Here is a 111,945-nt window from a genome sequence, read left to right as displayed (position 1 = left end):
TTGGCGTATTCGCCGTTCTGGATGCGCTTGAGCGCATTCTTCATGGCAGCGCGCGACTCGGCGTTGATCACCTCGGGGCCGGTCACGTATTCGCCGTACTCGGCGTTGTTGGAGATCGAGTAGTTCATGTTGGCGATGCCGCCTTCGTACATGAGGTCGACGATCAGCTTCAGCTCGTGCAGGCACTCAAAGTACGCCATTTCCGGCGCATAGCCGGCTTCGACCAGGGTTTCGAAACCGGCCTTGACCAGCTCGACCGCGCCACCGCACAGCACGGCCTGTTCGCCGAACAGGTCGGTTTCGGTCTCGTCCTTGAAGGTGGTTTCGATGATGCCGGTACGGCCGCCGCCGACGCCGCAGGCGTAGGACAGGGCGACGTTCTTGGCGTTGCCGGAAGCGTCCTGGTGGACGGCGACCAGGTCAGGGATGCCACCGCCCTTGACGAACTCGGAGCGCACGGTGTGGCCCGGCGCCTTGGGGGCGATCATGATGACGTCCAGGTCAGCGCGGGGCACGACCTGGTTGTAGTGGATGGCGAAACCGTGGGCGAAGGCCAGGGTGGCGCCCTGCTTCAGGTTCGGCTCGATCTCGTCCTTGTACAGCTTGGACTGGAATTCGTCGGGGGTCAGGATCATGACCACGTCGGCGGAAGCGACGGCGTCCTTCACCGGCTTGACGGTCAGGCCATGGGCCTCGGCCTTGGCCACGGTGGCGGAGCCGCTGCGCAGACCGACCACGACGTCGACGCCGGAGTCCTTCAGGTTGCAGGCGTGGGCGTGGCCCTGAGAGCCGTAGCCGATGATGGCGACCTTCTTGCCCTGGATGATGGAAAGGTCACAGTCTTTGTCGTAGTAAACGCGCATTGCAGGTTCTCCTGGAAAAGGGGGTATCAGATGCTCAGGGCTTTGTCGCCACGGGAAATTCCGGTTACGCCGCTACGCACCACCTCGAGGATGGACGCGGCGCCGATCGCCTGGATGAAGCTGTCGATCTTCTCGCTGGTGCCCGCCAGCTGAATGGTATACACGCTGCTGCCGACGTCCACGATCTGGCCGCGGAAGATGTCGGTGGTGCGCTTGACCTCGGCGCGCTGGGCACCGGTGGCCTTGACCTTGATCAGCAGGAGTTCGCGCTCGATGTGGGCGCTCTCGGACAGGTTGACCAGTTTCACCACCTCGATGAGCTTGTTGAGGTTCTTGGTGATCTGCTCGACCGTCTCTTCCTGGCCGATGGTGGTCAGCGTCAGGCGCGACAGGGTCGGATCCTCGGTCGCGGCGACCGTGAGGCTCTCGATGTTGTAGTTGCGCTGGGAGAACAGGCCGACCACGCGGGACAGGGCGCCGGGCTCGTTTTCCAGCAGCAGGGAGATGATGTGTCTCATGATCAGGTCCGCTCCGTCTTGCTCAGCCACATGTCGCGCATCGCGCCATCCTTGATCTGCATCGGGTAGACGTGCTCGGTGTTGTCCACGGCGATGTCGAGGAAGACCAGGCGGTCCTTCATGGCGAAGGCTTCGGCCATCATCGGCTTGAGGTCTTCCAGACGCTGGATGCGCATGCCGACGTGGCCATAGGCCTCGGCCAGCTTGACGAAGTCCGGCAGGGATTCCATGTAGGAGTGGGAGTAGCGGCTGCTGTACTGCATGTCCTGCCACTGGCGGACCATGCCCAGGGCGCCGTTGTTGAGGCAGACGATCTTCACCGGCAGGTCGTACTGCAGGCAGGTGGAGAGCTCCTGGATGTTCATCTGCACACTGCCTTCGCCGGTGACGCAGGCGACGTCGGCATCCGGGAAGTTGAGCTTGACGCCCATGGCGGCCGGGAAGCCGAAGCCCATGGTGCCGAGGCCACCGGAGTTGATCCAGCGATTGGGCTTGTCGTACAGGTAGTACTGGGCGGCGAACATCTGGTGCTGGCCCACGTCGGAGGTGACGTAGGCATCGCCAGCGGTGACGTCGTAGAGGGTCTCGATGACGGTCTGCGGCTTGATGATGCTGCCGTCGCCCTTGTCATAGGGGAACAGGCCGCGGTTGCCGCGCCATTCCTCGATCTGCTTCCACCAGGTGGCCTGGCTTTCGGCATGGGGCTTCTCGTTCAGCTCGCGGACCACGGCGACCATCTCGGCGAGGACGCTGTCCACCGGACCGACGATGGGCACGTCGGCCTTGATGGTCTTGGAGATGGAGGCCGGATCGATGTCGACGTGGATGATCTTGGCGTTGGGGCAGAAGCGCTTGGCGCCGTTGATGACCCGATCATCGAAGCGGGCACCCACGGCGAGGATGACGTCGCTGTGGTGCATGGCCAGGTTGGCCGGGTAGCTGCCATGCATGCCGAGCATGCCGAGGAACTGGCGATCGCTGCCCGGGTAGGCGCCGAGGCCCATCAGGGTATTGGTGACCGGCAGGTTGAGCAGCCGGGCCAGCTCGGTGAGGGCGCTGGAGGCGCCGCCGAGGATGACGCCGCCGCCGGCATAGAGGATCGGCCGCTTGGCCGCCACCAGCATCTCGACGGCCTTGCGGATCTGCCCGGAGTGTCCACGCTGCGCCGGATTGTAGGAGCGCAGCTTGATCTTCTTCGGATAGACGTATTCGTACTTCTTGGTCGGATCACCCATGTCCTTGGGGATGTCCACCACCACCGGACCGGGACGACCGGACTCGGCGAGGTAGAAGGCCTTCTTGAGGACTTCGGGGATCTCGGAGGGGTGCTTGATGATGAAGCTGTGCTTCACGATCGGCCGGGAGATACCGACCATGTCGGTTTCCTGGAAGGCATCGGTACCGACCATGTTGCTCGGCACCTGACCGGACAGGACCACCATGGGGATGGAGTCCATGTAGGCGGTGGCGATGCCGGTGATGGCGTTGGTCGCACCGGGGCCGGAGGTCACCAGCACCACGCCGGCCTTGCCGGTAGCGCGGGCATAGCCGTCGGCCATGTGGGTGGCGGCCTGCTCGTGGCGAACCAGGATGTGGTTGAGCGCCGGTTCCTTGAACAGGGCGTCGTAGATGTGCAGCAGGGCACCGCCCGGGTACCCATAGATGTGTTTCACGCCCTCGTCGCGCAAGAAGCGGACGACCATCTCAGCGCCAGTTAATAGCTCCACGTATCACCTCATTCCACGCGTGGCGAACGCCCATCGGGGACGTTCAAGGTTCGGTTGACTGCAAGGCAGAGCACGGGCGACGGTGATCACCGACGATTCAGCTGCCTAGAAAGCCTTGTTGGAAGGTTCCGATGAATGCTGGAGCTTCCACCCGACGCGAGGTAACGCGGTGCAGGGTATTTGACTGTGGCGGCGCGGGTAGGCACCTCATGGTCTGCCGAGGAGTCAGCTTTGGGCCGATTCGCTATAGCGAACTTTGGATTGTTCGCATTCGACCGGCGCAAGTCAAGCCGAAAGGTGTGGGCAGACACAATAGATCGTCGGCGCTCGGCCTTGATGAAAAGGTCGACGCCACCTCTTATAGTGAAGTCCTGTCCTCCCCTCCTCCCAGGATTCCCATGCGCTCGATCTTCTGGCTTTCCGCCCTGGCTTTCGCCTGCAGCCTGTACGCCCAGGCTGCCCAGGTCTACAAATGGACCGACGACAAGGGCGTCACCCACTTCAGCGCCCAGCCGCCCGAGGGGCAGAAGGCCAATGAAGTGGACGTGAAGACGGCGCCGCAGATCAATGGCAGTGGCAGTGCGCCGACCTACAAGATGCCCAATGGCGCCCAGCAGCCCTCGGTGTCCAACGATGCCCAGCAACAGGAGCTGGATCGCCAGGTGAAGGCGCAGGTGCGGGAAGACCAGGCCAAGCTCAAGGAGCAGTGCAACCAGGCGCGCAACAACCTGGCGCAGCTGAGAAACAACCCGCGCATCCTGGTCCAGTCCGGTCGGGGCGAGACGCGCCGGCTGACCGAGGAAGAGCGTCAGCAGCGGTTGGCCGATACCCAGCTGTCGATCGAACAGAATTGCGGCAAGTAGCTCAGGGGCTTTCGATGAGCCGGTCGAACTCGGCCAGGGAGGCCAGCAAGGGCAACACGGGATCAAGGTTGCCCTGGTAGACGACCTCGGCCATCGGGCGGATGCCCGAGCGCGCCGGCAGGACCGCATCGCTCTCGATGATCAGCTTCATCCGCGGCAGGAAGATCCACTGCAGCCACTGGGCGAAACTCAGGGTATCCACGCAGAAGGGCTCCTGGCTGGCCAGGGCCTCGGCGCTGGGCGCCTGGGCCGACCACCAGCCGAGCAGGCGCAATTCGCGCTCGATCCGCAGCAACTGATCGGCCAGGGCAGGCAGGCGCTCGTCCATCAGGTACCCACCTGGGCCTTCTGGCGGGCCAGCGCGGCGCCGGAAGCATCGCCCTGGGCCTCGCGGGCCTGGGCGATCAGTTGCCAGAGACTGGCTTGCAGGGCAGGACGACCACCCGCATAGGTCAGGGCGCGACGGGCCAGCTGCTCGCCCTGGGCGGGATCGTTCTGGGCCAGGCGGACCTGGGCCAGGCGATAGAGCACCTGGGGCTCGCGGGGGGCGATGCGCATGGCCCGCTCCAGACTCGAGGAGGCGCCATTGAGGTCACCCCCCGTCTGCTGTTGCTGGGCGGTGGTCAACAGCGACAGGACCGGGCCGTCGAGCTGTTCGTCGGCGGCCAGGCCGGAAGCCGCGGAACCACCCGAGGACGGGATGCCGGTCGGCGCGCTGCTGGCGGCCGCGGCAGCGCCCTGGCTGGCGGGCGGGTAGACCGGCTGCGAGTAATTGGACTGTACCGGCGCCTGGGCGACCGGTGCACTGGCGCTGGACGAGGTGATCAGCGGCGCGGAGGCGGCGGGCGCGGCAAAGGTCTCCAGCGGCGCCGAGCTGCCGCCCGGCACCATGACGGTCACGCCCGAGTCCGCCGGCGTCGCGGGCGCCGCAGCCACCGGGGCCTGGCGCTGGGCCGGCAACGGCCGGTTGTTGCCCTGGCGATAGAGTTCGCCATTGGATACCGGGCCGCCGGAATCGACCACCGGGATGGCACCACGCTGCGGCGTGGCGCAACCGGCGAGGAGAACACCGGCGATCACCACCGGCCAGACTGCTTTCGTCACCTTGCGACCTCTCAATTCAACCAACCCTTGACCCAGTCCATGACCGGATTGCCGCCGTTGCCGTTCCCGCCGGCGGCGGGCGCGGCCGGCGCGCCACAGGAGGCCCCCGCCGGCGGTTCACTGCCGCGAATATAAGGCATCTGCACGGCGTTGGGACACGAGGGATCGGTGCCGCGGCCGGTGGTGGCATCCACCCAGGCCTGGGTGATGTTGTCCGGCACCGGCATGTCCAGCGAGACCGGGTCGGCGCGGCGCATGAAGTTGCTCCACACCTGCAGGGCCCCAGTGGCACCGGTCAGCGGTGTCTTGCCGTTGTCGTCGCGACCCAGCCAGACCACTGCCAGCAGGTCCTGGCTGAAGCCGGAGAACCAGCTGTCGCGGGAATCGTTGGTGGTGCCGGTCTTGCCCGCCAGGTTCACGCTGGTGGGAATCTGGTTGTAGACCGAGCGACCGGTACCCTCGCGCATGACGCGCTGCATGGCGTACTGCACCAGGTAGATGGCGCCGGTATCGAAGCGCTGCTCGATCTGGAAGGGATAGCGCTTGAGCGGCTCACCATTGGCGTCGAGCACGCTGCGGATGCTGCGCAGCGGGGTGTTGAAGCCACCATTGGCCAGCGTCTGGTACATGGTCGCCACTTCCATGGGCGTCAGGGCGCCAGCGCCGAGCAGGGTCGCCGGGTAAGGCGGCAGGGCGCGGCTCACGCCGAGGCGCTCGACGGTCTTGAGCACCTCGGGCACGCCCAGGTCCAGACCCAGGCGCGCGGTGGACAGGTTGTAGGAGTGCGCCAGGCCCTGGTAGAGGAAGATGGTGCCGTGGGCCTTGTGCTCGTAGTTCTGCGGCCGCCAGACCTGGCCATCGGCGCCCTTGACCGAGAAGGGTTCGTCCTGGATCAGAGTGGTCAGGGTGTACTTGCTGGGGCGTTCCAGCGCGGTGAGGTAGACCGCCGGCTTGATCAGCGAGCCGACCTGGCGCACTGCGTCGAGCGCCCGGTTGTAGCCGGCGAAGCGCGGATCGCGCCCGCCCAGCAGGGCCTGGACCTCGCCGGTTTCCGGATTGGTCACCACCATGGCCGACTCAACGTTTTCCGCGCCCTTGCGGCCGTCGATGCGCTTCATGGTCTCGCCCATGGCCGCCTCGGCCTTGGTCTGCAGGATGGGGTCGAAGCTGGTGAAGATGCGCAGGCCTTCCTCGGTGAGGTCTTCGTCGCGATAGTCCTGCTTGAGCTGGCGCTTGACCAGGTCGACGAAGGCCGGGAAGGAGCTGTTGGTCAGGCTGCCGGCCTTGGTGATGCCCAGCGGCCGGGCCTTGGCGGCCTCGGCCTCGGTGGCGCTGACCACGCCCTGCTCGGCCATGAGGTCGAGTACCAGGTTGCGGCGGGCCATGGCGCGTTCGGGATAGCGCCGCGGATTATAGTAGGACGGCCCCTTGACCAGGCCGACCAGCAGGGCCACCTGGTGCAGTTTCAGCTCGCTGAAGGGCTGGCCGAAGAAGTACTGCGCCGCCAGGCCGAAGCCGTGGATGGCGCGCGAGCCGTCCTGACCGAGGAACACCTCGTTGAGGTAGGCCTCGAGGATCTCCTGCTTGCTGTAATGCAGTTCCAGCAGCAGCGCCATGAGGGCTTCGGTGCCCTTGCGGGTGATGCTGCGCTCATTGGTGAGATAGAAGTTCTTCACCAGCTGCTGGGTCAGGGTACTGCCGCCCTGGCGCACCTGGCCGCTGGTGGCGTTGACCCAGACCGCGCGGGCGATGGATTTGGGCGAGACGCCGTGGTGGTGCCAGAACTCGCGATCCTCGACCGCCACCAGGCCGTCGACCAGATGCGGCGGCGCCTGGTCGAGCTTGATGAGGATGCGATCCTCGTTGTGCGCCGGATAGATGCCACCGATCAGCAGCGGCTCCAGGCGGGCCACGGCGAGGTTGCTGCCGTCCAGGGCACTGACGCCGGAGACGGTGCCGCCGGCGAAGCGCACGCGGATCGCCCGGGCCGGCTCGACGCCTTCGTAGAACTGGAAGCCACGGGTGTTCAGCTCGACCGTGGAGGCGCCCACGGAGACGCTGCCGGGGCCGTCCACGGTCTTCTCGCGGCGATAGCCGAGGGCATCGAGTTCGGTGAGGAAGTCGTCACGGCTGAGCTTGACGCCATTGAACAATTCCAGCGGTCGGGCATAGACCTTGGCCGGAATGGTCCAGCGCTTGCCGGAGAATTTTTCCTGGACCACGGCATCCAGATAGATGCATACGCCAGCCAGGGCTACCAGCGCGACCAGACCGAGCTTGACTGCCCAACCGGACAGACGGCGCCAATCGAAGGTCTTGCGCTTGCGGGAACGAGAGGATCGGGGTCGCTTCATGGCGGCGCATTATACGCACTTGCCCGGTGGCCGACAGCGGCCTGCCAGCGCTTCGTCAGCTGGGGTTCAAGGACGCCCCTTCCCGGTGTCGCGGCTTGCGTGGACCGCCCTGACAGCGATAATGCCGGCATCCATTCCCTACAAGGACCGACCGTGAGCCAGCTCCTGATTTCCGCCCTGCAGAACCCGGCGCTCTATCCCCATCCGACGTCGGCGTTCAGGGTCATCGAAACCCATATTTCCTGGGTCGTGCTGACCGGCGAAGTCGCCTACAAGCTGAAGAAGCCGGTGAACTTCGGCTTCCTGGACTTCACCGACCTCGAGGCGCGGGGCCATTTCTGCCGGGAAGAGCTGCGACTCAATCAGCGCCTGACCCGTGACCTCTATCAGGACGTGGTGGCCATCACCGGCAGCGAAACCGCGCCGGAACTGAACGGCAGCGGTCCGGTAATCGAATACGCCCTGCGCATGCGCGAATTCCCCCAGAGCCAGCTGCTCAGCGAAGTGCAGAAGCGCGGCGAACTGAGCGCCGCGCACATCGACGCCCTGGCCGAGCAGATCGCCCGCTTCCACCTGGCGGCGCCACGGGTCGCGACCGAGCATCCGCTGTGCACGCCGGACGCGGCCATGGCGCCGGTTCGACAGAATTTCGAGCAGATCCGCGCCATGCTCAGCGAGGCGGCCGACCTCCAGCAGCTCGACCAGCTCGAAGCCTGGGCCGAAGCCAGCTATGTCCGCCTGCTGCCGCTGTTCGAGGCGCGCTGCCGCGACGGCTACATCCGCGAATGCCATGGCGACATCCACCTGGCCAACGCCACCCTGCTCGATGGTGAGGTGGTGCTGTTCGACTGCATCGAATTCAACGAGCCCTTCCGCCTGACCGACACCATGGGCGATGCCGGCTTCCTGGCCATGGACCTGGAGGATCGTGGACTCAAGGCGCTGAGCCAGCGCTTCGTCAACGCCTACTTCGAGGCGACCGGCGACTACGCGGGCCTGGCCCTGCTCGACTTCTACAAGGCCTACCGCGCCATGGTGCGGGCCAAGATCGCCCTCTTCCGCCTGGGCCAGGCGGAGGCGCCGGAATTGCGCGCCGAGATCCTCGCCGGCTATCGCAGCTACACGGCGCTGGCCGAAGGCTACACCCAGGTGCCCCAGCCCTTCGCGGCGGTGATGCACGGGGTGTCGGGCATCGGCAAGAGCACCGTGGCCCTCGCCCTAGTGGAAGCGCTCGGCGCCATTCGCCTGAGATCGGATGTGGAGCGCCAGCGCCTCTATGCCGACAGCGACGAAGCCACCCGCTACAGCGCGGCCGCGGGCGAAGCCACCTATGCGCGCCTGCACGAGATCGGCGCCCAGGTACTGGCCGCCGGCTATCCGCTGGTTCTCGACGCCACCTATCTCAAGCAGGCGCAGCGCGCCGCTGCCCAGGCACTGGCCGAGGATCAGGGCGTCCCCTCGCTGATCATCGATTGCCAGGCCGACGACGACCTCATCGCCCGCTGGTTGCAGGAGCGCCAGGCCGCAGGCACCGATCCGTCGGAGGCCACCCTGGCGGTAGTGGCGGCGCAGCGCCAGGCGCAGGATCCCCTGCAGCCGGCCGAGCAGGATCGGGCGCTGATCGTAGCGCTCGGCCAGGCAGGCCAGTTGGAAGCCTTGCCTGCGCGCATCAGCCGCCGTCTGGGCCGTGCCCCGGCATGAGCAGGACCTCCCGGAAGACAGAACACGCGTTCCGTCACAGCTCGTAGCGTTGTGGATTTACGGTCGCCGACGAGCGGCTTATCGTGCGACCCACGTCACAGCCTCTGCGTAACAAGAAGGAATTGGCAGCATGTACCTCATTGGCGATCAGCCTCCTTATGTCGATCAGTTGCGCCAGGCCTTGCAAGCCATTCCCGCGCGGCTGCTCAGTGGTGTGGCACCGAGCCGGCAGGCCCTGCACCTGAGTCCTGCCGCACTGCTGCAGGACTGGATGCGCAACGATGAGGTCTATCTGATCCAGCGCGGACCGCTGCGGGTGGTCCTGGATCAGCGGGCGCTGTTCCAGCTCGACGAGGGCGACCTGATCGGCCTGGGGCGCACGCTGGACCTGCCGACGCTGGATTACGAGAGCGAGGCCGAGGTCCTGGTGCAGCCCTACGACCGCGAGACCTTCCTCGCGGCCGCGACCGCCAGCCCCGGCCAGCGGGATGCCCTGCTGCGCTACATGCTCGGCCAGCAATCGCTGCTGGCGCAGGCATTGATCCGTCTCAAGCCACCGGTCACTCAGCCGGCGACGGGCTTCCGGCGCTATGCCGCCGGCGAGGTCATCATTCGCCAGGGCGACTCCGCCGAGCATGTCTTCGTCATCACCGAGGGGCACGCCGAGGCCTGGGTGGACGGCTGCAAGGTCGGCGAGGTCTGCCAGGACGAGATCGTCGGTGCCCTGGCGGTCTTCACCCAGACCGCGCGCACCGCCAGCGTCATCGCCAAGACCGCCTGTACGGTGCTGGTGATTCCGCAGGACCAGTTCGTCTCGCTGATGGAGACCACCCCGCGCATCGCCCATAGCCTGATCGAGAACATGGCGCGCCATATCGACACCCTGAACAAGGAGGTCACGCGGCTGCGGAGCCTCCAGGAACAGCCTCCCGTCGGTAGTTAAGAAATATTCTCGAATACGCTTGACGATGGAATGAGAATTGTTATTATTCAACTCAGCCGGTCGCGAGATCGGTCGATAACTGAAGGTCCAGCAGTTGGTCTTTCGGGTTATCTCCTCATCAGGCTAATCACGGTTTTGGACCCGGCTCTGCCGGGTCTTTTTTTGTCCGGAATTCCGTGGCTAGCGTCGCGCCAGCACCGGCGGCGCAAGACGGGCCGGCGGCTCCTCACCCAGCGCGTAAGCCGCGGCCAGGCGGGTCGCCGCCCACTCCGCGCTGGCGGCATCCCGCGCATGGATGACCGCCAGTGGCCGGTTCTCGTCCACCCGTTCGCCGGGCAACGCCAGCTTGGCCAGGCCCACGGCGTGATCGATGGCTTCCTCCGGGCGCCGCCGCCCGCCGCCCAGCTCCACCACCAGTAGCCCCAAGGCGCGGGTATCGACCTGCCGGACCCAGCCAGGCCGTGGCGGATAGACGGCGTGCAGCAGCGGCGCCCGGGGCAGGTGCTGCCAAGGCTGGCTGGTCAGAGTGGCCGGACCACCCAGTGCCAGGTTCATGGCCGCGAAGCGCTGCAAGGCCGCGCCACTGCCCCAGGCCTCCAGCACCTGTTGGCGGGCGGCCAGCGCATCGCGCGCCAGGCCCGCCAGCTGCAGCGCTTCTTCGGCCAGGGCCTGGACCACCTGCCAGAGACGCGCGCTGCGGACCTCGCCGGCCAACAGGGCGATGGCCTCCTCCACCTCCAGCGCATTGCCGGCGCTGCGCGCCAGGGGCTGGTCCATGTCGGTCACCAGGGCGCGGGTCCGGACCCCTGCCGCCTCGGCGACCTCGACGATGCTGTCGGCCAGGCGCAAGGCGTCCCCCTGCTCCGCCATGAAGGCGCCACCGCCGGTCTTGACGTCCATGACCAGCACGTCCAGGCCGGCAGCGAGCTTCTTCGCCAGGATGGAGGCGGTGATCAGGTCCAGGGATTCCACCGTGGCGGTGACGTCGCGGATGGCGTACAGGCGCCGATCGGCCGGGGCGAGATCGGCATCGGGACCGACGATGGCGCAACCCACCTCGGCCACCACCTGGCGAAAGCGCGCCAGGCCGGGGCGGATGAGATAGCCGGGAATGCTCTCCAGCTTGTCCAGGGTGCCACCGGTGTGGCCCAGGCCGCGGCCGGAGATCATGGGCACATGGCAGCCACAGGCGGCGAGCAGGGGCGCCAGCACCAGACTGGTGAGATCGCCCACCCCGCCGGTGGAATGCTTGTCCACCACCGGCCCCGGCAGGTCCCAGTGCAGCACCTGGCCGCTGTCGCGCATGGCCAGGGTGAGGGCGGTGCGCTCGGCGGAGGTCATGCCGCGTAGCAGGGTGGCCATGGCGAAGGCGGCGACCTGGCCTTCGCTGAGGCTGTCGTCGGCGATGCCCTGGACGAAGCGCTGGAGGTCCGCCGCGGACAGCTCCACGCCGTCGCGCTTCTGACGGATCACTTCCTGGGCGAGCCACATGGGCGAACTCCTCTAGAAGTCGTCGAAGGCGCCAGGCAGCAGCTCGGCGAGGGTCCAGGTACGGGTCAGCCCCGGCTCGCTGCCGCTGCAGACGATGGTGGCGTCGGGCGCCATCAGCTCCAGCAGCACCTGGCGGCAGGCGCCGCAGGGGCTGATCAGGGGCACGCCGGGCGCATGGATGGCCATGGCGGTGAAGCTGCGTGGCGGCAGGCCCTGGCTGAGGGCGGCGAACAGGGCGCTGCGTTCGGCGCAGTTGGTCAGGCCGTAGGAGATGTTCTCCACGTTGCAGCCATGGACGACCGCGCCTTCGGCGGTCAGCAGGGCGGCCCCCACGGGAAACTCGGAATGCGGGCAGTAGGCGCGTTGGGCGGCGGTCACCGCTTCCGGCAGGAGCGCAGCGAGGTGCGCGGGCAGGTTGGTGCTCATGACGGTCTCCAGATCAGAATTGATAGCCCACCCCCAGATAGTAGCCCCAGCCGTCGGACCGACCCTCGAAGGCGCCGTCGCCGAAATTCAGCTCGGTGCCGTCGCTCCAGTTGCCGCCATTGTGGAAATGGCGGGCGGCGAACATGAAGCGCAGGTGGGTGAAGGCATACAGCAGCACGTTGGTGGATACGGTGGCGTTGGCGGTACGCCCCGGCTCGTCGCCCAGCTTCGAGCCGAAGTCGAAGTTGGTGAAGCCGACGTAGGTCAGGGAGGCGCCATTGTCGAACTTGGCCAGTGGCCAGATGTACTTGAGCTGCGCCCGGTAGCCGTCCCAGGAATCCTCGTTGGCGGCGCCATAATTCTCCCACTGGCGGCGCCCGTACAGGTTGGCCGACAACAATACCGGGGTATGGGTCTCGAGGTCGGTGCCGAAGCCGGCATAGAGGGTGTTCTGGCGGCTGGCCCGGCTGCTGCCGTGATCATAGATCCAGTCGAATGCCAGGTACCATTCCTTGAACGGGCCGAAGGCCAGCGAGCGACCCAGCACCTGGTCGATGGAAATCCGCGGCTCGTGCTCCATGAACAGCGGCGAGCCGCGATCCCAGACCCCGGAGTCGTGGCTGTTGCCGATGCCCAGCACCCTGGGTACATCGATGTAGCCATAGAGCTCGAAGGGGCCCTTGCGGCCGAAGTACTCGTACTCCAGGTAGACGTCGTCCACCGGCTGCGGGCCGAAGCTGATGTCCTTGCTGCCGATCAGGGTCAGGTCCTGGTTGTACCAGGACGACAGATAGGGCGAGCGATCTTCCTCCGGCTGGGCGGCGGGACTGACGGTCTCGCCCTGGGCGCTATCGGTGGCTGCCGCCGGGGCGGCGAACAGGGGCGCGCTGCAGCAGAACAGCAGCGGCAGCAGGGTGAGGGGAGCGCGACGGAGGCTGAACAGAGTCATGGAGAGTTCCTGAACGAGAGATCCCGGGAAGCCGGAAAAGCGGGCGGAGGGTCCGTGACGGCAAAGCGGGGGCACGCCACGGTCATCCGCTGTTACGTTTTGGCGCACGCGGTACCGCCGTGCACCATAAAGTGGACCGATTGGTCCGAACGCCTTGGGCCTTAGAGGCCGACGAAGAAGCCGGCCAGGGCCGCACTCATCAGGTTGGCCAGGGTGCCGCCGAGCATGGCGCGCAAGCCCAACTTGGCCAGCTCGTGGCGGCGCTGCGGGGCGATACCGCCCAGGCCGCCGAGCTGGATGGCGATGGAGGAGAAGTTGGCGAAGCCACAGAGGGCGAAGGTGACGATGACCTGGGCGTGCGCCGACAGCGGCTGGACGCCAGCCGCTGTCGCCTTGACCGGGTCGAGGTAGGTCGACAGGTCGGCATAGGCGACGAATTCGTTGAGCACCAGCTTCTGGCCGATGAAGCCGCCGGCCTGCACCGCCTCGCTCCAGGGCACGCCGATGAGGAAGGCGACCGGCGCCAGCAGATAGCCCAGCACCAGTTGCATGCTCAGCTGCGGCATGCCGAACCAGGCGCCGCACCAGCCGAGGAGGCCGTTGAGCAGCGCGATCAGGGCGATGAAGGCCAGCAGCATGGCGCCGACCGCCAGGGCGATGCGCAAGCCGACCTGGGCTCCTTCCGCCGCCGCGTCTATGACGTTGGCCGGTCGCTCCTCGCCTTCCCCCAGGGTCTTCATGGCCTGGTCGCGCGGCTGCTCGGTCTCGGGCTCCATCAGCTTGGCCATCAGCAGCCCACCCGGCGCGGCCATGAAGCTCGCGGCGATCAGGTATTTCAGGTCAACGCCCATGCCGGCGTAGCCCAGCAGCACCGAGCCGGCCACCGCGGCGAAGCCGCCGACCATGATGGCGAACAACTCCGAGCGGGTGAGATCGGCGATGAAGGGCCGTACCACCAGGGGCATTTCCGACTGGCCGAGGAACAGGGTGGCGGTGACGGTGGTGGACTCCACCCGGCTGGTGCCGAGCAAGGCGTGCAGGGCGCCACCGACCAGGCGAATGATCCAGCCCATGATGCCCAGGTAATAGAGCACCGCGATCAGGCTGCCGAAGAAGACGATCAGGGGTAGCACCCGTACGGCGAAGACGAAGCCGCCGTTTCCGAAGTACTCGAACATCCGCGGACCGGCGAGGCCACCGAAGAGGAATTCGATGCCCTTGTCGGCGTAGAGCTGCAAGGAGGCGACGGCGCCGGAGACGCGCCCCAGCACCTGCTGGCCCCAGGGGATGTAGAGCACGAACAGGCCGAGACCGGCTTGCAACAGGAAGGCCGCGAGCACGGTACGCAGCCGAATGGCGCGTCGCTGACGGGAGAAGAGGATGGCGATCGCCACCAGCAACAGCATGCCCAACACAGAGATCATCGACGGACTCCTCAGCGGGATCGCCGTTTGCGGCGATCGATGGGCGACAACCGCAAGCAAGGCGCCTGCCAGATCTTGTCCGGACGATCAGCTTTTTGTGACTGCTCAGTCAGCGAGGCGCAATGGTCGCTCCAACTGCAGACCCGTGGGCGAGAGCAGCGCGCCATAGGCCAGCACCTGTACGCCCTGGCGACGGGCCTCGCCCAGGGCCACCGCATAGGCGGCATCGATCTCCGCCGCCGGGCGTACCGCTTCCATGCCATCGAGCAGCACGCAATAGAGCAGCACGGCGCGCTGCCCCGCCGCCGCCAGCGCCGCCAATTCGCGCAGATGGCGGGCACCGCGGGCGGTCACGGTGTCGGGAAAGGCGGCGACGCCCGAGTCGGCGAAGCCCAGGGTGACGCTCTTCACCTCCAGGTACAGCGGTCCTTCCGAGTACTCCAGGCGGAAATCGGCGCGGCTGTTCTCCAGGCCGTAGGCCACCTCGCGGCGCAGGGCAGTGAAGCCGGCCAACTCCGGGATGGCACCGGCCAGCAGCGCCTCCTCCACCAGGCGGTTGGCCCGGGCGGTGTTGATGCAGGCCAGCCGCCCGTGGTCCGTCTCCACCAGCTCCCAGGTGCCGGGCAGCTTGCGCTTGGGGCCGCTGGCCCGGCTGAACCAGACGCGGGCGCCGGCCGGCTGGCAATGCAGCATGGAGCCGGTGTTGGGGCAGTGCAGGGTGAGCACCTCGCCACTGGCGGTCTCGATGTCGGCGAGAAAGCGTTTGTAGCGGCGCAGCAGGCGACCCTCTTCCAGCGGCGGATCGAATTTCACCGGGCGCTCCAGCGTTGCAGTCCCTGGGCGATCCGGGCGACCGCCTCCTCCAGGCGCGGCAGCGACTGGGTGTAGGCGAAGCGCACATGGGTAGTGGCGCGGTGGCGACCGAAATCCAGCCCCGGGGTGATGGCCACGTGCTCGGTCTCCAGCAGGAACTGGCAGAAGGCGTAGGCATCGCCGCCGAAGGCCGAGATGTCGGCATAGAGATAGAAGGCGCCCTGGGGCTCGACGGCGATCTCGAAGCCCAGCCCGCGCAGCGCCGGCAGCAGGTAGTCACGCCGACGGGCGAACTCGGCGCGGCGCTCCTCGAAGATGGCCATGGCCTCCGGGGTGAAGCAGGCCAGCGCGGCCTGCTGGGCGACGGTGGAGGCGCTGATGTAGAGATTCTGCGCCAGCTTTTCCAGCTCCGGCACGGCGGCGCGCGGCGCCACCAGCCAGCCGAGGCGCCAGCCGGTCATGCCGAAGTACTTGGAGAAGCTGTTGAGCACGAAGGCCGAGTCGTCCACCGCCAGTACGCTGGGGGCGTCCAGGCCATAGGTCAGGCCGTGGTAGATCTCGTCCACCACCAGATGGCCACCCCGCGCCTGGAGGCTGGCCGACAGGGCCGCGAGTTCGTCGCGGTCGAGCAGGGTGCCGGTCGGGTTGGCCGGCGAGGCCACCAGGGCGCCCACGCTCTCGGGCTGCCAATGCCGCTCGACCAGCTCGGGCGTGAGCTGGTAGCGGGTGTCGGCGCCGACCGGGATCAACTGGGCCGCGCCCTCCACCAGCCGCAGGAAGTGGCGATTGCAGGGGTAGCCGGGATCGGCCAGCAACCAGTGGCGCCCCGGATCGACCAGCAGGGCGCTGGCCAGCAGCAGGGCACCGGAACCGCCGGGGGTGATCAAGACCCGCTCCGGGTCCAGGTCGACGCCATAGCGCTCGCCATAAAAGGAGGCGATGGCGCGCCGCAGTTCCGGCAGGCCGCGCGCCGCGGTGTAGCGGGTCTGGCCCGCCGCCAGGGCGGCCTGGCCGGCGGCCACCACGGGGGCGGCGGTGGTGAAGTCGGGTTCGCCGATCTCCAGGTGGATGACGTCGTGCCCGGCGGCCTGGAGCTGGTTGGCGCGCTCCAGCAGGGCCATCACATGGAAGGGCTCGATGGCCTGGCTGCGCGCGCTGTAGGAATTGGACATGGACAGGGTCCGAACTTGTGGCGAAGGCGGGATTCTAACCAAGGCTTCGCAGGCCGGCATCCGCCGCGTCCGGCGGAGCACCGGCACGGAGCGGGAGGCCAGTAGTAGCGCCCCCCGGAAGCTTCTGGTAAGTTCGCCCGCTTGCATCCGCAGGGCGACTGGCCAGTCGAGAACATATTCAGCCTGGCGTCGGCATTGCGCGGGACGTCATCGGCAGCCACAGCCCCCGGGCGTTCCATCATGGAGAGGCCTGGAAACGCATCCAGCCTGTGGACAGGATCAGCGAAAGTGAGAGGGTCAATCATGCCCAGCGAAGCAAATCAGCAGAACAATCATCTGGCCCGTGGCTACGAACCCTACCAGCCTGCCAAGGGCGAGGAATACATGAGTGAGCGCATGCGCGCCCACTTCACCGCCATTCTGAACAAGTGGAAGCAGGAACTGCGCGAGGAAGTCGATCGCACCGTGCACCACATGAAGGAAGAAGCAGCCAACTTCGCCGATCCGGCCGATCGTGCCACCCAGGAAGAGGAATTCAGCCTGGAACTGCGCGCCCGCGACCGCGAGCGCAAGCTGATCAAGAAGATCGACGAGACGCTGCAGCTGATCGAAGACAACGAGTACGGCTGGTGCGACTCCTGCGGCGTGGAAATCGGTATCCGCCGCCTGGAAGCCCGTCCGACCGCCAGCCTGTGCATCGACTGCAAGACGCTGGCCGAGATCCGCGAAAAGCAGACCGGGACCTGAGTCCTCCTGCCTCTTCGACGAGGGCGCTGCGGCGCCCTTTGTTCTATCCGGCATTCACAGGATGAGCTATGTCCAGGCGCCCCTATGTCGGTCGTTTCGCCCCCACCCCCAGCGGCTATCTGCACTTCGGCTCGCTGCTCGCCGCCCTCGCCTCCTACCTGGACGCCCGCGCCGCGGGTGGTCGCTGGCTGGTGCGCATGGAAGACCTGGACCCACCGCGCGAGGTCCCCGGGGCCCAGGCCGCCATCCTCGCCACCCTGGAAGCCTATGGCTTCGAGTGGGACGGCCCGGTGCTGCGCCAGAGCGAACGCCTGGAGGCCTATCAGGCGATCATCCAGCAATGGCTGGCCAGCGGCCTGGCCTACGCCTGCGACTGCTCGCGCAAGCAGCTCGAAGGCAGTGGCGGTCTCTATCCTGGCTACTGCCGCAACCGGGGCCTGCCGGCCGCTGATGCCGCCATCCGCATCCGGGTCCCGGAGCTGGAATACCGCTTCGTCGACCGGGTACAGGGCGAATTCCGCCAGCACCTGGGCCGCGAGGAGGGTGATTTCGTCATCCAGCGACGCGACGGCCTGATCGCCTACCAACTCGCAGTGGTGATGGACGACGCTCTGCAGGGCATGACCGACGTGGTGCGCGGCGCCGACCTGCTGGACTCGACGCCGCGCCAGCTCTACCTGCAAGAATTGCTCGGCCATCCGGCGCCGCGCTATCTGCACGTGCCCCTGCTGATCCAGCCCGATGGCCACAAGCTGGGCAAGCGTTATCGCTCGCCGCCGCTGCCGCCGGAGCAGGCCGGCGCGCTGCTGGTGCGAGCGCTGCGTACCCTGGGCCAGCCGATCCACCAGGAGCTGGCCCAAGAGCCTCCAGCCAGCGTCCTCGACTGGGGCGTCGCCCACTGGGATGCCGGACTGATCCCGCGGCTGCTGCACCTGGCCGAGGCCCAGCTGCCTGACTAGTAGTTGGGCCACAACCCTGGCGTGGCCAACTCCAGCAGATGCCCATCCGGATCGCGGAAATACAGGCTGGTGGCGCCGCGCGGCCACTGGGTTCGCTCTTCGATGGCCACCCCGACGCCGGCCAGATGGGTCGCCCAGTCGTCCAGCTCGGCCGCCGTGATCGCCAGGGCCAGGTGCTGGCAGCCCCGGGCGCCATGGGCTGGAATGCTGCCGCCCGGCAGCCTCACCGGCTGTTCGGTAGTGCCTCGCTGGAACAGCAACAACACGCTGGTACCCAAGGCATAGGCGGCCAGACGCTCGTCGGCGAACATCGGCGCAAGGCCCAGCACCTCCTCGTAGAAGCGCCGCGCCCTGGCCAGGTCGGCGGCGTAGAGCGCGGTTTCCAGCACGGCGGCGAGTCTGGGCCTGGTCATCGGTGCTCTCCCACGACGAAGAAGCCTCCACGGTAGAGCGGGCATTAGCCGGGGTACACCGCTTTTGCATTACCATGGCGCCATCGCCGCTCGGGAACCGCGCATGTACATCTATCGGCTGGTCCTGCTCCTCGTGGTAGGCATCTATCTGTTCTCCCCCGCCATCATGGATTGGTGGATCGCCCCCAGCGGCGCCTGGTACCGCCCCTACCTGCTGTGGCTCATCCTCATCGTGGTGACCTTCATCCTGCAGAGCCAACGCGATGCCGACGAGCTTTAGCCTGTCCCACCTGGTGCTGATCAGCGCCGGCTACCTGCTGATCTTCTTCGGCGTCGCCTGGATGACCGAGAAGGGCTGGGTGCCGCGCCGGCTGGTGCGCCACCCGCTGATCTACACCCTGTCGCTGGGGGTCTACGCCAGTGCCTGGGCCTTCTATGGCACCGTGGGTCTGGCCTACGACTATGGCTATGGCTTCCTCGCCTACTACCTGGGGCTGTGCGGCGCCTTCCTGCTGGCGCCGGTACTGCTCTATCCGATCCTGCGGCTGACCCGCGCCTACCAGCTGGCGTCCCTGGCCGATCTCTTCGCCTTCCGTTTCCGCAGCACCTGGGCCGGGGCCCTCACCAGCCTGGGCATGCTGATCGCCGTGCTGCCGCTGCTGGCCCTGCAGATCCAGGCGGTGGCCACCAGCACCGGCATCCTGGTGCAGGCCCGCGCCCAGGACGCCCCGGCGCTGGGCTTCTGCCTGCTGATCACGCTGTTCGCCATGCTCTTCGGCGCGCGCCAGATCAACTCCAAGGAGCGCCATGAAGGCCTGGTGGTGGCCATTGCCTTCGAGTCCCTGGTCAAGCTGCTGGCCCTGGGCATCGTCGGCGGCGTCACCCTCTATACCGTGTTCGGCGGCCCCAATGGCCTGGAGACCTGGCTGCAGCAGAACCAGAGCGCCCTGTCCACCCTGCATACCCCGCTGCAGGAAGGCCCCTGGCGGATCCTGCTGCTGGTGTTCTTCGCCGCGGCCATCGTCACCCCGCACATGTACCACATGGCCTTCACCGAGAATCTCAGCCCGCAGGCGCTGGTCAGCGCCAGCTGGGGCCTGCCGCTGTTCCTGCTGCTGATCAGCCTGGCGGTGCCGCCGATCCTCTGGGGCGGCCTGGCGCTGGGTTCGCCGACGCCACCGGAATACTTCACCCTGGGCGTCGGCCTGGCGCTGGACAACCCGCTGCTGGCGCTGGTGGCCTTCGTCGGCGGCCTGTCGGCGGCCAGCGGCCTGATCATCGTGGTGACCATGGCGCTGTCCGGCATGCTGCTCAACCACATCGTGCTGCCGCTCTACCAGCCGCCCACCGATGGCAACATCTATCGCTGGCTGCGCATGACCCGGCGCATGCTGATCGCCGCCATCATCCTCGGCAGCTACGGTTTCTACCGGTTGCTGCAGGGCCATGGCGACCTTTCCAGCCTGGGCATCGTCTCCTTCGTCGCCACCGTGCAGTTCCTGCCCGGGGCGCTGTCGGTGCTCTATTGGCAGACCGCCAATCGCAAGGGGTTCATCGCCGGCCTGCTGTGTGGCCTGGGGCTATGGTTCCTGAGCATGCTGATGCCGCTGGTGGCGGACATCAACCCGCTGCAGCTCGGCGCCTTCGGCTATCGCATCAGCGCCAGCAACTGGCACCTCGCCGCCGTGGCCTCGCTCACCGTCAACGTGCTGGTGTTCGCCCTGGTGTCGCTGTTCACCGAGGCCAGCGAAGAAGAGAAGAGCGCCGCCGAAGCCTGCGCCGTGGACAACGTCCGCCGCCCGCAACGGCGCGAACTGGCCGCCAGCTCGCCCCAGGACTTCGCCGCCCAGTTGGCCAAGCCGCTGGGCGCCAAGACCGCGCAGAAGGAGGTCGAGCGCGCCCTGGCCGACCTGCTGCTGCCCTACGACGAGCGGCGCCCCTATGCCCTGCGCCGCCTGCGCGACCGGATCGAGGCCAACCTTTCCGGCCTGATGGGGCCACGGGTCGCCCAGGACATCGTCGAGACCTTCCTGCCGTTCAAGGCGGAGAGCGAGGCCTATGCCACCGAAGACATCCACTTCATCGAGAATCGCCTGGAAGACTACCAGTCGCGCCTGACCGGTCTCGCCGCCGAACTCGATGCCCTGCGCCGCTATCACCGGCAGACCCTGCAGGAACTGCCCATGGGCGTCTGCTCCCTGGCCCGCGACCGCGAGATCCTGATGTGGAATCGCGCCATGGAGGAGCTCACCGGCATCGACGGCGCGCGGGTGGTGGGTTCGCGCCTGAACGCCCTGCCCGATCCCTGGCAGGACCTGTTCGAGCGCTTCCTCGCCGAGCCGGCGCAGCAGCACCTCTACAAGCAGCGCCTGCCCCAGGAACACGAGCAGCGCTGGCTCAACCTGCACAAGGCGACCATCGACGAACCCCTGGCGGTGGGCAGCAACGGCACCGTGCTGGTGGTGGAAGACATCAGCGAGACCCAGTTGCTGGAAGACCGCCTGATCCACTCCGAGCGCCTGGCGTCCATCGGCCGGCTGGCCGCGGGCGTGGCCCACGAGATCGGCAACCCGGTCACCGGCATCGCCTGCCTGGCGCAGAACCTGCGCGAAGAGCGCGAGGCGGATGAAGAGATCGACGAGATCAGCAGCCAGATCATCGAGCAGACCCGGCGCATCACCCGCATCGTCCAGTCGCTGATGAGCTTCGCCCACGCCGGCGGCCGCCAGCAGGCCCACGAACCGGTATGCGTGGCCGAAGCCGCCCAGGAGGCCATCGCCCTGCTCTCGCTCAACCGCCAGAGCGTGGACGTCGACTTCTTCAACCTCTGCGATCCCGAGCACCTGGTGCAGGGCGATCCGCAGCGCTTGGTGCAGGTCATGATCAACCTGCTGTCCAACGCCCGCGACGCCTCGCCCGCCGGCGCGCCGATCCGGGTGCGCAGCGAAGCCCAGGGCCAGACGGTGACCTTAAGCGTCGAGGACGAAGGCAGCGGGATCCCCAAGGCCATCGTCAGTCGCCTGTTCGAACCCTTCTTCACCACCAAGGATCCGGGCAAGGGCACGGGGCTGGGCTTGGCTCTGGTCTATTCGATCGTAGAAGAGCATTATGGTCAGATAATGATCGATAGTCCTACCGACCCCGTGACCGGCCAGGGCACTCGCATTCGGGTGCTGCTGCCGCGCTATCTCGGGTTGCCGGAGGCGCCGTGACGGAGCCAGCCGCCTGCTGGATGGCTCTGCTAAAGCATTCGGAAGTCCAGACGACCGCGACAAGACACGCTGCCTGGCGTGGGTCGTGCTGCCTTCCCGTAAGAGAGCGCACTTGATGGCCCATATCCTGATTGTCGAAGACGAGAAGATCATCCGCTCGGCGTTGCGGCGCCTGCTGGAGCGCAACCAGTTTCGCGTCAGCGAAGCCGGCTCCGTCCAGGAAGCCCAGGATCTGTATGACGTGCCGAGCTTCGATCTCGTCATCAGCGATCTGCGCCTGCCCGGCGCCCCCGGCACCGAGATGATCGACCTGGCCAAGGGCAAGCCGGTGCTGATCATGACCAGCTACGCGAGTCTGAGATCGGCGGTCGACTCCATGAAGCAGGGAGCGGTGGACTACATCGCCAAGCCCTTTGATCACGACGAGATGCTGCAGGCCGTGGCACGCATCCTGGTGGAGCGCGAGCAACGTCCGAGCGCCGTGGCCGAGGAAAGCGTCGCCCCGCCGCCGGCTACCGGCGAGATCGGCATCATCGGCAACTGCGCGCCGATGCAGGACCTCTTCGGCAAGATCCGCAAGGTCGCGCCCACCGATTCCACCGTGCTCATCCAGGGCGAGTCGGGCACCGGCAAGGAATTGGTGGCGCGCGCGCTGCACAACCTGTCACGGCGGGCCAAGGCGCCGCTGATCTCGGTCAATTGCGCGGCCATTCCCGAGACGCTGATCGAGTCCGAGCTGTTCGGCCACGAGAAGGGCGCCTTCACCGGCGCCAGCGCCAGCCGTACCGGCCTGGTGGAAGCGGCCGACGGCGGCACCCTGTTTCTCGACGAGATCGGCGAATTGCCGCTGGAAGCCCAGGCGCGCCTCTTGCGCGTGCTGCAGGAAGGCGAGATCCGCCGGGTCGGCTCGGTGCAATCGCAAAAGGTCGATGTGCGCCTGATCGCCGCGACCCACCGGGATCTCAAGGGCCTGGCCAAGATCGGTCAGTTCCGCGAAGACCTCTTCTATCGGCTCAACGTCATCTCCCTGCGCCTGCCGGCCCTGCGCGAGCGCGGTGGCGACGTCATGGAGATCGCCCGGGTGTTCCTCGCCCGTCAGTCCGCGCGCATGAGTCGCCCAGGACTGAAGTTCGGCGCCGAAGCCGAGGCCGCCATCCGCCACTACAGCTGGCCGGGCAACGTGCGCGAGCTGGAGAACGCCATCGAGCGCTCGGTGATCCTCAGCGAAGGCCAGGAGATCAATGCCGACCAACTGGGCATCGACGTCGAGCTCGGTGAGCTGGAACTGGCCGACAGCTACCTGGATCCGCTCCCCGCCACCGGCCTGGGTAATGGCAATGGCGCCCATGAGCCCACCGAGGATCTGTCCCTGGAAGACTACTTCCAGCACTTCGTCCTCGAACACCAGGACCACATGACCGAGACCGAACTCGCCCGCAAGCTCGGCGTCAGCCGCAAGTGCCTGTGGGAACGCCGTCAACGCCTGGGCATCCCCCGTCGCAAGGCCAGCGCCAGCAGCGACGCCAGCTGAATCGATCCGGGGCGCGGAACCTCTTCACGCCCCGGAGGTAACACCCCCTCCCCCACCGCCACAGCCGTTGCAATGTGTTACCGCCGTAACAGGGAGCGGGTTCAGCGGTAACGAAATTGGCCCTGTAGCCCAGCAGCAAAAAGGCTACATTTTTCGCAAACCATTGAAATATAAGCACTTTTCAAAATTGGCACGGCACCTGCTTTATGTTCTGGCACAACAACAATAAAAACGTACCCACGCCATAACAAAAACAAGACGTAGCGACTCCAGCACAACAAGAACAAGCAGGCGGAGGCGTAGCTAACTGATCATTTTGGAGAAGAGTCGTCTCGCGGGATGTTTCGCGCGATGCCAGGACAGAGAACAACAAAACTGCCCCGAGGCAGCACCCGTACCAGGCAGAGCAGGAATGATCCTGACGGCATCAGCTTCCAAAGTAATCCGTTTGCTCTTGGCTCTAGACTTCAGAGCCTTTCCGGCGGCCGGTAACCGCACGGAACAGACCACACAAGAAAAACAAGAGGTCTGGATACACAATAAAAACAAAGCACGTACCACTTTGGGGGGGAGCTTCGGCTCCCCCAGTGCCTTTGACAGCCTCCCCTCCCTCGTTCAAGATCCCCTCCTTATCTATTGCGCAATGGCCCAGGCTATGGTCCAGACTGCGTATAGCCGTCTTCCCGAACAGAAACTCGCATGCTGAAGAAGCTGATCCAGACCCTGCGCTCGCCCCTGCGGCGTCCTGCGCCCGCGCCCACCTTGCCCATCGAACTGCCCCGCAGTCAGCATGCTCTGGAACGAGAGCGCATCAGCCGCCACGCCCTGAGCGTCGTCGACCGGCTGGAAAAGGCGGGCTATCAGGCCTACCTGGTAGGCGGTTGCGTGCGAGACCTGCTGCTGGGCCTCGAACCCAAGGATTTCGACGTGGCCACCAGCGCCACGCCCGAACAGGTCCGCGCCGAATTCCGCAATGCCCGGGTCATCGGGCGGCGCTTCAAGCTGGTCCATGTGCATTTCGGCCGCGAGATCATCGAGGTCGCGACCTTCCGTGCCAACCATCCCACCGGGGAGGCCGAGGACGAATCCCAGGGCTCGCGCCATGAAAGCGGGCGGATCCTGCGCGACAACATCTATGGCAACCAGGAACAGGATGCCCAGCGGCGCGACTTCACCATCAACGCCCTCTACTACGATGCCAGCGGCGAACGCATCCTCGACTACGCCAATGGCACCCAGGACATCCGCCTGCGGCAGATCCGCCTGATCGGCGATCCCGAGCAACGCTACCTGGAAGACCCGGTGCGGATGCTGCGTGCGGTGCGCTTCGCAGCGAAGCTGGACTTCCAGATCGAGGCGGCCACCGCCGAGCCCATCAGTCGCCTGGCCCCGCTGCTGCGCGATATCCCGGCGTCGCGGCTGTTCGACGAGGTCATCAAGCTGCTGCTCGGCGGCAAGGCCGAGCGCACCTTCGAGCTGCTCTGCCAGTACGGCCTGTTCGCGCCGCTCTTCCCCGCCAGTGGCGAGGCCCTCGAGCGGGATCCCGAATACGCCGGTACCCTGATCCGCCAGGCGCTGGCCAACACCGATGCGCGCATCCGCGAAGGCAAGCCCGTCACCCCGGCCTTCCTCTTCGCCGCCCTGCTGTGGCCCGCATTGCCCGAGCGCGTCCGCCATCACCAGGACCTCGGCCTGCCGCCGATTCCGGCCATGCAGGAGGCCGCCCACGAACTGACCCAGCAACAGTGCCAGCGCACGGCCGTGCCCAAGCGTTTCACCATGCCCATGCGTGAGATCTGGGACATGCAGGAACGCCTGCCCCGCCGCCAGGGCCGCCGCGCCGACCAGCTGCTGGAAAATCCGCGCTTCCGCGCCGGCTACGACTTCCTGCTGCTGCGCGAGAGCGCGGGCGAGGAGACCGGCGGACTGGGCGAATGGTGGACGCGCTACCAGGAAGTCGGCGACAGCCAGCGCCGCGAGATGATCAAGAACCTCAGCCGCGACGAGGGCGCACCGGCCAAGCGCCGCCGCCGCGGCGGCAGCAATCGCAAGCGGCGCACCTCGGATGCGCCCACCTCCGGCGACGAATGATGGAGCGGGTCTATCTCGGCCTGGGCAGCAACCTGGCCGAGCCGCGGCAGCAACTCGAAGCGGCCCTGCAGGCCCTGGCCGAGGTGGCTGACAGCCACCTGGTCGCGGTCTCGTCCTTCTACGCCAGCGATCCCCTTGGCCCGCCCGACCAGCCGCGCTACGTCAATGCCGTGGCCGCCCTGGACACTCGTCTGGCGCCCCTGGCCCTGCTCGACGCCACCCAGGCCATCGAACAGCAGCAGGGCCGGGTGCGCAAGGACGAGCGCTGGGGGCCCCGCACCCTCGACATCGACATCCTGCTGTTCGGCGCGCGACTGATCGACGAACCGCGCCTGCAGGTCCCCCACTATCACCTGCAGGCGCGGGCCTTCGTGCTCTATCCGCTGGCCGATCTCGCGCCCGAGCTGCAGCTGCCCGATGGCCGCCGGCTGCCCGACCTGCTGGCCGCCTGCCCTTTCGCGGGCCTGGAACGCCTGGCACCCCTGTTACCCAGCCGGTAACACGGCGGTAACAACGGTCATTGACTTGTGCCGGATGCGCCGGGACTATAGCAGCCGTTTTCGCGCGGCCATCCCGCGCCCGCGGCGCCCAGACAATAACCATAGCGCCGTCCCATGAGGACCTTTGCATGCCTGATATCAGCCTCACGACCCTTCAGGGCCTCAAGCAGCGCGGCGAGAAGATCGCCATGCTGACCGCCTACGATGCCACCTTCGCCCAGGCCGCCAGCCAGGCCGGCGTCGAGATGCTGCTCATCGGCGATTCGCTGGGCATGGTGCTGCAGGGCCACGACAGCACCCTGCCGGTGACCCTGGACGACATGGTCTACCACACCGCCTGCGTCAAACGCGGCCACGCCGGGGCCTTCATCGTCGCCGACCTGTCGTTCATGACCTACGCCACCCTGGAACAGACCCTGACCAGCGCCGGCCGGCTGATGCAGGCCGGTGCCCAGATGGTCAAGCTCGAGGGCGACGCCTGGCTGGCCGAACCAATACGGCGCCTGGCCGCCAATGGCGTGCCGGTCTGCGCCCACCTGGGCCTGACGCCCCAGTCGGTCAACGTCTTCGGCGGCTTCAAGGTGCAGGGGCGCGATCCGCAGCGCGCCCAGCAGCTGCGCGACGCAGCCAAGGAACTGGAAGCCGCGGGCGCCGCCATGCTGCTGCTCGAATGCGTGCCCTCAGCGCTGGCGGAGGAGATCACCCGGGCCGCCCGGGTGCCGGTGATCGGCATCGGCGCCGGGGCCGCCACCGATGGCCAGGTGCTGGTGCTGCACGACATGCTCGGCCTGGCGCTGCGCGGCCGCACGCCCAAGTTCGTGCGCAACTTCATGGCCGGCCAGGACAGCATCCAGGCGGCCCTTTCCGCCTACGTCGCCGCCGTCAAGGATGGCAGCTTCCCCGCCCCCGAACATGGATTCTCCGCATGAAGACGGTCCATAGCGTCCGCGAACTGCGCGTCGCCGTTGCCGCGGCGCGCCGCCAGGGCCTGCGCATCGGCCTGGTACCCACCATGGGCAACCTGCACGCCGGGCATATCGCCCTGGTCGAAACCGCCCGCCGCCACGCCGACTTCGTGGTGGCGAGCATCTTCGTCAATCCGCTGCAATTCGGTCCCACCGAGGATCTGGCCACCTATCCACGGACCCTCGCGGAAGACAGTCGCCAACTGCACGAGGCCCACTGCGACCTGCTGTTCGCCCCGGCGGTGCAGGAGATGTATCCGCAGGGCATGGACGGCTTGACCCGGGTGAACGTACCCCTGGTGTCCGAGGGCCTCTGTGGCGCCCGGCGCCCGGGCCATTTCGAGGGCGTGGCGACGGTGGTCACCAAGCTGTTCCAGATGGCCCAGCCGGACGTGGCGGTGTTCGGCGAGAAGGACTACCAGCAGCTGGCGGTGATCCGCAAGCTGGTCCAGGACCTGGACATGCCCATCGAGATCGTCGCCCAGCCGACGGTAAGGGCCACCGACGGCCTGGCGCTGTCGTCGCGCAACGGCTATCTCGACGACCGCGAGCGGGCCAGTGCGCCCTGCCTGTACGGCCTGCTCAGGCGTCTCGCCGACCAGCTGGCCGCCGGCGCGGCGGTCGAGCCGATCCTGGCCGCCGGTGTCGCGGAATTGCAAGATCAGGGGCTTAAGGTGGACTATCTGGAGCTGCGCCAACAGCTGAGCCTGCAACCGGCCGCACCGGACTCCACCGAGCTGGTCCTGCTGGTGGCGGCCTATCTCGGCCAGACCCGTTTGATCGACAACCTGAGCTTTCGCCGCAGGCCCCGAGTGTGATGCAACCGCCGGTTAGCTCATCCAAGCCCGCCCACACCCTGGAAGCCCGGAACATACCGGGCTTTTTCATGCTCGAAGCGCATCGCCGTGCCGGGCGTCTCGCGGCCGCCGACTTTCTCTTGCAAGCCACCGGCTTGTGGGGCACAACAGCAAACAAGAGCCACCAAGGAAAAGCCTACCCATGGAGTACTTCCAACAGCCCCTCGATGTGACCCAGCTCGCCTCCTGGAAAGCGTTGCAGGATCACCGCAAGGCCATGCAGAACTTCCGCATGCGCGATGCCTTCGCCGCCGATCCGCAGCGTTTCAAGCGCTTTTCCCTGAGCAGCAGCGGTCTGTTCCTCGACTACTCCAAGAACCTCATCACCGAGCAGACCCGCGAGCTGCTGGTGAACCTGGCCCGTGAAGCGGGTCTGGAAGGGGCCATCCGCACCCTGTTCGACGGCGCCTACGTCAACTCGTCCGAGCACCGCCCCGCGCTGCATACCGCGCTGCGTCGTCCGGTGGGTGACAGTGTGCAGATCGATGGCCAGGACATCATGCCCGAGGTGCATCGGGTCCTGAACCAGATGACCGAGCTGGTCACCCGCATCCACAATGGCCTGTGGCGCGGCTACACCGAGAAGCCCATCACCGACGTGGTGAACATCGGCATCGGTGGCTCCTTCCTCGGTCCGCAACTGGTGTCCGAGGCGCTGGTCCCCTTCACCCAGCGCGGCGTGCGTTGCCACTACCTGGCCAACATCGACGGCAGCGAATTCCGCGAGGTCACCTCCAAGCTGGCCGCCGACACCACCCTGTTCATCGTCTCCTCCAAGTCCTTCGGTACCCTGGAAACGCTGAAGAACGCCCAGGCCGCCCGCGCCTGGTGCCTGGCCCAGGGCTGCCCCGAGCCGGAGCTGCACAAGCACTTCATCGCGGTCTCGAGCAACGTCAAGGTGGCGGTGGAATTCGGCATCGCCGAAGAGAACATCTTCCCCATGTGGGACTGGGTCGGCGGCCGCTATTCGCTGTGGTCGGCCATCGGCCTGCCCATCGCCCTGGCCATCGGCATGTCCAACTTCAAGGACCTGCTGGCCGGCGCCTACGCCATGGACCAGCACTTCACCAGCGCCCCCTTCGAGGAGAACATGCCGGTGCTGCTGGGCCTGCTGGGGGTCTGGTACGGCAACTTCTGGGGCGCCACCAGCCACGCCATCCTGCCCTACGACCACCACCTGCGTAACTTCGTGAAGCACCTGCAGCAGCTGGACATGGAATCCAACGGCAAGAGCGTGCGCCAGGACGGCTCGCCGGTGAGCATGGAGACCGGCCCGGTGATCTGGGGTGGCGTCGGCTGCAACGGTCAGCACGCCTACCACCAGTTGCTGCACCAGGGCACCCAGCTGATCCCCGGCGACTTCATCGTCCCGGTGGTGAGCCACAACCCGGTGGCCGATCACCAGCAATGGCTGTATGCCAACTGCCTGTCGCAGAGCCAGGCGCTGATGCTGGGCAAAACCCGCGAAGAAGCCGAGACCGAGCTGCGCGAGAAGGGCCTGGGCGAGGCCGAGATCGCCAAGCTGGCGCCGCACAAGGTGATCCCGGGCAATCGTCCGAGCAACACCCTGGTGCTGGAACGCATCTCGCCGCGGCGCCTGGGGGCACTGGTGGCTCTGTACGAGCACAAGGTGTTCGTGCAGAGCGTCATCTGGGGCATCAACTGCTTCGACCAGTGGGGCGTCGAGCTGGGCAAGGAGCTGGGCAAGGACGTCTACCAGCACATCATCGGGCGCAGCGAAGGCAAGGCCGACGATGGCTCCACCCAGGGCCTGATCGATTACTTCCGCGGTCGTCACCGCGGCTGATCGCCCTCGCTGTCAGCGAAAAGCGCCGCCATGCGGCGCTTTTTTCGTTTTAGGGTCTGGCTGAACCCCGCCTCGCATTCCGCGGCCTAAACTAGGAGCACAACAACACCAAGAAGGAGCCGGCCATGAGCCAACGCTACCCCGTGCCTGAGCGCCTGAGCGCCCGAACCCATCTGGACGAAGCCCGTTACCGCGAACTCTACCAGCGCTCGGTGGAGCAGCCGGAGCGCTTCTGGAGCGAACAGGCCAGCGCCCTGCTCGACTGGTTCCGCACCTGGGACGAGGTCCATAGCGGTGACCTGCGCCAGGGCCGTACCCGCTGGTTCAGCGGCGGCCAGCTCAACGTCGCCTACAACTGCATCGATCGCCACCTGGGTGCTCGCGGCGACCAGACCGCCATCCTCTGGGAGGGCGACGATCCGGCCGACAGCCAGGCCATCACCTATCGCCAGTTGCACGAACGCGTCTGCCGGCTGGCCAACGTGCTCAAGGATCGCGGCGTCAAAAAGGGCGACCGCGTCTGCCTCTACCTGCCGATGATCCCCGAGGCGGCCTACGCCATGCTGGCCTGTGCGCGCATCGGCGCGGTGCACTCGGTGGTGTTCGGTGGCTTCTCGCCGGGGGCGCTGCGCGATCGCATCCTCGACTCCGATTGCCGGGTGGTGATCACCGCCGACGAGGGCGTGCGCGGCGGCAAGCGTGTCCCGCTCAAGGCCAATGTCGACAAGGCGCTGGCCAAATGCCCGGACGTCCACACCGTGGTGCTGGTCGAGCGCACCGGCGCCGAGGTGGCCCGCCAGCCGGGTCGTGACCTTCCCTATGCCCAGGCGGTGGCCGAGGCAGCGGCCGATTGCCCGGCGGAACCCATGGACGCCGAGGACCCGCTGTTCATCCTCTACACCTCGGGCTCCACCGGCAAACCCAAGGGCGTGTTGCACACCACCGGGGGCTACCTGCTGGGCGCCACCCTGAGTTTCAAGTATCTGTTCGACTACCACGAAGGCCAGGTCTTCTGGTGCACCGCCGACGTCGGCTGGGTGACCGGCCACAGCTATATCGTCTACGGCCCGCTGGCCAATGGCGCCACCACCCTGATGTTCGAAGGGGTGCCGAGCTACCCGGATGCCAGTCGCCTGTGGCAGGTGGTGGACAAGCACCAGGTCAACATCTTCTACACCGCGCCGACCGCCCTGCGCGCCCTGATGCGCGAAGGCGACGGGCCGGTGCAGCGCACCTCGCGGCAGAGCCTGGAGCTGCTGGGCAGCGTCGGCGAGCCGATCAACCCGGAGGCCTGGGAGTGGTACCACCGGGTGGTGGGCGAGGGTCGCTGCCCCATCGTTGACACCTGGTGGCAGACCGAGACCGGCAGCATCCTCATCGCCCCGCCACCTGGCGCCCTGGCCCTGAAGCCTGGCTCGGCCACCCTGCCCTTCTTTGGTGTCCAGCCGGTGCTGCTCGACGAGCAGGGTCGGGAGATCGACGGCCCCGGCAGTGGCGTGCTGGCGATCAAGGCCAGCTGGCCGAGCCAGATCCGTACCGTGTACGGCGATCACCAGCGGCTGATCGACACCTACTTCAGCGCCTATCCGGGTTATTACTTCACCGGAGACGGTGCCCGGCGGGACGAGGACGGCTACTACTGGATCACCGGCCGCGTGGACGACGTGCTCAACGTCTCCGGCCATCGCATCGGCACCGCCGAGGTGGAGAGCGTACTCACCGAGCACCCGGACGTGGCCGAGGCAGCGGTGGTGGGCTGCCCCCATGAGGTCAAGGGCCAGGCGGTCTATGCCTTCGTTACTACCAAGGGAGGGGTGACGCCGAGCGATGAACTCAAGGCGCAGCTCCGCCAGCAGGTGGCCGACCAGATCGGCAGCTTCGCCAAGCCGGAATTCCTGCAGTGGGCCCCCGCCCTGCCCAAGACCCGCTCCGGCAAGATCATGAGACGCATCCTGCGCAAGATCGCCTGCGACGAGCTGGACAGTCTGGGCGATACCTCGACCCTGGCCGACCCTTCGGTGGTCGACAGCCTGATCGAGGCCCGCCTCAATCGCGCGACCGGGAGCTGAATCCAGCGCGAAAAAAAGCCCCGCTTGGCGGGGCTTTTTCGTACTGGCTGCCTCAGTGGGCGGCTTGCATCCGGTGCTTCAGGTCACGCATGCGATCATGGGTCGCACGGGCCTTTTCCAGCTGGCTGCGCAGACTGGTCTGGGCATCCGGCGTGGCGTGTTCGTTGACGGCGCGTTCCAGGGCATGCAGCAGGCGGTCTTCCTGCTCTTCCAGTTCGCTGACGTAGGTGACTTCTTCGCGCTCCTTGCTGGCGAAGGAGGTTTTGACGTCGGTGTAGTACTTGCGGAAGCTGCCGGCGAAGGTGCCCTGCTCGGCGGGCTTGTCACCCGCAGCCGATACCTGGCTGCTCAAGGCGCTGATGATCTCGGCCTTGCTCTGGGCGATCTCGGTGAAGAGCGCCTTCAATTCGGGGTTCTTCACTTCGGTGAGGGCGTGCTCATAGAAATTCTTGCCATCACGGGCGATCTCGATCAGATCGTTGAGGTTTTCGGTCGTGCTGGTCATGACGGTTCTCCGGGGTGAAGGGAGATGGCAGCGCACGGCGCCGCCATCGTCCTCGGGTATTACTGAGCGGCTTTCAGAGCATCAGCCGAGACGGCCTTGACGCCCTTGATCGCCTTGGCTTCCTTGATCGCCAGGTCGCGCTGGGCTTCGGTGGCCACGGTACCGGACAGGGAGACGACGCCTTTGTTGGTCTCGACCTTGATGGCAGTACCCTTGATGTGTTCGTCAGCCAGGAAGGACGCCTTCACCTTGCTGGTGATCCAGGTGTCGGACGCGGCTTCTTCGGTCTTGTCCACGGTGTTGTTGGCCGCCAGGGTCATGTTCTGGCTGGTGGCAGCGAAGGCACCGCCGGCCAGCGGCAGGCTCAGTACGGAAGCGGTGACGGCAGCGAGGGCAAAGGTACCGAAAGTCTTTTTCATGAGATGACTCCTGTTTTCCTTGGTTGTACTGCGCCCAGGTCCTGGCAGCAGCGACCTAGATGTAGAGCGCAACGCTTGCGCCGAATTCCAAAGACAATTAAAGACGTTATATATCAATGACTTAAATCAAATCAGCCGCTTGGATTGGCGGGCAAAATGCAAGGTAGTGACGAAACGGCCTGGTAATTTGCACGAGATCGGATGACCCTGCCGGGGCGGTCTGGAAGGCTCTCTTCACCCGGGTTGCCGCCGTGGGGGATAGGGCTCCTAACAGGCAGCAATTCTGCTGGGCTTGACCAGAACTGCGGCACCGCCGACAGGTCAAAGCGGAACTGAACCCGACACCTGCGATCGGGCCATCGAGGATCCGGGATGCGGTTCCCCTCCCCCGCGCGCATTGCCCTGACGTACCTGGTGCTGAGCGCCCTCTGGGTGATCGGCAGCGATGCCCTGTTGCAAGCCCTGATCGGCGAGCGGGCGAGTCACTACTCCTGGCACACGCTCAAGGGCCTGGGCTTCGTCAGTCTCACCGCACTGGTGCTCCATTGGCTGATGCAACGCCAGTTCCGGCAGCGGGAAGGCGTCATTCAAGCGCTGCAACGGCAGCGCGAAACCCAGGATTTCATCCAGCGGCTGACCAACACTGGTGACTGGCAGCTCTTACCGGACGGCCGCCTGCGTTGCTCCGAGCGCAGCCTGGTGATGCTCCACCAGCCGCCGACCAGCGAGCCGCTGGACTTCGCCACCATCGTCGCCTGCGCGCGCGCCGATGACCGCGACCATGTGCGCAGCATGCTCGAACGCCTGCAGCACATGCAGGGCCCGCTGAATTTCTCCGCGCACTTCGCCGACGGTACGGGCAGCTGGCGCTGGCTCAACTGGCAGAGTGACTTCGACGAAGCCGGGATTACCCGCGGCGCCCTGGTCGACATCACCAGCCACAAGTTGGCCGAGCAGGCGCTGCAGGACAGCCAGCGGCGTTATCGCGAGCTGGTCCAGCACCTGCCACTGGTGGTATTCGCCAGTGATCACCGCGGGCGCTGGCAATTTCTCAATCCGGCCTGGGAGAGCCTCACCGGCCAACCGGCGACCCAGCAGCTCAACCAGCCGCTGCACCAGGCCTTCCATCCCCAGGATGGCGCCCGGCTGCGCCAGCTGGTGGCCGACTTCGCCGCGGCCCAACGCCTGCACTGGAACGGCGTGGTACGGCTGCGACTGTCGGTGGAAAGTCATCGCTGGATGCAGATGGAGCTGCGGGCGGGCCTGGATGGCGAGATCCAGGGCACCCTTACCGACATCCACCACGACTACCAGGCCCAGCAGCTGCAGCAGGCTCGCAGCGACGTCCTCGATGACCTGCTCAGCGGCCTGCCGCTGGCGGAAATTCAGCAGGGCATCGCCTTGCGGCTGGAGCGGATCTATCCCGAGATGCGCGTCGCCCTGCTGCTGGACGACCAGGACGAACATCTCCGGGTGGCCGCGGCGCCCAGCCTGCCGCCGGCCTTCCAGGCAGCCCTGGAAAGCGTGCCCCGGCAGCGCCACGACCAGGGCTGCTGCAGCGCCGTCACCAGCAATGCGCCGGTGTTCACCATCGACGTCGAGCTGGATCCCGCCTGGCAGCCGCTGTTGCCGGCGGCCCTGGCGGCCGGCATCCGTGGCGCCTGGGCACTGCCGCTGCAGGACGAGCAGCAGCGCGCCGTCGGCGCCCTGGGCATCTACTACGGCGAGGCGCGCCTCCCCGAACCGGAAACCCAGGCGCTGATCACCGAATTCACCCGCCTGGCGGTGCTGGCGATCCGGCAACAGCGCGTGGTCCAGGCCCAGCGCGCCAGCGAGGCGCGCTACCGTGGCATCTTCGAGCAGGCCTACACCGGCATCATGCTCAGCGACCTGGAAGGCCGCTGGCTGAGCGTCAATCATCACTTCTGCCAGATGCTCGGCTACTCGCAACCGGAATTGCTGCAAAAGGACGCCGCCGCGGTCACCCACCCGGACGAACGCGACCTGGGCGCCGCCCTGCGCAAACAGCTGGTCGACACCGGCCAGGATCGCTACACCCTGGAGAAACGCTATCTGCACCGCAGCGGCCAGCCGGTCTGGGCCAACGTCACCACCCGGCTGATCCGCGACGACCACGGCATTCCCCAGTACTTCATCAGCACCGCCCAGGACATCACCCTGCGCAAGCAGCAGGAAGAAAGCCTGCGCCAGGCCGCGGCGATGTTCCAGAACAGCCGCGATGGGCTGCTGCTGCTCGACCAGCGCCGCTGGGTCCTGGCGGTGAACCCGGCGTTCGCCCGGCTGCTGGGTACCCAGGAAGGCGCCCTGCTCGGGCAGCGCCTGGGCCTGCCCGGCGGCGGGCGCCAGGACCCGCGCTTCTACCGCGAGCTGTGGCGGACGGTGCGCCGTGAGGGGCGCTGGGAAGGCGAGCTGCTCTGGCCACGGGTCGATGGCAGCACCTTTCCCGCCTGGACCGCCATCGACACCCTCTATCCCCGGGAGACCCGGCAGTACACGGTCACGGTCAGCGACACCACACGGCTGCGGGAAAGCGAGGCGCGCCTCAGCCACCTGGCGCATCACGATCCGCTGACCGACCTGCCCAACCGCCTGCTGGCGCGCACCCACCTCGAACACGCCCTGGCCCTGGCCGAGTCCCAGCAACACCTGGTCGCCGTCCTGATCCTCGACTTCGACCATTTCCGTACCGTGAACGAAAGCCATGGCCACGCCCTGGGCGACGAACTGCTGGTGGAATTCGCCGCGCGGCTGCGCGCCCTGCTCAGCGAGGACATCACCCTGGCCCGCCTCGGCGGCGACGAATACCTGGTCATCATCGAACGGGTAGACCGCCCGGAATTCGCCGCCCAGATCGCCCAGGCGATGCTCGGCAAACTGGAGCAGCCCTTTCCCCTGGGCGGCCACGACATCTACCTCAGCGCCAGCATCGGCATCAGCCTCTTCCCCGACGATGGCGACAGCGCCGATGACCTGATCCGCAACGCCGATACCGCCATGCACCAGGCCAAGGACCAGGGCCGCGACACCTTCCGCTTCTATACCCAGGCCCTCACCGAGCAGTCGCGACGGCGCCTCAACCTGGAGTCGCGGCTGCGCACGGCGCTCAAGCGGGGCGATTTCGTCCTGCACTATCAGCCGCTGATGAACGTGAACACGGCCCAGGCCATCGGCGTGGAAGCCCTGGTCCGCTGGCAGGATCCCGAGCTGGGCCTCATCCCGCCCACCGAGTTCATCCCGCTGGCCGAGGAGACCGGCCTCATCGTGCCGCTGGGCGACTGGATCATCGAGACGGCCTGCCAGCAGATGCACAGCTGGCTGGAAGCGGGCTTCGAGCTGGATACCCTGGCGATCAACATCTCGCCCCGCCAGTTCGCCAAGCGCGACCTGGCCAGCACCATCTCCCGCGCCCTGGCGCGCAGCCGCCTGCCCGCCGAGCATTTGGAGCTGGAGATCACCGAGGGCACCCTGATGGACAACGTCGAGGAGGCACTGATGTCGCTGGCCACCCTCAAGACGCTAGGGGTGCGCATCGCCGTGGACGATTTCGGCACCGGCTACTCCTCGCTGGCCTACCTGCGGCGCTTCCCCCTCGACAAGCTGAAGATCGACCAGAGCTTCATGCACGAATTGCGCAGCGACAGCGGTACCCACGGCACCCAGGCCATCGCCGCGGCCATCGTCGCCCTGGGTCATGGCCTGGACCTGAACGTGCTGGCCGAGGGGGTGGAGACCACCGAGCAGTGGGACATCCTGCGCAAGCTGGGCTGCCAGCAGTGCCAGGGCTTCCTGTTCAGTCCGCCCCTGGCGCCCAAGGACTTCGCAGCCTGGTATGCCGAACGGCAACGGGCCCGCGCCTAGCCTCCCGACCGACGAATGTCACTGTCCTGCAATCAAAACCGCTCTAGAATCGGGACTCCACTGTCCGTCTGTCCCCGAGGGTACCAGCATGAAGATCGTGGTTCGTCCTTTGCGCAAGTCCACCACCAGTGCCTGGCAGGTCTGCCTCGACAAGCAGGCCATCACCTTTCTCAGCGAAGCCGACGCCCGTAGCTACGTGGCGACCCTGGAAGCCCGTATTGCCGCGCCCCACCCGCTGCCCCTGCGCGAGACCGCGCCAGCCGCAGCGGCGCCGCTCTAGCCAGGCGCCATCCGCTCGTTCACGTGGGTCGTCCCCGGCGTTGGCCGCGAATGCCAGGGCAGCGGCGATCCACGCGGGCTTTTCCCGACTAATCCGATAGTCGGCTATCGATGATGTAACTTTTGCGGCCCCGGCCCCATCCTACCCCTAGGTCCCGCGCTCGCGGGGGCTCGTTGTCTGATGGATCTGGAACGCCCATGCTCGAACTCGCTGCTGCCTTCATCTGCTTCACCTCGCTGCTCACCTACCTCAATTTCCGCTTCGTCGGCCTGCCGCCCACCATCGGTGTCATGGTCATCGCGCTGATCTTCTCGGTCGGCCTGCAGAGCCTGTCCTGGCTGGGCTTTCCGGGCCTGGAGCACCGCATCGGCGAGCTGCTCGGACAGATCGACTTCAACGACCTGCTGATGAACTGGATGCTCGGCTTCCTGCTGTTCGCCGGCGCCCTGCACGTCAACCTCAAGGACCTGCGCGACTACAAGTGGGCCATCGGCGGCCTGGCCACCCTCGGCGTGGTCATCTCCACGGTGCTGATCGGCTACCTGACCTTCTGGATCTTCGGCTGGCTGGGCTGGCACATCGACCTGCTCTACTGCCTGATCTTCGGCGCCCTGATCTCGCCCACCGACCCCATCGCCGTGCTCGGCATCCTGCGCTCGGCCGGCGCACCCAAGTCGCTGGAGACCACCATCGTCGGCGAGGCGCTGTTCAACGACGGCGTGGCCGTGGTGGTCTACTCGGTGCTGCTGGGGGTGATCCAGCTGGGCGAGGCGCCCACGGTCAACGCCGCGCTCTGGCTGTTCCTCGAGGAAGCCGGTGGCGGCATCCTGTTCGGCCTGGTGATCGGCTTCCTCTGCTATTGGCTGATGCTGAGCATCGAGCAGCACCAGATCGAGGTGATGCTGTCCCTGGCCCTGGTGATCGGCGGCTCGACCCTGGCCAGCCACCTGCACGTCTCGGGCCCCATCGCCATGGTGGTGGCCGGCCTGATCATCGGCAACCTGGGCCGCACCAAGGCCATGAACGACTTCACCCGGCGCTACCTGGACGGCTTCTGGGAGCTGATCGACGAGATCCTCAACGCCCTGCTGTTCGCCCTGATCGGCATGGAGCTGCTGGTGCTGCCCTTCAGCTGGACCCACCTCGGCGCGGCCTTCATGGTCACCCTGGCGATCCTCTTCGCCCGCTGGATCAGCGTGGCGCCGGTGGTGCTGCTCAGCCCGCACTGGCGCAACATGACCCGCGGCACGGCGCGCATCCTCACCTGGGGCGCGCTGCGCGGTGGCGTCTCGGTCGCCCTGGCGCTGAGCCTGCCCGCCGGCCCCGAGCGAGACCTGATCCTGGCGCTGACCTACATCGTGGTACTGGTTTCCATCCTTGGCCAGGGCCTGACCATCGGCCGGGTGGTCAAGAGCGTCACCGGCGGCGCCCCAGTCGCCCGCGACGACCACCCCTGATCGTCCAGAACGCAAGAACCCCGCCGTGGCGGGGTTCTGCAGGCAACGCCGAGGGGACTCAGCGTGGCAGGTTGCGCCCGGAGAAGATCTCGCGCATCTCGTGCTTGAGACGCTGGGTGATCTGCTGGCGCTGCTCCGTCGAGAGGCTGCGGGAGGCGTCGCCGAACAGGTAGTTGTCCAGTTCGAACTCCTTGAGCAGCATCTTGGTGTGGAACAGGTTGTCCTGGTACACGTTCACGTCGGTCATCTGGTAGGCCGCGCGGGTGTCCTCGGACAGGTAGTTCTGGATCGAGTTGATCTCGTGGTCGATGAAGTGCTTGCGCCCCTCGATGTCACGGGTGAAGCCGCGCACCCGGTAGTCCACGGTGACGATGTCCGAGTCGAACTGGTGGATCAGGTAGTTCAGCGCCTTCAACGGGGAGATCACGCCACAGGTGGACACGTCGATGTCGACACGGAAGGTGGCGATGCCGTCGTCCGGATGGATCTCCGGATAGGTGTGCACCGTGATGTGGCTCTTGTCCAGGTGGCCGAGGATGGTCTCGCGCAACGGACCGGGCGACTCCTCGATCTGGCTCTCGGTCGGCTCGACCGGTTGCTCGGAGATCAGGATGGTCACGCTGGCGCCCTGGGGATCGTAGTCCTGGCGGGCGATGTTGAGGATGTTGGCCCCGATGATGTCGACCACGTCGGTCAGGATCTGGGTCAGACGCTCGGCGTCGTATTCCTCATCGATGTACTGGACATAGGCCTGTTGATCTTCCGACGTCTCGGCGTAGCAGATGTCGTAGATGTTGAAGCTCAAGGTCTTGGTCAGGTTATTGAAACCATGGAGCCTGAGTTTGCTTTTCACGGTGGTAAAGCTCCCGTCGTGCGGTCTCTGACCGCGGTCCTGAATGCCCGTCAGTTGCGGATGGCGCAAGCTGCGTAGGGCGACGAACACCTCTTCGCGATGGCGATTGGCTGTACTTGTCGGGGCTGGGACCCCTTAAGAGCGGCGCATTATGCAGATCGGCAGCGGCTGGGGCCAGAGTCTGCCGGGCCCAGGTGATGAATTGATGTCGACGGCGATGGCGCGGGCGCGCCAGGCGCGACGCCCGAATGGGCGCCGCAGGCGGGATGGGGTCTCAGCCGAGCTCGACCAGCTCGTAGCTGTGGCTGATCTCGACACCGGCGCGACCGAGCATGATGGAGGCGGAGCAGTACTTCTCTGCCGACAGCTCGATGGCGCGCTTGACCTGGGCTTCCTTGAGGCCACGGCCCTTGACCACGAACTTCAGGTGGATACGGGTGAATACCTTGGGCTCGGTCTCGGCGCGCTCGGCGTCGAGGAAGGCCTCGCAGCTTTCCACCGGCTGCCGGGCCTTGCGCAGGATGCTGACCACGTCGTAGCTGGCGCAGCCGCCCAGGCCGATCAGCACGGTCTCCATCGGCCGCACGCCGAGGTTGCGACCACCGCTCTCCGGCGGGCCATCCATGACGACCACGTGGCCACTGCCGGATTCGCCGAGGAACATCGCCTCGCCCGTCCACTGAATGCGCGCTTTCATCGCTTTCGTCCTACTTATATATGCAAATGGTGATCAGCTTAACATGCTGAATGGCGTAAACTGGCTGGCAGTGTAGGGTTATTCAGCTCGCATTTAAGCTGCGCATGTTCTCATCCGGTCTTTGAATCGGAACCGGCGCAGCCTGTGCATGCACCGGTTCGGACCTCGGTGCCCCCGACTCAGGTTAGCTTTCAACCTCAGGAATCAGCATGGCCGCTATCATCCCACCCGCGAAGTTACAGCACATCGACAAGCTGCTAGCGCACTGCTCGCGTCGCCGCTACACGGCAAAAACCACCATCATCTACGCTGGCGACAACAGCGAAAGCCTGTTCTTCATCCTCAAGGGTTCGGTCACCATCCTCATCGAGGACGATGAAGGCCGCGAGATGATCATCGCCTACCTCAACGCCGGCGATTTCTTCGGCGAGATGGGGCTGTTTTCCAAGGAAGGCAGCGAGCCCGAGCGCAGTGCCTGGGTCCGTGCCCGTACCGAGTGCGAAGTCGCCGAGATCAGCTACGGCCAGTTCCGCGAACTGAGCCAGCAGGATCCGGACATGCTGTTCTCCCTGGGCCGCCAGATGGCCGAGCGGCTGCGGCAGACCACCCGCAAGGTCGGCGACCTCGCCTTCCTCGACGTCACCGGCCGCGTGGCCCGCACCCTGCTCGACCTGTGCAAGCAGCCGGATGCCATGACCCACCCGGACGGCATGCAGATCAAGATCACCCGCCAGGAGATCGGCCGTATCGTCGGCTGCTCGCGCGAGATGGTCGGCCGCGTGCTGAAGTCCCTCGAAGAACAGGGTCTGGTCCACGTCAAGGGCAAGACCATGGTGGTGTTCGGCACCCGCTGAACCCCGCCCCGACGCGCCTCCGCCAGCCGGCGGGGGCCGCCCCGTCACGGCATCAGGCCTTGACCTCCTTCTCCAAGGTCACCGTGACCTGCTCGCCAGCCTCCGCTGCCTTGGCCTGGGACGACTTCGGCTCGCCCACCACGAAGTGGAATTCCTCGCCGTGCTTGGCCGCGCCATAGAGCACCGCCTTCTCGATCAACTCGGTCCCGCGCAGGTGGCGCAGCATCAGCGGATCGCAGCGCAGGTCGCGATAGAGGGCCAGGCAGAGCAGCACCATGACCACCACGAAGGGCAGCGCGACGACGATGGTCAGATTCTGCAGGCCCGTGAGCGCGGCGCCCGGATTGCCCGGGTCGCCGATGGCCAGCATGATCGCCGCCACCGCCCCGGTCAGGGCGCCCCAGAAGATCACCGTGCGCCGCGACGGCTCGGTGGTCCCGCGTTCGGACAGCGTGCCCATCACCAGGGACGCGGCATCGGCCCCGGAGACGAAGAAGATCGCCACCAGCACCATCACCAGCACCGAGGTCAGGGACGCCCAGGGATAGCTGGCCAGCAGGTCATAGAGCGCGAAGTTGCTGTTCACCGCACCGTCGACCAGGGTGAAGGCGCCCAGGCGCATGGCATCGACCGCGGCACCGCCGAAGATGACGAACCAGACCACGCTGACCAGGCTTGGGACCAGCAGCACCCCGCTGACGAACTGGCGGATGGTGCGGCCGCGGCTGATGCGGGCGATGAACATGCCGACGAAGGGCGTCCAGGAGATCCACCAGGCCCAGTAGAACACGGTCCAGCTGGACAGCCAGTTGCCCATGGCCTCGCCACCGCTGGCGCTGGTGCGCGCCATCATTTCCGGCAGCAGGTTGATGTAGTCGCCGATGGCGGTCGGCAGCAGGTTGAGCATCAGCAGGGTGGGACCGGCGACGAAGACGAACAACGCCAGCACCACCGCCAGCACCATGTTGGTATTGGACAGCCACTGGATGCCCTTGTCGACGCCGGACACGGCGGAGACGATGAAGGCCACGGTCAGTACCGTGATGATACCGACGTAGAGCAGCTTGCCCGGCTGCTCGATCCAGCCGTTGTGCTCGAGTCCCCCGGCGATCTGCAGGGCGCCCAGCCCCAGGGAGGCCGCCGAGCCGAACAGGGTGGCGAAGATCGCCATCATGTCGATGACGCGACCGAGGGGGCCGTTGGCGTGCTTGCCGATCAGCGGGCGGAAGGCCACCGAGATCAGCTGCGAGCGCCCCCGGCGATAGGTGCCATAGGCGATGGCCAGGCCGACCACGGCATAGATGGCCCAGGGGTGCAGGGTCCAGTGGAACAGTGTGGTGGCCATGGCCACCTGCAGCGCGGCACTGGTCTGCCCCGGGGCGGAGCCGGGGGGCGGATTGAGATAGTGCGACAGCGGCTCGGCCACGCCGAAGAACATCAGGCCGATGCCCATGCCGGCGCTGAACATCATCGCTACCCAGGACAGCGTGCGGAATTCCGGTTGCTCGTCGTCCCGCCCCAGGGGAATGCGCCCATAGCGACTGGCGGCCAGCCAGATGACGAAGACCACGAAACCGGTGGAGGTCAGCACGAACAGCCAGCCGAAGCGGCTGATGACCCAGCCCTGGGCGAGGGAGGCGCTCGCGGCCAGGCTCGCCTGGCTGACGAAGCCCCAGATGACGAAGGCGAGCGCCGCGATGCTGGTCACGCCGAAGACGAACCAGTCCGTGGTGCCGGCCAGGCGCCTGTCGCGCCGGGCCTCCTCGGTTCGGGAGGGATCGGTGATGCTGATGTCGAGCGTTGCGCTCTTTTCTTCCGTTGCCATGGTTCTACCTGCCCCAGTGGTGGATGGCCTGCTGCGCCGGAGCGATGGCCAGACTGCTCCGGATTCGCCAGGGTTCGGCGAATCGGACGTCATTAACGGGGTTTATGCCGGTAGAACAAAGCCCTGCGTCGGCTGTGGACACACGGAGGTCGCTCCCGCCGTCCGGGGTGGACGGCGGTCGACCTGGATCAGCCTGACCAGAAAAAAGGCCCTGGTGTCGTCCACCAGGGCCTCGGTGCGGCACGCCGCGGAATCAGGCGTCGAGCGGGAAGCGCCGCTCGGGGAAGAACAGCCGCTGCAACTCCTGGCCGGGTTCGTCGGCCCGCATGAAGGCCTCGCCGACCAGGAAGGCACGGACCTCGTTGATCTCCATCAGCTCGACGTCGGCGCGGTTGAGGATGCCGCTCTCGGTGATCACCAGGCGGTCCTGGGGGATGCGCGGCAGCAGATCCAGGGTGGCCTCCAGGCTGACCTCGAAGGTGTGCAGGTTGCGATTGTTGACGCCTACCAGCGGGGTATCCAGCACGCTCAGGGCCCGCTCCAGCTCGGCGCCGTCATGAACCTCGACCAGTACGTCCAGGCCGACGTCCTTGGCGGTGGCGGCCAGTTCCCCCATCAGGCCATCGTCGAGCGCCGCGACGATCAGCAGGATGCAGTCGGCACCGATGGCGCGGGCTTCCACCACCTGGTAGGGATCGACGAGGAAGTCCTTGCGAATCACCGGCAGCTGGCAGGCGGCGCGCGCCTCCTGCAGATAGGCGTTGCCGCCCTGAAAGAAGTCCACGTCGGTGAGCACGCTCAGGCAGGTGGCGCCACCCTGGGCGTAGCTGTGGGCAATCTCGGCCGGCACGAAGTGCTCGCGGATCACGCCCTTGCTCGGCGAGGCCTTCTTCACCTCGGCGATGACCGCCGCTTCCTTGCGCGCCACCTGGGCCTGCAGCGCCCGGGCGAAGCCGCGCGGGGCATCGGCGGCACGGGCCTGGGCCTCGAGCTCGGCCAGGGTGGTACGGGCCTTCAGTTGGGCGATTTCCTCGGCCTTGCGGGCCAGAATCTTCTGCAACACGGTTGGCACACTCACAGGCGACCCTCCTCGCGATAGACGGATGTGAAATGGGCGAGCTCGTCCAGTTTTTCCCGCGCCAGGCCGCTGTATAGCGCATCGTGGGCCAGCAGCACACCCTCGTGCAGGCTCTGGGCGAGATCGGCGGCGTAGAGCGCCGCGCCGGCGTTGAGCACGATCATGTCGGCGGCCTTCTGCCCGGCTTCGGTCTTGCGCCGCCCCAGGGCGTCACGGATCAACGCCAGGGAGGCCTCGGGGCCATCCACGGTCAGGCCGACCAGGCTCTGGCTCTTGATGCCCAGATCTTCCGGCAGCACCTGGTACTCGCTGATGCTGTCATCCTTGAGCTCGGCCACCTGGGTGGCGGCGGCCAGGCTGAATTCGTCCAGGCCGTCACGGGAGTGCACCACCAGCACATGCTTACTGCCCAGGCGCTGCAGCACCTCGGCCAGCGGCCGGCAGAGGGCGGCGCTGAACACCCCGACCACCTGGTGGCGCACACCGGCCGGATTGGTCAGCGGGCCGAGCATGTTGAACAGGGTACGCAGCCCCAGGGAACGCCGCGGCCCGGCGGCGTGGCGCATGGCGCTGTGGTGCGACTGGGCGAACATGAAGCCCACCCCCACCTGCTCGACGCAGCGTGCGATCTGCGCGGGGGTCAGCTCCAGGTAGATGCCGGCGGCTTCCAGCAGGTCGGCACTGCCGCTCTTGCCGGACACCGCGCGGTTGCCGTGCTTGGCGACCTTGCCACCCGCCGCCGCCACCACGAACACCGAGGCCGAGGAGACGTTGAAGATGTTGGCGCCGTCGCCGCCGGTACCGACCACGTCGACGACATGGTCGAGGCTCGGCAGCTCCACCGGGGTGGCCAGTTCGCGCATCACGCTCACCGCGCCGCAGATCTCGTCGATGGTCTCGCTCTTGATGCGCATGCCCATGAGAAAGGCACCGATCTGCGCCTCGTCGGCGCCCCCGGTCATGATCTGGCGCATCACCGCCTGCATCTCGGCCACATTGAGGTCGAGTTGCCCGCTGATGCGACTCAGGGCCTGCTTGATGTCCATCTAGCGGCGCCCTCCCTGCTGCTGGAGAAAGTTGGCCAGCAGGTCGTGGCCGTGCTCGGTGAGGATGGACTCGGGGTGGAACTGCACCCCTTCGATCATGAATTCGCGGTGCCGCAGGCCCATGATCTCATCCATGCTACCGTCCGGGTGCTGGGTCCAGGCGGTGATCTCCAGGCACTCGGGCAAGGTCTCGCGCTTGACCACCAGCGAATGGTAGCGGGTCACGGTGAAGGGGTTGGGCAGACCGGCGAAGACGCCTTCGCCGTTGTGGTAGACCGGGCTGGTCTTGCCGTGCATCGGCTCGCGCGCCCGCACCACCTCGCCGCCGAAGGCCTGGCCCAGGCTCTGGTGGCCCAGGCAGACGCCCAGCACCGGCAGCTTGCCGGCGAAGCGCTCCAGGGTGGCCAGGGAGATCCCCGCCTCGTTGGGCGTGCAGGGACCGGGGGAGACGACGATGCGCTCCGGCGCCAGGCCCTCGATCGCCTCGACCGGGACCTCGTCGTTGCGCACCACCTTCACCTCGGCGCCCAGTTCGCCCAGGTACTGCACCAGGTTGTAGGTGAAGGAATCGTAGTTATCCAGCATCAGCAACATGGCAGGCTCCTCAGACGGACTGTTCGGCAAGGGCGACGGCGCGGAACATGGCACGACGCTTGTTGAGGGTCTCTTCCCATTCCGCCGCCGGCTGGGAGTCGGCGACGATCCCGCCGCCCGCCTGGACGTGCAGTTCGCCGTCCTTGATCACCGCGGTGCGGATGGCGATGGCGGTGTCCATGTTGCCGTTCCAGGCCAGGTAGCCCACGGCGCCGCCGTAGATGCCGCGCTTGACCGGCTCCAGCTCGTCGATGATCTCCATGGCGCGGATTTTCGGCGCCCCGGACAGGGTGCCGGCCGGCAGGATGGCGCGCAGGGCGTCCATGGCGCTCAGCTCGGGCTTGAGCCGACCGGTGACGTTGCTGACGATGTGCATCACGTTGGAGTAGCGCTCGATGACCATCTTCTCGGTCAGGGTCACGCTGCCGGTGGCGGAGACCCGGCCCACGTCGTTGCGGCCCAGGTCGATCAGCATCAGGTGCTCGGCCAGTTCCTTGGCATCGGCCAGCAGGTCACGCTCCAGCGCCAGGTCGGCTTCCTCGGTCGCGCCGCGCGGCCGGGTGCCGGCGATGGGACGCACGGTGATCTCGCCGTCCTCCACCCGCACCAGCACCTCGGGCGAACTGCCGACCACATGAAAGTCGCCGAAGTTGAAGAAGTACATGTAGGGCGTGGGATTGAAGCAGCGCAGCGCCCGATAGAGATCGATGGGCGCCGCCTTGAAATCGATGGTCATGCGCTGCGAAGGCACCACCTGCATGCAGTCGCCGGCCAGGATGTAGTCCTTGATCCGCTCCACCGCGTGTTCATAGTCGGCGCGGCTGTAGCTGGAGCGAAACGCCGGCTCGCTGCCGCTGCCCACCGCGGCGAAATCCAGGCCCAGCCGTGGGGCGATGGGCTGGCGAATGCGCTCGCGCAGCGCGGCCAGGCGGGCCTGGCCCTGTTCGTAGGCCTCCGGCTGGCTGGGGTCGACCAGCACGATGCAGTGCAGCTTGCCAGCGAGGTTGTCGAAGACCACCACCTCGTCCGACACCATCAGCAGGATGTCCGGGGTACCCAGCGGATCGGGATTGGGACTGGCGCCCAGGCGCTTCTCCACGTAGCGCACGCAGTCATAGCCGAAGTATCCCACCAGGCCGCCATCGAATTTGGGCAGGTTGGGCACCACCGGCACGCGATAGCGAGCCTTGAAGGCCTCGACGAAGGCCAGCGGATCCTCGACCGTAGCCGCTTCGAGCTGTCGCTCGCCCTCGTGCACGGTGACCTGGTAACCGCGGGCGCGCAGCAGGGTCCGGCAGGGCAGGCCGATGATCGAATAGCGGCCCCACTTCTCGCCGCCCTGCACCGACTCCAGCAGATAGGAGTTGGGCGCATCGGCCAGTTTGAGATAGAGGGACAGCGGGGTGTCGAAGTCGGCCAGGGTTTCGAAGGCCAGGGGAATGCGGTTATAGCCTTGAGCGGCCAGGCGCAGGAAGTCGTCGCGGGTCATGATCAGCCTCGTGGCGAGGAAAACGAAAGGTCGGGTGCACAGCGTGCCGGTCCGATACCGGCCAGGACGAAATCAGGCGCGCCAGCGCCAACGGGCCAGGGCCTTGATGACTTTCATCCATGCTCGCGAGGAGCCTGTGCGGGTGACCACCACGATGCGATCTCTTGCTCTTGGGGCGGGATTGAAGGCCCACGTTAGCCTAGCCGGCGCGGCATGGCAACCGGCCGGCGCCGCCCAGCCCCGGAGCACGCCCCTAGAGGAACAGCTCGCGCAGATCGTCGACCACCAGATCCGGCGCTTCGGCGGCGATGGGCTCGCCATGGTTGTAGCCGTAGCTGAGGGCCACGCAGCCCACTCCGGCGGCGCGGGCGGCGCGGATGTCGTTGCGCGAGTCGCCGATGAACAGCGCCTGCGCGGCAGACACGCCCGCCTGCCGCATCACGTGCAGCAGGCCGGCCGGATCGGGCTTCTGCTGCGGCAGGGTATCGCCGCCGACGATCCAGTCGAATTCACCCAGCCCCATGTCGGCCAGCAGCGGCGCGACGAAGCGCTCCGGCTTGTTGGTGATCACCGCCAGGCGCACGCCCAGGGTGCGCAGCAACGCCAGGCTGTCGAGCACCCCCGGATAGACCCGGGTCAGGGCGTGGCTGCCGCCATAGAGTTCCATGAACAGCGCCAGGGCGCGGTCGGCATCGGCCTCCGCCACCGCCGCGTGCTCCAGGTCATCGGCCAGGGCCCGGCGTACCAGCACCCGGGCGCCGTTGCCGATCCACAGCCGGACCTTGGCCAGGCCGGCCGGCGGACGGCCCAGGCGATCGAGCATGGCGTCGACCGCCGCCGCCAGGTCCGGCGCGGAATCCAGCAGGGTGCCATCGAGGTCGAACATCACCAGGGCGGGGGGATGCCCCCCGCCGAGTCGCACCAGGGCACTCATACCGAACGGGCCTTGGCCAGTTCGGCGCGCATCGCCTGGATCACCGCGGCGTAATCCGGCTGGCCGAAGATGGCGGAGCCGGCGACGAAGGTGTCCGCCCCGGCGCGGGCGATCTCGCCGATGTTCTTGACGTTGACGCCGCCGTCGATCTCCAGGCGGATCGGCCGACCGGAGGCGTCGATCAGGGCGCGTGCCTCGCGCAGCTTGTCGAGGGTGCCGGGAATGAATTTCTGGCCGCCGAAGCCGGGGTTGACGCTCATCAGCAGCACCATGTCGATCTTGTCCATCACGTACTTGAGGGCGTCCAGCGAGGTGGCCGGGTTGAACACCAGGCCGGCGCGGCAGCCGCTATCCTTGATCAGTTGCAGCGAGCGGTCGATGTGCTCGGAGGCTTCCGGGTGGAAGGTGATGTCAGTGGCCCCGGCCTCGATGAAGTCGCCGATGATGCGATCCACCGGCTTGACCATCAGGTGCACGTCGATGGGCGCGGTCACCCCGTAGTTGCGCAGCGCCTTGCAGACCATGGGCCCGATGGTGAGGTTGGGCACATAGTGATTGTCCATCACGTCGAAATGGACCATGTCGGCACCGGCGGCGAGGACCTTGTCGACCTCCTCGCCGAGACGGGCGAAATCGGCGGACAGGATCGAGGGAGCGATGGCGAAGGGTTGCATGGGGGATAGCCTCGGCGAAGGTTAAGGCGCTCATTGTAACGGAGATCCGCCCGCGGCTAAGGCGTTCCCACTGCCCCGGCCGGGCGAACGGCGGTAGGCTCGCCGGGGTCAACCGTCTCCTTGCCGAGGATTCCGCCCGATGTCGTCGCCTGCCCTCCTGCCGCTCTGTCTCCTCCTGCTCGGCCTCGCCGCACCGGCCCTCGCCGAAGAGGCGCCCACCCCGGCGCCGGAAGCGCCCGCGGCTCCGGCGGCTGCCGTGGCCCCGGCGCTGGAGCGCAGCCAGGAGCAGCAGCAGGCGCTGATGCGGCAATTGCCGGCCGAGCAGCAGAAGACCCTGCAAGCCGGCGACGAGTCCTTTCTCGCCCTGCTGCTGCCGGCCGCCCGCGCCAAGGCCGCCGGGACAGTGGTGCTGGTGCCGGGCGATGGCGAGTCGGCCGACTGGCCGACGGTGGTGGCACCCTTGCGCCAGGCGCTGCCGAGCTATGGCTGGCAGACCATCAGCCTGAGCCTGCCCGATCCCTACGATCCGCTGGCGGCCATCGCCCGCACCACCGCGCCGGCGGACACCGACGCCCAGGCCACCAACGAGCAGACGCCCCCGCCGGTGACCGGCGGCAGTGGCACGGCGCCCGCGGCTCCATCGGTGGCCGAGGCCGGCAGTGGCGAGCCGGCCCAGGCGGCGGTCGCCCCCAGCGATCCCGAGGCCGCGGCCAATGCCCAGGCCACCCGGGTGCTGGCACGCATCGCCGCCGGTATCGACCTGGCCCTGCAGCAGGGCGCGGGGCACATCGTGCTGGTGGGTCACGGCACCGGTGCCTACTGGGCGGCGCGCTACCTGGCGGAAAAGGAGCCGGCCGAGGTCAAGCAGCTGGCGCTCATCGACGGCCGTGAGCCCCAGGGCCTGCCGCCGCGCCTGGACGCCACCATGGGCAAGACCGACCTGCAGATCGCCGACCTGGTGCACGCGCCCGGTGCGGCCGCTCAGCGGCGCAAGGAACGCGCGGCGCAAAAGGCCAACCAGGGCTATCGCCAGATCGACCTGCCGCTCATCCCCGGTGATCGGGCCGCGGCACAGGAGCAGACCCTCCGTCGCCTGCGCGCCTGGCTGGAGCGCCTGCCGCCGGCCGCTAGCGGAAGCCCCGACGCGTCTTGATCAGCTGGTAGGCCGCGTGCAGCTCGGCGGTACGCTGGGCCGCGGCATAGACCGCCGACTGGCCCGCCCCGGCACCGGCCTTCTTGTCGGGGTGATGACGGGAGAGCAACCGGCGATAGGCCTGCTTCACGGTGGCGGCATCGGCATCGTCGGTGACGCCGAGCAGTTGCAGGGCCTTGCGATAGGCCTCCTCCTTGCTGGGCTGGCGCGGCGGCGTCTGCACCGGCGGTTGCAGCGCCAGGACCTGGGCCTCGCCCAGCCCCATCGCCTGGCCCCAGCCGACTATCTCGTCGCGATCGCCCGGGCGGACGCTGCCACTGATCCAGACCATCCGCCAACAGGCACGCAGGATGGTGTCGCTACGCTCGCTGAGCCGCTGCAGTTCGGCTGTCGACGGCAGGGTGCCGCTCTTGCCCTCTTCGAAGGCGGCGATGGCACGCTTGCGCTCGCCGCCATCCAGCCCCAGGCGCTCGATTTCGCCCTCGGCCTGGCGGATGTGCGCGCTGAGCACCCGGCCGCCGCGCTTGGCCAGCCGGCCGAGCATCTGGAATTGCGCCTGGTGCTCGAAGCGCCCCGGGCGCCCCTGCCAGCGCGCCTTCCAGCCGGCCAGGGAGGTCAGCCCCAGCTGGCGCTCCGCGGCGTGGGCGAGCAGCGCCACCAGCAACGCACCGGGAATGCTGGCCACCGCCCAGCCGGCCAGGAAGCCCAGCAGCGTCAACGGCCAGAACCAGAGTCTCACCGGGCGAACCCGAACAGCAGCTCGGCCTCGGCCAGACGCTCCACGGTGCCCACGTCCACCCAGCGATCATAGAGACGCTCACCGGATACCTTGCCGGCGGCGATGGCGGGTCGCAGCACATCGACCAGCTTGAAAGCCCCGGCCGTACAGCCTTCGAACAAGCGGGGATGCAAGACGGCGATCCCGCTGTAGGTGCGCTTGCCCACGCCCTCCAGGGTGACCCGACCCTCCACCAGGCCGAAGTCGCCGAGCGGGTGATGCAGCGGATTATCGGCCAGCACCAGATGCGCCAGGCAGCCGGCTGGCAGGGCCAGGGTGGCGAAGTCGAAATCGGTGCGGATGTCGCCATTGACCAGCACGAAGGGCTCGCTGCCGAGCAACGGCAACGCCTGGAAGATGCCCCCACCGGTCTCCAGCGGCTCCCGCTCGGCGGAGAAGCAGATGGTGGCGCCGAAGCGACTGCCATCGCCCAGGGCGGCCTCCAGTTGCTCCCCCAACCAGGCGTGGTTGATCACCAGGTCGCTGATACCCGCCGCGACCAGCGCGCGGATGTGATGCTCGATGAGCGGTAGATCGTTCACCACGATCAGCGGCTTGGGCAGATTCAGGGTCAGCGGGCGCATCCGCTCGCCCTTGCCCGCCGCCAGGATCATGGCCTTCATGGGGCGACTCGCTCGGCGTGCAATTCATCCAGCAACGCCCCCAGGTCGGCCAGCTCCGGTCGCCGCGCCACCACAGTGCGGATATAGGCGAGAAAGCGGGGCGTGTCGGCGACGTAGCGCGGCTTGCCGTCGCGGTGCCAGATGCGGGCGAAGATGCCCAGCACCTTCAGATGACGCTGCACGCCCATCAGGTCCGAGGCCCGCTGGAAGTCGGCGAAGTCGGCTTGGACCGGCACCCCGGCGGCGCGCGCCTGTTCCCAGTAGCCCAGCAGCCAGCGCTGTACCAGCGGCTCCGGCCAGCTGAGGAAGGCATCCTTGAACAGGCTGGTGATGTCGTAGGTCACCGGGCCGATGACCGCATCCTGGAAGTCCAGCACGCCCGGATTGGGCGTACTGAGCATCAGGTTGCGCGGCATGAAGTCCCGGTGCACCAGCACCTGCGGCTGCGCCAGGGCACTGTCGATCAGCGACCGGCAGATGGCCTGCCAGCGTTCGCGTTGCGCGGCGCTGAAGGTCGTGTCCAGTTCGCGGCCGACGTACCAGTCCGGGAACAGGCTCAGCTCGCGGGCGAGCAGAGCCTCATCGTAGAGCGGCAGACTGCCGTTCGTCGGCTGCTTGACCTGGAAGGCCAGCAGCGCCTCGATGGCGGCCTGGAAGTAGTCGTCGGCATTCGCCGGGTTGATCACCTCCAGGTAGGTCAGGGTGCCGAGGTCGCTCAGGAGCAGGAAGCCACGCTCCAGATCCTGAGCCAGGATGCGCGGCACATGTACCCCGGCCTCGGCCAGCAGCGCGGCCACCTGGACGAACGGACGGCAGTCCTCCTGCGGCGGCGGCGCATCCATCACGATCAGGCTGCGTCCCGCGCCGGCCCAGCGAAAATAACGGCGAAAGCTGGCATCGCTGCTGGCCGCGGTCAGGCTGCCGAGCGGCACCTCGCCCCAGGCCTGCTCCCGGAAAATTTCCGGTAGAACGGTGGTCAGCCAGTCTTCTATCTGGTTTAAGCGAACATCTTCAGTCATTTACAGCGGATCCCCCGGCCCTAGCCGATGCGCAGGTCATGTTTTATTATCCGCTATCTTTTTGAGCCCATCGAGAGGCCGCGGCCCCTTAATGGCCGGCGTGCAGGACGACTTTAAGGATGGCCGTGAAAACCCCCGCGTTTCGCAGAAAATTCCCCCTCTTGGTAACCGGCAGCCTGCTCGCCATGCAGCCCGTCACCGCCCTCATCGCCGCGCCTGCCGAGCAGTTCAGCTGCAGCGCCGGGGCCGGCGGTGGCTGGTCGTGCAACACCCAGGCACCGACCACGGCCATTCCACCCCGCCCCAGCAAGGGTGAGACCCAGGGCGTCGCGGCGGAGCCCGCCGCGCGCAAGGGCGACGATGCCGTGCTGGTGACGGAGAGCAAGGGCCGCGCCCTGAAGTCCCGCAGCGCCGACTACAGTCACCTGGACTGGGTGCCGCGCGACCAGCTGACCCCGGCCCAGTTGGCCGAGACCGGTCCCTACTGCAGTGGCGCCTATGTCGAGCCGCAGCGTCCGGGCATGAACGACGACACCCCGACGGCCAAGGCGCCGACCTACGTCTCCGCCAAGGCCTCGCGCTACGAGCAGGAGCAGCAGGTGGCCACCCTCGCCGGCGACGTGGTGCTGCGCCAGGGCGGCATGCAGGTGGAGTCCCAGGAAGCCAACCTGCACCAGCTGGAGAACCGCGGCGAGCTCAAGGGCAACGTCCGATTCCGCGACAACGGCCTGTTGATGGTCGGCGACAAGGCCGACCTGCAGCTGGACAACGGCCAGGTCCAGGTCGACAACGCCGAATTCGTTATGCACCAGAGCCATGCCCGCGGCAGCGCGCTCTATGCCAAGCGCGGCGATGACGCCATCATCCGCCTCAAGGATGGCACCTATACCACCTGCGAACCGGGCAGCAACGCCTGGCAGGTCAAGGGCAATACCGTCACCCTGAACCCGGCCACCGGCCTGGGTTATGCGACCAACGCCACCTTGAGAGTCAAGGACATCCCGGTCCTCTACACGCCGTTCATCTATTTCCCGATCGATGACCGTCGGCAGTCCGGCTTCCTGGCGCCCTCTATCAGTACCTCCAGCGACACCGGCTTCGCGATCACCACGCCCTACTACTTCAACCTGGCGCCCAATTACGACGCCACCCTCTATCCGCGCTACATGGCCAAGCACGGCCTGCAGACCGAGGGCGAGTTCCGCTACCTGACCCGCAGCAGCGAAGGCCAGGTCTACGGGTCCTACCTCAAGGACACCGACCCGGAGCACGAGGGCGAACCGGAGGCCACCGACAACCGCTGGCTGTACGGCTGGAAGAACCGCAGCGGCCTGGATTCGCGCCTGATGGCCGAGGTGGACTACACCCGCATCAGCGATCCTTACTACTTCCAGGACCTGGACACCGACCTCGGCATCAACAAGCCGACCTACGTGAACCAGCAGGGCCGCCTGACCTACCGTGGCGACACCTTCGTCGCCGGCCTCAACGCCCAGGCCTACCAACTGGCCACCGTCTCCGACGTGACGCCCTACAACCGCCTGCCGCAGCTGACCCTGACCGGCGCCCTGCCCTACAACCCGGGCGGCCTGGACTTAACCTACGATACCGAGGCGGTACGCTTCACCCGCAGCTTCGACGACAACACCTACTTCGACCTGGACGACAACGGCAATCGCACCAACGTACGCAATCGTCCCGACGTCAACCTGTTCGGCCTGACCCGCGCCGAAGGCAATCGCTACCACGTCGAACCGGGCATCTCGCGGCCCATGACCGCATCCTGGGGCTTCCTGACGCCGTCGCTGCGCTACGCCTATACCCGCTACGATCTGGATCTGGACAGCACCGGGCAGAATGACCTGAATTCGCCGCTGGTGGGTGGTGGCCGTCGGGCCTCGGCCGGCTCCAGCGTGACCAGCTTCAACGACAGCCCGACCCGCTCGGTGCCGATCTTCAGCCTCGACAGCGGCCTGTATTTCGATCGCGCCTCGAATCTGTTCGGCGAAGGCGGCAAGCAGACCCTGGAACCGCGTGCCAAGTACCTGTATGTGCCCTATCGCGACCAGGACGACCTACCGGTATTCGATACCGGCGAGTACACCTTCAGCTACAGCTCGCTGTGGCGCGACAACAGATTCACCGGCCGTGATCGCATCGGCGATGCCAACCAGTTGGCGCTGGGCGCCACCAGCCGCTTCATCGAGCCCGATGGTTTCGAGCGGGCCAACGTAAGCTTCGGCGAACTCTTCTACTTCCGCGATCGCGACGTCCAGCTGCCCGGCCTGACCAAGGACGACCTGGCCTACTCCCGCAGTCTGGGGCAGAATTTCGACAATCCCCAGGCCACCACCTCGCGTTCGCCCTATGCCCTGGCCGGCATGTATCGCTTCAACCGCGATTGGCGGGTGAATGGCGAATACAACTGGGATCCGGTGTTGCACCAGACCGACTCCGGCAGCGTCATGTTCCACTACCAGCCGGAAGCCGAGCCGGGCAAGATCGTCAACCTCGGCTATCGCTATCGTGACAACGTGCGGGTATTCGATCCGAACCTCGGCCGCTTCACCTACAACAGCGACGACTACAAGATCGACCAGCACGACATCTCCTTCATCTGGCCCATCGTGCCGCAATGGTCCGCCATCGCCCGCTGGCAGTTCGACTACAACAAGAGCCGCACCCTGGAAGCCTTCGGTGGCTTCGAGTACGACAACTGCTGCTGGAAACTGCGTCTGATCAGCCGCTACTGGCTCAAGAGCGAAGACGACGTCTACTACACATCGCAGAGCTCCGAAGCCGACCGCGGGATCTTCCTGCAGATCGTGCTCAAGGGACTCGGCAACGTCTTCGGCGGCAAGACCGAAGGCTTCCTGGACAGAGGCATTCAAGGCTATCGTGAACGTGAAGACCAAGCTATGTAACGCCCTGCGCCCGCTCGCCCTGGGCGCGGCGCTCGCCCTCACCCCTTTGGCTCAGGCCGCCGTGGTACCGCTGGACAAGGTCGTGGCCATCGTCGACAACGACGTGGTCATGCAGAGCCAGCTCGACCAGCGTCTCAACGAGGTCAAGCAGAACATCACCCGGCGTGGCGCTGCCGCGCCGCCGGAAGGCGAGCTGCGCCAGCAGGTGCTCGAGCGCCTGATCCTGGAAGACATCCAGCTGCAGCTGGCCGGGCGCATGGGCGTGAAGATTTCCGACGATGAGCTCAATCAGGCCGTGGCCACCATCGCCCAGCGCAACGGCCTGAGCGTGGCCGAATTCCGCCAGGCCCTGGCCCGCGACGGTCTCTCCTACGATGCCGCTCGCGAGCAGGTCCGCCGCGAGATGATGATCAGCCGGGTGCGTCAGCGCCAGGTCGGTCAGCGCGTGCAGGTCACCCAGCAGGAGGTGCAGAACTTCCTCGCCTCCGACCTGGGCAAGCTGCAACTGTCCGAGGAATACCGCCTGGCCAACATCCTGATCCCGGTAGCGGACAACGCCGGTACCGCCGGTCTGGACGCCGCCGCGCGCCAGGCCCAGGACACCTACAACCAACTGCGCCAGGGCGCCGACTTCAACCAGCTGGCCATCGCCCGCTCGGCGGGTGACAACGCCCTGGACGGCGGCGAGATCGGCTGGCGCAAGGCGGCCCAGCTGCCGCCGCCCTTCGACCGCCTGATCGGCAGCGTCGGCGTGGGCGGCATCACCCAACCGGTGCGCGTACCGGGCGGCTTCGTCATCCTCAAGGTGGAAGAGAAGCGTGGCGGCGAGGCGAGCATCGTCGATGAGGTGCATGTGCGCCACATCCTGCTCAAGCCCAATGCCGTGCGTAGCGACGAAGAGACCCAGCGTCTGGCGGCGCGCCTGCGCGAGCGCATCCTCAACGGGGAAAACTTCGCCACCCTGGCCAAGAGTTTCTCGGAAGATCCCGGCTCCGCACTCAATGGCGGCGACCTGGGCTGGATCAATCCGGAATCCCTGGTCCCGGAATTCCGCGAAGTCATGAACAGTGCGCCGGTCAACCAGCTGTCGCAGCCGTTCCGCACCTCCTTCGGCTGGCACATCCTGGAAGTCCTGGGGCGTCGGGCCACCGACAACACCCAGCAGGCGCGCGAGCAGCAGGCGCTCAACCTCCTGCGCAACCGCAAGTACGATCAGGAACTGCAGACCTGGTTACGCCAGATCCGCGACGAAGCCTACGTCGAGATCAAGCCGTAATCTCCAGGCCGCAGGCAACCCCTGCGGCCTTTTCGTTTCAGGAGCTGTGCATGGTCCTGCGCTTCGCCCTCACCCCCGGTGAACCCGCCGGCATAGGTCCCGACCTCTGCCTGCTGCTGGCCCGCGAGTCCCAGCCCCACGCCCTGATCGCCATCGCCAGCCAGGAGCTGCTGGCGACCCGCGCCGCCGAGCTGGGCCTCGCCATCCGGCTGATCGAGGTGGCCCCGGACGCCTGGCCGGATAACCCAGCGCCAGCCGGCGCGCTCTACGTCTGGGATACGTCCCTGGGCGCCGTCGTCACCCCCGGCCAGCTCGACAGGGCCAATGCCGCCTATGTCCTAGAGACCCTGACCCGCGCTGGCCAGGGCTGCCTCGACGGCACCTTCGCCGGCATGATCACCGCCCCCGTGCACAAGGGCGTGATCAACGACGGCGGCGTGGCCTTCTCCGGGCATACCGAATTCCTCGCCGAGCTGACCCAGACCCCCCAGGTGGTGATGCTGCTGGCCACCGCGGGCCTCAGGGTCGCCCTGGTCACCACTCACCTGCCGCTACGCGACGTGGCCGATGCCATCGACCGCCAGACGCTGCTGGACGTGACCCGCATCCTGCACGGCGACCTGCAACGCTACTTCGGCGTCGAGCACCCGCGCATCCTGGTCTGCGGGCTCAATCCCCATGCCGGCGAAAGTGGTCACCTCGGGCGCGAAGAGCTCGAGATCATCGAGCCCGCGCTGGAGAGCCTGCGCGCCGAAGGGCTGGACCTCGTCGGCCCGCTGCCGGCGGATACCCTCTTCACCGCCAAGCACCTCGACCACTGCGACGCGGTGCTGGCCATGTATCACGACCAGGGCCTGCCGGTGCTCAAGCACAAGGGTTTCGGCGCCGCGGTCAACGTGACCTTGGGCCTGCCGATCATCCGCACCTCGGTCGATCACGGTACCGCCCTCGACCTGGCCGGTAGCGGACGGATCGACACCGGCAGTCTCAGGGTCGCCCTGGATACCGCCTACAGCATGGCAGCCCATCGCCGTTCGGCGACTTAAGAGGCTATTCATAACCTCGCGAGCTAGAGCCAAACAAGGCGCAACGACCAACGGGAGTAACAGCCAGAGGCTGGCCCGAAGGGTGAGCACCAGCGAATCAGAGACCTGAGGAAGCGGAGTTTACAGATGGTAAATGAGCATTCCGAAGGTCTTTTCAACGCAGTTTGGCCGACGCGCAGCAGGTTATGAATAGCCTCTGGGCGCTCCGGGGGCGGCCAAGGGTCTGCTAAACTGGCAGGTCTTTGCCGTCTTAAAATCGCAGGCCCGGTGCCTGCGCCGGAGCACCAGATGACCGAGCTCTACCAACACCGCGCCCGCAAGAGGTTCGGCCAGAACTTCCTGCACGATGCCGGGGTGATCCATCGCATCCTGCGCGCCATCCATGGGCGACCCGGCGAGCGGCTGCTGGAGATCGGCCCGGGCCAGGGCGCCCTGACCGAGGGGCTGCTGAGCAGTGGCGCCCAGCTCGATGTTATCGAACTGGACAACGACCTGATCCCGCTGCTCAGGCTCAAGTTCGGCCTCAATCCGCTGTTCACCCTGCACCAGGGTGACGCCATGAAGTACGACCTCGCCAGCATCGCCGGCAGCGATCGGCTGCGGGTGGTGGGCAACCTGCCCTACAACATCTCCACCCCGCTGATCTTCCATCTGCTCAGCTTCGCCGACGTCATCGCCGACATGCACTTCATGCTGCAGAAGGAGGTGGTGGAACGCTTGGCCGCGGTGCCCGGCAATGGCGACTGGGGCCGGCTGTCGATCATGGTGCAGTACCACTGCCGCGTGGAACATCTGTTCAACGTCGGCCCGGGCGCCTTCAATCCGCCACCCAAGGTGGACTCGGCCATCGTGCGCCTGGTGCCCCATACCGAGCGGCCCCACGTGGCCCGGGATCCGGCGCTGCTCGAACGCGTCGTCCGCGAAGCCTTCGGCCAGCGCCGCAAGACCCTGAGGAATACCCTCAAGGGCACCCTGGACAGCGCCGCCATCGAGGCCGCCGACGTCGATCCCGGACTGCGCCCCGAGCAACTGGACCTGGCCGCCTATGTGCGTCTGGCCAATCAGCTGGCAGCCCAGTAGGCCCCTTCTCCCCTTACTCGTCGAGATTCCCGCCGTGACCGAGCCCGATCCGCGCTACCTCATCACCGTGCAGGTCAGCACCCGCTACCTGCCCGAACAATCCAGCGCCAGCCAGGAGCGCTACGCCTTCGCCTACGACGTGAGCATCCGCAACGACGGCCGTCTGCCGGCACAACTGCTCAGTCGCCACTGGATCATCACCGATGGCAACGGCGAGGTGCAGGAGGTGCGGGGTCCCGGGGTGGTGGGTGAGCAGCCGCTGATCGCCCCGGGCGAGACCCACAGCTATTCCAGCGGCACCCTGATGCCGACCCAGGTGGGCAGCATGAGCGGCAGCTACCAGATGGTCGCCAGCGACGGCCATGCCTTCGAAGCCGCCATTCCCACCTTTCGCCTGGCCGTACCCGGCTCGCTGCACTAGGAGTCCCGATGACGTTGTACGCCGTGGGCGACCTCCAGGGTTGCCTCGACCCGCTCAAATGCCTCCTCGACGAGGTCCGCTTCGATCCCGCGCAGGACTGCCTCTGGCTGGTGGGCGACCTGGTCAATCGCGGCCCGCAGTCGCTGGAAACCCTGAGATACCTGTACGCCCTGCGTGATTCGGTGGTCAGCGTGCTGGGCAACCACGACCTGCACCTGCTGGCGGTGGCCTTCGGCGGCGCCAAGCTGAAGAAACAGGACACCCTGAGCGACATCCTCGCTGCGCCCGACCGTGACGACCTGTTGCACTGGCTGCGTCATCTGCCGCTGATCCAGCACGATGCCGAGCGCAATTGCGTGCTGGTCCATGCCGGGCTGCCGCCGCAGTGGACGCTGGAGCAGGCGCTGGGCCTGGCCGGTGAGGTGGAAGCCGTGCTGCGCGATGACCAGGCCCACGTGCCCTTTCTCGAGCAGATGTATGGCAACGAGCCGTCGCTCTGGCAAGATGAGCTGCAGGGCCAGGAGCGCCTGCGCCTGATCACCAACTACCTGACGCGGATGAGATTCTGCAGCCCGGAAGGTCGTCTGGAATTCAAGAGCAAGGAGGGCCTGGACAGCGCCCCGGCCGGCTTCGCCCCCTGGTTCAGCCACAGTCACCGGCTGACCCGCGACGTGCGCATCCTGTTCGGCCACTGGGCCGCGCTCAAGGGTCGCTGCGCGGCGCCCAACGTCGAGGCCCTCGACAGCGGCTGCGTCTGGGGCGGCGACATGACCCTGCTCGACGTCGACGGCAACCGCCGTCATCTCTGCAGTTGCAAGGAGAAGAAATGAGCGAATTCACCTGTATCTCCCCCGAACGGGCGCTGGAACTACGGAGCCAGGGGGCGCGGATCGTCGATATCCGCGATCCGCACAGCTACGCCACCCTGCACGTCGCCGGCGCCCAGCGGGTCGACAACCAGAACATCCACGACTTCATCGCCGCCGCCGATCTCGACGAGCCGCTGCTGGTGTTCTGCTACCACGGCCATTCCAGCCAGAGCGCCGCGGCCTTCTTCGCCGGCCAGGGCTTCAGCCAGGTCTACAGCGTCGACGGCGGCTTCGAACACTGGCGCAGCCAATATCCCGACGAGACCGCGAGCGGTCAGGCCTGAGCACGCGAGCGGGCCTTTAACACAGACGATTGACGCTGTGGTTACAAGAATAAACCGAATTGGCTCTTCCACATCTCGCAGATAGGACTATTCTGGGATCAGGCCCTCCGGAAACGGCGGGTTCGACAACCGGCTTTGGACCATCGGTGTAACCACTGGAGATTCGGGGGAATTCCAGGGGGACCGGCTCCATCGGTCTCCTTCGTGCGTCTCTCGAAACCCAACCCTAACCTGCAGGCGTGTAAGGATCGATTAGGCAAGACGACAGCGAAGGTATTGCAGACGTTATCTTTCGTCGCCCGGCATGACCGCTCCCCACCGGTAGCAAGGCAAGGCTCCAGGCATCGATTCCAAGCTGGTCCAGGGTATCCAGCGAGGAGACGTCATGAGCATTTTCAGTCACTTCCAGGAGCGTTTCGAAGCGACTCGCCAGGAAGAGTATTCCCTTCAGGAATACCTTGAGATCTGCAAGAAGGATCGTACCGCCTTTGCCAGTGCCGCTGAGCGCATGCTCATGGCCATCGGCGAACCCGAACTGGTGGACACCGCCAGTGACTCACGTCTATCGCGCATCTTTTCCAACAAGGTCATCCGTCGCTATCCCGCCTTTGCCGACTTCCATGGCATGGAAGACTGCATCGAGCAGATCGTGTCCTATTTCCGCCATGCGGCGCAGGGCCTGGAAGAGAAGAAGCAGATCCTCTATCTGCTCGGCCCGGTGGGTGGCGGCAAGTCGTCCCTCGCGGAGAAACTCAAGCACCTGATCGAGAAGGTCCCCTTCTACGCCATCAAGGGCTCGCCGGTATTCGAATCGCCCCTCGGGCTGTTCAACCCGGACGAGGACGGCCAGATCCTCGAAGAGGACTACGGCATCCCGCGCCACTACCTGCGCAGCATCATGTCGCCCTGGGCAGCCAAGCGCCTGCAGGAATTCGGCGGCGACATCAGCAAATTCAAGGTGGTCAAGCTCTACCCCTCGATCCTCAACCAGGTGGCCATCGCCAAGACCGAACCGGGTGACGAGAACAACCAGGACATCTCCGCCCTGGTCGGCAAGGTGGACATCCGCAAGCTGGAGGAATATCCGCAGAACGACGCGGACGCCTACAGCTATTCCGGCGCCCTGTGCCGGGCGAACCAGGGCCTGATGGAATTCGTGGAGATGTTCAAGGCCCCGATCAAGGTCCTGCACCCCCTGCTCACCGCGACCCAGGAAGGCAACTACAACAGCACCGAAGGCCTCGGCGCCCTGCCCTACAGCGGCATCATCCTGGCCCACTCCAACGAATCCGAGTGGCACACCTTCCGCAACAACAAGAACAACGAGGCCTTCATCGACCGGATCTACATCGTCAAGGTGCCCTACTGCCTGCGCGTCTCCGACGAGATCCACATCTATGACAAGCTGCTGGTCAACAGCTCCCTGGCCAATGCCCACTGCGCACCCGATACCCTGAAGATGCTGGCGCAGTTCTCGGTGCTCTCGCGGCTCAAGGAGCCGGAGAACTCCAACATCTATTCGAAGATGCGCGTCTACGACGGCGAGAACCTCAAGGACACCGATCCCAAGGCCAAGTCGATCCAGGAATACCGTGACAGCGCCGGCGTCGACGAGGGCATGAACGGCCTCTCCACCCGCTTCGCCTTCAAGATCCTTTCGCGGGTGTTCAACTTCGACGCCAACGAGGTGGCCGCCAACCCGGTGCACCTGCTCTATGTACTGGAGCAGCAGATCGAGGCCGAGCAATTCCCGGCCGAGACCCGCGAGCGCTACATGAGATTCATCAAGGAGTACTTGGCGCCGCGCTACGTGGAATTCATCGGCAAGGAGATCCAGACCGCCTACCTCGAGTCCTACAGCGAATACGGCCAGAACATCTTCGACCGCTACGTGCTCTACGCCGACTTCTGGATCCAGGACCAGGAATACCGCGATCCGGAAACCGGCGAGATCCTCAATCGCGCTTCCCTCAACGAGGAACTGGAGAAGATCGAGAAGCCGGCCGGCATCAGCAATCCGAAGGATTTCCGCAACGAAATCGTCAATTTCGTGTTGCGCGCCCGTGCCAACAATAACGGCAAGAATCCGAGCTGGCTGTCCTACGAGAAGCTGCGCGCGGTGATCGAGAAGAAGATGTTCTCCAACACCGAGGAGCTCCTGCCGGTCATCAGCTTCAACGCCAAGGCCAGCAAGGAAGACCAGCAGAAGCACAGCGACTTCGTCACCCGCATGGTCCAGCGCGGGTACACCGAGAAGCAGGTACGGCTGTTGTCCGAGTGGTATTCACGGGTACGCAAGTCGCAGTAAGGCAGCCTGAGGCTGAACCCGCGACGGCGCGCCAGACGCGGCGTCGCGGCGTCCTGCAATAGCCCGGAGGGCCTGTATGAGTTATGTCATCGACCGGCGTCTAAACGGCAAGAACAAGAGCACGGTGAACCGCACGCGTTTCCTGCGGCGCTATCGTGAGCACATCAAGAAGGCGGTCGAGGAAGCCGTGAGTCGGCGCTCCATCACCGACATGGAGCATGGCGAGCAGATCAGCATTCCTGCCCGCGACATCGACGAACCCGCCCTCTACCAGGGCAAGGGCGGACGCCAGACCATCGTCCATCCGGGCAACAAGGAATTCGTCAGCGGCGAACGCATCCCGCGTCCCCAGGGCGGCGGTGGCGGTCAGGGCCAGGGCAAGGCCAGCAACAGCGGCGAAGGCATGGACGAATTCGCCTTCCAGATCACCCAGGACGAATTCCTCGACTTCATGTTCGAGGACCTGGAGCTACCCAACCTGGTCAAGAAGCAGCTGACCGGCACCGACACCTTCAAGACGGTGCGCGCCGGCATCAGCAACGAGGGCAACCCCGCCCGCATCAACATCATCCGCACCCTGCGCGCCTCCCACGCCCGACGCATCGCCCTGTCCGGCGGCAGCCGCAACAAGCTGCGCGAGACGAAGGCCGAACTGGCACGGCTGCGCGTGGAGGAGCCCGACAACCTGGGCGATATCCAGGCCCTGGAAGCCGAGATCGAGCGACTGCGCGCGCGCATCGACAAGGTGCCCTTCCTCGACACCTTCGACCTCAAGTACAACCTGCTGTCCAAGCAGCCCAGCCCCAGCTCCAAGGCGGTGATGTTCTGCCTGATGGACGTCTCCGGCTCCATGACCCAGGCGACCAAGGACATCGCCAAGCGCTTCTACATCCTGCTCTACCTGTTCCTCAAGCGGAACTACGAGCGTATCGAGGTGGTGTTCATCCGCCACCACACCAGCGCCAAGGAAGTGGACGAGGAAGAGTTCTTCTACTCCCGCGAAACCGGCGGCACCATCGTTTCCAGTGCCCTAAAGCTGATGCAGGAAGTCATGGCCGAGCGCTATCCGGTCAACGAATGGAATCTCTATGCCGCCCAGGCCTCCGACGGCGACAACTGGAACGACGACTCGCCCATCTGCCGGGAGATCCTGACCAAGCAGATCCTGCCATTCATGCAGTACTACACCTACGTGGAGATCACCCCGCGCGAGCACCAGGCGCTGTGGTACGAATACGAGAATGTTCGCGGTGCCTTCCCGGATTCCTTCTCGCAGCAGCAGATCGTCTCGGCGGGGGATATCTATCCCGTGTTCCGCGAACTGTTCCAGCGGAGACTCGTGTCATGAAACGTGAGCCCATCTCCACCGGCTCGGAATGGACATTCGAGCTGATCCAGACCTACGACCGGGAGATCGCCCGGATCGCCAAGCGCTATGCGCTGGATACCTATCCCAACCAGATCGAGGTGATCACCGCCGAGCAGATGATGGATGCCTATGCCTCCGTCGGCATGCCCATCGGCTACAACCACTGGTCCTACGGCAAGCACTTCCTGCACACCGAGAAGCACTACAGCCGCGGTCAGATGGGGTTGGCCTACGAGATCGTGATCAACTCCGATCCCTGCATCGCCTACCTCATGGAAGAGAACACCGTGACCATGCAGGCGCTGGTGATCGCCCACGCCTGCTATGGCCACAACAGCTTCTTCAAGGGCAACTACCTGTTCCGCACCTGGACCGATGCCAGCTCCATCATCGACTACCTGGTGTTCGCCAAGCAGTACATCACCCAGTGCGAGGAGCGCCATGGCATCGATGCCGTGGAAGACCTGCTGGATTCCTGCCATGCCCTGATGAACTACGGCGTGGATCGCTACAAGCGGCCCTACCCCATCTCCGCCGCCGAGGAGCGCCAGCGGCAGAAGGAGCGCGAGGAGCAGCTGCAGCGCCAGGTCAACGACCTCTGGCGGACCATTCCCAAGAGCGCCGGCAAGGAAGCGCTGGAGGAAGGCGCACGCTTCCCCGCCGAACCCCAGGAAAACATCCTCTATTTCCTGGAAAAGCACGCGCCCCTGCTGGAGCCCTGGCAGCGCGAGGTGATCCGCATCGTGCGCAAGATCGCCCAGTACTTCTATCCGCAGCGCCAGACCCAGGTGATGAACGAGGGCTGGGCCACCTTCTGGCACTACACCCTGCTCAACGACCTCTACGACGAAGGCCTGGTCACCGACGGCTTCATGTTCGAATTCCTGCAATCCCACGCCGGGGTGATCTACCAGCCGGGCTTCGACAGTCCCCACTACAGTGGCATCAATCCCTACACCCTGGGCTTCGCCATGTTCCGCGACATTCGGCGGATCTGCGAGGATCCCACGGAGGAAGATCGCCGCTGGTTCCCCGACATCGCCGGCAGCGACTGGCTGGCCACCGTCACCTTCGCCATGAAGAGCTTCAAGGATGAAAGCTTCATCCTGCAGTTCCTCTCGCCCAAGGTGATCCGCGACCTCAAGCTGTTCAGCATCCTCGACGACGACCAGCGCGACGAACTGGAAGTGGCGGCCATCCATGACGACGGCGGCTATCGCCTGATCCGCGAACAGCTCGCCGCCCAGTACAACCTGGGCAATCGCGAGCCCAATGTGCAGATCTGGAACGTCGACCGCCGGGGCGATCGCTCCCTCACCCTTCGCCACTTCCAGCACGATCGCAAGCCGCTGGGTAATTCCACCGAAGAGGTGCTCCGGCACCTGCATCGGCTGTGGGGCTTCGACATCCGCCTGGAAAGCATGAGGGGCGAAGACGTCGCCCAGAGCTTCCAGGTGCCGCCCCGCCACGAGAGCCGCGAGCACGACCGGCGCCTGGATCTGGCTTCGCCGATCTGAGCCGCTCGCGCTTTCAGGCTATCCTAGACCTCCGCAAGGAGGTCTTTTTCTATGCAAATCTACAAGGTGGGCGGCGCCGTCCGTGATCGCCTGCTCGGTCGTCCCGTCACCGAGGTCGACTGGGTCGTGGTGGGCGCCAGCGCCGAAGCCCTCGCCGCCCAGGGCTATCGCCCGGTCGGGGCGGACTTCCCGGTCTTCCTGCATCCGCAGACCGGCGAGGAATACGCCCTGGCCCGCACCGAACGCAAGAGCGGCCGCGGCTACGGCGGCTTCACCTTCCACGCGGCGCCCGACGTCACCCTCGAACAGGACCTGATCCGTCGCGACCTGACCGTCAACGCCATGGCCGAGGACGATGAGGGCAACGTCATAGACCCCTATGGCGGTCGTGCCGACCTCCAGGCGCGCCTGCTGCGCCACGTCTCGCCGGCCTTCGCCGAAGACCCCCTGCGCGTGCTGCGGGTCGCCCGCTTCGCCGCTCGCTATAGCGCCCTGGGTTTCCAGGTCGCACCCGAGACGCTGTTGCTGATGCGGGAAATGGTCGCCAGTGGCGAACTCGATGCCTTGACGGCCGAGCGGCTGTGGAAGGAGATCTCCCGCGCCCTGCTCGAAGAGCGGCCCGATATCTTCATCCGGGTGCTGCACGACTGCGGCGCCCTGGCCGTGCTGCTGCCGGAGGTGGCTGCCGGGTTCGCCGACGAGCAGCCCGAGCCGGGTGCCCGGGTCTATGCCACCCTGCGCCAGACCGCCGAGGTCCAGGCCTCGCTGAACGTGCGCTGGGCCTGCCTGCTGCTGGACGTACCCGAGGATGGACACGCCGCCATCAATGCCCGCCTCAAGGTCCCGCGCGAACCCGCTGAACTGGCGCTGCTGCTGGCCCGTCATTGGCCCACGGCTCTGCAGGCCCGGCAGCTGACTCCGGAGGCCTGGTTCGAACTGCTGCAAGGCTTTGACGTGCTGCGCCGCCCGGCGCGCTTCGAGGAATTCCTTCAGGCTTGCGCCTGTGCCGCAGCGGTCCGGCCCGACGAAGGCGAGCCACCGCTGGCGCTGCTGCGTCAGGCGGCCGAGGTATTGCGCGGAGTCGAGGTCCAGCCTCTGGTCGCCCAAGGCTTCAAGGGTGCCGCCTTGGGCGAGGCCCTCAAGCAGGCCCGTATCGACGCCCTGGCGCAGCTTTCGTAGGTTGGGCTGAGCGCACTCCCGAGCACCCCTCACCCCAACCCTCTCCCTGAGGGAGAGGGGGTTGTCCGAGCTGGACGGAGCCTGTGTTAGAGCCGTAGCGTGGAAAACGGCGCAGCCTTTTCCGCTGGGAGGCTTCGCGAGGCATGCCCTCACCCCAGCCCATTTTCGAGGGAGGGGGAGAAGCACAAGCGGAGTTCCCGTAGGTTGGGTTGAGCGTAGCGAAGCCCAACAGCCGACGCCCAAGCGCTTACGCCTGAGCAACCCTCACCCCAGCCCTCTCCCAAAGGGAGAGGGGGAACAGGCACAGCAGAGTTTCGCTAGGCTGGCGCTAAGCCCAATACCACCGAGCTACGGCAGCTTGGTGCCGAGCAGGGACTCCGGGGTGAGATCCCTACCCTTCCAGCTGAAGGACACCGGACGCAGCACCTGGCTCGTCTGGCCGCGCATCTCCTGCCACAGCTCGTCGAAGGCACGGCCGTTGCCGGGATGCCGCCGCTCACCGGCCAGCAGTGCCAATGGCCAGAGCACGAAGGCGTTGCGCAGGATCTCGGCACGCGGCAGCGTCAAACCTGCCACCTCGCCGGTCAGGTCGCCATAGAGCAGGATATCGATGTCCAGCGGCAGGCCCTGGCGATCGGGCGCATAGCGTCCACTACGGGTTTCGATGGCCTTGAGGTGCTGGCTCAGCGCTGCGGGATCGAGCCCGGTCTCGCCGCCCACCACCAGATTGAGGAAGGGCGCACTGCGGATGCCTACGGCCTCGCTTTCGAACACCGGCGAGCAGTGCAGATCGGTCAGCAGCTCAGCGAGCTCGTCCAGGGCCATGCCCAGGTGCCGCTCACGCTGGATGTTGCTGCCCAGCCCCAGATAGACCCTGGTCACGCCTGCCCCCGCTCGATTTCCACGCCCACGCCACGGGCGGTCGGCACCGCGCCGGGCTTGGTGATGCGCAGGCGCAGCCAGGGCAGCTTGAACTCCGCCTGCAGCAGGGCGGCCAGGCGCTCGGCGAAGGTCTCGACCAGTTCGAAAGCCGTCTGCTGGGCGAAGGCGGTGATGCGCTCGGCCACCGCCGCGTAATTGAGGGTGTGTTCGAGTTCGTCGTTCTCGGCAGCCGCGCGGATATCCCAGCCCATGGTGAGATCGATGCGCAGGCACTGGCGGATGTCACGCTCCCAGTCGTACACCCCTATCACGGTGTCGACCTCGAGTCCCTCGATGAATACCTTGTCCACTGCCTTTGCCTCGCACCTTGCCGTGCTCTGTGTGATCGTCACCGCCGGCCTATCGTCGGGCGGCGGGCTGTCGGTAGAATCGAGCCTTCTCCTGGCGCGGAACCCTACCATGTTCTGGCTGCTGCTCCTGCTGGCCTATCTGCTGGGCTCGCTGTCCTTTGCCGTGCTGCTCAGTCGCCTGTTCGGCACCCGCGATCCGCGTCACGATGGCTCAGGCAATCCCGGCGCCAGCAACATGCTGCGCCTGGCCGGACGCAAGCTGGCGCTGCTGACCCTGGCCGGTGACCTCGCCAAGAGCCTGGTCCCGGTGCTGATCGCCCAGCAGGCGGGGCTTGCGCCCCTGCAGCAGGCCTGGATTGGCCTCGCCGCCGTGGTCGGCCATCTCTATCCCCTGTATTTCCACTTCCGCGGCGGCAAGGGCGTGGCCACGGCTGCCGGCCTGCTGCTGGGGCTCTATCCCCCCGCGGCCCTGCTGGGCCTGGTCCTCTGGGCCGGGGTTTTCGCCAGCCTGCGCATCGCTTCCCTGGCCTCGCTGGTGGCGCTGCTGGGCATCCTGCCGCTGTTCGCCTGGCAACGCCCGGACCTGCTGGCTCCCATGCTGCTGCTCGCCGTGCTCATCCTGATTCGTCATCGCCACAACCTGCGCGCCCTGCGCCAGGGTACCGAGCGTCATTTTTGACCCTGGCGTCAGGCGAGGATTACCCAGCGACGTCGTCCTGCCGTCTCAGAGCGCCGCCAGTTGCTCCATGGGCCAGCGTGCCTTGACGGCGATGGCCGGGCCTTCCTGCTGGCCGGCCAGCAGGCGCTGGCAGCCGGCGTAGGCGATCATGGCGCCGTTGTCGGTGCAGAAGCGCGGCCGGGCATAGAAGACCTGGCCGCCCAGCTCGCCGAGCATCTGCTCCAGGTTCTCGCGCAGCGCCCGATTGGCACTGACGCCACCGGCGATCACCAGCGACTTGAGCCCGGTCTGCTTCAGGGCTCGCTTGCACTTGATCGCCAGGGTCTCGACCACCGCCGTCTGGAACGCCAGGGCGATGTCGCAACGGGTCTGCTCGCTGTCGTCACCGGCCGCCTGGCAGCGCTGCCAGGTGGTGAGGGTGAAGGTCTTCAGGCCACTGAAGCTGAATTCCAGGCCGGGCCGATCGGTCATGGGCCGCGGGAAGACGAAGCGCCCCGCCACACCGCGCTCGGCCAGGCGGGCGATCTCCGGTCCGCCTGGATAGCTCAGGCCCAGCAGCTTGGCGGTCTTGTCGAAGGCTTCGCCGGCGGCATCGTCCAGGGACTCGCCCAGCACGCTGTAGCGGCCGATGCCATCGACCTGCACCAGTTGGGTATGACCGCCGGAGACCAGCAGGGCGACGAAGGGAAATTGCGGCGGTGTCTCTTCGAGCATGGGCGCCAGCAGATGGCCTTCCATATGGTGGACGCCGAGGGCGGGCACGCCCCAGGCCAGCGCCAGCGCCTGGGCACAGGCCGCGCCCACCAGCAGGGCTCCGACCAGGCCGGGGCCGGCGGTGTAGGCGATGGCGTCCACCTCGTCGGGGCGGCTGCCCGCCGCGTCCAGCACTTCGCGGATCAGCGGCAGCATGCGCTTGACGTGATCGCGCGAGGCCAGCTCCGGCACCACGCCACCGTAGACGCGATGCAAATCGATCTGGCTGAACAGCGCATCGGCCAGCAGGCCGCGCTCGCTGTCGTAGAGGGCGACGCCGGTTTCATCGCAGGACGTTTCCAGTCCCAGAACACGCATGGAGATAAGCCTTCGAGGGTATAGAATGTCAGGCTGCGCATGATAAGCGCCGCTTCCAGCACCGGCCAGCGCTTTTCGTCCGCCGGGGCTTGGCAGCAGGGCAGTTGAAGCGTTACTATCCGCAACCCTTAAAAACCGACGCTTCCCGTGCCCTTTTGCCGCTAGCGTTGGATTAAACCTCGGTAAATTTGAAGGTACGACCTGGATGCCCAACGTCAAAGTCAAAGAAAACGAACCCTTCGACGTAGCGCTGCGTCGTTTCAAGCGTTCCTGCGAGAAGGCCGGTGTACTGGCCGAAGTGCGTAGCCGCGAGTTCTACGAAAAGCCCACCGCCGAGCGCAAGCGTAAAGCTGCTGCCGCGGTCAAGCGCCACGCCAAGAAAGTACAGCGCGAGCAGCGCCGTCGCGAGCGCCTGTACTGAGTTATAGCGCTCCTCTGGCGTCATCAAACAACCCGACCTCTGGTCGGGTTGTTCGTTTCTGACACTCCTGCTTCGCCCTGGCGCCCTCTGGCGTAGTGCGGCGCTTCAGACGTTCGCGCAAGATTTGGCGAGTGATTTTTTGGCACGGACAAGGCGCTGCGACGAGTCATAGCAGGGCTATGGCGAGGAGTAGCAACGCCGTCCAGGACGAAAAAGCGCCACCAAAATTGTGTAGATAACTTCTGAAGCACCGCACTAGACTGCCCTCCTCGCTTCATCCTCCGCTCTTCGCCCTTCTATCCAGACGCTGACCATGGCCGGACTCATCCCGCAAGGCTTCATCGACGACCTGCTCAACCGCACCGACATCGTCGAGGTGGTGGGCGCGCGGGTGAAGCTCAAGAAGGCCGGCAAGAACTGGATGGCCTGCTGCCCCTTCCATAACGAGAAGACGCCCTCCTTCAGCGTCAGCCCCGACAAGCAGTTCTACTACTGCTTCGGCTGCGGCGCCGGCGGCAACGCCCTGGGCTTCATCATGGACCACGACAACCTCGAATTCCCCGAGGCGGTCGAGGAGCTGGCCAAAAAGGCCGGTGTGGACGTGCCGCGGGAAGAGAGTGGCGGTCGACGCAAGCCACGGCAACCCACGGACTCTCCGCTCTACCCCCTGCTGGCCGCCGCCGCCGAATACTATCGCCTGGCGCTGCGCAACCACCCCAGGCGCCAGGCGGCGGTGGACTACCTGAAGAAGCGCGGCCTCACCGGCGAGATCGCCCGGGACTTCGGCCTGGGCTTCGCCCCACCGGGCTGGGACAACCTGGGCAAGCACCTGGGTGGCGACGACCTGCAGCAGAAGGCCATGCTCGACGCCGGCCTGCTGGTGGAAAACGCCGAGAGCGGCAAGCGCTACGACCGCTTCCGCGACCGGGTGATCTTCCCCATCCGCGACAGCCGCGGCCGGGTGATCGCCTTCGGCGGCCGGGTGCTGGGCGACGACAAGCCCAAGTACCTCAACTCGCCGGAAACCCCGGTGTTCCACAAGGGCCAGGAGCTCTACGGCCTGTTCGAGGCGCGCAAGCACAACCGCGACCTGGACGAGATCCTCGTCGTGGAAGGCTACATGGATGTCATCGCCCTGGCCCAGCAAGGCATCCGCAACGCCGTGGCCACCCTGGGCACCGCCACCAGCGAAGAGCACATCAAGCGGTTGTTTCGCATTGTGCCGAGCATCCTGTTCTGCTTCGATGGCGACCAGGCCGGCCGCAGCGCCGCCTGGCGCGCCCTGGAATCGGCGCTGCCGGTGCTCAAGGACGGCTTCCGGGTGCGCTTCCTGTTCCTGCCCGAAGGCGAGGACCCGGACACCCTGGTGCGCGCCGAGGGGGCGGATGCCTTCCAGGCCCGCTTCGTCCAGCAGGCCCAACCGCTGGCCGAGTACTTCTTCCAGCAGCTGATGATCGAGGCGGACCCGGCCACCCTGGAAGGCAAGGCGCACCTGGCCACCCTGGCAGCGCCGCTGATCGAGAAGATCCCGGGCAACAACCTGCGCCTGCTGATGCGCCAGCGCCTGAGCGAACTCACCGGCCTCGGCAACGAGGCCCTGAGCCAGCTGGCACCTGCCGCACCGCCGCAGGACGCACCCCCGCCCGACTATGGCGACTACGCCTATGCCCAGGCCGAGGAAGCCCCGGCGCAGCAGCAGTGGACGCCACGCCGCGAAGGCAAGGGTGGACGCGACGGCAAGGGCTGGAAAAAGGACTTCAACGGCAAGGGCGGCGGCGAGCGCATTCCGCGCCAGCCGCCGGTCAAGGTGGAAACCCCGGTACTGGCCGCCCTGCGCAGCCTGCTGCATCACCCGACCCTGGCCCAGGCGGTACAGGATGCACGCAACCTGGCCGAGGAAAGCGACCAGTACGCCCAGCTGCTGGTAGCCCTGGTCGAGGCGCTGCAGAAGAAACCCGGGCAGAGCACCCTGCAACTCATCGCCCGCTGGCACGGCACCGAACAGGGGCGGCTGCTACGCGCCCTGGCGGAAAAAGAATGGCTGATTGCCGGCGATAACCTTGAACAACAGTTTTTCGACACCATAACGAGGTTAGCCGCCAGCCAGCGTGATCGCTCGCTGGAGCAACTCCTACGCAAGGCGCGACAGAGCGAGCTGAGCTCCGAAGACAAGGACCGCCTACGCGAACTCCTCAGCCGTCCGGCGGGCTCCGTGACCTAACTGGCACGGCCGCCGTCTAACCGGCTATAATGTTCAGCTTATTTTTTGCCCGCCTATGCCTTCAGTGGAAGGGTACCTATGTCCGGAAAAGCGCAACAGCAATCCCGTCTGAAAGAATTGATCGCCCGTGGTCGTGAGCAGGGTTACCTGACTTACGCGGAGGTCAATGACCACCTGCCGGAGGATATTTCAGATCCGGAACAGGTGGAAGACATCATCCGCATGATCAATGACATGGGGATCAACGTATTCGAGACCGCGCCGGACGCCGATGCCCTGCTGCTGGCGGAGACCGATACCGACGAAGCCGCCGCCGAAGAAGCCGCTGCCGCCCTGGCCGCGGTGGAGAGCGATGTCGGCCGCACCACCGACCCGGTGCGCATGTACATGCGTGAAATGGGCACCGTGGAGCTGCTGACCCGCGAAGGCGAGATCGAAATCGCCAAGCGCATCGAGGAAGGCATCCGCGAAGTCATGGGCGCCATCGCCCAGTTCCCGGGTACCGTCGACTACATCCTCAGCGAATACACCCGCGTCACCACCGAGGGCGGTCGCCTGTCCGACGTCCTGGCCGGCTACATCGATCCCGACGACGGCACCCTGCCGAACGAGAGCGATGTCCTGCCCGTCCCGAACAAGGCCACCGATGCCAAGGCCGTGGACGACGAGAAGGACGAAGAGGAAGAAAGCGACGACGCCGACGAAGAAGAAGGCGACGGCGGTCCGGATCCGGAAGAAGCCCGCCTGCGCTTCGGCGCCGTGGCCGAGCAGCTGGAAAAGACCCAGAAGGTGCTGAAGAAGCACGGCCGCGACGATGATCGCGCCGTGGAAGAATTCGTCGCCCTGGCCGTGCTGTTCTCGCCCATCAAGCTGGTACCCAAGCAGTACGAAGCCCTGGTGACCCGCGTGCGCGAGTCTCTGGACCGCGTCCGTGGCCTGGAACGCGCCATCATGCAGCTCGCCGTGCGCGATGCCCGCATGCCGCGTGCCGACTTCCTGCGCCACTTCCCCGGCAACGAGACCAACACCGAGTGGACCGCCGGCCTGCTCAAGGGCAAGCCCAAGTACGCTGAGGGTCTCGAGCGCTTTCAGGCCGACATCCAGGCCAAGCAGGCCCAGCTGGCCGAGCTGGAGCGTGACTACGAGCTGAAAGTCTCGCAGATCAAGGACATCAACCGCGCGATGTCGATCGGCGAGGCCAAGGCCCGCCGCGCCAAGAAGGAAATGGTCGAGGCCAACCTGCGTCTGGTGATCTCCATCGCCAAGAAGTACACCAACCGCGGTCTGCAATTCCTCGATCTGATCCAGGAAGGCAACATCGGTCTGATGAAGGCGGTGGACAAGTTCGAATACCGCCGTGGCTACAAGTTCTCCACCTACGCCACCTGGTGGATTCGCCAGGCCATCACCCGCTCCATCGCCGACCAGGCGCGCACCATCCGAATTCCGGTGCACATGATCGAGACGATCAACAAGCTGAACCGGATCTCCCGCCAGATGCTGCAGGAGATGGGCCGCGAGCCGACTCCGGAAGAGCTGGGCGAGCGCATGGAGATGCCCGAGGACAAGATCCGCAAGGTGCTCAAGATCGCCAAGGAACCGATCTCCATGGAGACGCCCATCGGCGACGACGAGGATTCGCACCTGGGCGATTTCATCGAGGACAGCACCATGCAGTCCCCGATCGAAGTGGCCACCAGCGAAAGCCTCAAGGAAGCCACCCGCGACGTGCTCTCCGGCCTCACCGCCCGCGAAGCCAAGGTGCTGCGCATGAGATTCGGCATCGACATGAACACCGACCACACCCTCGAGGAAGTGGGCAAGCAGTTCGACGTCACCCGCGAGCGGATCCGCCAGATCGAAGCCAAGGCCCTGCGCAAGCTGCGCCACCCTTCCCGCAGCGAACACCTGCGCTCCTTCCTCGACGAGTAAGGCGCCCGCGCGGCACGGAAAACCGGAGCCCAGGCTCCGGTTTTTTTATGCCCGACAAGGGTTTGGCGATCACCCGCCACCCCGGTATACTCCACCGCGCTATAGGGCCTATAGCTCAGTCGGTTAGAGCAGAGGACTCATAATCCTTTGGTCCACGGTTCGAGTCCGTGTGGGCCCACCAGTAAGATTAATGATCTAGGCCAGTATTATGTTGGCCTTTTTCATTTCTGCTCAACGAACGTTTCGGCGAGAAAGATCGAAGGCCCATCCCGGAGTACATTGGCTTAATCGAGACGCTTTTGCTCGATCAGAGATTTGGCTCATCGGGCTACGAGCCTCAGTTGTATCCAGCACGCAGGGCATCGGGCTTGCGCTTTTCCAGCGTAGCACCACGCCTGAACCTGCCCAGCGCTGCAGGCGCGGCACACGGAGCTCATGGTGTGCGCTTCTGAACCCGTGCGCTTGGCATCCTCGTAGTCTTTGATCTGGGCTAGCCACTTAGCCGCGAAGCTTACACCGGACATCTACGACGGCATCTTCGGCGTCACGGGATGCTCGCCCAGCGCAGGATGTCTTGGTCCATCGGCAGATAGCTGATATTGGCGGTCCAATCTCGCCAAGGCGGCTTGCATCAGAATCCGCGTGTCGGTCGGGTAAAGCATGAATGCCTAGGTTGCGTAGCGATGCTTCTCGGATTCGTGCTGTTCCAGTCTGCAGCTCACCAAGCACGTAAAGCACGCCCCCCCCCCCCCCGGAAAGCTTTTCAGCTGACCGCGTCGTAGTTCCGGTAAATTAGTAGCCGGTTGCGGATCACGTTAGCGCTGATCCCGTGATGGAAGGCTACGATGGAAATCGCCGCTCTAGGTTTAAGCATTCTTCGGCAATTTGAGCTTTGAACTATTTGCGGTAAGAGCTTCGTTGGCAAACGGAAATCCTAGCGATACATTGGACTTCGACAGGTGCGTTAGCTAACCACTTACTCTAAAAACGCCAACCGATATCAATTGAGCACCGCCAACTGCCGAGCATTTACATATTAAATCATCGCACGGGAAAAGACACGATGGCAAATTTCACCGATGAAGACATTTTTCGGCTCGATAAAAAATATGCTCAAGAGGGAGTTCGGTTCCACGCAAGGCCTTTCCACGCAGCCCTCGAAATTCTGGGCACTCGATTTAGTGAAGGGTTGGGAGATAATCCCGAAGTCGAAGAAGTCTATCGTGCCTACGCTCGCTTAATCCCCAGTGTAGAAACGACGTGGCCGGGAATGGGTGTTGGGCTCGCGGCCTCGATTGATGAAGTCCGAAAGGTAACTCTTGGCGTTACCTTCGGAACTGCATCCATAACCATTGATAAGGGGTTGGAGTTCGACAGTCCGGCCAAATGGTTTAAATGGTGCAGAAACGATCGCAATATTGCTGCACGCTCGGCCTATGCGTTTGCCGACATTCACGATTTGATTATGGGGATCGACTATGCCCAACACGACGCAAGGCCCGCCGCGCGCAGTTTGTGGACACAAGCGACGTCAAATCTCGAAGATGTAGCCAACAGCTTGAGTAGCAGCTACATCTCTAGCTCTATCATCCAATCCATCTGCCTAGTGGCTGAGTTAGCGATGAAGGGCTCACTGTATTACTCCGGCATGTCGGAAAAGGCAATCAAGGAATTGAACCATCGTCACAAAGATATTGCCAAAAGATTGATTGCGGCCTATCCACATTCTGAAGATGAACTGCTCATCGAAGCAGCTAATCGTTTGCCGAATTATGTTGCGACTCGATACACTGATTCCGGCCTCACACGACTGGACCTAGTCGGTCTCGCGCTGGACGTGCAGTTCATCGCCGCATCCTCACTTCGCAGAGTCAGTGATGCTGGCATGGCGGCGGAAATGGAAGCGAGTGGCGATTTCCCAGGTACCCGAAAACACGTCTTCTCGTGAGAAATTTGCCAGCATCAGTCCACACCTCGCTCCTCGTAATCCTTTGGCTCACTGTTCGGGTCCGTGTGAGTTCACCAGTTTTCAGGGGCCCCGTTTTGCGCGGCTTATTCATGCCTAGGTGTTTGGGCTCGTCCTGCATTGCCCAATGTCTGGTGCCTCAACAACGCGCCTAACCGAACGTCTGCACGAAAGGCGCGGCACAGTGCCGGATGGCAGCGACGACCTGTGGCGCCTGGCTGCAAAGCTCAGCCGAACGATGCAGTACCCGCTCCAGCGCTTCCAGCTGGGCGCGGATCACTTCGGCCGGTCGCTCCACATCGCAGACTTGCGCAAAATCCAGCAAGCCTTGGCGCGAGGCGAACAGCGACTTGTTGCCCATCAACTCCAGCGCCAGGACATCCTCGGGAAGGTAGGCGGTGGTGTTGACGATATCGTAGGCGGGCGCCAGCCGGGCATCCCGCTGGGCAGGATCGGTATAGAGCAAGCCGAAGTTCTTCAGATGCGCATCGCCATTGCCGAGGATGCAGCTCAGGCTCACCGTGGCGAAGAGTTGCGCCAGCGAAGAGCGGACATGTTCGGGCGCACAGAACAGGCGGATGGCCTTGGCGATCGCCGAATAGCTCTTGCTGTACTTCTGCTCCGCCGCCAGCCCCATCAGGGCAGCCATATCTTCGAAGCCGAGAGGTTCAAGATGTTCGTCGCGGTCGAACCGGCGCATGACGAAGAGCTTGGCATTGCTGGAGAGATGGAACTCGGGCACCGGAATGCCTGCTTCGCGGGCCACGGCCATGCAGAGGTATTCGTTGATCGCCAGGCCCGGAAATTCGTCTCGACCGCTCTTGATGATCAACTCGGCGGTTCTCGAGGTGAAGCGGGCATCCTCCCGCTCGGGCACCAACACCTTGGGCTGTACGCCGGAAATACCGGCTCGCAGGATGTAGCGATCCACCAATTCGACGAACAGGTCTTCCGTGCCATCCCACGCGAGAATCTCGCTGAGCCGTTCGCCTGGAAAGCGCTGGCGTTCCAGCAGTGTATCGATCTCAGGCGACGTCACCGTCACGCGACCGATGGGCGAACTACTGCCCGTCAAGGCCAGCAGGGCCATAGGATCCAGAGGCACCAGCTTGGCCAACCTGTTGCGTAGCTGCTCCAGTACATAGCCTTCCGGCAAATTCATCTGGAAGATCGGATGCAGTTCGCGGTGGCGATAGTCATCCAGGCGCACCGGCATCAGCAGACTGACAGCGGCCTGCGCAGAGGCTTCGTTTTGGTAACGAAACAGGTAGTCACCATCCTGGGCCACGAGCGCTCCGCTCTCGCCTGCAGGGGTTGCGACTCGCAGCCGTGTCTTCATCAGTCGAATACCCCCTGGATCTCGTCCAAGGTCGGCAAGGCGGCAGGGATTATCGCCAGCTCACAATCCAAGGCTGCGAGCGCTCGTGCGTAGGCTGCCATACTGACACGGGAGTCTCCTCGTTCCACGGCGATGATCTTTTGGCGGGTAAGGCCTGCCATTTCAGCGAGGCTCGCTTGCGTAAGGCCTCGATTGAGGCGTCGCTGACGGAGTTGGCTGCCGAGGCGTTGACTGATCAGCTCGCTGTCCATGTTCTGCATACGTAACAAAGTCGATGGTTTGTAACGTATACGAGACCTAATGGTTCCAGTAAAGCTAATTCTATCGTTGTAGCAAGCGTCCGCTTTGAGAGCGCCTGGTGGTCGCTACCTAGCAACGCCTGAATGGCTAGACATGCAGCAACGCCAACACCCCTACAGCCACCCCTGCCCCCGCGACTCCATAGACCGCCGCCTGCAGCCAGCGGCGGCGGGTCAGCAAGGTGATGGCGGCCAGGGAGATGGCGACCTGCATGAGCATGGTGGCCTGGGCCCAGCGGTGGTGGCGGTGGAGCTGGGTTTCGCTCAGGGCTTCGTTGGCGTCGACCTTGGCTTCCAGGGCTTCGGCCTTGGTACGGATCTCGGCCTTTTGCTGGGCGTAGCGTTGGCTGTCCTGGGTGAAGCGCTGGGCGGTGTCGGGGTTGGTCGCGAGCGCGGCGCCCAAGTCGGCGAGATTCTGTTTCTCGCCCTTGGCCTGGTAGTAGCCCCACTGGTTGGCGGCTTCGGTCTTGGCGATGGCTTCTTCGTTCTTGTAGTAGAGCGCCAGGCTCTCGGCGTTGCCGCCCTGGTAGGCGCAGAGGGCGCCCAGGGTGGCGAGGATGGCCGTGGTGACGGCGATGCGGCCGGTGAGGCTATCGCGGCGATGGGCGCCGTGAGCGGCGTGTTCCACTTCGTGGTCGTGGGGGCCGTGGACTTCGTATTCGCTGGACAAGGCTCAGCTCCGCTGCGGTTTCCTGCGGCGAGGCTAGCCAGGGTGGCTTAAGGATCTCTTAAGACTTGGGCAGCCGCGCCTGCAACCAACGCCGCAAAGGACCGGCTACCCAGCGCTGCATCGCCAGTCCGAGCAGGACGATGAGCGCCAGGTGCAGCGGCAGCATCCAGCCGGGAATGGGGATGGGCAGGGCCAACGCCTCGCCGACGTCTTCGGCCAGGTCTTCGAGGCTGTCGCCGGCCAGGTGCAGCCAGCCCAGCAGGGTGCGGGTCCAGGGTTCGAGGACGCCGATCAGGGGCGTATGGACGGCGAAGATGCACAGCGAGGCCTCGCCGAGGCGCTGGGCCAGGCGGCGTATACCGGCGCGGCCGGGTTCGCCGAAGGTGGCGCAGGCCAGCAGCACCGCGGCCTGGAAAGGCGTCAGCAGGCCATTGTGGACCAGGTAGAACCAGCGGCGACCATCGCCCTCCAGCAGCAGGGCGCCGAGCCAGAGGCCGGTGAGGCCGAACAGCAATAGAGGGACACGCAGGCGCTGGGTCGTCTCGGCCACCCAGGGCTCCTGTACGGCGCGATAGAGCAGGATGCCGAGCAGGAATTCCGGCAGGCGGATCAGCGGATTGCGGTGGATGACGCCGACGGTGACGGTATCGAAGGCCTGGGCCCAGGTGGCCAGCAGCGGGCCGAGCAGATAGAGGCCCCAGAGACCGCCGGCGGCCAGGGCCCAGCGGCGCAGGCGCATCAGCCGCGGGCCGAGCAGCGGGAACAGCAGGTAGAAGAACAACAGCGCCGAGATCGACCAGGCGGCGCCGTTGAGCCAGAGAAAGCGTGGCTCCCAGGATTGCAGCAGGAGCAGTTGCAGGAGCACATGGGTGGTGGCGGCCAGCCAGGACAGCGGCAGCAGCTCATCCAGCTGGCTGCCTTCGTCCAGCTGCAGATAGGGATGCTGGTTGTAGTAGACCGGCACCCCATGCTCCAGCCAGGAATCCTGCGACAGTCCATAGGCCAGGCCTAGGGCTACCAGCAGGGTGAGCAGGTGGATGGGGTAGAGGTTGCACAGGCGACGCAGCACGAAGCCGCGCGAGCTGCCCTTGAGCGCGCCCTGGCGATCCAGGCTGACGTGGGCCAGCAGGAAACCGGAGAGCAGGAAGAAGGTGCTGGTGGCGAAGAAGCCCATGCCGGCCAGGCGGCGGAAGGCGTTGGGCAGATCGCTGTAGAGCCCGCCCAGGTGGTAGACGACCATGTACAGCGCCATGAGGAAGCGCAACCATTCCAGGCCGTAGTAACGGGCGATGGGGCGCAGCGCGGGGGAAGTGGTCATGACGGCGGCGGACGACGGCTAAAGCCCCATTATAGGTCGCGCAGGCGCTCGACTCGCCGCCGATCATGACAAAAGCATGACAACCGGTGTCCTGCCGTGGCCAAGCACTCGTGGCGGCGCAGGCGCGCCCTGGCCAAGGCTCCCGTTGCGCCTGACCCGCTTGCCACTCAGCCCGCGAAAGCGGGTTCGGGTAGGCCCTGGACCCCGGGATCCAGGGCGAACAGCCCCCCGGCCAGCGGCTGGTCGCTCAAGTCGCCACCCGGGCGGATGGAGGTGACGAACAGGGTATCCAGGTTGCGTCCACCGAAGGCGCACATGGCGGGCTTCTTGACCGGTACGGCCAGGGAGCGATCCAGGCGACCCTCGGGGGTGAAGCGATGGATCAGGCCGGCATCGTTGCCGCAGATCCAGTAGCAGCCATCGACATCCACCGCCGCACCGTCGGGTCGCCCCGGATGGGTGTTCATGTCGACGAACAGGCGCCGGTTGGTCGGCGTGCCAGTCTCGGGATCGTAGTCGAAGGCCCAGATCTGCTGGCGGCTGGGATGGGAGTCGGAGAGGTAGAGGGTGCGACCATCGGGGCTCAACGCCAGGCCGTTGGGCACGATGAGGTCGTCCAGCAGCAATCGAGCCCCCTCGCCTGCCGTGTGGCTGTAGAGGCGTCCGGCCGGAATACCCTGGGCCATGTCCTGCACCATGGTGCCCACCAGGAAGCGGCCCTGGCGATCGCAGCGACCGTCGTTGCATCTCATCGCCGGCTGGGCGTGGTCGAGGGTGACCAGGCGTTCGCCGGTCAATTGACCGGCGGCGTCGGTCTGCAGGGCGAAGAGGCCACTTTCCAGGCCGGCCAGCCAGTCGCCGCTCTCACGGACAGCGATGCAGGCCAGCATTTCCGGTGCGGTCCAACTGTCCAGGGCTCCGTCCAGGGTCCAGCGGTGCAGGCGTTGCGCGGGGATATCGACCCAGTAGAGTGCCTGTTCGGCGACGTGCCAGACCGGGCACTCGCCGGTGGCGTTGCGGGCATCGACCAGCAATTCGGCAGTCATGGCCGGCCGCTCAGTCGTCGAAGGGGCCGGTGGCGACGAAGGCACCACCCTGGTAAACCCTCGACGGATCATCCGCCGCCGGCAGCGGCTGGGCCTCGACCTTGGCGCGGAATGGCTCGGAGCTGTCCTTGGGCTGGAAGCCCAGGTGCGCGGCCAGGCGGTTGTCCCACCAGCTGTCGCGATTGTTGGAGGCGCCGTAGACGATGGTATGGCCGACGTCCGGGGTGGTCAGGCTGCGCAGGATGAGGTCGGTGAGGTCTTCGTAGCTCAGCCAGGTGGCGAGCATGCGGCGGTTCTGCGCCTCGGGGAAGGAGGAGCCGATGCGGATGCTCACCGTCTCGATGCCGTGGCGGTCGAAGTAGAAGCTGGCCAGGTCCTCGCCGAAGGCCTTGGACAGGCCGTAGTAGCTGTCCGGGCGCTGGGGCACGCTGGCGTCGATGCGCTGGTCCTGACGGTAGAAACCGATGACATGGTTGGAGCTGGCGAAGACGATGCGCTTCACGCCATGACGGCGCGCCGCCTCATAGAGGTTGAAGGTGCCGCGGATGTTGGCTTCGAGGATGGGTTCGAAGGCATGCTCGGTGGAGATGCCACCGAAGTGCAGGATGGCATCGACGCCTTCGACCAGGGCATGGACGCCGGCCTTGTCGGCGAGGTCGCAGGTCACCACCTCTTCCGCCGCGCCCTGGGCGGGCTCCATCGGCGCGATGTCGGACAGCCGCAGGATCTCGGCATGGGGCTTGAGCCGCTGGCGCAGCTCCTTGCCGAGACCGCCGGCGGCGCCGGTCAGCAAGAGTCGCTGGAAGCGGGAGGAAGAGACTGCGGACATGGACGGGCGCCTTTTTATGGAGTTATCTGGCAAGAGGTACGACATCTCACCTCTTTTCTCGATTCTCGCGGGCGCCCAGGGTCCTGTCAATGCCAGCTAGGCAGGCAGGCAAGGCAGCCGCAGGCGAAACGTCGCCCCCTGCCCAGCAATGCTTTCCACATGCAGACTGCCACTGTGCGCCTTGACGATCTGGTCGGCGATATAGAGTCCCAGGCCCAGGCCGGCGATGTTCTCGGTGCCGCTGGCGCGCTCGAACTGGCGGAAGATCAGCGCCTGGTGTTCCACCGGGATGCCAATGCCGTGGTCCTTGACGCTCAACTCGACGTCGGCCCCATCGCTGCGCAGGGAGATCTCCACCGGTCGCCCGGCGCCGTATCTCATGGCGTTGGTCAGCAGGTTGGTGATCACCTGTTCGATGCGGAATTCGTCCCAGTAGCCCGGGGCCGTGCCTTCGGCGTGCAGCTGCACCGCGCAACCGGCGGCGGCGAATTGCGAAGCGAAGCTGTCCACCACGGTGTTGACCAGGGCGGCGAGATCGCACTGCAACGGGCGGATGGACAGCTTGCCGGTGCGGATGCGCGAGATGTCGAGCATGTCGTCGATCAGGTGCACCAGGCGCTGGATCTGGCGCTCGTCGCGCTCGGCCATGCCGGCCAGCTTGTCCGGGGTAAAGGCCTCCAGCTTGCCCTTGTCCAGGTACATGCGGCGCAGCTGGGCTTCGAGCATCAGGGTGTTGAGCGGCGTCTTGAGTTCATGGGAAACCATGGACATGAAGTCATCGCGGGTGCGTACCGCCTGCTGCAGCTCCACCTGGGTCTGGCGCAGCTCGGCGAGCAGGACCTCCTGCTCCTGGCGGCTCTGCTCCAGGGCCACCAGCTGCTCGGCGAGGCGCTTGCGGTGCCAGTAGAGGTCGACGAACACCCGGGTCTTGCTCTTCACCGCATGGACGTCGAGAGGCTTGTGCAGGAAGTCCACCGCACCGCTCTCGTAGCCCTTGAAGGCATAGTTCAGGTCACGGCCGGCGGCGCTGACGAAGACGATGGGGATGTGCCGGGTCTTTTCCAGGCCACGCATCATTTCCGCCAATTCGAAGCCATTCATGCCCGGCATCTGCACGTCGAGGATCGCCAGGGCGAACTCGTGCATCAGCAGCAGCTCCAGCGCCGCCTCGGCAGAGGTGGCCTGGAAGATCTCCAGCTCCTCGCTACGCAGCAAGGCTTCCAGTGCCAGAAGGTTCTCCGGCAGGTCGTCTACGAGCAGGATCTTCGCCTGCTCGACGGGTACATCAGCCATGGTCGCGTTCCAGCTCGGTGAGCAATAGATGGATGCCCGGCACATCCAGCACGAAATCCGGGTGGAATCTCTTCAGCGCCGCCTCGGGCATGGTCGGTACCTCCGCCGAGCTCGGCGCTTGGACGACCGTGACGCCGCCGCTCCGGTTCAGGGTGTGTAGCCCATTGGCGCCGTCGTGGTTGGCGCCGGTCAGCAGGATGCCGCAGACCTGTTCGCCCAGCGCATCGGCCGCGCTTTCGAACAGGACATCGATGGACGGCCGGGAGAACTGCACCGGCTCGTCGCGTGACAGCGACAGGGTGAAGTCGTCCTCCACCAGCAGGTGATAGCCCGGCGGCGCGAAATACAGGGTGCCCGGCAGTATAGCGTCCTTGTCCTCGGCCTCGCGCACCCGCAGGGCCAGGCGCGCCTGGAACAATTCGGCCAGCCGCGAGGTGCGGTCGTCGGGCAGGTGCAGCACCACCGCCAGTGGCAGGCGATAACTGGCCGGCAGCGCGCTGAACAGGCGCAGCAGCACCTGCAGCCCGCCGGCAGAGGCTCCGATGACGATGAGGCGCAACGGCTTCAGGGGCGGGAACATGCTAGAGCCTGCGGAACAGTCGTTCCTGCTTCACCACCGGCTCGAAGTGGCTGGCATAGGCGGAGAAGTCCAGCGACTCCTTGCTGCCCAGGCCGAGAAAGCCGCGGTGACTCAGGGACTCGTGGAACAGCCCGAGCGCCCGATTCTGCAGATTCTTGTTGAAGTAGATGAGCACGTTGCGGCAGGACACCAGTTGCGTCTCGGAGAAGACGCTGTCGGTGGCCAGGCTGTGGTCGGCGAAGGTCACGTTGGCGATCAGCGACTTGTCGAACAGGGCGCCGTCATAGGCCGCAGTGTAGTAGTCGGAGAAGGCCCGGGTGCCGCCGGCTTTCTGGTAGCTGGCGGTATAGGCGCGCATCCGCTCCAGCGGAAAGATGCCCTGGCGGGCCTTGTCCATGGAGCGTGGATTGATGTCGGTGGCATAGAACAGGGTGCGCTCCAGCAGCCCCTCTTCCTGGAACAGGATGGCCATCGAGAAGACTTCCTCGCCGGTGCTGCAACCGGCGATCCACACCTTGAGCGAGGGATAGGTGCGCAAGACTGGCACCACCTGCTGGCGCAGGGCGAGGAAGTAACCCGGATCGCGGAACATCTCGCTCACCGGGATGGTGATGAATTGCAGCAGCTCGGCGAACAGCGCCGGATCGCGCAGCACCCGGTCCTGCAGCGCCGAGATGCTGGGACATTCGAAGCGCGTCAGTGCCTGTAGCACCCGGCGCTTGAGCGAGGCCTTGGAATAGTTGCGGAAGTCGTGGCTGTACCTGAGGAAGATGCCCTCCAGCAGCAACCTCAGCTCGATGTCCTGCAGCCGCTCGCTCATGACCTACAGGCGCTCCAGCGAGGGCATCCAGACGCGGATCAGCGAGAACAGCCGGTCCAGGTCGATGGGCTTGGCCAGGTAGTCGCTGGCGCCGGCGGCGAGGCAGCGTTCCTGGTCGTCCTTCATGGCCTTGGCGGTGATGGCGATGATCGGCAGCTTCTTCATGTGCGGCCGCTTGCGGATCTCGCGCATGGCTTCGTAGCCGTCCATCATCGGCATCATGATGTCCATCAGCACCAGGTCGATGGTGTCGCTGTTGTCGAGCTTCTCCAGCGCCTCCAGGCCGTTGCGGGCGATCTCCACCTTGGCGCCCTTCTGCTCCAGGGCGCTGGTGAGGGCGAAGATGTTGCGCACGTCGTCGTCCACCAGCAGCAGGGTACGGCCGTCGAAGGCCTTCTCGCGGCTGCGGGCGCTCTCCAGCATGCGCTGGCGATCCAGCGGCATGTCGGCCTCGATCTTGTGCAGGAACAGCGTCACCTCGTCGAGCAGCCGCTCTGGAGAACGCGCACCCTTGATGATGATGGAGCGCGAATACTTGAGCAGGGCGGCTTCTTCGTCGCGCGACAGGCTGCGGCCGGTGTAGACGATCACCGGCGGGAAGGAGCAGATGTCTTCGCTGGCCATGCGTTCGAGCAACTCGCCGCCTTCCATGTCGGGCAGCTTGAGGTCGATGACCATGCAGTCGTAGACCTCGTCGCGCAGCAGCGCCAAGGCCTGGCTGCCCATCTCCACCGCGGTGATCTCCACGTCCACGTCGCCGATCAGCTTGGCGATGCTGTCGCGCTGCAGGGCGTCGTCTTCTACTAGGAGCACCCGCTTGATACCGGCGGCGAACTTGGCTTCCAGGCGGCCGAAGGCCTCCTTGAGCTCGTCGCGGGTGGTGGGCTTGATGGCGTAGCCGACCGCACCCATGTGCATGGCGGTCTCGATGCGATCCGAGGCCGAGACCACGTGCACCGGGATGTGCCGGGTCAGTGGATTTTCCTTGAGCCGCTCCAGCACCGTCAGGCCGGAATGGTCCGGCAGGCCCATGTCCAGCAGGATGGCGTCCGGGCGGTATTCCAGGGCGGCGGCGAAGCCTTCCTCGGCACGATGGGTGACCAGGCAGCTGTACTTCAGCTCATGGGCCAGGTCATAGAGGATCTGCGCGAAGGGCACCTCGTCCTCGATCACCAGTACCCGGCGATCCGGATAAGGCCAGCTGTCCCGGTCGTCGGAGAAGGTGTTACCCACCGGGGCCGCGGCCTCGGTGACCGGCGGCGCCGACTGCGGCCGCGCCGGGGCGGCCAGGGCCGGCATGGCGACGGACGACGCAGCCGGGGCGCTGGTCGCGGCCGGCGCGGTGACCGGCGTCACCGGCAGGGTCGGCGCAGCGGCTTCCTGGTACTCCAGCGGCAGGCGCAGGGTGAAGGTGCTGCCCTCGCCCGGCTGGCTGGTGACGGTCAGGGTGCCGCCCAGCAACAGCGCCAGGTCGCGGGAGATCGACAGCCCCAGGCCGGTCCCGCCATAGCGGCGGGTGATGGCGCCGTCCGCCTGGCGGAAGGCCTCGAAGATCAGCTCCTGCTGCTCGGCGGCGATACCGATGCCGGTGTCGCTCACCGCGAAGCTGGGCTGGCCCTCTTCCAGCGACAGCCGCAGGGTCACCTGGCCGTGCTCGGTGAACTTGAAGGCGTTGGACAGCAGGTTCTTGAGGATCTGCTCGACCCGCTGGCGATCGCTGAAGAAGGCCGGCGGCATCCGCGCATCCAGTTCCACCACGAAGGCGACGCCCTTGTTCTGGGCCACCGGCTCGAAGGCGACCTTCAGGCTCTCCACCAGCCGGCGCATCGACATCTGCTCCGGGCGGATCTCCAGCATGCCGGCCTCGACCTTGGAGATGTCGAGGATGTCGTTGATCAGGGTGAGCAGGTCGTTGCCCGCCGAATAGATGGACTCGGCGTAGCGCACCTGTTCGTCGCTGAGATTGCCGACGGGGTTGTCCGCCAGCAGCTTGGACAGGATCAGCGAGCTGTTCAGCGGGGTGCGCAGCTCATGGGACATGTTCGCCAGGAATTCCGACTTGTACTGGCTGGCCCGCTCCAGCTCCCGCGCGCGGTCTTCCAGCAGCTGCTGGGCTTCGTTCAAGCGACTGTTGCGGTCGTCCAGCACGTCGCGCTGCTGCAGCAGTTCCTGGGCCTGCTCGGACAGCTGCTCGTTGGTCTGCTCCAGCTCGGCCTGCTGCTGCTCCAGGTGTACCTGGGATTCCTTGAGTGCCTGGGATTGCTCTTCCAGTTCTTCGTTGGCGGTGCGCAGTTCTTCCTGCTGGACCTGCAGTTCCTCGTTGAGCTGCTGGGTTTCCGCCAGCACCTGCTGCAGCCGCTGGCGATAGCGCGCGGCCTCCACCGAGGAACCGATGGAATCGGCGATCAGGGTCAGCAGTTCCTGGTCCTGCGGGCGCAGGGCGCGCAGGAAGCCCAGCTCGACCACGCCATTCACCCGGCCATCGTTCTCGATGGGCACGATGAGCGCCGCGCTGGCTTCACGCTCGCCCAATGCGGAATTGACCTTGAGGTAGTCGGCCGGCAGTTGCTCCAGCGCCAGGCTGCGGCCTTCCAGTACCGCCTGCCCGGCCAGGCCTTCGCCCGGCGCCAGGCGCTGGCGGCGGCGGCGGCCTTCGTCGTCCAGGGCGTAATCGGCGACCCGTTCCAGGGTGCCGTCGTCGAGCCGCACATAGAGGGCACCCGCCGCGGCGCCCAGGTAGCGCGCCAGGAATTGCAGGATGCTTTGCCCCAGGGGCGTCAGCGCGGCCTGGCCGATGACGGCTTCGGACAGCTGATTCTGGCCCGAGCGGAACCAGCTCTGCCGTTCCAGGTTCTCGGTGTGATCGGCCTGCTGGTCGAGCAGCCGGGTATAGGTCGCGGAGAGCCGCATGAGTTCGCGACGACCGAAGAAAGCCATGATGGCCGAGAGCAGCAGGCTGACGATGAGGAAGGCCGCGACGAAGATCACCGTCATCCGGCTGGCCGTCTCGGTGCGCTCGGCGCGCATCTGCTCTTCGTAGGCGATGAAGTCGGTGTAGTCGCGGCGGATGCTGTCGATGCGATTCTTGCCCTGGCCATCGTTCAGCGGGGCCAGGAAGTCGCCCCCGACCCGCCGTGCCTCGATCACCTGACTCGCGTACTGGCGCCACTCGCGGTGCACCGCCTCGATGCGTTCGAGACGGCGAATCTGCACGGCACTGTCGCTGACCAGGTTCTTCAGCTCGTCGAGCTGCGGCTCGACGTTGGGCAGCGCCCGCTCATAGGGCTGCAGGAAGCCGGTGTTGCCGCTCAGCAGGTAGCCGCGCATGCCGGTTTCCAGGTCCACCACCAGGCGGAAGTTGGCATTGGCCTCGCTGATGACGCGATCGGTGTGCTCGACCCACTGGGTGACTTTCAGCAGGTAATAGATGATGGCGATGAAGAAGATCGCGCTGAAGACGCCGATGCTCAGAGGCAGCGTGAGATTGCGTTTGAGGATCTGGCTGAAGTGCTTCTGATCGAGGGGCGACTCGCGATTCATGGGGTCTGAAAGCCTTGTACGGGACAAAACGGTCGGCGACGGCGAAGCCTCGGCCTGCGGAGGGGTGGCATCACTGACCGAGGCACGACCGGCAGTCGCTCGAGGCGCCTGCCAGCGCGTGGCCGGACGGCTTCGAACGAGCCTGCGCGGCGTGCCCTCACCTGGCACGGACGTCGTGCACGCTGGCCCCTTCGTCCCGGTTGGCGCTGGCCGGTCGGCCAGCTAAGCGACAGTGGACGCGCAGGACGCGCCCAGGGCGCCGATCAGCGACGGGCAATCACCCAGACGGCATGGATGATACCCGGAATATAGCCCAGCAGCGTCAGCAGGATATTCAGCCAGAAGGCGCCGCCAAAGCCGACCTGCAGGAAAACGCCTACCGGAGGCAGGATGATGGCGAAGATGAGGCGGACGAGGTCCATATCGGGCTCCAGTACAGGGCAGGCAAGAAGATGCTGCTAAGACTGGCAGGCCCTGAATCAGGTTCCGGCGGGCAATAAAAAACCCCGCCGAGGCGAGGTTTCGCAGACTTAACCCGACATCCGTGTCGGGCCGCCAATCCTTGGCCATCTATCCTTGAGAGTCTCTGCCCGACATCCTTGCCGGGGGGCCATCCTGGCCACATTTCCTTGAAGTCACCTGGAGCGCTGGGCACATCCTGTACCGCGATCCGATGGGTGTAGATTACGCCGCTCCCTGACCCTGGGCGATGGCTTATCTCGGCGACGTCATGTAAGCCAAAGCTTACACGGGGTGGCTGATCACCTTGCCGGCCAATCGCTTAGAAGGCCTCCTCGGCCAGGGCATAGAGCGGCTGGGCGCCACTGCGCACGGCGGCGCCCAGGCTCAGGGTGCGCGGCAGCAGGCGAGCGAAATAGAAGCGCGCGGTAGCCAGCTTGGCCTCGGCGAAGCTCGCTTCCTGCTCCGCTGCGGCTACGGCGGCCCGGGCCCAGAGATAGCCATAGGCGACGTAGCCGAACAGGTGCAGGTAGTCCACCGACGCCGCGCCGAGTTCATGGGGATCGCTGGTGCCCGCCTGCAACAGCCACTCGGTCGCGCCGTCCAGCCGATCCAGCGCCTGGCGCAGGGGCGCAGCGAATTCGCTGTCCGCCGGCAGGCTGGCGAGATAGCCATGGATTTCTTCGCTGAAGGGTCGATAGAGGGCGCCACGGCTACCGGCCAGCTTGCGGCCGACCAGGTCGAGCGCCTGGATGCCATTGGTGCCTTCGTAGATCTGGGTGATGCGCACGTCGCGCACCAGTTGCTCCTGGCCCCACTCGCGGATGTAGCCGTGGCCGCCGAATATCTGCTGGCCATGGACGCACAGCTCCAGGCCGAGATCGGTGAGGAAGCCCTTGGCCACCGGGGTGAGCAGCGCCACCAGGGCCTCGGCGCGTTCGCGCTCCAGCGGTTCCGGGCTGTACTTGGCGGTGTCCAGCTGCAGAGCGACATAGCTGGAGAACAGCCGGCCGCCTTCGTTGAGCGCCTTCATGGTCAGCAGCATGCGGCGCACGTCGGGATGGACGATGATCGGATCGGCGCTCTTGCCCGGCTGCTGGACACCCGCGGGCGAACGGCTTTGCAGGCGCTCACGGGCATAGGCCAGGGCATTCTGGTAGGAGCGCTCGCTGGAGCCCAGCCCCTGGATACCGACGCCCAGGCGCTCGTAGTTCATCATGGTGAACATGGCGGCCAGGCCCTTGTTGAGCTCGCCCACCAGGTAGCCGACAGCGCCATCGAAATTCATCACGCAGGTGGCGGCGCCCTTGATGCCCATCTTGTGCTCCAGGGAGCCACAGGCCACGGCGTTGCGCTCGCCCAGGTTGCCCGCCTCGTCCACCAGGATCTTGGGCACCAGGAACAGCGAGATGCCCTTGGAGCCGGCCGGCGCATCGGGCAGCTTGGCCAGCACCAGATGGATGATGTTCTCGGTCAGGTCATGCTCACCGGCGGTGATGAAGATCTTGGTGCCGGTGAGGCGATAGCTGCCGTCCGCCTGGGGTTCGGCGCGGGTGCGGATCAGCCCCAGGTCGGTGCCGGCATGGGGTTCGGTCAGGCACATGGAGCCGGACCACTGGCCGCTATAGAGGTTGGGCAGGTAGGCCTGCTTGAGCGCCTCGCTGCCATGGGCGTGCAGGGCCAGGCAGGCGCCAGCGCTGAGCATCGGATAGAGACCGAAGGCCAGACAGCTGGCGTGCATCATTTCCTCGACCTGAGCGGTGAGCACCTTGGGCATGCCCATGCCGCCGTATTCGGGATCGCCACCGACCCCCACCCAGCCGCCTTCGGCGAAGGCCTGGTAGGCCTGGCGGAAGCCCTGGGGCGTGGTCACTTCGCCGTCCTTCCAGTGGCAGCCTTCCTCGTCGGAATTGCGGTTGAGCGGCGCCAGCTCCTGGGCGCACAGCTTGCCGGCTTCTTCGAGGATGGCATCGGCGGTCTCGCCGTCCACCACCTCGGCCAGGGCGGGCCACTGACTCCAGCGGTCCTTGACCTTGAGGACGGCATCCAGCACGAAACGGATATCGCGAAGCGGCGGGGTATAGTCGGCCATGTCGAGTCTCCTCGGAGGGTGTTCTTGTCGGTATGACCCGAGTGTAAGACCGAACCGGAAGGGAGACATAGGTTCATGATCTGACCCTATGGTCAGCCGATCAGAGGTCTGTGGCAGCTGGATTTTTCGCGTCCGCGAAAACGCGAAAACCCCGCCAGGGCGGGGTTTTCAGCAGAACGGCGACGGCTTAGTAGCCGAGGGCGAAGTCGTCCTCGGCCAGGGCCATCAGGCTGCCGGCGCCAGCCAGCAGCGCCTCGGCATGGGCACGGGTACGCGGCAGCAGGCGCTGGTAGTAGAAGCGCGCGGTGGCCAGCTTGGCCTGGTAGAAGGCGGCTTCGTCGGTCCCGGCAGCCAGCTTCTCGGCGGCGACCCGGGCCATGTCGGCCCAGAAGTAGGCCAGGCAGCAGTAACCGGAGTACATCAGGTAGTCGACGGCGGCGGCGCCCACTTCTTCGCGGTCCTTCATGGCGGCCATGCCGACCTTGAGGGTGATCTCGCCCCACTCCTTGTTCAGCTTGGCCAGCGGCTCGACGAAGGCCTTGAGTTCGGCATTCTCGACGTTGGCCTGGCAGAACTTGTGTACCACCTTGGTGAAGGCCTTGAGCGACTCACCCTGGGTCATCAGCACCTTGCGACCCAGCAGATCGATGGCCTGGATGCCGGTGGTGCCCTCGTAGAGCATGGCGATGCGCGCATCGCGCAGGTTCTGCTCCATGCCCCACTCGGCGATGTAGCCATGGCCGCCGTAGATCTGCACGCCGTGGCTGGCCGCCTCGAAGCCGACTTCGGTGATGAAGGCCTTGGCGATGGGGGTGAGGAAGGCCAGCTGGGTCTCGATCTGCTGCTTCTGCTCCTCGTCCTGGCTGTACTTGAGGATGTCCACCAGCTTGGCGGTGTAGTAGATCATCGCCCGGCTGCCTTCGGCGAAGGCCTTCATGGTCAGCAGCATGCGGCGCACGTCGGGGTGGACGATGATGGGGTCGGCCGGCTTCTCGGGCGCCTTGGGACCGGTCAGAGATCTCATCTGCAGCCGCTCGCGGGCGTACTTCAGGCCACCCTGGAAGGCCACCTCGGCATGCGCCAGGCCCTGCAGGGCGGTGCCGATGCGAGCGAAGTTCATGAAGGTGAACATGCAGTTCAGGCCACGGTTCGGCGGGCCGATCAGGAAGCCGGTGGCACCGTCGAAGTTCATCACGCAGGTGGCGTTGCCGTGGATGCCCATCTTGTGTTCGAGGGAGCCGCACTGCACGGCGTTGCGCTCGCCGGCGGCGCCGCTGGCGTCGGGCAGGCGCTTGGGCACGATGAACAGCGAGATGCCCTTGGTGCCGGCGGGGGCGTCGGGCAGGCGGGCCAGCACGATGTGGACGATGTTCTCGGCCATGTCGTGCTCACCGGCGGAGATGAAGATCTTGGTGCCGGTGATAGCGTAGCTGCCGTCCGCCTGCGGTTCGGCCTTGGTGCGCAGCATGCCCAGGTCGGAACCGCAGTGGGGTTCGGTCAGGCACATGGTGCCGGTCCACTCGCCGGTCACCAGCTTTTCCAGGTAGGTGTGCTTCTGCTCGTCGGTGCCGTGCTGCTCCAGGGTGTTCATGGCACCGTGGGACAGGCCGGGGTACATCCCCCAGGACCAGTTGGCCTGGCCGACCATTTCCGACAGCGAGATGCCGAGGGACTCGGGCAGGCCCTGGCCACCGTGGGCCGGGCTGTGCGCCAGGCTCGGCCAGCCGCCTTCGACGAACTGGGCATAGGCTTCCTTGAAGCCATCCGGGGTCTTCACCCCGTCTTCGCTCCAGGTACAGCCCTGCTGGTCGCCGATGCGATTGAGCGGGGCCAGCACCTGCTCGCAGAACTTGGCGCCTTCCTCGAGGATGGCGGAGACCATGTCGGGAGTGGCGTCGCCGCAGCCGGGCAGGCTCTGGTAGTGCGCGTCATAGCCCAGCAGTTCGTCGCGAACGAAGCGGATGTCCCGCAGGGGGGCCTTGTAATTGGGCATGACTGTTACCTCTTTTGCGAATGCTTGTTGTCGAGGAAGGCGGGCCGCTGCCCGCGAGCGTTTAAACAGTTGTTTGAAACTTATGTTCTAGCCCTGGCCTTGTCAAGCGGGGCGGAGACGAGCGGAGCGACCGGTCAGTCCGCCAAGGCTAGGGCCTCGAGCAGCTCTGCCACCGCGCCTGGACGCACCCGTCGCGCCAGTTCCTGGCCATCCTTGAGCAGGATCAGCGTGGGCCAGAGCTTGACCTGGAAGGAACGTCCGAGGCGTCGTCCGGCGCCATCCTCGATCTTCAGATGACGCACGCCGGGGTACTCCTCCAGAGCCCTGGGAAGCATCGGTTGGGCGGCGCGGCAATGGCCACACCAGGGGGCGCCGAATTCCAGCAGGGTCACCCCCGGCAGGGCGTCGACGTCGGCCCGGGCGGGCTCCTGGGCGGCATAGTCGTGGGTCATGGGCATCATGGGACTCCTGAAGTCGGTTCCAACGGTGGACAAGTCGCTGCCGGGACTGCTCGGTCAGGTGAAAAGGACTAGCGTCGACCTACGGTGCGCCCCGACTCCACCACGATAAGACCAGGCGCTTCATTTCTGCCTCCGCCCCCGCCCTTTTCCGAGGCCCGCCATGAGCCAGACAGCGACGTCCGTTTCACCCGCCACCCTGCGCAAGGTCATCTCCGCCGCGTCCATCGGCAACTTCGTCGAATGGTTCGATTTCGCCCTCTACGGCTTTCTCGCCACCCTGCTCGCCGCCCACTTCTTCCCGAGTGGCGATGCCACCGCCGGCCTGCTCAAGACCTTCGCCGTATTCGCCGTGGCCTTCGCCTTCCGCCCCCTGGGTGGCATCGTCTTCGGCCTGCTCGGCGATCGCATCGGGCGCAAGCGCACCCTGGCGCTGACCATCCTGATCATGGCCGGCGCCACCGCGCTGATCGGCATCCTGCCCAGCTATGCCACCATCGGCATCTGGGCGCCGATCCTGCTGACGCTGATCCGCTGCGTCCAGGGCTTTTCCGCCGGCGGCGAATACGCCGGCGCCTGCGCCTACGTGATGGAGCATTCGCCGCGCGATCGCCGCGGGCGCTACGGCAGCTTCGTGCCGGTCTCGACCTTTCTCGCCTTCGCCAGCGCGGCCCTGACCGCCTGGGGCCTGGAGCGGCTGCTGGGCGCCGCGGCCATGGCCGACTGGGGCTGGCGCATCCCCTTCCTCGCCGCCGCGCCGCTGGGCCTGATCGGCCTCTACCTCCGGCTCAAGCTGGACGAGACCCCGGCCTTCCAGGCGCTGGAGGCCGACCACGAGGTCAGCCATTCGCCGCTGGGCGAGACGCTCAGGCTGCAGGGTCGCTCGATCCTGCGCCTGGGCGCCTTCATCTCGCTGACGGCGCTGTCCTTCTATATGTTCACCACCTACTTCTCCACCTACCTGCAGCTGGCCGGTGGTTTCGACCGGGCCGCGGCCCTGGCCATCAGCCTCATCACCCTGTTCGCCGCCGCGGCCGCCTGCCCGCTGCTGGGGCGCGTCACCGACCGCATCGGTCGGCGCATGACCACGCTGCTGGCCAGCCTGGTGCTGGCGGTGGGTGTCTATCCGGCCCTGTTGCTGGCCAGCAGCGGCCAGTTCGGCAGCGCCTTGCTCGGCAGCCTGCTGCTGGGCGCCGGCGCGGTGCTGTGCAACGTGGTGACGGCGCCCTTGCTCAGCGAGGTCTTTCCGACCCGCACCCGCTACACCGCGGGCGCCATCACCTACAACCTGGCCTACACCATCTTCGGCGGCACCGCCCCGCTGATGGCCACCTGGCTGATCGGCACCACCGGCAGCAACCTCTCCCCGGCGCTCTACCTCATCCTGATCGCCCTGCTCGGCCTGATCGGTGGCCTGAGCCTACCCGAGACCTCGCGGGTCGACCTGGACGAGATCCCCGAAGGTGGCGAGACCGACTACCGGGCGGTACGCGGCTAGACCACTCGTCTCCTGGCCGGCACTTCCTCCGGGCCAGCCTGCCGATAGGCAAACGGCCCGGAGTTTCCCCATGCCCAATGCCCCTGACCTGCAACGCTTCGTCGATGCCCAGGTGACGACCTATGCTAGCGCCCTGGCGGAGATTCGGTCCGGGCGCAAACGCAGCCACTGGATGTGGTTCGTCTTCCCGCAGATCGCCGGACTCGGCCGCAGCGAGACCGCGCAGCGCTATGCCATCGCCTCCCGCGACGAAGCCAGCGCCTACCTGGCGCATCCCGTCCTCGGTCCGCGGCTGCGCGAGATCACGACGGCGGCGTTGGAGCACCCCGACCTCTCTCCTACCGCCCTGTTCGGGCAACCGGACGATCTCAAGTTCCACTCCAGCCTCACCCTCTTCGCCGCCGTGGCCGAGGATCCCGAGCCCTTCCGCCAGGCGCTGAAGACCTTCTTCGCCGGCCAGCCGGACGAGGCCACCCTGGCGCGACTCTGCTAGCGCCAGAGGTCGGGTAGCGCACCATCCGGCCCGGTGACCGGATCGGTCAGCGGCCGGGCTACCTGGCCAATCAGCTGCAGCGCGCGGGCATGGGCCGCGGGATCGGCGCGCTGGGTGATGAAGTCTTCCTGGCCCGGTGGATAGGCGCCCACCACCAGGAAATCCGCGCTGGATGCCAGGCTGCGGTGACCGGTACCCGCGGGTAGCACCACCACGTCACCCGCCGCCACGCTCACGTCCTGGCCCCGCTCGCCGCCCAGGCGCAGCGTCGCCTGCCCGCGCGCCACCCCGAGCACCTCATGGGCGTTGGGGTGATAGTGATGGTAGTCGTACACGCCATAGCGCCATTGCGGCGGCCAGTCATTGTGGGCGAACAACCGCTCCAGGGCCGCTGCGCGGTCGGCGCCGTCCAGGGGTACCTGGCGATAGAGCAGCACCGGCAGGCGGCTGTTGGGGATAAGGCCGTCATCGGCGAAATGCAGTTGCTCGGGCTGACCCGCGCCCACCGGCGCGGCCAGGGCCACGGCGGCGGGGGCCAGGCCCAGCAGCAGGGAGAGGATCGACAGGGGTGGGCGACGGGACATGGCGCGCTTCTCCAGGGCTTTGCCAATGGAGGCTCGCCTGGCGACGGGGTTCAGTGGCGCCGACCAGGTGGCTAGGCCAGCCACTCCCGCAACAGCCCCGTGGTCCGCGCAGGCAGTTCCAGCGGCGGCAGGTGGCCGCAGTCATCCAGCACCACCAGGCGTGAGCCCCAGATGCCGGCGTGCATGAGCTCGGCTTCGGCGGGAGGGGTGAGCTGGTCCTGGGCGCCGACCACGATCAGCGTCGGTACCTGGATCTGCGCCAGGGTCGGGCGCGAGTCGGGACGGTCGATGATCGACTGCTGCTGGCGCAGGAAGGCCTCCTTGCCCACCGCCTTGCCCATGGCCAGCACGGTGTCGGCCACCGGCGTGCCCAGGCGCGAGGCATGGATCAGCCGCGGCAGCAGCTGCGGACTGATGCCGAGGAAGCGCCCGCGCTCGGCCAGCTCGAGCATGGCGCGGCGCTGGGCGGCGCGCTCGGGGGCGTCCGGACTGGCCATGGTGTCGAACAGGGCCAGCCGCGCCACCCGCTCCGGCGCCTGGCGCAGGATCTCGAAGGCGACGTAGCCACCCATGGACAGGGCACCGAGGGCGAAACGCGGCGGCGCCTCGGCCAGGACCCGGCGAGCCATGGCGGCGATACCGACATCCCGGGTGAGATCGGGGATGTGTACGGCGCAGGTATCGGCCAGGTCGGCGGCCTGGGTGGTCCAGAGGCGCTCGTCGCACAGCAGGCCGGGCAAGAGGACCAGGGGTAGCGAATCGGCAACTATCATCACGGGGGACTTGAGGGACTTTGCGGAAAACGCGCAGTGTAGCGCGGATCGCTGGCGAACCCGGCGGGCTTCGCAGGTTCCAAGGGACATCGCCAAGGACTCGGAAACATCCATGCGTACTGAAGGCTTCTTCGACTGGCTCGGCGCGGCGCTCGGCCAGGTCATCCGTTTCATCATCGATCTGTTCGGCTCGGTCCTGGGCGGCCTGGCCGACGCCGTGCACGACTTTCTCCATGGCATGGCGCGTTCCATCGGCATGGACGACTCCTACATCAGCTTCGTGGTCCTGGCCATCGGCTTGCTGCTGCTCTACGCCGCGGTGCGCGCCTTCATGGCCCGCTCGGTGGTGGGCGGCGTGATCTGGTTGATCCTCGGGCTGATGGTGATGAGCTGGTTGATCCGCGGCTGACTGGTGGCCAGGCACCCGGCCTGGCACAGTAGCGATCTCCCCTGGCACGGATGCCACCATGTCCTCACCCTTCCGCCACGCCCTGCAGCGCCAGTGGCAACGCCTGCGCCCGGGCACCAGCTGCGCGCTGTGCGCCGCCTGGCTGCCGGCGGGCCTGCCCCTCTGCGAGGGCTGCGACAGCGAACTGCCCTGGTTGGGCGCCCATTGCTCGTGTTGCGCCCTGCCCCTGGCGGTGGATGGCCTGCTCTGTGGCGCCTGCCTGGCCAGGCCACAGGCCTTCGACCAGGTACTGGCGCCCTGGCGCTACGCCTTTCCGGTCGACTCCCTGATCAACCGCTTCAAGCACCGCGACCAGGGCAGTCTCGGCCGACTGGCCGGCACCCTGCTGGCGCGGCACCTGCAGCACCTGTTCGACGAGGGCCAGCCGCGCCCGGAGCTGCTGTTGCCGGTGCCCCTCTCACCCCAGCGCCTGCGCCAGCGTGGTTTCAACCAGGCCGCCCTACTGGCCGACTGGCTCGGCAAGGCCCTGCAATTGCCGGTGAACGCGAAAGCGTTACAGCGTGTCCAGGAACAGCACAGTCAACAGGGCCTGAGCGCCAGCGAACGCCAGCGCAATCTCAAGCGGGCTTTCGCCCTGGTGGACGACGCCGCGTTGGCCGGTCGCCACGTAGCCCTGGTGGACGACGTCCTGACCACCGGCGCCACCGCGGACAGCCTGGCACGCCTGCTCAAGCGCGCCGGTGCGCGGCGGGTGGATGTCTATTGCCTGGCCCGGACGCCGCCACCCGGCGACTAGCCTTGTCACCAAAACGTCATTCAGTCTGACTAGCCTCGCCAGCACACCTTAAGGAAGCCTTAAGCATGCTCAACGATCAGACCGACCTCGAACGCCTCGTCCATCTCAGCCGCCGGCGCTTCATCGGCGCCGGAGCCCTGGCGGGCGCCGCCCTGTTCCTCGGCGGCGGCCTGCTCGGTCGCAGCGCCCTGGCCGATGCTGTGAGCGAAGCCAGTGGCAATCCGCTGATCGGCTTCGCCAACATCCCCGCCTCCACTGCCGATACCCTGGTGGTGCCGCCCGGCTATCGCGCCAGCGTGCTCATCAGCTGGGGCCAGCCGCTGCACACCGACGGCCCGGCCTTCCGCCCCGATGGCAGCCCCAGCGCCGCCGACCAGGCGCTGCAGTTCGGCGACAACAACGACGGCATGGCCTTCTTCCCCTTCCCGGACGAACCCGATCGGGCGCTGATGGCGATCAACAACGAATACACCAACTACCGCTACCTGCTCAGCCACGGCACCCCGCCCAAGTCGCTGGAAGACACCCGCAAGGCCCAGGCCGCCGAGGGCGTCTCGGTGATCGAGGTGAAGCGCCTGGACGGCCAGTGGCATTTCGTCCAGGGCTCGCCCTACAACCGGCGGGTGCACGGCAATACGCCCATCGCCGTCAGCGGTCCGGCCGCCGGTCATGACCTGCTCAAGACGGCCGCCGATCCGGCCGGCCGCGAGGTCCTGGGCACCTTCCAGAATTGCTCCAGCGGCGCCACGCCCTGGCACACCTACCTGACCTGCGAGGAGAACTTCACCGACGTCTTCGGCAGCCGCGACGCCACCCTGAAATTCGACGCCGCCCAGAAGCGCTACAGCGTCAAGCACGCCAGCGTGGAGAACGACTGGCACCTGCACGACGACCGCTTCGATCTGGCGCAGAACCCCAACGAACTCAACCGCCATGGCTGGATCACCGAGATCGACCCCTTCGATCCTGAGGGCAAGCCGGTCAAGCGCACCGCCCTGGGCCGCTTCAAGCACGAGAACGCCGCCCTCGCCCGCACCCTTGATGGGCGCGCGGTGGTCTACATGGGCGACGACGAACGCGGTGAATTCATCTACAAGTTCGTCAGCCGCGACCGGATCCAGGACGAGCCCAAGGCCAATCGCCACCTGCTCGACCAGGGCACCCTCTATGTCGCCCGCTTCGACGAGGGCGACCGCGACCCGAGCCGGCCCAAGGGCCGCGGCCAGTGGCTGCCGCTGGTGCACGGCGAGCATGGCCTGACCGTCGCCAATGGCTTCGCCGGCCAGGCCGAGGTGCTCATCCATGCCCGCCAGGCCGGCAGCGAGGTCGGTGCCACGCGCATGGACCGGCCCGAGTGGATCGCCGTCAGCCCCAAGGACGGCCAGGTCTATTGCACCCTGACCAATAACACCAAGCGCGGTGAAGACGGCATGCCGGTAGGCGGCCCCAACCCCCGCGCCAACAACCTCTATGGCCAGATCGTGCGCTGGCGGGAAGACGGCGACGACGCTGCCGCCCTGGCCTTCGACTGGGATCTGTTCGTCATCGCGGGCAATCCCAGGGTGCATGCCGGTAAGCCCGAGGCCGGCTCCCAGCAGATCAACGCCGAGAACATGTTCAACAGCCCGGACGGCCTGGGCTTCGACGCCGCCGGCCGGCTGTGGGTACTCACCGACGGCAAGTACAGCAACAAGGGCGACTACGAGGGCATGGGCAACAACCAGATGCTCTGCGCCGATCCGCGCAGTGGCGAGATGCGCCGCTTCCTGGTCGGCCCGGTGGGTTGCGAGGTCACCGGCCTGGCCTTCTCGCCGGACTACAGGACGATGTTCGTCGGCATCCAGCACCCGGGCGAGGAAGGCGGCTCCCAGTTCCCGGAGCAGCAGCCAAACGGCCAGCCGCGCTCCTCGGTGATGGTCATCACCCGCGAGGATGGCGGGGTGATCGGCGCCTGACCGGCGAGCGGATAGCGCCCGAGCCTTCGCCAAGGGGCTCGGGCATGCGCTAGCATCTCCCGGATGCAGGGTGGCAATCGCCATCGTCCCCGTGACCGAGGAGCGCGCCATGTCTCATCCCTTCGAAAATCTCAGCCCCGACCTGGTCATCGACGCCATCGAAAGCCTGGGTTATCTCAGCGATGCCCGCGTCCTGGCCCTCAACAGCTACGAAAACCGCGTCTATCAGATCGGCATCGAGGGCGAGACCCCGCTGATCGCCAAGTTCTATCGCCCGGATCGCTGGACCGACGCGGCCATCCTCGAGGAACACGCCTTTTCCGCCGAGCTGGAAGAACGCGAGGTACCGGTCGTCGCGCCCTTGCAGCGGGAGGGCCAGACGCTGTTCAACCATGCTGGCTTTCGCTTCGCCCTCTTTCCGCGCCGCGGCGGCCGGGCACCGGAGCCGGGCGATCTCAACCAGCTGCACCGCCTGGGCCAGTTGCTCGGTCGCCTGCACGCGGTGGGCGCCAGCCGGCCCTTCCAGCATCGCGAGACGCTGGACGTCCAGGGCTACGGCCACGCCTCTCTGGATACCCTGCTGACCGGCAACTTCATCCCCCAGAGTCTGCTGCCCGCCTACGAATCGGTGGCTCGCGACCTGCTCCTGCGCCTCGACGAACTCTTCGAAGGCGTCAGCTACGACGTGATCCGCCTGCATGGCGATTGCCACCCCGGCAACCTACTCTGCCGGGACGACGCCTACCACATCGTCGACCTCGACGACTGTCGCCACGGCCCGGCCATGCAGGATCTCTGGATGCTGCTGGCCGGCGATCGCCAGGAACGCCTGACGCAGCTGTCCGAGCTGATGGACGGCTACGAGGAATTCCACGACTTCCAGCCGCGTGAACTGGCCCTGATCGAGGGACTGCGCACCCTGCGCCTGATGCACTACAGCGCCTGGCTGGCGCGGCGCTGGGACGACCCGGCCTTTCCCAAGAGCTTTCCCTGGTTCGGCAGTGAACGCTACTGGGGCGACCAGATCCTCACCCTGCGCGAGCAACGCGCCGCCCTGGACGAGGCGCCGCTGCGCCTGTTCTAGCCTCGCTGCGACGCGTGGAAAACGCTCGGCGGTTTTCCACCCTACCAGGCTTCCTCCCAGGCGCCCGGATACCCCCTCTCCCTATGGGAGAGGGCTGGGGTGAGGGTAGGCCTCGCGATGAACTCTTCACGGGAAAAGACCACGTCGTTTTCCACGCTACAGCACTGATCGCGGCCATGGGCCGCTCCTACAGGCACAGGAGCCTCCGTAGGCGCGGCCGCATCGGCGGACCGCCATGGCCGCGGTCGATCGTCGCGACGGTCACAGCTCAAGCTCACCACCTCAGCCCACATCCCGGCGCACCTTGAGCTATCCTGCCCGGACAAGAACGTTGCCTGCCTAAGGATCCCCCATGTCTGCCTTGCGCCAGGGTTACGCCCTGGGCCTCACCGCCTATGGGCTGTGGGGCTTGTTCCCGTTGTTCTTCAAGCTGCTGGCGGCCTTGCCGGCGAGCGAGATCCTGTTCCAGCGCATCCTCTGGTCGGCCCTGTTCAGCGCCCTGCTGCTGCTGGTCTGGCGGCATCGCGGCTGGTGGGCGGAGCTGCGTGCCCATCCTCGGCGGCTGCTCTGGCTGGCCGTGTCCGGTGCCCTGGTGGCCTGCAACTGGCTGGTCTATATCTGGGCGGTCAACAATGCCCACGTGGTCGAGGCGAGCCTGGGCTACTACATCAATCCGCTGGTCAACATCCTGCTCGCCCTGGTGATCCTCGGCGAACGGCTGCGCCCCCTGCAATGGCTGGCCGTGGGCCTGGCGGTGCTGGGCGTCGCCCAGCAGCTGTGGACGCTCGGCCAGCTGCCCTGGGTGTCCCTGGCCCTGGCCGGGAGCTTCGCCTTCTATGGCCTGGTCCGGCGCCAGACCCCGGTCGCCGCCTTGCCGGGCATGGTGGTGGAGAGCTGGCTGCTGGTACCCATCGCCCTGGTCGCCCTGCCGCTGCTGACCCCGGGGGTGAGCCTGCAAACGGAGGTCTGGCAGTCGTCCCTGGGGCTGCTGATCGTGCTGGCCGGACCGATCACCCTGATCCCGCTGCTGTGCTTCAACGCCGCGGCGCGCAAGTTGCCCTACTCGACCCTGGGCTTCCTGCAGTACATCGCCCCGACCCTGGTGCTGATCCAGGCAGTCTGGCTCTATGGCGAGCCCTTCCCGCGCGAGCGACTGTTCGCCTTTCTCTGCATCTGGGCGGGCCTTGCGGTGTTCAGCATCGATCTGTGGCGGGCCAGTCGGAAGCTGAAGGCCAGATAGCAGAACGCCCCTGGCAAGGGGCGTTCGATACCGCGGAGGAGCCGATCAGGCTTCGCCGGCGGTCTGCATGCGCGCCAGTTCCTGGGCGTAGAGGGCGTCGAAGTTCACCGGCTGCAGCATCAGCGCGGGGAAGGAGCCGCGCACCACCATGTTGTCCAGCGCCTCACGGGCATAGGGGAATAGGATGTTGGGGCAGAAGGCGCCCAGCGCGTGGGCCATGGAAGCGGCGTCCAGGCCCTTGATCAGGAAGATGCCACCCTGCTGCACTTCGGCGATGAAGGCGGTCTCTTCGTTGTTCTTGACCGTCACGGTCAGGGTCAGCACCACTTCGTGGAAGTCGTCGCCCAGGGTCTTCTGGCGGGTGGCCAGGTCCAGGTTGACGTTCGGCTGCCACTCCTGGCGGAAGATCTCGGGGCTCTTGGGGGCCTCGAAGGACAGGTCGCGGATGTAGATGCGCTGGAGGGAGAACTGAGCGCCGTCTTCCTGGGCGCCGTTGGCTTGATCGGTCATGGTAGGGCCTTGAGTGGTGAGTGTTGGTCAGGCGGACAGCAGCGGATCGAGACGCCCGCTTCGATCTAGGGCATAGAGATCGTCGCAGCCACCGACGTGGGTAGTACCGACCCAGATCTGCGGCACGCTGGTGCGACCGGCCTTGCGGGCCATCTCGCTGCGCAGCGCCGGCTGGCCGTCGACGGAGATTTCCCGGTAGGCCACGTTCTTGCGATCGAGCAGGTGCTTGGCGCGATGGCAATAGGGACACCAGGCGCTGGTATAGATGACGACGTCGGTCATGCGCGGTCTCCAGTGGCCGCGGATGCGGCCACGCTAGGGGTCACTTCACCAGCGGCAGATTCTCTGCACGCCAGGTGGCGATGCCGCCGTTCAGCCGGGCGGCGGTGAAGCCGGCCTTCTGCAGATCGCCGCAGACGGCCCCGGCCTGCTGGCCGGCGCTGTCGACCACGATCAGGGTCTTGGCCTTGTGCTTCTCCAGAAGAGACAGGCTGCTGGCGACTTTCTCCTGGGCAATGTTCAGCGCGCCGACGATATGCCCGGCCGCGAAGTCCTTGCTCGGGCGGATATCGACCACGACACCCTCTTCGCGGTTGAGCAGCGTGGTGAGTTCGCCGGTGGACAGGCTACGACCGCCCCGGCGGGTCTCGTTGAACAGCATCAGGGCGACGATGACGAGGAAGGCGGCGACGAGCAGCGGATGATGGGTGGCGAATTCGACCACCCGACCGAGAAATTCCATGAAAGACGCTATCCAAGAAGGGCTAAAAATGCCGGCCAGTATACACAGCCCCCCGATGGCGCCATACCCTCGCAGGCCCCGGGTTATCGGCAGGTAACCAGCACACGCGAAACTGCCTCCTTGGCGGCTTTCGCCGGCCTGCCTAGGCTGGGGCTCCCTTCATCTCCGAGGAATCCAGCCATGACCTCCATCGCCCTGCTCGGCGCCACCGGCAACGTCGGCAGCCGCCTGCTCGACGAAGCCCTGTCCCGCGGCCACAGGGTCACCGCCCTGGTGCGCGATCCCGCTCGCCTCGCCCCGCGGGACGGCCTCAGCGTCGTCGCCGGTGACGTCGCCCAGCCGGACAGCGGCCAGGCCCTGGCCGGGTGCGCGGTGCTGATCAGCAGCCTGAGATTCGCCACCGTCGCCCCGGCCAGCCTGATCGCCTTCGCCCGGGCCACGGGCATCCCGCGCCTGCTGGTCGTCGGCGGCGCCGCCAGCCTTGCGCTGCCGGACGGTACGCGCCTCTTCGATGCGCCGGCCTTTCCCGCCGAGTATCGCAGCGAGGCCGGGGCGGGCATCGCCACCCTGGACGCCCTGCGCGGGGTCAGCGACCTCGACTGGGTCTTCGTCAGCCCGCAGATGGTCTTCGCACCGGGCGAGCGCACCGGGCAGTTCCGCCTGGGCCACGACGCCCTGCTGTTCGACGCCGCCGGGGACAGCCGGATCTCCTACGAGGACTTCGCCGTGGCCCTGCTCGACGAGGTCGAGCGCCCCGCCCATCACCAGACTCGCTTCACCGTCGGCTACTAGGACGGAAATGCCCTCTCGTTCGCAGCCTGGCCGCCTGGTCGGGCCGTGAACGCTGAACGGCGCGCCTTGCCGTTTTTTTTGCCGGATGTGACGGGCATACTAGGCGCTTCGCCCTCGAAACGTACGACCTCGCATGCGCCGTGTTCTCGCCCTTCTCCTGTTCGCCAGCGTTCTCGCTCCAGCCCTGGCCGACGATCGCGCCGATACCCAGCGGCAGATCGAGCAGACCCGCCGGGAAATCCAGGAGATGCAGAAGGTGCTCAAGCAGGTGCAGGCCGAGAAGTCCGGCGTGCAAAAGCAGCTGCAGGGTACCGAGACCCAGATGGGCGAGCTGGAAAAGCAGGTGGACTCGCTGCAGAAGCAGCTGGAGAACGGCGAAAAAAAGCTGCAAGAGCTGGACGGGCGCAAGAAGAAGCTCGACCAGTCCCGCGCTGAGCAACAGCAACTGATCGCCGTGCAGATCCGCGCCGCCTACCAGAGCGGTCGCCAGGAATACCTCAAGTTGCTGCTCAACCAGGAGCACCCCGAGAAGGTCAGCCGCACCCTCACCTACTACAACTACCTGAATCGCACTCGCCTGGACCAGCTCGCCACCTTCAACGACACCCTGCGCGAACTGCGCGAGGTGGAACAGGGCATCCAGCAGGAACAGGGCGAACTGGTCGCGCGCCGCGAGGACCTGGAGAAGCGCCAGGCGGACCTGGCCGAGGTCCGCAAGGAGCGCCAGGCGGCGCTGGCCAAGATCAACGACGACTATCGCGACAAGAGCCGCGAGATCCAGGCCCGCGAGCAGGATCAGGCCGCACTGAACAAGGTGCTCAAGACCATCGAGGAAACCCTCGCCCGCCAGGCCCGCGAGGCCGAGGAAGCCCGCCAGCGACAGCTGGCCGAGGCCCGCGCGGCCCAGGCCCGGGAAGCGGCGCGGCGCCAGGCACAGAGCGATACGAAAGCCCCGCGACCCTCGAACGCCCCGGAGATGGCGGTGTCTAGTGCTGCACCTGCCTACGGCGGCGCCTTCGCCAGCGCCCGTGGCAAGCTGCCCTGGCCGGTCGACGGCCGCCTGGTGGCACGCTTCGGCAGCGCCCGCGGCGACGACCCCCGCGCGAAATGGGACGGTGTCCTGATCGCGGCCGGAGCCGGCACCCGGGTCAAGGCGGTGCACGATGGCCGGGTGGTCTTCGCCGACTGGCTAAGAGGCGCCGGCCAACTGGTTATCATCGATCATGGGAATGGCTATCTCAGCCTGTACGGACATAATCAGAGCCTGCTGAAGTCTGCAGGTGACGTGGTCAAGGCCGGAGATGCCATCGCGACCGTCGGCGCCAGCGGCGGTCAGGAAGCTTCCGCCTTGTACTTCGCCATCCGCCAACAGGGTCGCCCGACGGACCCGGTCATCTGGTGTCGTGCTCAGGGATAGCGCGACACACCCCGGTTTAGGAGCTGCACATGCCGCATCGCTTTCGTCCCACCGTCCTGGTCCTCGCCCTGTTGTTCGGTGGCGTCGGAGTCGTCCAGGCGCAATCGCCGCAGAGCACGCCGGCCGCGGTGACGCCGGTCGCACCGGGCACCGCCCCCGCCGCCCCCGCCAGCGCGCCGCTGCCCCTGGACGAGCTGCGCACCTTCGCCGAGGTGTTCGACCGCATCAAGGCCGCCTACGTGGAGCCGGTGTCGGACAAGGTCCTGCTGGAGAACGCCATCAAGGGCATGCTCAGCAACCTGGATCCGCATTCCGCCTACCTGGAGCCCAAGGACTTCGCCGAGCTGCAGGAAACCACCAGCGGTGAATTCGGCGGCCTGGGCCTGGAAGTCGGCCAGGACAATGGCTTCATCAAGGTGGTCTCGCCCATCGACGACACCCCGGCCGCCAAGGCCCGCCTGCAACCGGGCGACCTGATCGTCAAGATCGACGGCCAGCCGACCAAGGGCCAGGCCATCAACGAAGCTGTCGACAAGATGCGCGGCAAGCCCGGCAGCCCCATTACCCTGACCATCGTCCGCGGTGGCGGCCAGCCGTTCGACGTCAAGCTGGCGCGGGCGGTGATCAAGGTCAACAGCGTCAAGAGCCAGCTGCTCGAATCCGGCTATGGCCTGCTGCGCATCTCGCAGTTCCAGGTCAACACCGGCGAAGAGACGGTCAAGGCACTGAACAAGCTGCGCCAGGAGAACAAGGGCAAGCTCAAGGGCCTGATCCTCGATCTGAGGAACAACCCGGGTGGGGTCCTGCAATCGGCGGTCGAGGTGGCCGACGCCTTCATGACCCATGGCCTGATCGTCTACACCAAGGGCCGCCTGCCCAACTCCGAGCTGCGCTTCTCGGCCGATGCCGCCGATCCCAGCGAGAAGGTGCCCCTGGTGGTGCTGATCAACGGGGGCAGCGCCTCGGCCGCGGAGATCGTCGCCGGCGCCCTGCAGGACTCCAAGCGCGGCATCCTCATGGGTACCGACAGCTTCGGCAAGGGGTCGGTGCAGACGGTGCTGCCGCTCAACAACGACCGCGCGCTCAAGCTCACCACGGCGCTCTACTACACGCCCAGCGGTCGCTCCATCCAGGCCCAGGGCATCACGCCGGACATCGCCGTGGCCCCGGCCAAGGTCACGCCGCAGAGCGGTGGCGACGAGTACTTCCGCGAAGCGGACTTGGCCGGCCACCTGGGCAACGGCAATGGCGGCGCCGACCGGCCCACCGGCAGCAAGGCGCCGAACCAGAGTCCGCGGCCGCAGGATGACGACTTCCAGCTCTCCCAGGCGCTGTCGCTGCTCAAGGGGCTCAACGTCACCCATACGCCGTGAGGGCTGGACGCTGGCTGCTGGCCGGGGTGCTCGCCCTGGCCAGCGGTCTCGCCCAGGCCGCCACGGCGCAGCTGACCATCGTCATCGACGACCTCGGGCAGAATCCCCAGCGGGATCGCCAGGTACTGGCGCTGCCCGCGCCCGTGGTGCTGGCGATCATCCCCGAGACCCAGCACGCCGCCGAACTGGCCGCCCTGGCCCATCGCGCCGGGCGCACGGTCCTGCTGCACCTGCCCATGGACCCGGCTGGCGGCCCCTATGCCTGGCATCCGGAAATGTCCTCGGCCGAGCGTCTGCAACGACTCGACCGAGCGCTGGAACGGGTACCCGAGGCCGACGGGGTGAACAATCACGAAGGCAGTCGCATGACCGCGGACCGGCCGGCCATGGCCGAGTTGATGCAGGTGCTGCAGGAGCGCCACCTGCTGTTTCTCGACAGCCGCACCAGCGCCGCCACCGTGGCCGCGGCGGAAGCCCAGAAGATCGGCCTGGCCAGCGTCTCGCGCGATGTCTTTCTCGATAACGAGGCGACCCCGGCGGCGGTGGCCGCGCAATTCGCCGAGGGCGTGCGCCTGGCGCGGCGCCAGGGCAGCGCCGTGTTGATCGGCCATCCCCACCCGGCGACCCTGGCGGTGTTGGCGCAGCAGCTGCCGCAGCTCGAGGCCCAGGGCGTGGAGGTCATCGACTTGCCACAGATGATCGCCCTGCGGGCCAATCAGGCCATGCCCGGGCACGGCCGCGACGGTCGCTATCGCTAGCGCACCAAGGCGTCAGAGGTAGTTGTTGGTGATGCTGTCGACCACGCCTTGCTGACGCATGGCGTCCAGCGCCTGCTGCAGGCGGGTCACCACCTCGTCGGGGGTGTCTTTGTTCAGCGCCAGGTACAGGTCGGACTCCTGGAAGCTCAGCAGCGTCTGCAGGTTGCTGACACCCTCCTGCTTGGCCAGGTAGCGCGCCACCACGTCGGTGGTCGCCCAGACGTCGATCTCGCCCTTCTGCAGCCGGGCGATGTTCTCCTGGTCGCGCAGGGCTTCGCTGGCGACGATGCCCTTGTCCTTGAGTATCTGGCTGACCGCGGAATTCTTGTAGGTACCGACGCGCAGCTTGGCCGCGGCGGCGAGGTCGGGCACCTTGACGGTGCTGCCGGGCAGGGTCATGAACACCTTGCGGGTCTTGCCGAGCGGGCCGACCCACTTGAACAGCGGATCGCGCGACTCGGTGCGGGACACGGAGAACAGCGCGTAGTTGGGGCTTTCCAGGGTCAGGTTGTAGATGCGATCCCAGGGAAAGCGCAGCGACAGGTTGTAGTCGATGCCGGCGCGCTTGAACATTTCGCGCACCAGATCGGCACTGATGCCGTCGATGGCGTCATCCCGGGCGAAGTTCTTGTCGTCGACCGCCATGTTGAAGGGCGGGAAATTCTCGGTCAGCAGCACGACGCGATAGCCGGGTGGCAATTCCGCGTGCGTCACGCCCATGCCCAGGGCGCACCCCAGGAGCACACCGGCGATCCCCAACCACGACTTGCGCATGTCTCTCTCCTCGAATGGGCACCCGACCCGGCGGACGCGACCGGGCAGGATCACAGATAACGATTGAAGATGGCCTGCACCGCACCGCTCTGGCGCATCTCGTCGAGCGCCTTTTGCAGCTTCTGTACCACCTCGTCGGGTGTCTGCTTGTTCAGGGCCAGGAACAGCTCGCCGGTATTGAAGCGCAACAGCGTCTTGAGACCGGTCACGTTCTCCTGGCGCGCCAGGTAGCGGCCGGCGGGATCGCCGGTGGCCCAGACGTCGATCTGCCCCTTGAGCAGGCGTTGCACGTTTTCCTGATCGCGCAGGGCGAGGTCGGGCTGGAAACCCTGCTGGGCGAGACTCTCGGCGATGGCATCGCCCTTGTAGGCGCCGATCTTGAGCTGCTGCGCGCGCACGTCGTCCAGGCTGCGCAACTGCAGATGGCTGTCGGCGCGGCCGAGCAGCACCCAGTCGTCCGGGCCTATGGGGCCGACCCACTTGAACAGGGCCTCGCGCTCAGGCAGCCGAGCGGTGACGAAGACGCCATGGTCGGGCTGATCCAGGGCCATGCCGTAGATCCGCTCCCAGGGGAATCTCAGGGTGAGGTTGTAGGGGATGGCGGCGCGCTGGCACATCTCGCGGACCATCTCGACGGCGATGCCCTTGAGGTCGTTGTCACGGGCGAAGTTCTTGCCGTCGGCAGAGAAGTTGTAGGGCGGAAAGTTCTCCGTCAACAGCGTCAGCTGATAGTCCGCCGGGATCTCCGCCCGGACCGCCGTCGATACCAGCAGCAAACCCGCCAAGCAGGCCCAGAATCCCTTGCGCACGCCCCCACTCCCTGCCGGCACCGCCGGTGCTTAAGATTTTGCGGAGCGTATCACAATCCCTTTTTCGGCCAGGTACCGTTTAGCCTCGGGAATGGTGCATTCGCCGAAATGGAAGATGCTGGCGGCGAGTACCGCCGAGGCCTTGCCCTCGAGGATGCCGTCGGCCAGGTGCTGCAGGTTGCCGACGCCGCCGGAGGCGATCACCGGGATGCCCACCGCCTCGCTGACCGCGCGGGTGACGCCCAGGTCGAAGCCGTTCTTCATGCCGTCCTGGTCCATGCTGGTGAGCAGGATCTCGCCGGCGCCCAGGCCTTCCATCTTCTGCGCCCAGGCCACCGCATCGAGCCCGGTGGGCTTGCGGCCGCCGTGGGTGAAGATCTCCCAGCGCGGCGTCTCGCCGGGGCCGCTGACGCGCTTGGCGTCGATGGCGACCACGATGCACTGGGCGCCGAAGCGCGCCGCGGCCTCGCCGACGAATTCCGGGGTGAAGACCGCCGCGGTGTTGATCGAGACCTTGTCGGCCCCGGCGTTGAGCAGGTTGCGGATGTCCTGCACGGTGCGCACGCCGCCGCCCACGGTCAGCGGGATGAACACCTGGCTGGCCATGCGTTCGACGGTGTGCAGGGTGGTGTCACGGCCCTGGTGGCTGGCGGTGATATCGAGGAAGGTGATCTCGTCGGCGCCCTGCTCGTTGTAGCGGCGGGCGATCTCGACCGGATCACCGGCGTCGCGGATGTTCTCGAACTTGACGCCCTTGACCACGCGGCCATTGTCCACGTCGAGGCAGGGGATGATGCGTTTCGCCAGCGCCATGACTGAGTCCTCAGACCTTGAAGTTGTCGCACAGCGCCTGGGCCTCGGCGACGTCGAGGGTACCCTCGTAGATCGCCCGGCCGGTGATGGCGCCGATGATGCCCGGGCTGCGGGCGTCGAGCAGGTTCTGGATGTCGCCCAGGTTGTGGATGCCGCCGGAGGCGATCACCGGGATGCTGGTGGCTTCGGCCAGGGCGCGGGTGGCCGGCACGTTGCAGCCCTGCATCATGCCGTCGCGGGCGATGTCGGTGTAGACGATGGCGCTGACGCCGTCGGCCTCGAAGCGACGCGCCAGGTCGGTGACCTGCAGTTCGCTGACCTCGGCCCAGCCGTCGGTGGCAACGAAACCGTCCTTGGCGTCCAGGCCGACGATGACCTTGCCGGGGAAGGCGCGGCAGGCCTCAGCGACGAATTCCGGCTGCTTGACCGCCTTGGTGCCGATGATCACGTAGCTGACGCCGGCGCGGACATAGTGCTCGATGGTCTCCAGCGAACGGATGCCGCCGCCGATCTGGATCGGCAGGCCGGGATAGCGCCGGGCGATGGCGGTGACCACCTCGCCGTTGACCGGCTGGCCTTCAAAGGCGCCGTTGAGGTCCACCAGGTGCAGCCGGCGGCAACCGCCGTCGACCCACTGGGCGGCCATGGCCACGGGATCGTCGGAGAACACGGTGGAATCTTCCATGCGCCCCTGGCGCAGGCGGACGCAGGCGCCGTCCTTGAGGTCGATGGCGGGGATGATCAGCATGGCAATACCTTGGCTCTCGGGGTGAGGGCGATCTAGGGCTTTTCCAGCGCCCAGATGTCGCTTTCCAGGCTGTCGACGCGCTCCCTGAGCAGGGCCTGCACGTCGGCAACCGCTTTGTTGTAGTACAGCGGCCCGCACTCGCGGGCGAAGAAATCCAGCAGTTCCTCGACTTCGAAGCGTCCCAGGCGGACCTCGAAGCGGTCGTCCAGCAGGGTTTGCAAGACCGTGACCAGGCGCTGGGTCTGCTCGGCTTCGAGCATCACCAGCGGCGCGGGCGGCTTGCGTGCCATTACCAGCGGCCGTCCCAGGCGAGGAAGTTGGCATAGAGCTGCAGACCGCAGTCGGCGCTCTTCTCGGGATGGAACTGGGTGGCGAAGCGCGAGCCGTCGGCCAGGGCGGCGGCGAAGTCCAGGCCGTAGCGACCGCGGCCGACCACCTGGCGCGGATTGCCGGCCTCAACGTAGAAGCTGTGCACGAAGTAGAAGCGGGCGCGATCGGGGATGCCGTGCCAGAGCGGATGGTCGAGCACGTGGCTGACCTCGTTCCAGCCCATGTGCGGCACCTTGAGGGTCTCGCCCTCTTCCTGCATGCCACCCGGGAAGCGCCGCACGGCACCGGGGAACAGGCCGATGCAGTCCACGCCGCCGTTCTCTTCGCTGCGCTGCATCAGCGCCTGCATGCCGACGCAGACGCCGAGGAAGGGGCGGTCCTGGCTGACCTCGCGCGCCAGCTCATCGATGCCCTGGCGGCGGATCTCGGCCATGCAGTCGCGGATGGCGCCGACGCCGGGCAGGACGATGCGGTCCGCCTCGCGGATCACCGCGGGATCGCCGGTCACCAGCACCTGGTGGCTACCGGCATGCTCCAGGGCCTTGGCCACGGAGTGCAGGTTGCCCATGCCATAGTCGATGACGGCTACCGTCTGCATCACAGGCACCCCTTGGTGGAGGGCATGACACCGGCCATGCGCGGGTCTTCGCTGAGGGCCATGCGCAGGGCGCGGCCGAAGGCCTTGAACACCGTCTCGATCTGGTGGTGGCTGTTCACCCCACGCAGATTGTCGACGTGCAGGGTCACCTGGGCGTGATTGGTGAAGCCCTGGAAGAATTCGAGGAACAGGTCGACGTCCATGCGGCCCACGGTGGCGCGGGTGAAGGGTACGTTCCAGTGCAGCCCGGGCCGCCCGGAGAAGTCGATGACGACGCGCGACAGGGCTTCGTCCAGCGGCACATAGGCATGGCCATAGCGCTGGATGCCCTTCTTGTCGCCGACGGCCTTGGCGAAGGCCTGGCCGAGGGTGATGCCGATGTCTTCCACCGTGTGGTGGTCGTCGATGTGCAGGTCGCCGCGGCAGTGGATGTCGAGGTCGATCAGCCCGTGGCGGGCGATCTGGTCGAGCATGTGTTCGAGGAAGGGAACCCCGGTATCGAAGCGCGCGGCGCCCGTACCGTCCAGATCCAGGAATACCTTGACCTGGGTTTCCAGGGTATTGCGCTCGACGGTTGCCTTGCGTTCGGCCATAGCCTGCTCCGCGAAAATCGGTGGGCGAAAGGGCCGATATTATAGGGGGGCGGGGACAGGATCGAAAGCGCGGCGGGACGGACGCCCGCCGTGCAGGGCGCCCGCAGGGGGCGCCCGCTACCACTCAGCTGAACAGCGCGGCGGTCTTTTGCAGGGTGATCCAGATTCCCCAGGCCAGCGGGATACCCACGGCCAGCCAGGCGGCGATGGCCAGCGGCTTGGTCTTGGGATCGGCGCTCCACTCCAGCACCTGGGCGCTGCCGGCGCTGCTGTCATGGCCCTTGGCCCGCTCGACGGCGAGCTCGGCCTCGGTCATGAAGTGCTTGTCGGCCACCGGGCGCACCAGCAGGTTGCAGATGAAGCCCAGCACCAGCAGGCCGGCCAGGATGTACAGGGTGGTGTCGTACACCTGGGCGCGGGGCATGCCCATGCTCAGCTGGTACTCGCGCAGGTAGTTGACCAGTACCGGACCGAAGACGCCGGCGGCGGCCCAGGCGGTGAGCAGGCGACCGTGGATGGCGCCGACCATCTGGGTACCGAACAGGTCGGCCAGGTAGGCCGGCACGGTGGCGAAGCCGCCGCCGTACATGGACAGGATCAGGCAGAAGGCGAAGACGAACAGCGCGACGCTGCCCAGGTGACCGGTCCAGGGCACGATGGCATAGAGCA

The 111,945-nt window shown here is 66.3% G+C and carries 103 protein-coding genes and 1 tRNA gene (2 of these 104 running past the window's edge); 47 read left to right on the top strand and 57 right to left on the bottom strand.

Going from position 1 to position 111,945, the window contains the following annotated elements; all coding sequences use genetic code 11:
- The 3 genes in view from ilvC to FSV73_RS15225 are tightly spaced (at most 26 nt apart) and all read right to left on the bottom strand, a layout consistent with a single transcriptional unit that may run on beyond the window.
- On the bottom strand, positions 1 to 863 hold the 5' portion of the coding sequence (gene ilvC, locus FSV73_RS15235) for a ketol-acid reductoisomerase (protein WP_007159689.1). 154 nt of this gene lie to the left of the window's left edge; only the first 863 of its 1,017 coding nucleotides appear in the window; it begins with the start codon at positions 861 to 863; the stop codon falls past the left edge of the window.
- A gap of 26 nt (positions 864 to 889) precedes the next feature.
- Positions 890 to 1,381, bottom strand: coding sequence for an acetolactate synthase small subunit (ilvN, locus tag FSV73_RS15230; protein ID WP_007159690.1), 492 nt, complete (start codon positions 1,379 to 1,381; stop codon positions 890 to 892).
- Positions 1,382 to 1,383: 2 nt separating this feature from the next.
- Positions 1,384 to 3,108, bottom strand: coding sequence for an acetolactate synthase 3 large subunit (locus FSV73_RS15225; protein WP_145008681.1), 1,725 nt, complete (start codon positions 3,106 to 3,108; stop codon positions 1,384 to 1,386).
- A 398-nt stretch (positions 3,109 to 3,506) separates the two neighbouring features.
- Here FSV73_RS15225 and FSV73_RS15220 point away from each other — a divergent pair, with 398 nt between their 5' ends.
- Positions 3,507 to 3,971, top strand: coding sequence for a DUF4124 domain-containing protein (locus tag FSV73_RS15220; RefSeq protein WP_145008680.1), 465 nt, complete (start codon positions 3,507 to 3,509; stop codon positions 3,969 to 3,971).
- Position 3,972: 1 nt separating this feature from the next.
- Here the strand turns inward: FSV73_RS15220 and FSV73_RS15215 are convergent, their stop codons facing one another.
- Genes FSV73_RS15215 through mrcB form a run of 3 tightly spaced genes read right to left on the bottom strand, consistent with a single transcriptional unit; the run spans position 3,973 to position 7,429 of the window.
- Positions 3,973 to 4,299, bottom strand: coding sequence for a YqcC family protein (locus tag FSV73_RS15215; protein ID WP_145008679.1), 327 nt, complete (start codon positions 4,297 to 4,299; stop codon positions 3,973 to 3,975).
- On the bottom strand, positions 4,299 to 5,075 hold the full coding sequence (locus FSV73_RS15210) for a tetratricopeptide repeat protein (RefSeq protein WP_186309241.1): 777 nt from the start codon (positions 5,073 to 5,075) through the stop codon (positions 4,299 to 4,301). The genes FSV73_RS15215 and FSV73_RS15210 overlap by 1 nt, the downstream gene beginning before the upstream one ends.
- Positions 5,076 to 5,086: 11 nt before the next feature.
- Positions 5,087 to 7,429, bottom strand: coding sequence for a penicillin-binding protein 1B (gene mrcB, locus FSV73_RS15205; RefSeq protein WP_145008678.1), 2,343 nt, complete (start codon positions 7,427 to 7,429; stop codon positions 5,087 to 5,089).
- A 153-nt stretch (positions 7,430 to 7,582) separates the two neighbouring features.
- Between mrcB and FSV73_RS15200 the strand changes: the two genes are divergently transcribed.
- Together FSV73_RS15200 and FSV73_RS15195 are read left to right on the top strand one after the other, a co-directional pair.
- Entirely contained in the window at positions 7,583 to 9,130 is a 1,548-nt protein-coding gene (locus FSV73_RS15200) for an AAA family ATPase (protein WP_145008677.1), read from the top strand.
- Between the two features lie 130 nt (positions 9,131 to 9,260).
- Positions 9,261 to 10,073: a cyclic nucleotide-binding domain-containing protein gene (locus FSV73_RS15195; RefSeq protein WP_145008676.1), complete on the top strand. Its 813-nt coding sequence runs from the start codon at positions 9,261 to 9,263 to the stop codon at positions 10,071 to 10,073.
- 180 nt (positions 10,074 to 10,253) lie between these two features.
- Here the strand turns inward: FSV73_RS15195 and deoA are convergent, their stop codons facing one another.
- The 6 genes from deoA to FSV73_RS15165 all read right to left on the bottom strand — a co-directional run bounded on the left by deoA (position 10,254) and on the right by FSV73_RS15165 (position 16,348).
- Positions 10,254 to 11,564 carry a thymidine phosphorylase gene (gene deoA / locus FSV73_RS15190; RefSeq protein ID WP_145008675.1) on the bottom strand — a complete coding sequence of 437 codons (1,311 nt, stop codon included), beginning with the start codon at positions 11,562 to 11,564 and terminating at the stop codon, positions 10,254 to 10,256.
- Between the two features lie 12 nt (positions 11,565 to 11,576).
- Entirely contained in the window at positions 11,577 to 11,990 is a 414-nt protein-coding gene (locus FSV73_RS15185; RefSeq protein WP_145008674.1) for a cytidine deaminase, read from the bottom strand.
- Between the two features lie 13 nt (positions 11,991 to 12,003).
- On the bottom strand, positions 12,004 to 12,939 hold the full coding sequence (locus tag FSV73_RS15180; protein ID WP_260856088.1) for a nucleoside-specific channel-forming protein Tsx: 936 nt from the start codon (positions 12,937 to 12,939) through the stop codon (positions 12,004 to 12,006).
- 161 nt (positions 12,940 to 13,100) lie between these two features.
- A complete protein-coding gene (locus FSV73_RS15175; RefSeq protein WP_145008673.1) occupies positions 13,101 to 14,363 on the bottom strand; it encodes a NupC/NupG family nucleoside CNT transporter in 1,263 nt (420 codons plus the stop codon).
- A 105-nt stretch (positions 14,364 to 14,468) separates the two neighbouring features.
- Positions 14,469 to 15,176: a DNA/RNA nuclease SfsA gene (gene sfsA / locus FSV73_RS15170; protein WP_145008672.1), complete on the bottom strand. Its 708-nt coding sequence runs from the start codon at positions 15,174 to 15,176 to the stop codon at positions 14,469 to 14,471.
- Positions 15,173 to 16,348: a pyridoxal phosphate-dependent aminotransferase gene (locus tag FSV73_RS15165; protein WP_145008671.1), complete on the bottom strand. Its 1,176-nt coding sequence runs from the start codon at positions 16,346 to 16,348 to the stop codon at positions 15,173 to 15,175. Before FSV73_RS15165 ends, sfsA begins: the two co-directional genes overlap by 4 nt.
- Positions 16,349 to 16,651: 303 nt before the next feature.
- Here FSV73_RS15165 and dksA point away from each other — a divergent pair, with 303 nt between their 5' ends.
- Positions 16,652 to 17,095, top strand: coding sequence for an RNA polymerase-binding protein DksA (dksA, locus tag FSV73_RS15160; protein WP_145008670.1), 444 nt, complete (start codon positions 16,652 to 16,654; stop codon positions 17,093 to 17,095).
- Between the two features lie 68 nt (positions 17,096 to 17,163).
- A complete protein-coding gene (gene gluQRS, locus FSV73_RS15155; protein ID WP_145008669.1) occupies positions 17,164 to 18,054 on the top strand; it encodes a tRNA glutamyl-Q(34) synthetase GluQRS in 891 nt (296 codons plus the stop codon).
- Here the strand turns inward: gluQRS and FSV73_RS15150 are convergent.
- A complete protein-coding gene (locus FSV73_RS15150; protein WP_145008668.1) occupies positions 18,051 to 18,467 on the bottom strand; it encodes a VOC family protein in 417 nt (138 codons plus the stop codon). The genes gluQRS and FSV73_RS15150 overlap by 4 nt on opposite strands.
- A gap of 103 nt (positions 18,468 to 18,570) precedes the next feature.
- Here FSV73_RS15150 and FSV73_RS15145 point away from each other — a divergent pair, with 103 nt between their 5' ends.
- The 9 genes from FSV73_RS15145 (at position 18,571) to acs (ending at position 31,499) form a co-directional block, all read left to right on the top strand.
- Positions 18,571 to 18,747: a hypothetical protein gene (locus FSV73_RS15145; protein WP_007159707.1), complete on the top strand. Its 177-nt coding sequence runs from the start codon at positions 18,571 to 18,573 to the stop codon at positions 18,745 to 18,747.
- Positions 18,731 to 21,679 carry a sensor histidine kinase gene (locus tag FSV73_RS15140; protein WP_145008667.1) on the top strand — a complete coding sequence of 983 codons (2,949 nt, stop codon included), beginning with the start codon at positions 18,731 to 18,733 and terminating at the stop codon, positions 21,677 to 21,679. The genes FSV73_RS15145 and FSV73_RS15140 overlap by 17 nt, the downstream gene beginning before the upstream one ends.
- A gap of 115 nt (positions 21,680 to 21,794) precedes the next feature.
- Positions 21,795 to 23,210 carry a sigma-54-dependent transcriptional regulator gene (locus tag FSV73_RS15135; RefSeq protein WP_145008666.1) on the top strand — a complete coding sequence of 472 codons (1,416 nt, stop codon included), beginning with the start codon at positions 21,795 to 21,797 and terminating at the stop codon, positions 23,208 to 23,210.
- Between the two features lie 699 nt (positions 23,211 to 23,909).
- Positions 23,910 to 25,301, top strand: a complete 1,392-nt coding sequence (locus FSV73_RS15130) for a polynucleotide adenylyltransferase PcnB (protein ID WP_145008665.1) — start codon at positions 23,910 to 23,912, stop codon at positions 25,299 to 25,301.
- The gene (folK, locus tag FSV73_RS15125; RefSeq protein WP_145008695.1) at positions 25,301 to 25,801 is read left to right on the top strand and encodes a 2-amino-4-hydroxy-6-hydroxymethyldihydropteridine diphosphokinase; all 501 of its coding nucleotides are present in this window, start codon (positions 25,301 to 25,303) and stop codon (positions 25,799 to 25,801) included. Before FSV73_RS15130 ends, folK (FSV73_RS15125) begins: the two co-directional genes overlap by 1 nt.
- A gap of 128 nt (positions 25,802 to 25,929) precedes the next feature.
- Complete coding sequence (gene panB, locus FSV73_RS15120) at positions 25,930 to 26,730, top strand: 3-methyl-2-oxobutanoate hydroxymethyltransferase (protein ID WP_145008664.1); 801 nt, start codon at positions 25,930 to 25,932, stop codon at positions 26,728 to 26,730.
- On the top strand, positions 26,727 to 27,584 hold the full coding sequence (gene panC / locus FSV73_RS15115; protein WP_145008663.1) for a pantoate--beta-alanine ligase: 858 nt from the start codon (positions 26,727 to 26,729) through the stop codon (positions 27,582 to 27,584). The genes panB and panC overlap by 4 nt, the downstream gene beginning before the upstream one ends.
- 181 nt (positions 27,585 to 27,765) lie before the next feature.
- Complete coding sequence (gene pgi, locus FSV73_RS15110) at positions 27,766 to 29,430, top strand: glucose-6-phosphate isomerase (protein WP_145008662.1); 1,665 nt, start codon at positions 27,766 to 27,768, stop codon at positions 29,428 to 29,430.
- Positions 29,431 to 29,555: 125 nt separating this feature from the next.
- Positions 29,556 to 31,499: an acetate--CoA ligase gene (acs, locus tag FSV73_RS15105; RefSeq protein ID WP_145008661.1), complete on the top strand. Its 1,944-nt coding sequence runs from the start codon at positions 29,556 to 29,558 to the stop codon at positions 31,497 to 31,499.
- 52 nt (positions 31,500 to 31,551) lie between these two features.
- On the opposite strand, the gene FSV73_RS15100 is transcribed toward acs, so the two are convergent.
- Positions 31,552 to 32,004 carry a PA2169 family four-helix-bundle protein gene (locus tag FSV73_RS15100; protein WP_145008660.1) on the bottom strand — a complete coding sequence of 151 codons (453 nt, stop codon included), beginning with the start codon at positions 32,002 to 32,004 and terminating at the stop codon, positions 31,552 to 31,554.
- Between the two features lie 59 nt (positions 32,005 to 32,063).
- Entirely contained in the window at positions 32,064 to 32,423 is a 360-nt protein-coding gene (locus tag FSV73_RS15095) for a BON domain-containing protein (RefSeq protein WP_007159717.1), read from the bottom strand.
- 372 nt (positions 32,424 to 32,795) lie between these two features.
- On the opposite strand from FSV73_RS15095, the gene FSV73_RS15090 reads away from it, so the two are divergent.
- The 3 genes from FSV73_RS15090 to FSV73_RS15080 all read left to right on the top strand — a co-directional run bounded on the left by FSV73_RS15090 (position 32,796) and on the right by FSV73_RS15080 (position 38,039).
- Positions 32,796 to 36,302: a bifunctional diguanylate cyclase/phosphodiesterase gene (locus FSV73_RS15090; protein ID WP_145008659.1), complete on the top strand. Its 3,507-nt coding sequence runs from the start codon at positions 32,796 to 32,798 to the stop codon at positions 36,300 to 36,302.
- 88 nt (positions 36,303 to 36,390) lie between these two features.
- Positions 36,391 to 36,582 (top strand): hypothetical protein, encoded by a 192-nt coding sequence (locus tag FSV73_RS15085; RefSeq protein WP_145008658.1) that lies wholly within the window; start codon positions 36,391 to 36,393, stop codon positions 36,580 to 36,582.
- Positions 36,583 to 36,779: 197 nt separating this feature from the next.
- Positions 36,780 to 38,039: a cation:proton antiporter gene (locus FSV73_RS15080; RefSeq protein WP_145008657.1), complete on the top strand. Its 1,260-nt coding sequence runs from the start codon at positions 36,780 to 36,782 to the stop codon at positions 38,037 to 38,039.
- Positions 38,040 to 38,097: 58 nt separating this feature from the next.
- Here FSV73_RS15080 and speD read toward each other — a convergent pair whose 3' ends face one another.
- Together speD and FSV73_RS15070 are read right to left on the bottom strand one after the other, a co-directional pair.
- Complete coding sequence (gene speD / locus FSV73_RS15075) at positions 38,098 to 38,892, bottom strand: adenosylmethionine decarboxylase (protein ID WP_026083764.1); 795 nt, start codon at positions 38,890 to 38,892, stop codon at positions 38,098 to 38,100.
- A gap of 274 nt (positions 38,893 to 39,166) precedes the next feature.
- Entirely contained in the window at positions 39,167 to 39,589 is a 423-nt protein-coding gene (locus tag FSV73_RS15070; protein ID WP_145008656.1) for an OsmC family protein, read from the bottom strand.
- Between the two features lie 209 nt (positions 39,590 to 39,798).
- Between FSV73_RS15070 and crp the strand changes: the two genes are divergently transcribed.
- On the top strand, positions 39,799 to 40,443 hold the full coding sequence (gene crp / locus FSV73_RS15065) for a cAMP-activated global transcriptional regulator CRP (RefSeq protein WP_145008655.1): 645 nt from the start codon (positions 39,799 to 39,801) through the stop codon (positions 40,441 to 40,443).
- A gap of 52 nt (positions 40,444 to 40,495) precedes the next feature.
- Here crp and FSV73_RS15060 read toward each other — a convergent pair whose 3' ends face one another.
- The 7 genes from FSV73_RS15060 to rpe all read right to left on the bottom strand — a co-directional run bounded on the left by FSV73_RS15060 (position 40,496) and on the right by rpe (position 48,083).
- Positions 40,496 to 42,268: a BCCT family transporter gene (locus tag FSV73_RS15060; protein ID WP_145008654.1), complete on the bottom strand. Its 1,773-nt coding sequence runs from the start codon at positions 42,266 to 42,268 to the stop codon at positions 40,496 to 40,498.
- A gap of 253 nt (positions 42,269 to 42,521) precedes the next feature.
- Entirely contained in the window at positions 42,522 to 43,346 is an 825-nt protein-coding gene (gene trpC, locus FSV73_RS15055; protein ID WP_145008653.1) for an indole-3-glycerol phosphate synthase TrpC, read from the bottom strand.
- Complete coding sequence (gene trpD / locus FSV73_RS15050) at positions 43,343 to 44,392, bottom strand: anthranilate phosphoribosyltransferase (protein WP_145008652.1); 1,050 nt, start codon at positions 44,390 to 44,392, stop codon at positions 43,343 to 43,345. The genes trpC and trpD overlap by 4 nt, the downstream gene beginning before the upstream one ends.
- Positions 44,393 to 44,986, bottom strand: a complete 594-nt coding sequence (locus FSV73_RS15045; RefSeq protein ID WP_145008651.1) for an anthranilate synthase component II — start codon at positions 44,984 to 44,986, stop codon at positions 44,393 to 44,395.
- A 10-nt stretch (positions 44,987 to 44,996) separates the two neighbouring features.
- Entirely contained in the window at positions 44,997 to 46,475 is a 1,479-nt protein-coding gene (trpE, locus tag FSV73_RS15040; RefSeq protein ID WP_145008650.1) for an anthranilate synthase component I, read from the bottom strand.
- Between the two features lie 253 nt (positions 46,476 to 46,728).
- Positions 46,729 to 47,409, bottom strand: a complete 681-nt coding sequence (locus FSV73_RS15035; protein ID WP_145008649.1) for a phosphoglycolate phosphatase — start codon at positions 47,407 to 47,409, stop codon at positions 46,729 to 46,731.
- Positions 47,406 to 48,083, bottom strand: a complete 678-nt coding sequence (rpe, locus tag FSV73_RS15030) for a ribulose-phosphate 3-epimerase (protein WP_145008648.1) — start codon at positions 48,081 to 48,083, stop codon at positions 47,406 to 47,408. The genes FSV73_RS15035 and rpe overlap by 4 nt, the downstream gene beginning before the upstream one ends.
- A 139-nt stretch (positions 48,084 to 48,222) precedes the next feature.
- On the opposite strand from rpe, the gene FSV73_RS15025 reads away from it, so the two are divergent.
- A complete protein-coding gene (locus FSV73_RS15025; protein WP_145008647.1) occupies positions 48,223 to 49,236 on the top strand; it encodes a DUF3530 family protein in 1,014 nt (337 codons plus the stop codon).
- On the opposite strand, the gene FSV73_RS15020 is transcribed toward FSV73_RS15025, so the two are convergent.
- Genes FSV73_RS15020 through FSV73_RS15010 form a run of 3 tightly spaced genes read right to left on the bottom strand, consistent with a single transcriptional unit; the run spans position 49,211 to position 51,656 of the window.
- Positions 49,211 to 49,975, bottom strand: coding sequence for a DnaJ domain-containing protein (locus FSV73_RS15020; RefSeq protein WP_145008646.1), 765 nt, complete (start codon positions 49,973 to 49,975; stop codon positions 49,211 to 49,213). The two genes, FSV73_RS15025 and FSV73_RS15020, sit on opposite strands and share 26 nt — an antisense overlap.
- On the bottom strand, positions 49,972 to 50,637 hold the full coding sequence (murU, locus tag FSV73_RS15015; RefSeq protein WP_145008645.1) for an N-acetylmuramate alpha-1-phosphate uridylyltransferase MurU: 666 nt from the start codon (positions 50,635 to 50,637) through the stop codon (positions 49,972 to 49,974). The genes FSV73_RS15020 and murU overlap by 4 nt, the downstream gene beginning before the upstream one ends.
- A complete protein-coding gene (locus tag FSV73_RS15010; protein ID WP_145008644.1) occupies positions 50,634 to 51,656 on the bottom strand; it encodes an aminoglycoside phosphotransferase family protein in 1,023 nt (340 codons plus the stop codon). The genes murU and FSV73_RS15010 overlap by 4 nt, the downstream gene beginning before the upstream one ends.
- A gap of 119 nt (positions 51,657 to 51,775) precedes the next feature.
- Here FSV73_RS15010 and FSV73_RS15005 point away from each other — a divergent pair, with 119 nt between their 5' ends.
- From FSV73_RS15005 to FSV73_RS14955, 11 genes are all read left to right on the top strand, one after another.
- Entirely contained in the window at positions 51,776 to 54,580 is a 2,805-nt protein-coding gene (locus tag FSV73_RS15005; RefSeq protein WP_145008643.1) for an LPS-assembly protein LptD, read from the top strand.
- Positions 54,561 to 55,856 carry a peptidylprolyl isomerase gene (locus FSV73_RS15000; RefSeq protein WP_145008642.1) on the top strand — a complete coding sequence of 432 codons (1,296 nt, stop codon included), beginning with the start codon at positions 54,561 to 54,563 and terminating at the stop codon, positions 55,854 to 55,856. The genes FSV73_RS15005 and FSV73_RS15000 overlap by 20 nt, the downstream gene beginning before the upstream one ends.
- 50 nt (positions 55,857 to 55,906) lie before the next feature.
- Positions 55,907 to 56,902, top strand: a complete 996-nt coding sequence (gene pdxA, locus FSV73_RS14995) for a 4-hydroxythreonine-4-phosphate dehydrogenase PdxA (protein WP_145008641.1) — start codon at positions 55,907 to 55,909, stop codon at positions 56,900 to 56,902.
- Positions 56,903 to 57,190: 288 nt separating this feature from the next.
- A complete protein-coding gene (gene rsmA / locus FSV73_RS14990; RefSeq protein WP_145008640.1) occupies positions 57,191 to 57,982 on the top strand; it encodes a 16S rRNA (adenine(1518)-N(6)/adenine(1519)-N(6))-dimethyltransferase RsmA in 792 nt (263 codons plus the stop codon).
- 34 nt (positions 57,983 to 58,016) lie between these two features.
- Positions 58,017 to 58,403, top strand: a complete 387-nt coding sequence (gene apaG / locus FSV73_RS14985; RefSeq protein ID WP_145008639.1) for a Co2+/Mg2+ efflux protein ApaG — start codon at positions 58,017 to 58,019, stop codon at positions 58,401 to 58,403.
- Between the two features lie 8 nt (positions 58,404 to 58,411).
- The gene (locus FSV73_RS14980; RefSeq protein ID WP_145008638.1) at positions 58,412 to 59,233 is read left to right on the top strand and encodes a symmetrical bis(5'-nucleosyl)-tetraphosphatase; all 822 of its coding nucleotides are present in this window, start codon (positions 58,412 to 58,414) and stop codon (positions 59,231 to 59,233) included.
- On the top strand, positions 59,230 to 59,556 hold the full coding sequence (gene glpE / locus FSV73_RS14975; RefSeq protein ID WP_145008637.1) for a thiosulfate sulfurtransferase GlpE: 327 nt from the start codon (positions 59,230 to 59,232) through the stop codon (positions 59,554 to 59,556). The genes FSV73_RS14980 and glpE overlap by 4 nt, the downstream gene beginning before the upstream one ends.
- Positions 59,557 to 59,941: 385 nt before the next feature.
- A complete protein-coding gene (locus FSV73_RS14970; RefSeq protein WP_145008636.1) occupies positions 59,942 to 61,864 on the top strand; it encodes a PrkA family serine protein kinase in 1,923 nt (640 codons plus the stop codon).
- Between the two features lie 76 nt (positions 61,865 to 61,940).
- Positions 61,941 to 63,212 (top strand): YeaH/YhbH family protein, encoded by a 1,272-nt coding sequence (locus FSV73_RS14965; RefSeq protein WP_145008635.1) that lies wholly within the window; start codon positions 61,941 to 61,943, stop codon positions 63,210 to 63,212.
- Entirely contained in the window at positions 63,209 to 64,750 is a 1,542-nt protein-coding gene (locus FSV73_RS14960) for a SpoVR family protein (RefSeq protein WP_145008634.1), read from the top strand. Before FSV73_RS14965 ends, FSV73_RS14960 begins: the two co-directional genes overlap by 4 nt.
- Before the next feature lie 51 nt (positions 64,751 to 64,801).
- Positions 64,802 to 65,929 (top strand): multifunctional CCA addition/repair protein, encoded by a 1,128-nt coding sequence (locus FSV73_RS14955; protein ID WP_145008633.1) that lies wholly within the window; start codon positions 64,802 to 64,804, stop codon positions 65,927 to 65,929.
- Positions 65,930 to 66,277: 348 nt separating this feature from the next.
- On the opposite strand, the gene folK (FSV73_RS14950) is transcribed toward FSV73_RS14955, so the two are convergent.
- Positions 66,278 to 66,811 carry a 2-amino-4-hydroxy-6-hydroxymethyldihydropteridine diphosphokinase gene (folK, locus tag FSV73_RS14950; protein WP_145008632.1) on the bottom strand — a complete coding sequence of 178 codons (534 nt, stop codon included), beginning with the start codon at positions 66,809 to 66,811 and terminating at the stop codon, positions 66,278 to 66,280.
- Positions 66,808 to 67,161: a dihydroneopterin aldolase gene (folB, locus tag FSV73_RS14945; RefSeq protein WP_145008631.1), complete on the bottom strand. Its 354-nt coding sequence runs from the start codon at positions 67,159 to 67,161 to the stop codon at positions 66,808 to 66,810. The genes folK (FSV73_RS14950) and folB overlap by 4 nt, the downstream gene beginning before the upstream one ends.
- 109 nt (positions 67,162 to 67,270) lie before the next feature.
- On the opposite strand from folB, the gene plsY reads away from it, so the two are divergent.
- Positions 67,271 to 67,840 (top strand): glycerol-3-phosphate 1-O-acyltransferase PlsY, encoded by a 570-nt coding sequence (plsY, locus tag FSV73_RS14940; RefSeq protein ID WP_145008630.1) that lies wholly within the window; start codon positions 67,271 to 67,273, stop codon positions 67,838 to 67,840.
- Positions 67,841 to 67,885: 45 nt separating this feature from the next.
- Here the strand turns inward: plsY and tsaD are convergent, their stop codons facing one another.
- Positions 67,886 to 68,911 carry a tRNA (adenosine(37)-N6)-threonylcarbamoyltransferase complex transferase subunit TsaD gene (gene tsaD, locus FSV73_RS14935; protein WP_145008629.1) on the bottom strand — a complete coding sequence of 342 codons (1,026 nt, stop codon included), beginning with the start codon at positions 68,909 to 68,911 and terminating at the stop codon, positions 67,886 to 67,888.
- Between the two features lie 205 nt (positions 68,912 to 69,116).
- Between tsaD and rpsU the strand changes: the two genes are divergently transcribed.
- The 5 genes from rpsU (at position 69,117) to FSV73_RS14910 (ending at position 75,433) form a co-directional block, all read left to right on the top strand.
- Positions 69,117 to 69,332, top strand: a complete 216-nt coding sequence (gene rpsU, locus FSV73_RS14930) for a 30S ribosomal protein S21 (protein ID WP_007159750.1) — start codon at positions 69,117 to 69,119, stop codon at positions 69,330 to 69,332.
- 313 nt (positions 69,333 to 69,645) lie between these two features.
- Entirely contained in the window at positions 69,646 to 71,553 is a 1,908-nt protein-coding gene (dnaG, locus tag FSV73_RS14925) for a DNA primase (protein ID WP_145008628.1), read from the top strand.
- 78 nt (positions 71,554 to 71,631) lie between these two features.
- Positions 71,632 to 73,485 (top strand): RNA polymerase sigma factor RpoD, encoded by a 1,854-nt coding sequence (gene rpoD / locus FSV73_RS14920; RefSeq protein ID WP_145008627.1) that lies wholly within the window; start codon positions 71,632 to 71,634, stop codon positions 73,483 to 73,485.
- A 104-nt stretch (positions 73,486 to 73,589) separates the two neighbouring features.
- Positions 73,590 to 73,666, top strand: a tRNA-Ile gene (locus FSV73_RS14915).
- An 882-nt stretch (positions 73,667 to 74,548) separates the two neighbouring features.
- Positions 74,549 to 75,433 carry a hypothetical protein gene (locus FSV73_RS14910; protein ID WP_145008626.1) on the top strand — a complete coding sequence of 295 codons (885 nt, stop codon included), beginning with the start codon at positions 74,549 to 74,551 and terminating at the stop codon, positions 75,431 to 75,433.
- Between the two features lie 169 nt (positions 75,434 to 75,602).
- On the opposite strand, the gene FSV73_RS14905 is transcribed toward FSV73_RS14910, so the two are convergent.
- From FSV73_RS14905 to FSV73_RS14840, 14 genes are all read right to left on the bottom strand, one after another.
- A complete protein-coding gene (locus tag FSV73_RS14905) occupies positions 75,603 to 76,790 on the bottom strand; it encodes a type II toxin-antitoxin system HipA family toxin (RefSeq protein WP_145008625.1) in 1,188 nt (395 codons plus the stop codon).
- On the bottom strand, positions 76,790 to 77,041 hold the full coding sequence (locus tag FSV73_RS14900) for a helix-turn-helix transcriptional regulator (protein WP_145008624.1): 252 nt from the start codon (positions 77,039 to 77,041) through the stop codon (positions 76,790 to 76,792). Before FSV73_RS14900 ends, FSV73_RS14905 begins: the two co-directional genes overlap by 1 nt.
- Positions 77,042 to 77,177: 136 nt before the next feature.
- Positions 77,178 to 77,759, bottom strand: a complete 582-nt coding sequence (locus FSV73_RS14895; protein WP_145008623.1) for a DUF4337 domain-containing protein — start codon at positions 77,757 to 77,759, stop codon at positions 77,178 to 77,180.
- Positions 77,760 to 77,817: 58 nt separating this feature from the next.
- On the bottom strand, positions 77,818 to 79,077 hold the full coding sequence (locus tag FSV73_RS14890; protein ID WP_186309240.1) for an acyltransferase family protein: 1,260 nt from the start codon (positions 79,075 to 79,077) through the stop codon (positions 77,818 to 77,820).
- 167 nt (positions 79,078 to 79,244) lie between these two features.
- Positions 79,245 to 80,123, bottom strand: coding sequence for an SMP-30/gluconolactonase/LRE family protein (locus tag FSV73_RS14885; protein WP_145008622.1), 879 nt, complete (start codon positions 80,121 to 80,123; stop codon positions 79,245 to 79,247).
- Between the two features lie 10 nt (positions 80,124 to 80,133).
- Entirely contained in the window at positions 80,134 to 80,952 is an 819-nt protein-coding gene (locus FSV73_RS14880) for an NAD-dependent epimerase/dehydratase family protein (protein WP_145008621.1), read from the bottom strand.
- A gap of 96 nt (positions 80,953 to 81,048) precedes the next feature.
- Positions 81,049 to 82,245: a hybrid sensor histidine kinase/response regulator gene (locus tag FSV73_RS14875; RefSeq protein WP_145008620.1), complete on the bottom strand. Its 1,197-nt coding sequence runs from the start codon at positions 82,243 to 82,245 to the stop codon at positions 81,049 to 81,051.
- On the bottom strand, positions 82,238 to 82,825 hold the full coding sequence (locus tag FSV73_RS14870) for a chemotaxis protein CheB (protein ID WP_145008619.1): 588 nt from the start codon (positions 82,823 to 82,825) through the stop codon (positions 82,238 to 82,240). Before FSV73_RS14870 ends, FSV73_RS14875 begins: the two co-directional genes overlap by 8 nt.
- Before the next feature lies 1 nt (position 82,826).
- Complete coding sequence (locus FSV73_RS14865; protein ID WP_145008618.1) at positions 82,827 to 83,645, bottom strand: CheR family methyltransferase; 819 nt, start codon at positions 83,643 to 83,645, stop codon at positions 82,827 to 82,829.
- Positions 83,646 to 83,648: 3 nt separating this feature from the next.
- Positions 83,649 to 87,185 carry a response regulator gene (locus tag FSV73_RS14860; protein WP_145008617.1) on the bottom strand — a complete coding sequence of 1,179 codons (3,537 nt, stop codon included), beginning with the start codon at positions 87,183 to 87,185 and terminating at the stop codon, positions 83,649 to 83,651.
- A 263-nt stretch (positions 87,186 to 87,448) separates the two neighbouring features.
- Positions 87,449 to 87,607: a YqaE/Pmp3 family membrane protein gene (locus FSV73_RS14855; RefSeq protein WP_145008616.1), complete on the bottom strand. Its 159-nt coding sequence runs from the start codon at positions 87,605 to 87,607 to the stop codon at positions 87,449 to 87,451.
- Between the two features lie 359 nt (positions 87,608 to 87,966).
- Positions 87,967 to 89,736, bottom strand: coding sequence for an acyl-CoA dehydrogenase C-terminal domain-containing protein (locus tag FSV73_RS14850; RefSeq protein ID WP_145008615.1), 1,770 nt, complete (start codon positions 89,734 to 89,736; stop codon positions 87,967 to 87,969).
- A gap of 187 nt (positions 89,737 to 89,923) precedes the next feature.
- The gene (locus tag FSV73_RS14845) at positions 89,924 to 91,729 is read right to left on the bottom strand and encodes a phenylacyl-CoA dehydrogenase (RefSeq protein WP_145008614.1); all 1,806 of its coding nucleotides are present in this window, start codon (positions 91,727 to 91,729) and stop codon (positions 89,924 to 89,926) included.
- A gap of 134 nt (positions 91,730 to 91,863) precedes the next feature.
- On the bottom strand, positions 91,864 to 92,187 hold the full coding sequence (locus FSV73_RS14840; protein WP_145008693.1) for a thioredoxin family protein: 324 nt from the start codon (positions 92,185 to 92,187) through the stop codon (positions 91,864 to 91,866).
- A gap of 163 nt (positions 92,188 to 92,350) precedes the next feature.
- On the opposite strand from FSV73_RS14840, the gene FSV73_RS14835 reads away from it, so the two are divergent.
- Together FSV73_RS14835 and FSV73_RS14830 are read left to right on the top strand one after the other, a co-directional pair.
- Positions 92,351 to 93,685, top strand: coding sequence for an MFS transporter (locus FSV73_RS14835; protein WP_145008613.1), 1,335 nt, complete (start codon positions 92,351 to 92,353; stop codon positions 93,683 to 93,685).
- 70 nt (positions 93,686 to 93,755) lie between these two features.
- Positions 93,756 to 94,178 carry a DUF1810 domain-containing protein gene (locus FSV73_RS14830; protein WP_145008612.1) on the top strand — a complete coding sequence of 141 codons (423 nt, stop codon included), beginning with the start codon at positions 93,756 to 93,758 and terminating at the stop codon, positions 94,176 to 94,178.
- Here FSV73_RS14830 and FSV73_RS14825 read toward each other — a convergent pair.
- Entirely contained in the window at positions 94,175 to 94,762 is a 588-nt protein-coding gene (locus tag FSV73_RS14825; RefSeq protein WP_145008611.1) for a cupin domain-containing protein, read from the bottom strand. The genes FSV73_RS14830 and FSV73_RS14825 overlap by 4 nt on opposite strands.
- Before the next feature lie 71 nt (positions 94,763 to 94,833).
- Positions 94,834 to 95,535, bottom strand: a complete 702-nt coding sequence (locus FSV73_RS14820; protein WP_145008610.1) for an alpha/beta fold hydrolase — start codon at positions 95,533 to 95,535, stop codon at positions 94,834 to 94,836.
- A 112-nt stretch (positions 95,536 to 95,647) separates the two neighbouring features.
- Here FSV73_RS14820 and FSV73_RS14815 point away from each other — a divergent pair, with 112 nt between their 5' ends.
- The 5 genes from FSV73_RS14815 (at position 95,648) to rarD (ending at position 101,019) form a co-directional block, all read left to right on the top strand.
- The gene (locus FSV73_RS14815) at positions 95,648 to 95,944 is read left to right on the top strand and encodes a hypothetical protein (protein ID WP_007159771.1); all 297 of its coding nucleotides are present in this window, start codon (positions 95,648 to 95,650) and stop codon (positions 95,942 to 95,944) included.
- A gap of 58 nt (positions 95,945 to 96,002) precedes the next feature.
- Positions 96,003 to 96,740, top strand: coding sequence for a ComF family protein (locus tag FSV73_RS14810; RefSeq protein WP_145008609.1), 738 nt, complete (start codon positions 96,003 to 96,005; stop codon positions 96,738 to 96,740).
- Between the two features lie 65 nt (positions 96,741 to 96,805).
- Positions 96,806 to 98,695, top strand: coding sequence for a PhoX family protein (locus FSV73_RS14805; protein ID WP_145008608.1), 1,890 nt, complete (start codon positions 96,806 to 96,808; stop codon positions 98,693 to 98,695).
- A gap of 109 nt (positions 98,696 to 98,804) precedes the next feature.
- Positions 98,805 to 99,779 (top strand): serine/threonine protein kinase, encoded by a 975-nt coding sequence (locus FSV73_RS14800; RefSeq protein ID WP_145008607.1) that lies wholly within the window; start codon positions 98,805 to 98,807, stop codon positions 99,777 to 99,779.
- 352 nt (positions 99,780 to 100,131) lie between these two features.
- The gene (rarD, locus tag FSV73_RS14795; protein ID WP_145008606.1) at positions 100,132 to 101,019 is read left to right on the top strand and encodes an EamA family transporter RarD; all 888 of its coding nucleotides are present in this window, start codon (positions 100,132 to 100,134) and stop codon (positions 101,017 to 101,019) included.
- Between the two features lie 45 nt (positions 101,020 to 101,064).
- Here the strand turns inward: rarD and secB are convergent, their stop codons facing one another.
- The 3 genes from secB to FSV73_RS14780 are packed head-to-tail and all read right to left on the bottom strand — an operon-like array spanning position 101,065 to position 102,271.
- Positions 101,065 to 101,529, bottom strand: coding sequence for a protein-export chaperone SecB (gene secB, locus FSV73_RS14790; protein ID WP_059313278.1), 465 nt, complete (start codon positions 101,527 to 101,529; stop codon positions 101,065 to 101,067).
- A 27-nt stretch (positions 101,530 to 101,556) separates the two neighbouring features.
- Positions 101,557 to 101,811, bottom strand: coding sequence for a glutaredoxin 3 (grxC, locus tag FSV73_RS14785; protein ID WP_140219081.1), 255 nt, complete (start codon positions 101,809 to 101,811; stop codon positions 101,557 to 101,559).
- A gap of 40 nt (positions 101,812 to 101,851) precedes the next feature.
- Positions 101,852 to 102,271, bottom strand: a complete 420-nt coding sequence (locus FSV73_RS14780; protein ID WP_145008605.1) for a rhodanese-like domain-containing protein — start codon at positions 102,269 to 102,271, stop codon at positions 101,852 to 101,854.
- Between the two features lie 180 nt (positions 102,272 to 102,451).
- Between FSV73_RS14780 and FSV73_RS14775 the strand changes: the two genes are divergently transcribed.
- The 4 genes from FSV73_RS14775 (at position 102,452) to FSV73_RS14760 (ending at position 106,611) form a co-directional block, all read left to right on the top strand.
- Positions 102,452 to 103,063 carry an NAD(P)-dependent oxidoreductase gene (locus FSV73_RS14775; protein WP_145008604.1) on the top strand — a complete coding sequence of 204 codons (612 nt, stop codon included), beginning with the start codon at positions 102,452 to 102,454 and terminating at the stop codon, positions 103,061 to 103,063.
- A 133-nt stretch (positions 103,064 to 103,196) separates the two neighbouring features.
- Positions 103,197 to 104,480: a murein hydrolase activator EnvC family protein gene (locus tag FSV73_RS14770; protein WP_145008603.1), complete on the top strand. Its 1,284-nt coding sequence runs from the start codon at positions 103,197 to 103,199 to the stop codon at positions 104,478 to 104,480.
- Positions 104,481 to 104,509: 29 nt separating this feature from the next.
- Positions 104,510 to 105,853 (top strand): S41 family peptidase, encoded by a 1,344-nt coding sequence (locus FSV73_RS14765; RefSeq protein WP_145008602.1) that lies wholly within the window; start codon positions 104,510 to 104,512, stop codon positions 105,851 to 105,853.
- Positions 105,850 to 106,611 carry a divergent polysaccharide deacetylase family protein gene (locus FSV73_RS14760; protein WP_145008601.1) on the top strand — a complete coding sequence of 254 codons (762 nt, stop codon included), beginning with the start codon at positions 105,850 to 105,852 and terminating at the stop codon, positions 106,609 to 106,611. Before FSV73_RS14765 ends, FSV73_RS14760 begins: the two co-directional genes overlap by 4 nt.
- 12 nt (positions 106,612 to 106,623) lie before the next feature.
- Here the strand turns inward: FSV73_RS14760 and FSV73_RS14755 are convergent, their stop codons facing one another.
- The 8 genes from FSV73_RS14755 to FSV73_RS14720 form a co-directional block, all read right to left on the bottom strand.
- Positions 106,624 to 107,385 carry a substrate-binding periplasmic protein gene (locus tag FSV73_RS14755; protein WP_145008600.1) on the bottom strand — a complete coding sequence of 254 codons (762 nt, stop codon included), beginning with the start codon at positions 107,383 to 107,385 and terminating at the stop codon, positions 106,624 to 106,626.
- A gap of 50 nt (positions 107,386 to 107,435) precedes the next feature.
- Complete coding sequence (locus FSV73_RS14750) at positions 107,436 to 108,194, bottom strand: substrate-binding periplasmic protein (RefSeq protein WP_145008599.1); 759 nt, start codon at positions 108,192 to 108,194, stop codon at positions 107,436 to 107,438.
- A gap of 30 nt (positions 108,195 to 108,224) precedes the next feature.
- Entirely contained in the window at positions 108,225 to 109,007 is a 783-nt protein-coding gene (gene hisF / locus FSV73_RS14745) for an imidazole glycerol phosphate synthase subunit HisF (protein ID WP_145008598.1), read from the bottom strand.
- Positions 109,008 to 109,017: 10 nt separating this feature from the next.
- Positions 109,018 to 109,755 carry a 1-(5-phosphoribosyl)-5-[(5-phosphoribosylamino)methylideneamino]imidazole-4-carboxamide isomerase gene (gene hisA / locus FSV73_RS14740; RefSeq protein ID WP_007159787.1) on the bottom strand — a complete coding sequence of 246 codons (738 nt, stop codon included), beginning with the start codon at positions 109,753 to 109,755 and terminating at the stop codon, positions 109,018 to 109,020.
- Positions 109,756 to 109,787: 32 nt separating this feature from the next.
- Positions 109,788 to 110,045, bottom strand: a complete 258-nt coding sequence (locus FSV73_RS14735) for a DUF2164 domain-containing protein (protein WP_145008597.1) — start codon at positions 110,043 to 110,045, stop codon at positions 109,788 to 109,790.
- On the bottom strand, positions 110,045 to 110,683 hold the full coding sequence (gene hisH / locus FSV73_RS14730) for an imidazole glycerol phosphate synthase subunit HisH (RefSeq protein ID WP_145008596.1): 639 nt from the start codon (positions 110,681 to 110,683) through the stop codon (positions 110,045 to 110,047). The genes FSV73_RS14735 and hisH overlap by 1 nt, the downstream gene beginning before the upstream one ends.
- Positions 110,683 to 111,276 carry an imidazoleglycerol-phosphate dehydratase HisB gene (gene hisB / locus FSV73_RS14725; RefSeq protein WP_145008595.1) on the bottom strand — a complete coding sequence of 198 codons (594 nt, stop codon included), beginning with the start codon at positions 111,274 to 111,276 and terminating at the stop codon, positions 110,683 to 110,685. The genes hisH and hisB overlap by 1 nt, the downstream gene beginning before the upstream one ends.
- A gap of 124 nt (positions 111,277 to 111,400) precedes the next feature.
- On the bottom strand, positions 111,401 to 111,945 hold the final stretch of the coding sequence (locus tag FSV73_RS14720; protein WP_145008594.1) for an OFA family MFS transporter. It continues 1,120 nt past the right edge of the window; only the last 545 of its 1,665 coding nucleotides appear in the window; the start codon falls outside the window, past its right edge; its stop codon occupies positions 111,401 to 111,403.

Source organism: Pseudomonas oryzihabitans, from assembly GCF_007665395.1.
Taxonomy (GTDB): Bacteria; Pseudomonadota; Gammaproteobacteria; order Pseudomonadales; family Pseudomonadaceae; genus Chryseomonas; species Chryseomonas psychrotolerans_C.
This window is presented reverse-complemented; position numbering and strand designations above follow the sequence as displayed.

What these genes read in the sequence shown, in the direction of transcription:
- hisA (WP_007159787.1), bottom strand. Translation starts at nt 109,755, where the DNA reads ATGCTGATCATCCCCGCCATCGACCTCAAGGACGGCGCCTGCGTCCGC.
- FSV73_RS14860 (WP_145008617.1), bottom strand. Translation starts at nt 87,185, where the DNA reads ATGAATCGCGAGTCGCCCCTCGATCAGAAGCACTTCAGCCAGATCCTC.
- FSV73_RS15045 (WP_145008651.1), bottom strand. Translation starts at nt 44,986, where the DNA reads ATGTTGCTGATGCTGGATAACTACGATTCCTTCACCTACAACCTGGTG.
- FSV73_RS14905 (WP_145008625.1), bottom strand. Translation starts at nt 76,790, where the DNA reads ATGAAGACACGGCTGCGAGTCGCAACCCCTGCAGGCGAGAGCGGAGCG.
- FSV73_RS15005 (WP_145008643.1), top strand. Translation starts at nt 51,776, where the DNA reads ATGGCCGTGAAAACCCCCGCGTTTCGCAGAAAATTCCCCCTCTTGGTA.
- FSV73_RS14900 (WP_145008624.1), bottom strand. Translation starts at nt 77,041, where the DNA reads ATGGACAGCGAGCTGATCAGTCAACGCCTCGGCAGCCAACTCCGTCAG.
- FSV73_RS14755 (WP_145008600.1), bottom strand. Translation starts at nt 107,385, where the DNA reads ATGCGCAAGTCGTGGTTGGGGATCGCCGGTGTGCTCCTGGGGTGCGCC.
- FSV73_RS15085 (WP_145008658.1), top strand. Translation starts at nt 36,391, where the DNA reads ATGAAGATCGTGGTTCGTCCTTTGCGCAAGTCCACCACCAGTGCCTGG.
- FSV73_RS15140 (WP_145008667.1), top strand. Translation starts at nt 18,731, where the DNA reads ATGCCGACGAGCTTTAGCCTGTCCCACCTGGTGCTGATCAGCGCCGGC.
- FSV73_RS15095 (WP_007159717.1), bottom strand. Translation starts at nt 32,423, where the DNA reads ATGAAAAAGACTTTCGGTACCTTTGCCCTCGCTGCCGTCACCGCTTCC.
- FSV73_RS15080 (WP_145008657.1), top strand. Translation starts at nt 36,780, where the DNA reads ATGCTCGAACTCGCTGCTGCCTTCATCTGCTTCACCTCGCTGCTCACC.
- FSV73_RS14815 (WP_007159771.1), top strand. Translation starts at nt 95,648, where the DNA reads ATGCGTACTGAAGGCTTCTTCGACTGGCTCGGCGCGGCGCTCGGCCAG.
- pgi (WP_145008662.1), top strand. Translation starts at nt 27,766, where the DNA reads ATGGAGTACTTCCAACAGCCCCTCGATGTGACCCAGCTCGCCTCCTGG.
- FSV73_RS15035 (WP_145008649.1), bottom strand. Translation starts at nt 47,409, where the DNA reads ATGAGTGCCCTGGTGCGACTCGGCGGGGGGCATCCCCCCGCCCTGGTG.
- pdxA (WP_145008641.1), top strand. Translation starts at nt 55,907, where the DNA reads ATGGTCCTGCGCTTCGCCCTCACCCCCGGTGAACCCGCCGGCATAGGT.
- FSV73_RS14830 (WP_145008612.1), top strand. Translation starts at nt 93,756, where the DNA reads ATGCCCAATGCCCCTGACCTGCAACGCTTCGTCGATGCCCAGGTGACG.
- hisB (WP_145008595.1), bottom strand. Translation starts at nt 111,276, where the DNA reads ATGGCCGAACGCAAGGCAACCGTCGAGCGCAATACCCTGGAAACCCAG.
- rpe (WP_145008648.1), bottom strand. Translation starts at nt 48,083, where the DNA reads ATGCAACCCTTCGCCATCGCTCCCTCGATCCTGTCCGCCGATTTCGCC.
- FSV73_RS14960 (WP_145008634.1), top strand. Translation starts at nt 63,209, where the DNA reads ATGAAACGTGAGCCCATCTCCACCGGCTCGGAATGGACATTCGAGCTG.
- FSV73_RS14855 (WP_145008616.1), bottom strand. Translation starts at nt 87,607, where the DNA reads ATGGACCTCGTCCGCCTCATCTTCGCCATCATCCTGCCTCCGGTAGGC.
- rsmA (WP_145008640.1), top strand. Translation starts at nt 57,191, where the DNA reads ATGACCGAGCTCTACCAACACCGCGCCCGCAAGAGGTTCGGCCAGAAC.
- rpsU (WP_007159750.1), top strand. Translation starts at nt 69,117, where the DNA reads ATGCCCAACGTCAAAGTCAAAGAAAACGAACCCTTCGACGTAGCGCTG.
- FSV73_RS14825 (WP_145008611.1), bottom strand. Translation starts at nt 94,762, where the DNA reads ATGTCCCGTCGCCCACCCCTGTCGATCCTCTCCCTGCTGCTGGGCCTG.
- trpE (WP_145008650.1), bottom strand. Translation starts at nt 46,475, where the DNA reads ATGACCCGCGACGACTTCCTGCGCCTGGCCGCTCAAGGCTATAACCGC.
- FSV73_RS15195 (WP_145008676.1), top strand. Translation starts at nt 9,261, where the DNA reads ATGTACCTCATTGGCGATCAGCCTCCTTATGTCGATCAGTTGCGCCAG.
- deoA (WP_145008675.1), bottom strand. Translation starts at nt 11,564, where the DNA reads ATGTGGCTCGCCCAGGAAGTGATCCGTCAGAAGCGCGACGGCGTGGAG.
- hisH (WP_145008596.1), bottom strand. Translation starts at nt 110,683, where the DNA reads ATGCAGACGGTAGCCGTCATCGACTATGGCATGGGCAACCTGCACTCC.
- FSV73_RS14910 (WP_145008626.1), top strand. Translation starts at nt 74,549, where the DNA reads ATGGCAAATTTCACCGATGAAGACATTTTTCGGCTCGATAAAAAATAT.
- FSV73_RS15185 (WP_145008674.1), bottom strand. Translation starts at nt 11,990, where the DNA reads ATGAGCACCAACCTGCCCGCGCACCTCGCTGCGCTCCTGCCGGAAGCG.
- FSV73_RS14765 (WP_145008602.1), top strand. Translation starts at nt 104,510, where the DNA reads ATGCCGCATCGCTTTCGTCCCACCGTCCTGGTCCTCGCCCTGTTGTTC.
- rarD (WP_145008606.1), top strand. Translation starts at nt 100,132, where the DNA reads ATGTCTGCCTTGCGCCAGGGTTACGCCCTGGGCCTCACCGCCTATGGG.
- FSV73_RS14885 (WP_145008622.1), bottom strand. Translation starts at nt 80,123, where the DNA reads ATGACTGCCGAATTGCTGGTCGATGCCCGCAACGCCACCGGCGAGTGC.
- FSV73_RS15135 (WP_145008666.1), top strand. Translation starts at nt 21,795, where the DNA reads ATGGCCCATATCCTGATTGTCGAAGACGAGAAGATCATCCGCTCGGCG.
- FSV73_RS15070 (WP_145008656.1), bottom strand. Translation starts at nt 39,589, where the DNA reads ATGAAAGCGCGCATTCAGTGGACGGGCGAGGCGATGTTCCTCGGCGAA.
- hisF (WP_145008598.1), bottom strand. Translation starts at nt 109,007, where the DNA reads ATGGCGCTGGCGAAACGCATCATCCCCTGCCTCGACGTGGACAATGGC.
- FSV73_RS15025 (WP_145008647.1), top strand. Translation starts at nt 48,223, where the DNA reads ATGTCGTCGCCTGCCCTCCTGCCGCTCTGTCTCCTCCTGCTCGGCCTC.
- panB (WP_145008664.1), top strand. Translation starts at nt 25,930, where the DNA reads ATGCCTGATATCAGCCTCACGACCCTTCAGGGCCTCAAGCAGCGCGGC.
- mrcB (WP_145008678.1), bottom strand. Translation starts at nt 7,429, where the DNA reads ATGAAGCGACCCCGATCCTCTCGTTCCCGCAAGCGCAAGACCTTCGAT.
- FSV73_RS14970 (WP_145008636.1), top strand. Translation starts at nt 59,942, where the DNA reads ATGAGCATTTTCAGTCACTTCCAGGAGCGTTTCGAAGCGACTCGCCAG.
- glpE (WP_145008637.1), top strand. Translation starts at nt 59,230, where the DNA reads ATGAGCGAATTCACCTGTATCTCCCCCGAACGGGCGCTGGAACTACGG.
- FSV73_RS14805 (WP_145008608.1), top strand. Translation starts at nt 96,806, where the DNA reads ATGCTCAACGATCAGACCGACCTCGAACGCCTCGTCCATCTCAGCCGC.
- FSV73_RS14955 (WP_145008633.1), top strand. Translation starts at nt 64,802, where the DNA reads ATGCAAATCTACAAGGTGGGCGGCGCCGTCCGTGATCGCCTGCTCGGT.
- dnaG (WP_145008628.1), top strand. Translation starts at nt 69,646, where the DNA reads ATGGCCGGACTCATCCCGCAAGGCTTCATCGACGACCTGCTCAACCGC.
- FSV73_RS15180 (WP_260856088.1), bottom strand. Translation starts at nt 12,939, where the DNA reads ATGACTCTGTTCAGCCTCCGTCGCGCTCCCCTCACCCTGCTGCCGCTG.
- ilvN (WP_007159690.1), bottom strand. Translation starts at nt 1,381, where the DNA reads ATGAGACACATCATCTCCCTGCTGCTGGAAAACGAGCCCGGCGCCCTG.
- tsaD (WP_145008629.1), bottom strand. Translation starts at nt 68,911, where the DNA reads ATGCGTGTTCTGGGACTGGAAACGTCCTGCGATGAAACCGGCGTCGCC.
- FSV73_RS14850 (WP_145008615.1), bottom strand. Translation starts at nt 89,736, where the DNA reads ATGGCCGACTATACCCCGCCGCTTCGCGATATCCGTTTCGTGCTGGAT.
- trpD (WP_145008652.1), bottom strand. Translation starts at nt 44,392, where the DNA reads ATGGACATCAAGCAGGCCCTGAGTCGCATCAGCGGGCAACTCGACCTC.
- FSV73_RS14810 (WP_145008609.1), top strand. Translation starts at nt 96,003, where the DNA reads ATGTCCTCACCCTTCCGCCACGCCCTGCAGCGCCAGTGGCAACGCCTG.
- FSV73_RS15175 (WP_145008673.1), bottom strand. Translation starts at nt 14,363, where the DNA reads ATGATCTCTGTGTTGGGCATGCTGTTGCTGGTGGCGATCGCCATCCTC.
- FSV73_RS14775 (WP_145008604.1), top strand. Translation starts at nt 102,452, where the DNA reads ATGACCTCCATCGCCCTGCTCGGCGCCACCGGCAACGTCGGCAGCCGC.
- FSV73_RS15145 (WP_007159707.1), top strand. Translation starts at nt 18,571, where the DNA reads ATGTACATCTATCGGCTGGTCCTGCTCCTCGTGGTAGGCATCTATCTG.
- FSV73_RS15165 (WP_145008671.1), bottom strand. Translation starts at nt 16,348, where the DNA reads ATGTCCAATTCCTACAGCGCGCGCAGCCAGGCCATCGAGCCCTTCCAT.
- FSV73_RS15130 (WP_145008665.1), top strand. Translation starts at nt 23,910, where the DNA reads ATGCTGAAGAAGCTGATCCAGACCCTGCGCTCGCCCCTGCGGCGTCCT.
- FSV73_RS14875 (WP_145008620.1), bottom strand. Translation starts at nt 82,245, where the DNA reads ATGGCTGATGTACCCGTCGAGCAGGCGAAGATCCTGCTCGTAGACGAC.
- FSV73_RS14880 (WP_145008621.1), bottom strand. Translation starts at nt 80,952, where the DNA reads ATGTCCGCAGTCTCTTCCTCCCGCTTCCAGCGACTCTTGCTGACCGGC.
- FSV73_RS15215 (WP_145008679.1), bottom strand. Translation starts at nt 4,299, where the DNA reads ATGGACGAGCGCCTGCCTGCCCTGGCCGATCAGTTGCTGCGGATCGAG.
- FSV73_RS14770 (WP_145008603.1), top strand. Translation starts at nt 103,197, where the DNA reads ATGCGCCGTGTTCTCGCCCTTCTCCTGTTCGCCAGCGTTCTCGCTCCA.
- FSV73_RS14890 (WP_186309240.1), bottom strand. Translation starts at nt 79,077, where the DNA reads ATGACCACTTCCCCCGCGCTGCGCCCCATCGCCCGTTACTACGGCCTG.
- FSV73_RS14800 (WP_145008607.1), top strand. Translation starts at nt 98,805, where the DNA reads ATGTCTCATCCCTTCGAAAATCTCAGCCCCGACCTGGTCATCGACGCC.
- acs (WP_145008661.1), top strand. Translation starts at nt 29,556, where the DNA reads ATGAGCCAACGCTACCCCGTGCCTGAGCGCCTGAGCGCCCGAACCCAT.
- plsY (WP_145008630.1), top strand. Translation starts at nt 67,271, where the DNA reads ATGTTCTGGCTGCTGCTCCTGCTGGCCTATCTGCTGGGCTCGCTGTCC.
- folK (WP_145008695.1), top strand. Translation starts at nt 25,301, where the DNA reads ATGGAGCGGGTCTATCTCGGCCTGGGCAGCAACCTGGCCGAGCCGCGG.
- dksA (WP_145008670.1), top strand. Translation starts at nt 16,652, where the DNA reads ATGCCCAGCGAAGCAAATCAGCAGAACAATCATCTGGCCCGTGGCTAC.
- panC (WP_145008663.1), top strand. Translation starts at nt 26,727, where the DNA reads ATGAAGACGGTCCATAGCGTCCGCGAACTGCGCGTCGCCGTTGCCGCG.
- FSV73_RS14735 (WP_145008597.1), bottom strand. Translation starts at nt 110,045, where the DNA reads ATGGCACGCAAGCCGCCCGCGCCGCTGGTGATGCTCGAAGCCGAGCAG.
- FSV73_RS14865 (WP_145008618.1), bottom strand. Translation starts at nt 83,645, where the DNA reads ATGAGCGAGCGGCTGCAGGACATCGAGCTGAGGTTGCTGCTGGAGGGC.
- FSV73_RS15150 (WP_145008668.1), bottom strand. Translation starts at nt 18,467, where the DNA reads ATGACCAGGCCCAGACTCGCCGCCGTGCTGGAAACCGCGCTCTACGCC.
- grxC (WP_140219081.1), bottom strand. Translation starts at nt 101,811, where the DNA reads ATGACCGACGTCGTCATCTATACCAGCGCCTGGTGTCCCTATTGCCAT.
- FSV73_RS14840 (WP_145008693.1), bottom strand. Translation starts at nt 92,187, where the DNA reads ATGCCCATGACCCACGACTATGCCGCCCAGGAGCCCGCCCGGGCCGAC.
- FSV73_RS14820 (WP_145008610.1), bottom strand. Translation starts at nt 95,535, where the DNA reads ATGATAGTTGCCGATTCGCTACCCCTGGTCCTCTTGCCCGGCCTGCTG.
- FSV73_RS14965 (WP_145008635.1), top strand. Translation starts at nt 61,941, where the DNA reads ATGAGTTATGTCATCGACCGGCGTCTAAACGGCAAGAACAAGAGCACG.
- FSV73_RS15220 (WP_145008680.1), top strand. Translation starts at nt 3,507, where the DNA reads ATGCGCTCGATCTTCTGGCTTTCCGCCCTGGCTTTCGCCTGCAGCCTG.
- secB (WP_059313278.1), bottom strand. Translation starts at nt 101,529, where the DNA reads ATGACCGATCAAGCCAACGGCGCCCAGGAAGACGGCGCTCAGTTCTCC.
- FSV73_RS14845 (WP_145008614.1), bottom strand. Translation starts at nt 91,729, where the DNA reads ATGCCCAATTACAAGGCCCCCCTGCGGGACATCCGCTTCGTTCGCGAC.
- FSV73_RS15060 (WP_145008654.1), bottom strand. Translation starts at nt 42,268, where the DNA reads ATGGCAACGGAAGAAAAGAGCGCAACGCTCGACATCAGCATCACCGAT.
- FSV73_RS14780 (WP_145008605.1), bottom strand. Translation starts at nt 102,271, where the DNA reads ATGGAATTTCTCGGTCGGGTGGTCGAATTCGCCACCCATCATCCGCTG.
- rpoD (WP_145008627.1), top strand. Translation starts at nt 71,632, where the DNA reads ATGTCCGGAAAAGCGCAACAGCAATCCCGTCTGAAAGAATTGATCGCC.
- crp (WP_145008655.1), top strand. Translation starts at nt 39,799, where the DNA reads ATGGCCGCTATCATCCCACCCGCGAAGTTACAGCACATCGACAAGCTG.
- FSV73_RS14835 (WP_145008613.1), top strand. Translation starts at nt 92,351, where the DNA reads ATGAGCCAGACAGCGACGTCCGTTTCACCCGCCACCCTGCGCAAGGTC.
- FSV73_RS14980 (WP_145008638.1), top strand. Translation starts at nt 58,412, where the DNA reads ATGACGTTGTACGCCGTGGGCGACCTCCAGGGTTGCCTCGACCCGCTC.
- FSV73_RS15090 (WP_145008659.1), top strand. Translation starts at nt 32,796, where the DNA reads ATGCGGTTCCCCTCCCCCGCGCGCATTGCCCTGACGTACCTGGTGCTG.
- murU (WP_145008645.1), bottom strand. Translation starts at nt 50,637, where the DNA reads ATGAAGGCCATGATCCTGGCGGCGGGCAAGGGCGAGCGGATGCGCCCG.
- FSV73_RS14870 (WP_145008619.1), bottom strand. Translation starts at nt 82,825, where the DNA reads ATGTTCCCGCCCCTGAAGCCGTTGCGCCTCATCGTCATCGGAGCCTCT.
- FSV73_RS15010 (WP_145008644.1), bottom strand. Translation starts at nt 51,656, where the DNA reads ATGACTGAAGATGTTCGCTTAAACCAGATAGAAGACTGGCTGACCACC.
- gluQRS (WP_145008669.1), top strand. Translation starts at nt 17,164, where the DNA reads ATGTCCAGGCGCCCCTATGTCGGTCGTTTCGCCCCCACCCCCAGCGGC.
- FSV73_RS15100 (WP_145008660.1), bottom strand. Translation starts at nt 32,004, where the DNA reads ATGACCAGCACGACCGAAAACCTCAACGATCTGATCGAGATCGCCCGT.